This window comes from Streptomyces sp. NPDC020379 (assembly GCF_044387105.1).
Taxonomy (GTDB): Bacteria; Actinomycetota; Actinomycetes; order Streptomycetales; family Streptomycetaceae; genus Streptomyces.
The window spans coordinates 1-113,531 of the sequence record NZ_JBIRVR010000012.1 but is presented as its reverse complement, the minus strand read 5'-3'; the positions used below and the strand labels follow the sequence as shown (position 1 = coordinate 113,531).

General features: G+C 72.7%; 101 protein-coding genes, 2 tRNA genes and 1 pseudogene (1 of these 104 running past the window's edge). 38 read left to right on the top strand and 66 right to left on the bottom strand.

What is annotated here, in order from left to right; translation table 11 throughout:
• Window positions 1-1,101: the 5' portion of a catalase gene (locus tag ACH427_RS17745; RefSeq protein WP_398870394.1), read on the bottom strand. Its footprint begins 375 nt before the window's first position; the window shows 1,101 of its 1,476 coding nt (coding positions 1-1,101); its start codon is at window positions 1,099-1,101; its stop codon lies beyond the left edge, outside the window.
• A gap of 159 nt (window positions 1,102-1,260) precedes the next feature.
• Between ACH427_RS17745 and ACH427_RS17740 the strand changes: the two genes are divergently transcribed.
• Window positions 1,261-1,683 (top strand): Fur family transcriptional regulator, encoded by a 423-nt coding sequence (locus ACH427_RS17740; RefSeq protein WP_398870393.1) that lies wholly within the window; start codon window positions 1,261-1,263, stop codon window positions 1,681-1,683.
• 61 nt (window positions 1,684-1,744) lie between these two features.
• On the opposite strand, the gene ACH427_RS17735 is transcribed toward ACH427_RS17740, so the two are convergent.
• The 4 genes from ACH427_RS17735 to ACH427_RS17720 all read right to left on the bottom strand — a co-directional run bounded on the left by ACH427_RS17735 (window position 1,745) and on the right by ACH427_RS17720 (window position 7,203).
• A tRNA-Met gene (locus ACH427_RS17735) sits at window positions 1,745-1,818 on the bottom strand.
• A 258-nt stretch (window positions 1,819-2,076) separates the two neighbouring features.
• Window positions 2,077-3,960: a tetratricopeptide repeat protein gene (locus tag ACH427_RS17730; protein WP_398870392.1), complete on the bottom strand. Its 1,884-nt coding sequence runs from the start codon at window positions 3,958-3,960 to the stop codon at window positions 2,077-2,079.
• 235 nt (window positions 3,961-4,195) lie between these two features.
• A tRNA-Met gene (locus ACH427_RS17725) sits at window positions 4,196-4,269 on the bottom strand.
• A 54-nt stretch (window positions 4,270-4,323) separates the two neighbouring features.
• On the bottom strand, window positions 4,324-7,203 hold the full coding sequence (locus tag ACH427_RS17720) for a UPF0182 family protein (protein ID WP_398870503.1): 2,880 nt from the start codon (window positions 7,201-7,203) through the stop codon (window positions 4,324-4,326).
• A 145-nt stretch (window positions 7,204-7,348) separates the two neighbouring features.
• Between ACH427_RS17720 and ACH427_RS17715 the strand changes: the two genes are divergently transcribed.
• Entirely contained in the window at window positions 7,349-7,939 is a 591-nt protein-coding gene (locus ACH427_RS17715) for a PPA1309 family protein (RefSeq protein ID WP_398870390.1), read from the top strand.
• 79 nt (window positions 7,940-8,018) lie between these two features.
• Here the strand turns inward: ACH427_RS17715 and ACH427_RS17710 are convergent, their stop codons facing one another.
• The 4 genes from ACH427_RS17710 to ACH427_RS17695 all read right to left on the bottom strand — a co-directional run bounded on the left by ACH427_RS17710 (window position 8,019) and on the right by ACH427_RS17695 (window position 11,457).
• Entirely contained in the window at window positions 8,019-9,110 is a 1,092-nt protein-coding gene (locus ACH427_RS17710) for a PDZ domain-containing protein (protein WP_398870389.1), read from the bottom strand.
• Window positions 9,111-9,233: 123 nt separating this feature from the next.
• A complete protein-coding gene (locus ACH427_RS17705; protein ID WP_116215901.1) occupies window positions 9,234-9,413 on the bottom strand; it encodes a hypothetical protein in 180 nt (59 codons plus the stop codon).
• Window positions 9,414-9,737: 324 nt separating this feature from the next.
• Window positions 9,738-10,196 (bottom strand): molybdenum cofactor biosynthesis protein MoaE, encoded by a 459-nt coding sequence (locus ACH427_RS17700; protein WP_398870388.1) that lies wholly within the window; start codon window positions 10,194-10,196, stop codon window positions 9,738-9,740.
• A gap of 133 nt (window positions 10,197-10,329) precedes the next feature.
• Window positions 10,330-11,457, bottom strand: coding sequence for an SDR family oxidoreductase (locus ACH427_RS17695; RefSeq protein ID WP_398870387.1), 1,128 nt, complete (start codon window positions 11,455-11,457; stop codon window positions 10,330-10,332).
• A 195-nt stretch (window positions 11,458-11,652) separates the two neighbouring features.
• On the opposite strand from ACH427_RS17695, the gene ACH427_RS17690 reads away from it, so the two are divergent.
• Both ACH427_RS17690 and ACH427_RS17685 read left to right on the top strand, forming a co-directional pair.
• Window positions 11,653-13,089 (top strand): zinc-dependent metalloprotease, encoded by a 1,437-nt coding sequence (locus ACH427_RS17690; protein ID WP_398870386.1) that lies wholly within the window; start codon window positions 11,653-11,655, stop codon window positions 13,087-13,089.
• Window positions 13,086-13,610: an NUDIX hydrolase gene (locus ACH427_RS17685; protein ID WP_398870385.1), complete on the top strand. Its 525-nt coding sequence runs from the start codon at window positions 13,086-13,088 to the stop codon at window positions 13,608-13,610. The genes ACH427_RS17690 and ACH427_RS17685 overlap by 4 nt, the downstream gene beginning before the upstream one ends.
• Window positions 13,611-13,667: 57 nt before the next feature.
• Here the strand turns inward: ACH427_RS17685 and ACH427_RS17680 are convergent, their stop codons facing one another.
• The 4 genes from ACH427_RS17680 to ACH427_RS17665 form a co-directional block, all read right to left on the bottom strand.
• Window positions 13,668-14,429: an AIM24 family protein gene (locus ACH427_RS17680; protein WP_398870384.1), complete on the bottom strand. Its 762-nt coding sequence runs from the start codon at window positions 14,427-14,429 to the stop codon at window positions 13,668-13,670.
• Window positions 14,430-14,446: 17 nt separating this feature from the next.
• Window positions 14,447-15,130 (bottom strand): AIM24 family protein, encoded by a 684-nt coding sequence (locus ACH427_RS17675; protein WP_398870502.1) that lies wholly within the window; start codon window positions 15,128-15,130, stop codon window positions 14,447-14,449.
• A 17-nt stretch (window positions 15,131-15,147) separates the two neighbouring features.
• Window positions 15,148-16,902: a TerD family protein gene (locus ACH427_RS17670; RefSeq protein ID WP_398870383.1), complete on the bottom strand. Its 1,755-nt coding sequence runs from the start codon at window positions 16,900-16,902 to the stop codon at window positions 15,148-15,150.
• A 112-nt stretch (window positions 16,903-17,014) separates the two neighbouring features.
• Window positions 17,015-17,611, bottom strand: coding sequence for a M48 family metallopeptidase (locus ACH427_RS17665; protein ID WP_398870381.1), 597 nt, complete (start codon window positions 17,609-17,611; stop codon window positions 17,015-17,017).
• A 425-nt stretch (window positions 17,612-18,036) separates the two neighbouring features.
• Between ACH427_RS17665 and ACH427_RS17660 the strand changes: the two genes are divergently transcribed.
• On the top strand, window positions 18,037-19,164 hold the full coding sequence (locus ACH427_RS17660; RefSeq protein WP_398870380.1) for a ThiF family adenylyltransferase: 1,128 nt from the start codon (window positions 18,037-18,039) through the stop codon (window positions 19,162-19,164).
• A 42-nt stretch (window positions 19,165-19,206) separates the two neighbouring features.
• A complete protein-coding gene (locus tag ACH427_RS17655) occupies window positions 19,207-20,571 on the top strand; it encodes an ABC1 kinase family protein (RefSeq protein WP_398870379.1) in 1,365 nt (454 codons plus the stop codon).
• 18 nt (window positions 20,572-20,589) lie between these two features.
• Here ACH427_RS17655 and ACH427_RS17650 read toward each other — a convergent pair whose 3' ends face one another.
• The 5 genes from ACH427_RS17650 to ACH427_RS17630 form a co-directional block, all read right to left on the bottom strand.
• Window positions 20,590-20,805 carry a hypothetical protein gene (locus ACH427_RS17650; protein WP_390749352.1) on the bottom strand — a complete coding sequence of 72 codons (216 nt, stop codon included), beginning with the start codon at window positions 20,803-20,805 and terminating at the stop codon, window positions 20,590-20,592.
• Window positions 20,806-20,940: 135 nt separating this feature from the next.
• Window positions 20,941-21,267, bottom strand: coding sequence for a hypothetical protein (locus tag ACH427_RS17645; protein ID WP_398870378.1), 327 nt, complete (start codon window positions 21,265-21,267; stop codon window positions 20,941-20,943).
• Entirely contained in the window at window positions 21,264-21,626 is a 363-nt protein-coding gene (locus ACH427_RS17640) for a WhiB family transcriptional regulator (RefSeq protein WP_116213773.1), read from the bottom strand. Before ACH427_RS17640 ends, ACH427_RS17645 begins: the two co-directional genes overlap by 4 nt.
• A 136-nt stretch (window positions 21,627-21,762) precedes the next feature.
• On the bottom strand, window positions 21,763-22,062 hold the full coding sequence (locus ACH427_RS17635; protein WP_398870377.1) for a hypothetical protein: 300 nt from the start codon (window positions 22,060-22,062) through the stop codon (window positions 21,763-21,765).
• A 142-nt stretch (window positions 22,063-22,204) separates the two neighbouring features.
• Window positions 22,205-24,391 (bottom strand): ATP-dependent DNA helicase UvrD2, encoded by a 2,187-nt coding sequence (locus ACH427_RS17630; RefSeq protein ID WP_398870376.1) that lies wholly within the window; start codon window positions 24,389-24,391, stop codon window positions 22,205-22,207.
• A gap of 227 nt (window positions 24,392-24,618) precedes the next feature.
• Between ACH427_RS17630 and ACH427_RS17625 the strand changes: the two genes are divergently transcribed.
• Entirely contained in the window at window positions 24,619-24,876 is a 258-nt protein-coding gene (locus ACH427_RS17625; RefSeq protein WP_361527147.1) for a mycoredoxin, read from the top strand.
• A gap of 52 nt (window positions 24,877-24,928) precedes the next feature.
• On the opposite strand, the gene nudC is transcribed toward ACH427_RS17625, so the two are convergent.
• The 5 genes from nudC to ACH427_RS17600 all read right to left on the bottom strand — a co-directional run bounded on the left by nudC (window position 24,929) and on the right by ACH427_RS17600 (window position 34,993).
• Complete coding sequence (gene nudC, locus ACH427_RS17620) at window positions 24,929-25,876, bottom strand: NAD(+) diphosphatase (RefSeq protein WP_398870375.1); 948 nt, start codon at window positions 25,874-25,876, stop codon at window positions 24,929-24,931.
• 50 nt (window positions 25,877-25,926) lie between these two features.
• Window positions 25,927-27,321: a dipeptidase gene (locus tag ACH427_RS17615; RefSeq protein ID WP_398870374.1), complete on the bottom strand. Its 1,395-nt coding sequence runs from the start codon at window positions 27,319-27,321 to the stop codon at window positions 25,927-25,929.
• 47 nt (window positions 27,322-27,368) lie between these two features.
• The gene (locus ACH427_RS17610) at window positions 27,369-30,992 is read right to left on the bottom strand and encodes a UvrD-helicase domain-containing protein (protein WP_398870501.1); all 3,624 of its coding nucleotides are present in this window, start codon (window positions 30,990-30,992) and stop codon (window positions 27,369-27,371) included.
• Window positions 30,993-31,039: 47 nt separating this feature from the next.
• The gene (locus ACH427_RS17605) at window positions 31,040-34,273 is read right to left on the bottom strand and encodes an ATP-dependent helicase (RefSeq protein ID WP_398870500.1); all 3,234 of its coding nucleotides are present in this window, start codon (window positions 34,271-34,273) and stop codon (window positions 31,040-31,042) included.
• 315 nt (window positions 34,274-34,588) lie between these two features.
• Window positions 34,589-34,993: an MGMT family protein gene (locus ACH427_RS17600; protein WP_398870372.1), complete on the bottom strand. Its 405-nt coding sequence runs from the start codon at window positions 34,991-34,993 to the stop codon at window positions 34,589-34,591.
• Between the two features lie 347 nt (window positions 34,994-35,340).
• Here ACH427_RS17600 and ACH427_RS17595 point away from each other — a divergent pair, with 347 nt between their 5' ends.
• From ACH427_RS17595 to ACH427_RS17565, 7 genes are all read left to right on the top strand, one after another.
• Window positions 35,341-37,971, top strand: a complete 2,631-nt coding sequence (locus ACH427_RS17595; protein WP_398870498.1) for a YbhN family protein — start codon at window positions 35,341-35,343, stop codon at window positions 37,969-37,971.
• Between the two features lie 127 nt (window positions 37,972-38,098).
• Entirely contained in the window at window positions 38,099-38,494 is a 396-nt protein-coding gene (locus tag ACH427_RS17590; protein ID WP_398870371.1) for a molybdopterin-binding protein, read from the top strand.
• A 20-nt stretch (window positions 38,495-38,514) separates the two neighbouring features.
• Window positions 38,515-39,276 (top strand): molybdate ABC transporter substrate-binding protein, encoded by a 762-nt coding sequence (gene modA, locus ACH427_RS17585; protein WP_398870497.1) that lies wholly within the window; start codon window positions 38,515-38,517, stop codon window positions 39,274-39,276.
• A complete protein-coding gene (locus tag ACH427_RS17580; protein WP_398870370.1) occupies window positions 39,273-41,204 on the top strand; it encodes an ABC transporter permease in 1,932 nt (643 codons plus the stop codon). Before modA ends, ACH427_RS17580 begins: the two co-directional genes overlap by 4 nt.
• 295 nt (window positions 41,205-41,499) lie before the next feature.
• On the top strand, window positions 41,500-42,972 hold the full coding sequence (locus ACH427_RS17575; protein WP_398870496.1) for an alpha/beta hydrolase: 1,473 nt from the start codon (window positions 41,500-41,502) through the stop codon (window positions 42,970-42,972).
• 107 nt (window positions 42,973-43,079) lie between these two features.
• A complete protein-coding gene (locus ACH427_RS17570) occupies window positions 43,080-44,165 on the top strand; it encodes a hypothetical protein (protein WP_398870369.1) in 1,086 nt (361 codons plus the stop codon).
• A gap of 53 nt (window positions 44,166-44,218) precedes the next feature.
• Window positions 44,219-45,781 (top strand): alpha/beta hydrolase, encoded by a 1,563-nt coding sequence (locus ACH427_RS17565; RefSeq protein ID WP_398870368.1) that lies wholly within the window; start codon window positions 44,219-44,221, stop codon window positions 45,779-45,781.
• Between the two features lie 126 nt (window positions 45,782-45,907).
• Here ACH427_RS17565 and moeZ read toward each other — a convergent pair whose 3' ends face one another.
• The 12 genes and pseudogenes from moeZ to ACH427_RS17505 all read right to left on the bottom strand — a co-directional run bounded on the left by moeZ (window position 45,908) and on the right by ACH427_RS17505 (window position 59,787).
• On the bottom strand, window positions 45,908-47,086 hold the full coding sequence (gene moeZ, locus ACH427_RS17560; RefSeq protein ID WP_398870367.1) for an adenylyltransferase/sulfurtransferase MoeZ: 1,179 nt from the start codon (window positions 47,084-47,086) through the stop codon (window positions 45,908-45,910).
• 79 nt (window positions 47,087-47,165) lie between these two features.
• Window positions 47,166-47,937, bottom strand: a pseudogene (locus tag ACH427_RS17555) (spherulation-specific family 4 protein).
• Window positions 47,934-48,848 carry an NAD-dependent epimerase/dehydratase family protein gene (locus tag ACH427_RS17550; RefSeq protein WP_366002751.1) on the bottom strand — a complete coding sequence of 305 codons (915 nt, stop codon included), beginning with the start codon at window positions 48,846-48,848 and terminating at the stop codon, window positions 47,934-47,936. The pseudogene ACH427_RS17555 and the gene ACH427_RS17550 overlap by 4 nt, the downstream one beginning before the upstream one ends.
• Before the next feature lie 46 nt (window positions 48,849-48,894).
• The gene (locus tag ACH427_RS17545; protein ID WP_398870366.1) at window positions 48,895-50,013 is read right to left on the bottom strand and encodes a hypothetical protein; all 1,119 of its coding nucleotides are present in this window, start codon (window positions 50,011-50,013) and stop codon (window positions 48,895-48,897) included.
• The gene (locus tag ACH427_RS17540; RefSeq protein ID WP_398870365.1) at window positions 50,010-51,599 is read right to left on the bottom strand and encodes a DUF3492 domain-containing protein; all 1,590 of its coding nucleotides are present in this window, start codon (window positions 51,597-51,599) and stop codon (window positions 50,010-50,012) included. Before ACH427_RS17540 ends, ACH427_RS17545 begins: the two co-directional genes overlap by 4 nt.
• 168 nt (window positions 51,600-51,767) lie before the next feature.
• Window positions 51,768-53,390, bottom strand: a complete 1,623-nt coding sequence (locus ACH427_RS17535; protein ID WP_398870364.1) for an ABC transporter ATP-binding protein — start codon at window positions 53,388-53,390, stop codon at window positions 51,768-51,770.
• Window positions 53,387-54,376: an ABC transporter permease gene (locus ACH427_RS17530; RefSeq protein ID WP_398870363.1), complete on the bottom strand. Its 990-nt coding sequence runs from the start codon at window positions 54,374-54,376 to the stop codon at window positions 53,387-53,389. The genes ACH427_RS17535 and ACH427_RS17530 overlap by 4 nt, the downstream gene beginning before the upstream one ends.
• Entirely contained in the window at window positions 54,373-55,386 is a 1,014-nt protein-coding gene (locus ACH427_RS17525; protein WP_398870362.1) for an ABC transporter permease, read from the bottom strand. The genes ACH427_RS17530 and ACH427_RS17525 overlap by 4 nt, the downstream gene beginning before the upstream one ends.
• Window positions 55,383-57,101 carry an ABC transporter substrate-binding protein gene (locus ACH427_RS17520; RefSeq protein ID WP_398870361.1) on the bottom strand — a complete coding sequence of 573 codons (1,719 nt, stop codon included), beginning with the start codon at window positions 57,099-57,101 and terminating at the stop codon, window positions 55,383-55,385. The genes ACH427_RS17525 and ACH427_RS17520 overlap by 4 nt, the downstream gene beginning before the upstream one ends.
• Before the next feature lie 161 nt (window positions 57,102-57,262).
• On the bottom strand, window positions 57,263-57,355 hold the full coding sequence (locus ACH427_RS17515; RefSeq protein WP_311775550.1) for an Ms4533A family Cys-rich leader peptide: 93 nt from the start codon (window positions 57,353-57,355) through the stop codon (window positions 57,263-57,265).
• A gap of 151 nt (window positions 57,356-57,506) precedes the next feature.
• Window positions 57,507-58,574 (bottom strand): DUF3152 domain-containing protein, encoded by a 1,068-nt coding sequence (locus ACH427_RS17510; protein ID WP_398870360.1) that lies wholly within the window; start codon window positions 58,572-58,574, stop codon window positions 57,507-57,509.
• A 226-nt stretch (window positions 58,575-58,800) separates the two neighbouring features.
• Window positions 58,801-59,787 carry an alpha/beta fold hydrolase gene (locus ACH427_RS17505; protein WP_398870359.1) on the bottom strand — a complete coding sequence of 329 codons (987 nt, stop codon included), beginning with the start codon at window positions 59,785-59,787 and terminating at the stop codon, window positions 58,801-58,803.
• Between the two features lie 134 nt (window positions 59,788-59,921).
• Here ACH427_RS17505 and ACH427_RS17500 point away from each other — a divergent pair, with 134 nt between their 5' ends.
• The 4 genes from ACH427_RS17500 to ACH427_RS17485 all read left to right on the top strand — a co-directional run bounded on the left by ACH427_RS17500 (window position 59,922) and on the right by ACH427_RS17485 (window position 61,797).
• Entirely contained in the window at window positions 59,922-60,140 is a 219-nt protein-coding gene (locus ACH427_RS17500; RefSeq protein WP_398870358.1) for a hypothetical protein, read from the top strand.
• A 200-nt stretch (window positions 60,141-60,340) separates the two neighbouring features.
• On the top strand, window positions 60,341-60,976 hold the full coding sequence (locus ACH427_RS17495; RefSeq protein WP_398870357.1) for a TetR/AcrR family transcriptional regulator: 636 nt from the start codon (window positions 60,341-60,343) through the stop codon (window positions 60,974-60,976).
• A gap of 128 nt (window positions 60,977-61,104) precedes the next feature.
• Complete coding sequence (locus ACH427_RS17490; RefSeq protein ID WP_215083509.1) at window positions 61,105-61,332, top strand: DUF3107 domain-containing protein; 228 nt, start codon at window positions 61,105-61,107, stop codon at window positions 61,330-61,332.
• A 186-nt stretch (window positions 61,333-61,518) separates the two neighbouring features.
• Entirely contained in the window at window positions 61,519-61,797 is a 279-nt protein-coding gene (locus tag ACH427_RS17485; RefSeq protein ID WP_398870356.1) for a hypothetical protein, read from the top strand.
• A 63-nt stretch (window positions 61,798-61,860) separates the two neighbouring features.
• Here the strand turns inward: ACH427_RS17485 and ACH427_RS17480 are convergent, their stop codons facing one another.
• A complete protein-coding gene (locus ACH427_RS17480; protein ID WP_398870355.1) occupies window positions 61,861-62,607 on the bottom strand; it encodes a ferritin-like fold-containing protein in 747 nt (248 codons plus the stop codon).
• A 516-nt stretch (window positions 62,608-63,123) separates the two neighbouring features.
• Between ACH427_RS17480 and ACH427_RS17475 the strand changes: the two genes are divergently transcribed.
• Window positions 63,124-65,442, top strand: a complete 2,319-nt coding sequence (locus tag ACH427_RS17475) for a DEAD/DEAH box helicase (RefSeq protein ID WP_398870354.1) — start codon at window positions 63,124-63,126, stop codon at window positions 65,440-65,442.
• Between the two features lie 410 nt (window positions 65,443-65,852).
• Entirely contained in the window at window positions 65,853-66,731 is an 879-nt protein-coding gene (locus tag ACH427_RS17470; RefSeq protein ID WP_398870353.1) for an alpha/beta fold hydrolase, read from the top strand.
• Here ACH427_RS17470 and ACH427_RS17465 read toward each other — a convergent pair.
• A complete protein-coding gene (locus ACH427_RS17465; protein WP_398870352.1) occupies window positions 66,728-67,519 on the bottom strand; it encodes a VOC family protein in 792 nt (263 codons plus the stop codon). The genes ACH427_RS17470 and ACH427_RS17465 overlap by 4 nt on opposite strands.
• 170 nt (window positions 67,520-67,689) lie before the next feature.
• Entirely contained in the window at window positions 67,690-68,637 is a 948-nt protein-coding gene (locus ACH427_RS17460; RefSeq protein WP_398870351.1) for an NYN domain-containing protein, read from the bottom strand.
• Between the two features lie 161 nt (window positions 68,638-68,798).
• Here ACH427_RS17460 and ACH427_RS17455 point away from each other — a divergent pair, with 161 nt between their 5' ends.
• On the top strand, window positions 68,799-68,951 hold the full coding sequence (locus ACH427_RS17455; RefSeq protein WP_398870350.1) for a hypothetical protein: 153 nt from the start codon (window positions 68,799-68,801) through the stop codon (window positions 68,949-68,951).
• Between the two features lie 96 nt (window positions 68,952-69,047).
• On the opposite strand, the gene ACH427_RS17450 is transcribed toward ACH427_RS17455, so the two are convergent.
• The 4 genes from ACH427_RS17450 to ACH427_RS17435 all read right to left on the bottom strand — a co-directional run bounded on the left by ACH427_RS17450 (window position 69,048) and on the right by ACH427_RS17435 (window position 72,124).
• Window positions 69,048-69,653, bottom strand: a complete 606-nt coding sequence (locus ACH427_RS17450; protein ID WP_301892603.1) for a MarC family protein — start codon at window positions 69,651-69,653, stop codon at window positions 69,048-69,050.
• Between the two features lie 207 nt (window positions 69,654-69,860).
• Entirely contained in the window at window positions 69,861-70,724 is an 864-nt protein-coding gene (locus tag ACH427_RS17445) for a PHP domain-containing protein (protein ID WP_398870349.1), read from the bottom strand.
• Between the two features lie 99 nt (window positions 70,725-70,823).
• Complete coding sequence (locus ACH427_RS17440) at window positions 70,824-71,465, bottom strand: DUF6758 family protein (protein WP_398870348.1); 642 nt, start codon at window positions 71,463-71,465, stop codon at window positions 70,824-70,826.
• Window positions 71,466-71,539: 74 nt separating this feature from the next.
• Window positions 71,540-72,124, bottom strand: coding sequence for a suppressor of fused domain protein (locus tag ACH427_RS17435; protein WP_398870347.1), 585 nt, complete (start codon window positions 72,122-72,124; stop codon window positions 71,540-71,542).
• 482 nt (window positions 72,125-72,606) lie between these two features.
• Between ACH427_RS17435 and ACH427_RS17430 the strand changes: the two genes are divergently transcribed.
• Window positions 72,607-73,713 (top strand): magnesium and cobalt transport protein CorA, encoded by a 1,107-nt coding sequence (locus tag ACH427_RS17430; protein ID WP_398870346.1) that lies wholly within the window; start codon window positions 72,607-72,609, stop codon window positions 73,711-73,713.
• A gap of 23 nt (window positions 73,714-73,736) precedes the next feature.
• On the opposite strand, the gene ACH427_RS17425 is transcribed toward ACH427_RS17430, so the two are convergent.
• On the bottom strand, window positions 73,737-74,687 hold the full coding sequence (locus ACH427_RS17425; protein ID WP_398870495.1) for a DMT family transporter: 951 nt from the start codon (window positions 74,685-74,687) through the stop codon (window positions 73,737-73,739).
• Window positions 74,688-74,721: 34 nt separating this feature from the next.
• Here ACH427_RS17425 and ACH427_RS17420 point away from each other — a divergent pair, with 34 nt between their 5' ends.
• The gene (locus tag ACH427_RS17420; RefSeq protein ID WP_398870345.1) at window positions 74,722-75,228 is read left to right on the top strand and encodes a hypothetical protein; all 507 of its coding nucleotides are present in this window, start codon (window positions 74,722-74,724) and stop codon (window positions 75,226-75,228) included.
• Between the two features lie 14 nt (window positions 75,229-75,242).
• On the opposite strand, the gene ACH427_RS17415 is transcribed toward ACH427_RS17420, so the two are convergent.
• Window positions 75,243-76,037, bottom strand: coding sequence for a hypothetical protein (locus ACH427_RS17415; protein ID WP_398870344.1), 795 nt, complete (start codon window positions 76,035-76,037; stop codon window positions 75,243-75,245).
• 169 nt (window positions 76,038-76,206) lie between these two features.
• Between ACH427_RS17415 and ACH427_RS17410 the strand changes: the two genes are divergently transcribed.
• From ACH427_RS17410 to ACH427_RS17400, 3 genes are read left to right on the top strand one after another with little or no spacing between them, the layout of a single operon-like run.
• Window positions 76,207-77,502 (top strand): magnesium transporter MgtE N-terminal domain-containing protein, encoded by a 1,296-nt coding sequence (locus ACH427_RS17410; protein ID WP_398870343.1) that lies wholly within the window; start codon window positions 76,207-76,209, stop codon window positions 77,500-77,502.
• On the top strand, window positions 77,492-78,043 hold the full coding sequence (locus ACH427_RS17405) for a DUF1003 domain-containing protein (RefSeq protein WP_398870342.1): 552 nt from the start codon (window positions 77,492-77,494) through the stop codon (window positions 78,041-78,043). The genes ACH427_RS17410 and ACH427_RS17405 overlap by 11 nt, the downstream gene beginning before the upstream one ends.
• A gap of 44 nt (window positions 78,044-78,087) precedes the next feature.
• Window positions 78,088-79,248 (top strand): Mrp/NBP35 family ATP-binding protein, encoded by a 1,161-nt coding sequence (locus ACH427_RS17400; protein WP_398870341.1) that lies wholly within the window; start codon window positions 78,088-78,090, stop codon window positions 79,246-79,248.
• Between the two features lie 58 nt (window positions 79,249-79,306).
• Here ACH427_RS17400 and ACH427_RS17395 read toward each other — a convergent pair whose 3' ends face one another.
• From ACH427_RS17395 to sigE, 6 genes are all read right to left on the bottom strand, one after another.
• A complete protein-coding gene (locus tag ACH427_RS17395) occupies window positions 79,307-79,498 on the bottom strand; it encodes a YegP family protein (protein WP_398870340.1) in 192 nt (63 codons plus the stop codon).
• Window positions 79,499-79,589: 91 nt separating this feature from the next.
• On the bottom strand, window positions 79,590-80,279 hold the full coding sequence (locus ACH427_RS17390) for a hypothetical protein (RefSeq protein WP_398870339.1): 690 nt from the start codon (window positions 80,277-80,279) through the stop codon (window positions 79,590-79,592).
• Window positions 80,280-80,395: 116 nt separating this feature from the next.
• Window positions 80,396-80,851 carry a sec-independent translocase gene (locus ACH427_RS17385; protein ID WP_398870338.1) on the bottom strand — a complete coding sequence of 152 codons (456 nt, stop codon included), beginning with the start codon at window positions 80,849-80,851 and terminating at the stop codon, window positions 80,396-80,398.
• A gap of 106 nt (window positions 80,852-80,957) precedes the next feature.
• Window positions 80,958-82,460 (bottom strand): S1C family serine protease, encoded by a 1,503-nt coding sequence (locus ACH427_RS17380; protein ID WP_398870337.1) that lies wholly within the window; start codon window positions 82,458-82,460, stop codon window positions 80,958-80,960.
• Window positions 82,461-82,627: 167 nt separating this feature from the next.
• On the bottom strand, window positions 82,628-83,434 hold the full coding sequence (locus ACH427_RS17375) for an anti-sigma factor family protein (protein ID WP_398870336.1): 807 nt from the start codon (window positions 83,432-83,434) through the stop codon (window positions 82,628-82,630).
• Window positions 83,431-84,246: an RNA polymerase sigma factor SigE gene (gene sigE, locus ACH427_RS17370; protein ID WP_398870335.1), complete on the bottom strand. Its 816-nt coding sequence runs from the start codon at window positions 84,244-84,246 to the stop codon at window positions 83,431-83,433. Before sigE ends, ACH427_RS17375 begins: the two co-directional genes overlap by 4 nt.
• A 163-nt stretch (window positions 84,247-84,409) precedes the next feature.
• Here sigE and ACH427_RS17365 point away from each other — a divergent pair, with 163 nt between their 5' ends.
• Window positions 84,410-85,075, top strand: coding sequence for a class I SAM-dependent methyltransferase (locus ACH427_RS17365; RefSeq protein WP_361525134.1), 666 nt, complete (start codon window positions 84,410-84,412; stop codon window positions 85,073-85,075).
• Between the two features lie 101 nt (window positions 85,076-85,176).
• On the opposite strand, the gene ACH427_RS17360 is transcribed toward ACH427_RS17365, so the two are convergent.
• On the bottom strand, window positions 85,177-85,344 hold the full coding sequence (locus tag ACH427_RS17360; protein WP_003985072.1) for a DUF3117 domain-containing protein: 168 nt from the start codon (window positions 85,342-85,344) through the stop codon (window positions 85,177-85,179).
• A gap of 308 nt (window positions 85,345-85,652) precedes the next feature.
• On the opposite strand from ACH427_RS17360, the gene ACH427_RS17355 reads away from it, so the two are divergent.
• Window positions 85,653-86,438 carry an enoyl-CoA hydratase/isomerase family protein gene (locus ACH427_RS17355; RefSeq protein ID WP_398870334.1) on the top strand — a complete coding sequence of 262 codons (786 nt, stop codon included), beginning with the start codon at window positions 85,653-85,655 and terminating at the stop codon, window positions 86,436-86,438.
• 12 nt (window positions 86,439-86,450) lie between these two features.
• Here the strand turns inward: ACH427_RS17355 and ACH427_RS17350 are convergent, their stop codons facing one another.
• Both ACH427_RS17350 and ACH427_RS17345 read right to left on the bottom strand, forming a co-directional pair.
• Window positions 86,451-87,041 carry a DNA-3-methyladenine glycosylase I gene (locus tag ACH427_RS17350; RefSeq protein ID WP_398870333.1) on the bottom strand — a complete coding sequence of 197 codons (591 nt, stop codon included), beginning with the start codon at window positions 87,039-87,041 and terminating at the stop codon, window positions 86,451-86,453.
• Window positions 87,038-87,427: a DivIVA domain-containing protein gene (locus ACH427_RS17345; RefSeq protein WP_398870494.1), complete on the bottom strand. Its 390-nt coding sequence runs from the start codon at window positions 87,425-87,427 to the stop codon at window positions 87,038-87,040. The genes ACH427_RS17350 and ACH427_RS17345 overlap by 4 nt, the downstream gene beginning before the upstream one ends.
• 100 nt (window positions 87,428-87,527) lie before the next feature.
• Here ACH427_RS17345 and folP point away from each other — a divergent pair, with 100 nt between their 5' ends.
• Window positions 87,528-88,388, top strand: coding sequence for a dihydropteroate synthase (folP, locus tag ACH427_RS17340; protein ID WP_398870332.1), 861 nt, complete (start codon window positions 87,528-87,530; stop codon window positions 88,386-88,388).
• Between the two features lie 56 nt (window positions 88,389-88,444).
• Here folP and ACH427_RS17335 read toward each other — a convergent pair whose 3' ends face one another.
• Together ACH427_RS17335 and dapE are read right to left on the bottom strand one after the other, a co-directional pair.
• Window positions 88,445-89,194 (bottom strand): TIGR00730 family Rossman fold protein, encoded by a 750-nt coding sequence (locus tag ACH427_RS17335; RefSeq protein WP_398870331.1) that lies wholly within the window; start codon window positions 89,192-89,194, stop codon window positions 88,445-88,447.
• A 65-nt stretch (window positions 89,195-89,259) separates the two neighbouring features.
• Window positions 89,260-90,339, bottom strand: a complete 1,080-nt coding sequence (gene dapE, locus ACH427_RS17330) for a succinyl-diaminopimelate desuccinylase (RefSeq protein WP_398870330.1) — start codon at window positions 90,337-90,339, stop codon at window positions 89,260-89,262.
• Between the two features lie 136 nt (window positions 90,340-90,475).
• Here dapE and ACH427_RS17325 point away from each other — a divergent pair, with 136 nt between their 5' ends.
• On the top strand, window positions 90,476-91,405 hold the full coding sequence (locus ACH427_RS17325) for a hypothetical protein (RefSeq protein WP_398870329.1): 930 nt from the start codon (window positions 90,476-90,478) through the stop codon (window positions 91,403-91,405).
• Between the two features lie 287 nt (window positions 91,406-91,692).
• Window positions 91,693-92,106 carry an ATP-binding protein gene (locus ACH427_RS17320; protein ID WP_398870328.1) on the top strand — a complete coding sequence of 138 codons (414 nt, stop codon included), beginning with the start codon at window positions 91,693-91,695 and terminating at the stop codon, window positions 92,104-92,106.
• A gap of 77 nt (window positions 92,107-92,183) precedes the next feature.
• On the opposite strand, the gene dapC is transcribed toward ACH427_RS17320, so the two are convergent.
• Together dapC and fdxA are read right to left on the bottom strand one after the other, a co-directional pair.
• On the bottom strand, window positions 92,184-93,281 hold the full coding sequence (gene dapC / locus ACH427_RS17315) for a succinyldiaminopimelate transaminase (protein WP_398870327.1): 1,098 nt from the start codon (window positions 93,279-93,281) through the stop codon (window positions 92,184-92,186).
• A gap of 99 nt (window positions 93,282-93,380) precedes the next feature.
• Complete coding sequence (gene fdxA, locus ACH427_RS17310) at window positions 93,381-93,710, bottom strand: ferredoxin (protein WP_030366150.1); 330 nt, start codon at window positions 93,708-93,710, stop codon at window positions 93,381-93,383.
• A 114-nt stretch (window positions 93,711-93,824) separates the two neighbouring features.
• Here fdxA and ACH427_RS17305 point away from each other — a divergent pair, with 114 nt between their 5' ends.
• Window positions 93,825-94,823 (top strand): GNAT family N-acetyltransferase, encoded by a 999-nt coding sequence (locus ACH427_RS17305; RefSeq protein ID WP_398870326.1) that lies wholly within the window; start codon window positions 93,825-93,827, stop codon window positions 94,821-94,823.
• Between the two features lie 72 nt (window positions 94,824-94,895).
• Complete coding sequence (locus ACH427_RS17300) at window positions 94,896-95,741, top strand: tetratricopeptide repeat protein (protein WP_398870325.1); 846 nt, start codon at window positions 94,896-94,898, stop codon at window positions 95,739-95,741.
• Window positions 95,742-95,994: 253 nt separating this feature from the next.
• On the opposite strand, the gene ACH427_RS17295 is transcribed toward ACH427_RS17300, so the two are convergent.
• From ACH427_RS17295 to ACH427_RS17255, 9 genes are all read right to left on the bottom strand, one after another.
• Window positions 95,995-97,107, bottom strand: coding sequence for a PP2C family protein-serine/threonine phosphatase (locus tag ACH427_RS17295; protein WP_398870324.1), 1,113 nt, complete (start codon window positions 97,105-97,107; stop codon window positions 95,995-95,997).
• A gap of 99 nt (window positions 97,108-97,206) precedes the next feature.
• A complete protein-coding gene (locus ACH427_RS17290; protein WP_398870323.1) occupies window positions 97,207-97,848 on the bottom strand; it encodes a response regulator transcription factor in 642 nt (213 codons plus the stop codon).
• A 295-nt stretch (window positions 97,849-98,143) separates the two neighbouring features.
• Entirely contained in the window at window positions 98,144-99,352 is a 1,209-nt protein-coding gene (locus tag ACH427_RS17285) for a sensor histidine kinase (RefSeq protein ID WP_398870322.1), read from the bottom strand.
• 36 nt (window positions 99,353-99,388) lie between these two features.
• Complete coding sequence (locus ACH427_RS17280) at window positions 99,389-100,132, bottom strand: ABC transporter permease (protein ID WP_398870321.1); 744 nt, start codon at window positions 100,130-100,132, stop codon at window positions 99,389-99,391.
• Complete coding sequence (locus ACH427_RS17275) at window positions 100,129-101,082, bottom strand: ABC transporter ATP-binding protein (RefSeq protein ID WP_398870320.1); 954 nt, start codon at window positions 101,080-101,082, stop codon at window positions 100,129-100,131. The genes ACH427_RS17280 and ACH427_RS17275 overlap by 4 nt, the downstream gene beginning before the upstream one ends.
• Before the next feature lie 165 nt (window positions 101,083-101,247).
• On the bottom strand, window positions 101,248-104,001 hold the full coding sequence (locus ACH427_RS17270) for a hypothetical protein (protein ID WP_398870319.1): 2,754 nt from the start codon (window positions 103,999-104,001) through the stop codon (window positions 101,248-101,250).
• Between the two features lie 306 nt (window positions 104,002-104,307).
• On the bottom strand, window positions 104,308-104,688 hold the full coding sequence (locus ACH427_RS17265) for a DUF6113 family protein (RefSeq protein ID WP_398870492.1): 381 nt from the start codon (window positions 104,686-104,688) through the stop codon (window positions 104,308-104,310).
• A 5-nt stretch (window positions 104,689-104,693) separates the two neighbouring features.
• On the bottom strand, window positions 104,694-105,587 hold the full coding sequence (gene mshB, locus ACH427_RS17260) for an N-acetyl-1-D-myo-inositol-2-amino-2-deoxy-alpha-D-glucopyranoside deacetylase (RefSeq protein WP_398870318.1): 894 nt from the start codon (window positions 105,585-105,587) through the stop codon (window positions 104,694-104,696).
• Window positions 105,588-105,658: 71 nt separating this feature from the next.
• Window positions 105,659-105,853 (bottom strand): hypothetical protein, encoded by a 195-nt coding sequence (locus tag ACH427_RS17255; protein WP_116213708.1) that lies wholly within the window; start codon window positions 105,851-105,853, stop codon window positions 105,659-105,661.
• 186 nt (window positions 105,854-106,039) lie between these two features.
• On the opposite strand from ACH427_RS17255, the gene ACH427_RS17250 reads away from it, so the two are divergent.
• The 5 genes from ACH427_RS17250 to ACH427_RS17230 all read left to right on the top strand — a co-directional run bounded on the left by ACH427_RS17250 (window position 106,040) and on the right by ACH427_RS17230 (window position 113,443).
• Window positions 106,040-108,157 (top strand): prolyl oligopeptidase family serine peptidase, encoded by a 2,118-nt coding sequence (locus ACH427_RS17250; protein ID WP_398870317.1) that lies wholly within the window; start codon window positions 106,040-106,042, stop codon window positions 108,155-108,157.
• Between the two features lie 320 nt (window positions 108,158-108,477).
• A complete protein-coding gene (locus ACH427_RS17245; protein ID WP_398870316.1) occupies window positions 108,478-109,455 on the top strand; it encodes an ABC transporter permease in 978 nt (325 codons plus the stop codon).
• Between the two features lie 47 nt (window positions 109,456-109,502).
• A complete protein-coding gene (locus tag ACH427_RS17240) occupies window positions 109,503-111,308 on the top strand; it encodes an ABC transporter substrate-binding protein (RefSeq protein WP_398870315.1) in 1,806 nt (601 codons plus the stop codon).
• A gap of 121 nt (window positions 111,309-111,429) precedes the next feature.
• Complete coding sequence (locus ACH427_RS17235) at window positions 111,430-112,407, top strand: ABC transporter permease (RefSeq protein WP_398870314.1); 978 nt, start codon at window positions 111,430-111,432, stop codon at window positions 112,405-112,407.
• Window positions 112,408-112,420: 13 nt separating this feature from the next.
• On the top strand, window positions 112,421-113,443 hold the full coding sequence (locus ACH427_RS17230; RefSeq protein WP_398870313.1) for an ABC transporter ATP-binding protein: 1,023 nt from the start codon (window positions 112,421-112,423) through the stop codon (window positions 113,441-113,443).
• The last annotated feature ends 88 nt before the right edge of the window (window positions 113,444-113,531 follow it).

Here is a 113,531-nt window from a genome sequence, read left to right as displayed (position 1 = left end):
GGCGTGCGGGCGGTTCACCGGCAGGTGGTCGGCGTTGATGCCGACGCGGTAGCGGTGGGCGTCGCCGTAGGCGAAGAGGCGGCCCTGGAGCATCTTGTCGGGCGACGGGCCGATGCCCGGGACGAAGTGCGCCGGGGAGAAGATGGACTGCTCGACCTCGGCGAAGATGTTCTCCGGGTTGCGGTTGAGCTCCAGCTTGCCGATCTCGATCGGCGGGTAGTCCTCGTGCGGCCACACCTTGGTGAGGTCGAAGGGGTTGAAGCGGTACGTGGCCGCGTCGGCCTCGGGCATGATCTGCACCTGCACGGTCCAGGACGGGAAGTCGCCGCGCTCGATGGCCTCGCGCAGGTCGCGCTGGTGGCTGTCGGGGTCCTCGCCGGCGAGCTTGTTCGCCTCCGCCTGGGTGAGGTTCTTGATGCCCTGGTCGGTCTTGAAGTGGTACTTGACCCAGAAGACCTCGCCGGCCTCGTTGTTCCACTGGTAGGTGTGCGAGCCGTAGCCGTTCATGTGGCGCAGCGTCGCGGGGATGCCGCGGTCGCCGAACAGCCAGGTCACCTGGTGCGTGGACTCCGGCGACAGGCCCCAGAAGTCCCAGACGTTGTCCGCCTCCTGCGAGCCGGTGTACGGGTCGCGCTTCTGGGTGTGGATGAAGTCGGGGAACTTGATGGCGTCCCGGATGAAGAAGACCGGGGTGTTGTTGCCGACGAGGTCGTAGTTCCCCTCTTCGGTGTAGAACTTCAGCGCGAAACCGCGGGGGTCGCGCACCGCGTCGGCCGAGCCGAGGTTGCCGGCGACGGTGGAGAACCGCAGGAACGTCTCCGTCTGCTTGCCGACCTCGGAGAGGAACTTCGCCCGCGTCCACCGCGAGACGTCACGGGTGAGCGTGAAGGTGCCGTACGCGCCGGCGCCGCGGGCGTGCACGATGCGCTCCGGGATCCGCTCGCGGTTGAAGTGCGCGAGCTTCTCCAGCAGCAGCTGGTCCTGGATCAGGACCGGGCCGCCGATGCCTGCGGTCTCGCTGTTCTGGTTGTCCGCGACCGGAGCACCGGACTCCGTGGTCAGCGGGCCCGCATTCGTCCTGGCCTCGCCCTGAACCGACACGTTCGCCTCCGTCTGATCGTCCTGCCACCTTGGCCTGAGCCGAGATCGATCCTACATTGGACTGTGTCTAAGTCAAGATGCCCCCCATGGCGATATCGGATCCAGGGGTGGACGAGGGCCGCTGCTACGCTGGTCCTATCTGACTGATAGGTGAATGGCATGAGTGACCTGCTGGAACGGCTCCGAGGACGCGGCTGGCGGCTGACCGCGCAGCGACGCGTCGTCGCCGAGGTCCTCGACGGGGACCACGTGCACTACACGGCGGACGAAGTGCACGCCAAGGCGGCGCACCTGCTGCCGGAGATCTCGCGCGCGACGGTGTACAACACCCTCGGGGAGCTGGTCTCCCTGGGCGAGGTCCTGGAGGTGAGCACGGACGGCCGCGCCAAGCGCTACGACCCGAACGCCCACCACGCGCACCAGCACCTGGTGTGTTCCCGGTGCGGCACCATCCGCGACGTCCACCCTTCGGGTGACCCGCTCGCGGAGCTCCCGCAGGAGGAGCGCTTCGGCTTCCAGGTCGCGGCGGTCGAGGTCACCTACCGCGGTATCTGCCCGAACTGCACGTCCGCCGCCGGGTGAGGGCGGCCGGGCGAGCACGACAAAGGCCCGGATCCTGAGGATCCGGGCCTTTGTCCTTGAGTAGCGGGGACAGGATTTGAACCTGCGACCTCTGGGTTATGAGCCCAGCGAGCTACCGAGCTGCTCCACCCCGCGTCGGTAGACCAACCTTAACCCGCTCGGCGCAGCAGAAGCAAACGGCTCCGCGGCCACCGGCCGTACGGCGAGGGCTCCGGCAGGCGCGGCCCCCTCAGCGGGTCGGGTGAGGTCCCCTGCGGTTCGGCAGCGCCCTGAAGAGGCACGGTGCTGTGGCCATGAGCGGCTCCGCCGCGTGGGCGCGACCGGCCACGACGGCGCCGCGGACGGCCGACGGCACATCTCACGGCACGTCTCGCGGCACTTCCGGCGGGGCGCTCAGGCGGTCAGCTCCTGCTGGAGCGCGTCCCGCAGCCGTGCGGCCCGCTCCGCGACCTCGGCGGGCCCCAGCCGCACCGCGCAGTCGCACCAGTGCCGTCCCTCGGTCAGATCGCCGCGCCGCGCCGCCAGCAGGGCCAGCCGCAGCGCCGCGCGCCCGTGCCCGGCCTCCGCCGCCCGCGCCCACCACAGGGCCGCCTCCGGCTCGCTGCCCTCGCGGGCGAGGAGCAGCCCGAGGTTGAAGGCGCCGTTGCGGCTGCCCGCTTCGGCCGCCTCGCGGTACCAGTGCGCGGCCTCGACCACGTCGCCCCGCTCGGCGACGAGCATGCCGAGCCGCACCTGGGCGCGCCGGTGGCCCTGCCGGGCGGCCCGGCCGTACCACTCCTCGCACTCCTCGCGCGCGTGGTCGTCGCGGTCGAGCAGCGAGCCCAGCCGGAAGGCGGCCTCGGCGCTGCCGCCGCGCACGGCGATCCGCAGATGGCGCTCCGCGGCCTCCTCGTCGCCGTCGCGCAGGAGGGCGATGGCGACCTGGAGGGCGGCTTCGGTGTGCCCGGCGGTGGCCGCGCGCTCGTACCACTGGAGGGCCGTGCGCTCCTCGTCGCGCCCGGCGTAGAGGATGCCCAGGTTGAACGCGGCGTCGACGCTGCCCGCCTCGGCCGCCTTGGAGAACCACGGCTCGGCACCGGCCGCGTCGCCGCCCTGGAGCAGCAGCACGGCCAGCGCGTTGGCCGCCTCGCGGTGCCCGGCGTAGGCGGCGCGGCGGTACCACTGCTCGGCCTGCGCGGTGCGGCCCTGCTCGGCGCAGAGCAGGCCGAGGTTGTACGCGCCGTTGACGTCGCCGTGGTCGAGCGCCGTGCGGTACCAGCGCTCGGCCTCGCCGGACTCGCCGCGGTCGGCGTGCATGGCGCCGAGGGCGTTGGCGGCGTTGCCGTCGCCGTCCTGGGCGGCGCGGCGCCACCAGACGGCGGCGCTCTCGCAGTCACCGGCGTCGCGCAGCAGGAAGCCGAGCGCGCACGCGGCACGCGACTCGCCGTCCTTGGCGGAGGTCAGATACCAGCGCGCGGCCTCCTGGGTCTCGCCGCGGCCCTCCAGCAGCGTGCCGAGGTGCAGCGCGGCGCGGCGGTGGCCGCGGGCGGCGGCCTGGCGGTACCACTGCTCGGCCTCGCGGGCGGGGCCGCCGTCGCGGCCGTCCGCGGCGGCGGCCCGCAGCTCGCGGACGGAGGTCTCCACACCGCCGGGGCCGAGGCCGCCGGCGAGCCCCCCGGCGCGGGCGCGGGGCGCCCTGCCGTCCAGGATGCGGGCCAGGCGGTACGCGGCTTCCCGGTGGCCGCGCTCGGCGGCGGCCCGGAACCAGCGCTCGGCGCCGACGTCGCTGCGGTGCTCCAGCAGGTCGGCCAGGGCATAGGCGCCGAGCGCGTGCCCGGATTCAGCCGATTGGCGCAGCCAGTATTCGGCGGCGGGCTCGTCGCCGCGCTCCCGGTGGTAGCGGCCGAGCGCGTGCGCGGCGGCGGCGGAGCCGGCCACGGCGGCGATCCGCCACCAGCCGGCGGCCTCGTCGCCGTAGCCGCGCTGGTGCAGCAGCACGCCGAGGTTGTTGGCGGCGGAGCGGTCCCCGTCGGCGGTGGCGGCCCGCAGGTGGCGCTCGGCGCCGTCGAGGTCGCCACGGCGCAGCAGGAGCGCGCCGAGCATGCTCAGGGCGGCCGGGTCGCCGGCCTCCGCGGCCCGGCGGCGCGCGGTCTCCAACTCGAGGTCGGCGGGGTCGCCTGCCTCGGCGGTCGCCGCCTGCGGCCCGTACGCCGTCAGATCCCGCTCGCTCCCGTCACCGGGAGCCTCTACAAGCCGACGTGTCTCCCACAGCCTCGTCCTGTCCCCCATAAGCCCCATCGTCGCACCACCCGCAACCCGCGTACACCTGGTATGCCGCAGCCAGTGAGGTCACTTCAGCGTTTTGTCGACTTCCCGACTTCCCGACACGACGGGGCTCCAAACTCTCCACAGAAGCCCCGCACACAACCCGCACACACCGCGCCCTCCCGGACACCTCGCGGTACTACTACCGCTCGGACTCCGGGCACACGACAAGGCCCGGAGTCCGAGGACTCCGGGCCTTGTCTTTGAGTAGCGGGGACAGGATTTGAACCTGCGACCTCTGGGTTATGAGCCCAGCGAGCTACCGAGCTGCTCCACCCCGCGCCGTTGTGTGACAACCGTACCACGACGGCGCGGGGTGGATCTCCCGAATGGGTGTCAGCTGCCCGGCTTGCCGTTCTTGTCCGAACCGCCGGTCTCCGCCTTGGCGATCCGGTCGAGGGCGTCCTTCAGGTCCTTCTGGGCCTTGCCGTACGCGCCCCAGTCCTTGTCCCCGAGCGCCTTCTGACCGGCGTCATAGGCGTCCTGAGCGTCCTTCACGGCCTGCTTGACCGTCTGGTTCGCGGGCGGCTGCTGGCCCGAGGGCTGCCCCGGCGGCTGCTTGGTGCCGTTGTCCGGCGCCTTCCCGCCGAAGACCTCGTCGAGGGCCTCGTCGAGGGTGTCCTTGAAGGCGATCTTCTCGCCGTAGTTCACCAGCACCTTCTTGAGCAGCGGGTAATTCGTGCCCGCGCCGCGCAGATAGACCGGCTCGACGTACAGCAGCCCGCCGTCCAGGGGGACGGTCAGCAGATTGCCGTACTCGACCTCGGAATCGCCCTTCTTCCAGATGTTGATGGCATTGGCGACGGCCGCGTCGCTGTTGAATTTGCTCTGCGCCTGCTGCGGGCCCCAGACCGTGGTCTCGGACGGCAGTTTCAGCACCCTGATGGCCCCGTAGTCCGGACTCTTCGCGTCGGCGTCGACGGCCATGAAGGCACCGAGGTTCGGCCGGCTCTTCGGCGTGAAGGTCGTCGTCAGCGAGAAGGTCTGCTTCTGCTGGTCCGGCATCTTCATGCTGAGGTAGTACGGCGGGACCGCGTTGCCCTCCTTGGTGGTCGGGTCGTCCGGCACCTGCCAGCGCTCGCTGCCCGTGTAGAACGTGCCCGGGTCGGTCACGTGATAGCGGGTCAGCAGCTCACGCTGCACCTTGAAGAGGTCCTGCGGATAACGCAGGTGGTCCATCAGCGCGGAACTGATCTCGCTCTTCGGCTTCACCGTGCCCGGGAACGACTTCATCCAGGTCTTCAGCACCGGGTCCTTGGTGTCCCACTGGTACAGGCTGACCGTGCCGTCATAGGCGTCCACGGTCGCCTTGACCGAATTGCGGATGTAGTTGACCTGGTTCTGCTGGGCCACCACCGAGCGCGCTCCGGTGGTCAGCGAGTCCGCCGTGGTGTCGCCGAGCGTGGTGCGCGAGGCGTACGGATAGCCGTTGGTCGTGGTGTACGCGTCCACGATCCACTGGATCCGGCCGTCCACGACCGCCGGATAGGCGTCGCCGTCGATGGTCAGCCAGGGGGCGACCGCCTCGACGCGCTCCTTGGGCGTGCGGTTGTAGAGAATCCGCGAATTCTTGCCGATGGCGCCCGAGTAGAGCATCTTCGGCTCACCGAAGGCCACGGCGTAAGCGGCGCGGTTGACGGGGTTCGAGAGGTTCACACCGCTCTTGCCCTGATAGGTGTACCCCTTCTCGCCCTGGTCGCTGGAGTAGTCCAGCTCGGCCTGGGGGCCGCCCACGATCGAATACTGGGTGGTCTTCTCGCCGTAGTAGATCCGCTGCTCGTACTTCCCGAGCATGCCCTCGGTGGGCAGGTTCTTCTCCGTGAAGTCCGGCTCGCCCTCACCGGTGATGGAGGTGCCGTTCGCGGTGATGGCGCCGTAGCCGTGGGTGTACTTGAAGTGGTCGTTGATCCAGTTGCGCTCGGGAATCCCCTTGATGTTCAGCTCGCGCAGACCGATGACCGTGTCCTGCTCCTTGCCGTCCTTCTTGTAGCGGTCGACATCGAGCGTGGACGGGAACTGGTAATAGCCACGCACCTGCTGTTGCTGCTGGAACGTGGGCGAGACGATATTCGGGTCCAGGAGCCGCAGGCTGGCCGTGTCGTTCACGTCCGCGCGCAGCTTGTCCTTGTCCTTCGGATCACCCTTGCCCGCGTAGTCCTTCACATCGGTGCCGTCGATCCCGTACGCCTCGCGGGTCGCCGTGATGTTCTTCTTGATGTACGGCGCTTCCTTGGCCTGCTCATTGGGCTGGACCTGGAACTTCTGCACGATCGCCGGATAGAGCCCGCCGATCAGCACCGCCGAGAGCACCATCAGACCGAATCCGATGACCGGCAGCTGCCAGGTGCGGCGCCACAGCGTCGCGAAGAACAGCACGGCGCAGATCAGCGCGATGATGAAGAGGATCGTCTTGGCCGGCAGATAGGCATTGGCGTCGACATAACGCAGGCCGGTCCAGCCGTCGGTCGACTTCAGCCCGCTGGACTTCACCGCCAGCCCGTAGCGGTCCAGCCAGTACGCGATGGCCTTCAGACCCACGAAAAGGCCGAGCAGCACGGAAAGGTGCCCGGTGGCCGCCGCGGTGGCCCGGCCGCCGGGGCTGGTGAGCCGCAGCCCGCCGTAGAGGTAGTGCACCAGGGCGGAGGCGATCAGCGAGAGGACGACGGCCGCGAAGCCGAAACTCAGCAGGAAGCGGAACCACGGCAGGTCGAAGGTGTAGAAGGAGATGTCCTTGTGGAACTGCGGGTCCTTCTGCCCGAACGGCACACCGTTGATCCACAGCAGCCAGGTGCGCCACTGCCCGGCCGCGGACGCGCCCGCCACCAGCCCCACGAGGGTGGCGACCGCCAGCAGCGCCCACTTCTTGTACGGCGCGATGCTCATCCGGTAGCGGTCGAGGTTCTGCTGCTCCATCGACATCGCGCTCAGCGGCGGCCGCAGCCGGTGCGCCAGCCAGATGTTGATCCCCACCGCGAGCGCCATCAGCACCCCGAAGACGGCGAAGAGGCCGACCTTGGTGCCGAGCGTGGTGGTGAAGACGGAGGAGTACCGCACCGAGCGGTACCAGAGCCAGTCCGTCCAGAACCCGGCGAACATCACGAAGAGCATGACCAGCGCGGCCAGTACGCCCAAGGTCATCAGCAGGGTCCGGATCCGCCGGGACGGGCGGCCGACTCTGATACGTGGCCCTGTCGGGCCTCCGCCGCGGTCCGGCATCTGGAAAGCCAAGGTGCGCACCTCGAAGTTCGCTGTGAGTGGAGCTTGTCGATCAGGGCCCAGCGATCCTAGGGCCCAGTGTGGCAACTTACCGAGGCTTTACTCAGTTCCCATTTTTGGTCACTCTCAGGGCACGATATTGAGCATGTCCAGCACTTCCAGCATTCCCGACCCCGCCGACTCCTCCGGGCCCGCGCTGCCCAATACCCCGATGGCGGCCGGCCCGCTCACCCGTGCCGTGCTCGAGATCGACGAGTACGCCTCCACCCTGGGCTGGGATCAGCCCGCCCGGCTCTTCGCCCTGGTCGACACCGCCAAGCTGCGCGCCCAGGAGCCCGGCCTGGCCTCCCAGCTCGGCCTCGACGAGAACGCCACGTCCTCGCTCACCCCGATCGAACAGGACGAGGTGCCGGCCGGCACGGCCCTGGACAAGTTCCTCGGCACCATCGCCTGGCCGGACGCGGTGACGGGCTGCGCCCTGACCGTGGAGCGCCTGATGCTCCCGCCGTCGGCGGAGGGCACCGTGCCCAACGGGCTGAACGAGAAGCAGCTCGCCAAGTGGGTCGCCGCGCACCCGGACCGCCAGGAGGTCCGGATGACGGTCGCGGTGCTGCGCGACGGCGCCCGCGAGTCCGCGGTGCGGCTGCGAGAGAAGGACTCCCCCACGGAGGTCCTCACCGGTGCCGATCTGGTCCCGGGTCTCGCGGAGGCCCTGGCGGCCACCTTCGAGGACTGACCCTCACCGCTCCCTCGCCGCTGGGCGGGCCCGTTGACCGGGCCCGCCCAGCGGCGAGGGAGTCTCTGCTACTTCCCCGCTACTTCCCCGCCGTGCACTGTGTCAGGCCGGCCGTGTCACCCTTGCGGATCTTCTGCAGGGCGCCGAGGGCGTCCCCTATGGTGTCGACCTTGACCAGGGTGAGGCCCGAGGGCCTGTCCTTCGCGGCGGCCGCGCAGTTGTCCTTCGGCGTCAGGAAATACCGGGCGCCCTTGGAGCGCGCGCCCACCGTCTTCATCTCCACGCCGCCGATCGGCCCGACCTTGCCGTTGTCGTCGATCGTGCCCGTGCCGGCGACGAACTTCCCGCCGGTCAGGTCGTCCGGGGTGAGCTTGTCGACTATCCCGAGGGCGAACATCAGCCCGGCGCTCGGCCCGCCGACGTCGGCCAGCTTGATGTTGATCGAGAACGGGAAGGTGTGGTCGGTCGCCGCCTGGATGCCCACCACGGCCCGCTTGTCGTCGGTGGCCTTGGTCGTGGTGAGGGTGACGGTGTCCTCCCCCTTGGGCTGCCGCTTCTCCTTCTCCGCCGCGGCCGCCTCCTTGGCCGGGACGATCAGGAAGGCGACCTTCTCGCCGGGCTGGTGCTTGGTGACCAGCTTGGCCACGTCGCCGGGCTGCTTGATCTCCGTACCGTCGACGGACTTGATCACGTCACCTGCGTGCAGCTTGCCCTCCGCGGGGCTGCCCTTGACGACGGACGACACGACGACGCGGCTGCCGACCGGGATGCCCAACTGCTTGAGAGCCGCCACCTTGGCGCTCTCCTGGGACTGGCTGAACTCCTCGGCCGTCTCCTGGTTGAGCTCGTCGGGGCTCTTGTCGTCGGGGTAGAGCGTGCTGTGCGGGACCACCAGATTGTCGTGCCCGAGCCAGCCGGTGAGCGCCTCGACCAGATTCATCCGGTACTGGGAGCCGGTCACCCGGACCGTCGTCATATTGAGGTTGCCGGTCGTCGGATAGGTCTTGCGCCCGGAGATCTGGAGCACCGGCTCGCCGTCGTGCTCACCGAGCGTGTTGACCGTCGGCCCCGGGGACATCTCCGCGTACGGCACGGGGATCAGCACACCCACGCAGAGCAGCGCGATGAGCGTCAGGAGGGAAGCGAGCATCGTCGCAGTGCGGCGGGGCATGGAACGACAGTACGGGACGGGTCCGACAGTCCACCTTCGGGGCGGGCCGTCCGGGGAAGCAGCGAAGGGCGCGCGCCGTACAGGGGGGCGCCTGAGCGTTTCCGAGCGCGGTTCTGGACGGCGCTAGGAGACGCCGCTGCCCGTGTCCGAGCGCTCCATCGCCTCCCGGAAACGCGCATAGCCCGCGAGCTCCGCGACGTCGCCGGATTTGCGGTTGCGGGCCGCCCAAGCTGCCCAGCTTCCCCACATGACGGCGACGATGACCGCGGCGACGGGAATCAGCAACCACACGAGCGCTGCCATGCCACCCTCCCGGCCCCATGCACCACCATGACTGAGTGATGAGCAGATTAATCGTCCGTTCCCTCAACGCTCACGTCAGGGGGGCGGTTACGCAACCGGGGGCGGTCCGTGAGGGGTTGACGCAAGTGACGGGAGGGGAACCTGTGCCATCAACGGCGGCGCACCGCGCCGGCCCTCCCCGTTTCCTGCCCGACGGCGCTACGCGCCGACCCGCCCCCAGCTACCGCTGGGAGGTGCCCCCAGATTTCCCGCTCGACGGCGCTACGCGCCGACCCGCCCCCAGCTACCGCTGGGAGGTGCCCCCAGATTTCCTGCTCGACGGCGCTACGCGCCGACCCATTCTTCTGTTCCGTCCGCGAATGTCTGGTGCTTCCAGATGGGCACCTCGCGCTTGAGGTCGTCGATCAGCCGGCGGCAGGCTTCGAACGCCTCCGCCCGGTGCGGGCACGACACCGCCACCACGACGGCCAGATCACCGACGGACAGTTCACCGACCCGGTGCACCGCCGCGAGGGCCCGTACCGGGAAGTCCGCGACGACCTTCTCGGCGATCCGGCGCAGCTCCGCCTCGGCGGACGGGTGCGCGGAATAGCCGAGCCCGGTGACGTCCGTACCGCCGTCGTGGTCACGCACCGTGCCCACGAACAGCGCGGTGCCGCCCGCGGCGTCGTCCCCGGCCGCGGTGAAGACCTCGTCCACGGACAGAGGGGTGTCGCGGATCGCCAGCAGGCGGATCGGGTCGGCGGCGGCGAGCTCGCCGGGGTGCTCGTAGATCGGTGCCATGCGTCCATCGTGCCGCACCCGGGCGGGCGCCCGGCATGGGCGTTCGACAGACCGTCTGTGCGCTCCCCTGGAGGCTCCTCCAGTCGCACGCGGGTCGGCGCCCCGCGGGAGCCCGCACGGCCCGCACGCGGCGCTACAGCCTGCGGCGTGCCTTGCGAGCGCGGCGGACGAGGGCGGCGGTGCCCAGCAGTGCCACGGTCGCCCCCGCGGCGCCCGCGGCGGTGGCGTCCTTGCGGCCGAGCCTGCGGCCCGCGACCGTGTGGCGCCCGGCGACCTCCTCCAGCAGCTCCGCGAGGACCTCTTCGTTGGTCCAGCGGGGCCGCCAGCCCGCGTCGTGCAGCCTGCTGCCGCTGACGACCCACGGGTGCATCGTGTATTCCAGGTCGCCGGCGGGCGAGGGCGTGAGCCCCAGGCGGTGCAGCCGGGAGGCCGCGCCGAGCGCGACGGCCGAGGGCAGCTCCATGCGCCGGATACCGGTGAGCTCCTCGACCTCCTCCTGCTCCAGCCAGCCGTCGCAGCCCACCGCCAGCTCGCCCTCGGCCTTCTCCAGGGCGGCGAACTCCAGCGCGCTCACGAGGTCCTCCACGTGGCAGAACTGCCATGTGGGCCGGGACCCGGCGACGACCAGCAGCCGGGGCGATTCGAAGTAACGTGTCAGGGCCGTGTCGGTGCCGCCGACGAGGACGGCGGGACGCAGCACCGTGACGTTCAGCCCGGGGTGCGCGCGCGGCGCCCGCCGGGCGAGCCGCTCTATCTCCAGCAGATCGCCCACGCCCGTCGCCTCCGCGGTCGCCCGCAGCTCCGCGTCCTCGGCGAGCGGCACGTCGTTGTCCGGCAGCGCGCCGTAGACCATCGCGGAGGTGCACAGCACCACGCGGTGCACCCCGGCGGCCGCGGCGGCCGTCAGCACGGTCTGGGTGCCCCGCACGTTGTACGCGGTGCGGGCCGCCGGGTCGCCCTCCAGGTCGAGGTCGACCGCGAGGTGCACCACGACGTCGACACCGCGCAGCTTCTCGGCGATCACCGGGTCCCGCACGTCCAGGACGTGCCACTGCGCCTCAAAGGCGTCGCCGCGGCGCTCGTCGATGGCGACGACCTGCTTGATCTCCTCGGAGGCGGCGAGCCGCTGCGTGAGCAGCGCGCCGACTCCGCGGGCGGCACCGGTGACCGCTACGACCGGCCGGCGGCGGGCATGCGGGCTCGTACTGTCACGCGCGGAACCGTTTCGCGCTGCGCGAACTTCTCGGTCAGGGGAACTCACCGGGCATCTCCAGCGGTTGTCTTCAGTACGTACGGGTCATGACACGTACGTACCAGGTGACGTCCATCCTGCCGCAGGCCCAGGGTCGGCGAAGCACCAAGCCCGGATACGGGCGGGGGTGTCTACGCTGGGTGGTGTTGTCGGGCATTCGCCGCCGGTCCTGAGAGCCGGCGGCCCTACGAGCCGAGGAAACCCGTGAGTGACACCCCATTCGGATTCGGTCTGCCGCCGGAGGAGCCGGAGAACGGCGGCGACGGCAAGAAGAAGGGCGACGGCCAGGGCGGCCAGGGACCCACGAATCCGTTCGGGTTCGGCGGTCCCGCGGGCGGTGGGGACAACCCCTTCGCCGCGATGTTCGGTTCCCTGAACCCGAACGACCTGGGCGCGGCCTTCCAGCAGCTCGGGCAGATGCTCTCCTACGAGGGCGGCCCGGTGAACTGGGACATGGCCAAGGACATCGCACGGCAGACCGTCGCGCAGGGCACTGCCGACGGCGGCAAGGACGCCAGCGTCACGTCCGGTGAGCGGGCGGCGGTCGAGGAGGCCGTGCGCCTGGCGGACCTCTGGCTGGACGGCGTGACGTCGCTGCCGTCGGGTTCGGGCACGGCCGTGGCCTGGAGCCGCGCCGAGTGGGTCGAGGCGACCCTGCCGGTGTGGAAGGACCTGGTCGACCCGGTCGCCGAGCGCGTCGGCACGGCCATGGGCGATGTGCTGCCCGAGGAGATGCAGGCCATGGCGGGCCCGCTGCTCGGCATGATGCGGTCCATGGGCGGCGCCATGTTCGGCCAGCAGATCGGTCAGGCCGTGGGCGTGCTCGCGGGCGAGGTCGTCGGTTCCACCGACATCGGCCTGCCGCTCGGCCCCGCGGGCAAGGCCGCGCTGCTGCCGGTGAACATCGAAGCCTTCGGCTCGGGCCTCGGTGTGCCGCAGGACGAGGTGCGGCTGTATCTGGCCCTGCGCGAGGCCGCGCACCAGCGCCTGTTCGCCCACGTGCCGTGGCTCCGTTCACACCTCTTCGGTGCCGTCGAGGGCTACGCCCGGGGCATCAAGGTCGACACCTCCAAGCTGGAGGACGTGGTCGGCCAGCTCGACCCCTCGCACCCCGAGCAGCTGCAGGACGCCCTCCAGCAGGGCATGTTCCAGCCGCAGGACACCCCCGAGCAGAAGGCCGCCCTGGCCCGCCTGGAGACCGCGCTCGCGCTGGTCGAGGGCTGGGTGGACGCGGTCGTGCACGCGGCCGCCGCCCCGCACCTGCCGTCGGCGGGCGCGCTGCGTGAGACGCTGCGCAGGCGGCGTGCCACCGGCGGTCCGGCGGAACAGACCTTCGCCACGCTGATCGGCCTGGAGCTGCGTCCGCGCCGGCTGCGCGACGCCTCCCGGCTGTGGGCCTCGCTGACGGACGCGCGCGGCCTGGAGGGCCGTGACGGCCTCTGGGAGCACCCGGACATGCTGCCGACGGCCGCCGACCTGGACGACCCGGACGGCTTCGTCCACCGCGAGCACCTGGACTTCTCCGAGCTCGACAAGATGCTGGGCGAGGCGGCCGGCGGCGCGCGGCCGGACCTGAAGAAGGACTCCGGCAAGGAGCCCGGCGCGGGCGACGACTCCGGCGAGGGCGACGACAAGAAGTGAGCCTGCACGAGAACGCCGTCCTCGTGCTGAAGGAGTACGAGGACCAGCCGGAGCTGCGCGGGCTCTATCTGGACCACCTCGCCGCGCACCCGGACGGCATGTGGAAGGCATGCGGTGCCGGGCACATCACGGCGAGCGCGCTGGTGATCGACCCGGCGGCCGGGCGCGTGCTGCTCACGCTGCACCGCAAGCTGCGGATGTGGCTCCAGATGGGCGGCCACTGCGAGCCGGGCGACAGCACGCTCGTGGAGGCCGCGCTGCGGGAGGCCACGGAGGAGTCGGGCATCGCGGGCCTGACGCTGCTGCCGGGCGGTCCGGTGCGGCTCGACCGGCACCCGATCCCGGCGCCCTGCCACTGGCATCTGGACGTGCAGTTCGCGGCGCTGGTCCCCGAGGGCGCCGTCGAGGCGATCAGCGACGAGTCGCTGGACCTGCGGTGGTTCCCGTACGACGAGGTGGCCGGCGTCGCGGACGCCTCGGTCGTCCAGCTGCTGGAGCGGACGCTGGCGCGGCTGGCGTAGCGGACTGAGGCATGGGTAAGGGGCGGCCGCCATTGCGGCCGCCCCTTACCCATGGGCTCAGCGGTCGGACCAGATATTGCCCTGGTTCTGGCCGTGCGCGCCCTGCTGGCCGATGCCGTACTGCGCCATCAGCCCCTGGCCGGTCTCCGCGCCCTGCGGCGGGAGCAGCTCGCTGGGCTGGACGAGCGCGTACCCGTGGCCCTGGAAGTTCAGCTCCCAGCCCTCCCCCGTGCTGCCCCGGCGCCGCCAGACGCCCGACGAGGAGGTGGGTGCCTGCATCTGGACGACCAGGGAGGTCGACCAGGCGACGACGGCGTCCGCGTCGGCGTTGACGTATTTGTCCGGGGTGACCTGGAGCATCAGCGGCTGGCCGGAGGTCATCAGGGCGACCTTGCCCTGTCCGCTGATGACGAGGTTGTACGCGCCGGTGCCGGAGATCCCGAACTGGCTGTCCACCGCGATGGCGTCCCAGTGCAGGGTGGAGTCCAGTGCGAGGACGTAGGCGCTGTCGACGGTGAGGCCGTTGTGGTCCACATCGACCACGTGGATGTACTGCGCGAGGTTGGCGAAGTAGACCGTGCCCTGCCCCGAGCAGCGCATCAGGTCCAGGCCCTCGCCCGTGCGCGCCTGGGTGGTGCGCTGACCACGGGACCGGTACTCGCCGTCGAACTCCATCATGCCCTGGTAGGCGACCATGGAGCCCTTCCGGGCGAGGACGTCGTCGTGGCCGGTGAGGAAGACCCGCAGCAACTGCGGGTTCTGCAGGGCGTAGCGCTCCTGCGTCTGTGCTTCGGTGTGGCCGAAAAGCGGGCTCTGCATGCTGTCTTCGCTTCCCCTCAGCCCCGCGCCCGGAGCCGGTCGGTGCTGTCCTCGCTGGGCTGTACGACCACGAACCCCTTGCCGGAGAAGCCCAGTTGATAGGCTTCCCCGCTGCCCCGGCCGATCATGGAGGATGCCTTGAAGCTGCGCTTCCCCTTCATCTTGAGGCCGGTGGACCAGGCGACGAGCGCGTCCGGGTCCACATAGGTCTCGTCGTCGCCGCGGCCGCAGTCGACGACGACGGGGGTGCCGCGGGAGGTGAGCGCCACCCAACCGGTGCCGGAGACGGCCACGTTGAACAGACCCTGACCCGCGAACTTCGCCATGCCCTTCACGCGCTGCACGCCCCACTGCAAGTGGGCGTCGAAGGCGAGGATGTTGGTGCCGTTGACGGAGATCGAGTCGCCGTCGAGCTGGAGGCAGACGACGTTCGCGCCGTAGTCGGCGAGGTAGAGCAGCCCGTCACCGTGGCACTTCATCAGCGGCATGCCCTCTCCGGTGAGCCACTGGGAGGCCATCTGCCGGAGGGCGGGCGGGTTCGCCTCGTACTGGACGTAGCCCTCGTACGCGATCATCGAGCCCGTCCGGGCGAACAGGTCCTGGCCGGACTGCATGGCGACCTTCAGCATGCTGCTGCCGTGGTTCTCCATGCGTGTCGCGACGGGGGTCGGGGCGTAGCCCGCGAACGGTGTCTGGTTCATGGTCATTTCGGGCTCCCTCAGACCTCGTAGGGCTGGACGACGATGAAATTGCCGGGCGCGCCGCGGAATTGGAGGTTCACGGTCTCTCCGCTGTGGCCCGGGTAGGCGTTGCGGCGCAGCCGCACCTGGCTGGAGATGATCACCTGTGCGGCGGCGGACCAGGCGACGATGGCATTGCTGTCCGCGTACGTCGTCGGGGTGACAGGCAGCACCACGGGGACGCCGTGCGTCTTGACGACGACGGTGCCGTGGCCCTGGAACTGCATGGTGAACAGGGCGCCGCCGGGGATGCCGTGGCCCTCGATCCGGCGGACCTCGTGCTGGAGCGACTCGTCGAAGGCGAGCACCGAGTCCGCGGAGACGCAGATGGCGTCGCCCTGGAGCTCGATGGGGTGCACGTGGGAGGCGTTCTCGGCCAGGAACACCTGTCCGCGGCCCGTGCAGCGCATCAGCTGCATCTCCTGGCCGGTGACGCTGCCCATGATGCGCCCGGCGAAGCCCGCGCCCTTGTAACCGAAGTCGACCTTGCCCTGGTAGAGCACCATGCTGCCCTGCCGGGCGAGCACAGGCTGCTGGTCGACGCCGAGGTCGACGCGGATGAGCTTGGAGTTCTGGAGCGTCCAGCGCTGGCCGGTGGGCACTTCACGGTACTTCTCGAAGGCCGCCTGAACACCACCGGAGGCGGCGCCGGGCGCCCCCTGGCCGTACGGGGCGGGCTGCCCGGGGCAGGGCGCGCCCTGGTGCGGCGCCTGCGGCGGGGCGCCGTAGGGCTGCTGCGGTCCGGGGTAGCCGTACCCACCGGGCTGCCGGCCGTGGGGAGCGTGCTGGCCGGGTACGCCCGGCGGGCCGGGCGGCGGCGGGAGCTGGTTTCCGTGCCCGCCTCCGTGCCCGCCTCCGTGCTCCGCGAAGTAACCGGGCGGGGCGATCGGCGCGGCGAGCGTGGGCGCCGCGTGCATCTGCCCGGGCGTCGGCGGCGGGGTGCTGCCCTGCGGCGGCGGGAAGCCCTGATGGGGCGGCGAGGTCTGCTGCTGGTGCGCCGGCGCGGGAGCGGGGGCCGGAGGCGGGGTCTGGAAGGACGCCTGCGGCATGCTCGGAGCGGGGGGCGGTGCCTGCCGAGGCTGTGCTTGCTGGACCGGTGCTTGCTGGACCGGCGGGGCGAAGGCAGGGGGCGCGGCGGCCTGCGCCGGGGGCGCGAATGCGGGGGCGGCCGCCTGGTGCGGCTCCGGGTCGGGCTCGGGCTCTTCCTCCAGCACCTCGCCGCCGAAGTTCGTGAGGAGCGCCTCCAGGCCGCCGTCGAAGCCCTGGCCCACGGCGGCGAACCGCCAGAAGTCCTTCATATAGAAGTCGCCGAGCATGACCGCGCGTTCGGTACTGAATTCCGCACCGGTGAAGGAGTAGCGCGCGACTTCCTCGCCGCCCGCGACGACGCGGAGATAGCCGGGGCCGATCTGGGACATCTGACCGGCGCCGTCGATGGTGGCCGTGAAGCTCAGTCTCCGCACCTGCGGGGGAATCCGGTCGAGGGTGACGCGGAAGGATTCCGTATCACCGGCCTGTGCGCCGAGTTGCTGAATGGCACCCTCGGGAGACGCCGGCTGGTTGAAGAAGACGAAGTACCGGTCGTCGGACAGCCGCTCCTGGGCGTCGAGGCCGAAACAGCTGATGTCGAAGGTCAGGCCGGGACCGGCGATCTGCACACCCACGTACAGATCGGTCCCCGCCGTCAGGTCACTGATCTTGGCCTTGTGGCCGCGCTGGAATTCCCTGGCCATGCGTAACGACCGTCCCCCATCCGAACGTGTGATGAATGCGTCGCGTCAGGCTAACGGCTCAGCCCGGCCCTTACGGCTCCGGGCCGTGCGCACGCGGAGCCGAAACGCCGTGCTATTCGCTGCGTGCCGCGGGAAGATGGGGAAGCCGGTCGGCGGAGACCACACCTTCGAGGTATCCGCGGGCGCGCTCGGTCCGCGGATATGCCTCCAGGAGCCGCCAGAACCCGGGCCCGTGACCGGGAACGAGCAGATGTGCCAACTCGTGGAGCAGCACGTAATCCACGACGTACTCCGGCATGCCCTGCAAACGGTGCGAGAGACGGATGCTGCCCTCGGCCGGGGTGCAGGAACCCCAGCGGGTGTTCTGGTTCGTCACCCAGCGGACCGTCTCCGGGCGGGCCCGGCCGCCGAGATACTGCGCGGAGAGCCGCCCCGCCCGCTCGGCGAGCTCGGCGTCGCCGAGCACCCGCTTGCTCTCCTGGGCCGCGAGCTTGTCGAGCATCACCGTTACCCAGCGCTGCTCCTCCGCCTCCGACATCCGGGCGGGGATCAGCACCACGGTCCGGTCGCCCTCGCGGTACGCGGAGACCGTTCTCCGGCGACGCGCGCTCCGTCTGACCTCGACCGCACTGGTCTCCGATCCGCCGGTGAGCGGGCTCGGAATGCTGCGCGGTGGTCTTGCGGCACTGTGCAGAGGATCGACGGGCACGCCCCGACGTTACCCGCTGGCGGCGCGTGAAGTCCCGCCCATCGCTCCTTGTCGGGGGAAAGACACCGGAGAGGGCACGGCTTGTACGACAATCACCCCGCACTTGTGGATAACTTCGCACGGCCCACCGGCCGGCGGCCCATTCTGGAGGCCGACGGAGGGGGAAGGCCATGCAGACGAACGCAACGCCGTGCACGGAATCGACGCGGGGCGGCGCCGTGCGCGGAGCTGACACACGGGGCGGCTCCGCGAGGGCGACCGCGGATACGGCCACGGGTGCCTGCGGTAAGGGCTCCGGGCGGGCGGACGCGGATCGCGCGGGGCGGGGGCCGGTGGGCCCGGGGCGACCCGGCTCCATGTCCGCGGGCCCCGCGCCGAGAACCTTCGCGCCACCGGGTCCCGTCCAGCCGGACTCCGCACATCCGATGCTCAAGCCCGCGCTGCGGCGGAGCTGGCGCAATCGGGACACGGTGCAGTTCGGCGTGGCGCCCGCGCACGCCGTGGCGGTCGGGCCGGTGGACACGGCGACGAGCAGCTTCCTGCCCCTCCTGGACGGCACGCGCGGCATGCCGTTGCTCAGGGAGGAGGCCAGAGCCGTCGGCCTGCCCGAGGGCCGGGCCGACGCCCTGGTCGAGAGGCTGACGCGGGCCGGGCTGCTCGACGACCCGCGGGCCGGGGGCGAGGGGGCCACCGCGCTGCGCGAGCAGGGGCCGGCGCTGGAGCGGCTGCGCCCCGACCTCGCCTCCTTGTCGGTGCTCCACGCCGGCGCGGGGGCGGCGATGGGGATCATGGCCGCCCGCCGGGCCCTGCGGGTGCGGGTGCGTGGCGCCGGGCGGGTGGGATCGGCCGTGGCGGCGCTGTTGTCGGCGTCGGGAGTGGGCCAGGTCGATGTCCAGGACGGCGGTTGCGTGGAGCCGTGGGACGTGGGGCCGGGCGGTGTGGGGCCCGAGCGGATCGGGGAGCGCCGTGACGGCGCCGCCGGACGGGTGGTCCGGCAGGTCGCGCCCGTGCCCCGGCCACGGGCCCGGGGAGGAGATGCCGGTGCGGAGCCGCCGCTGGCCCTGGTGGTGTTCGCCCCGCGCGACGGACTCGCCGCCTACGCCCCCGACCCGGCGGCCGCGGAGGAGCTCGTCCTGTCCGGAACTCCCCATATGTACGCGGGCGTCCTGGAAGCCACCGGAGTGGTGGGGCCGTTGGTGCTGCCCGGCGGGACGGCGTGCGCGGGCTGTGTGGAGCTCGGGCGGTCCGAGCGGGATCCGGCCTGGCCCCGAATGCTCGCCCAGTGGCGGTCCGGCCGCGCCTCGGGGGTACCGTCGTGCGACATGGCACTGGCCACGGTGGTGGCGGGGCTGACCGTGGGACGGGCGCTGGCCTTTCTCGACGGTGGGTCCCCGGCGAGCGCGGGGGTGCGGCTGGAACTGGCCCTGCCGGGCCCGGCCTGGTCCCCGCGGCCCGTCGAGCCGCATCCGCGGTGCCCGTGCGGCGCGGCGGGATCTTCGGATCCCGGATATGCCTCGGCCACGGGGGTGCCGCACGGGACAATGAGCAGGTAACCGCCGTCCGCGGCGTGGCTGTTCGGCTAGTTGGAGGGGCGCATGTCTGATCTACCCCGCAAGGCGGTCACTCGTACCGCCAAGTTGGCGGCGCTGCCATTGGGGTTCGCGGGGCGCACGGCGCTCGGGCTCGGCAAACGCATCGGCGGCCGGCCCGCGGAGCTGATCGCCACGGAGTTGCAGCAGCGCACGGCCGAGCAGTTGTTCGCCACCCTGGGGCAGCTCAAGGGTGGCGCGATGAAGCTGGGTCAGGCGCTGTCCGTCTTCGAGTCGGCGCTCCCCGAGCAGGTGGCGAGCCCCTACCGGGCGGCACTGACCAAGCTTCAGGAGGCGGCCCCTCCGATGCCGACGAAGTCGGTGCACGCGGCGCTGGCGGAGCGGCTCGGGCCGGACTGGCGTGATCTGTTCGAGGAGTTCGAGGACCAGCCGGCGGCGGCCGCGTCTATCGGGCAGGTGCACCGGGCGGTCTGGCACGACGGGCGCGAGGTCGCCGTGAAGGTGCAGTATCCGGGTGCGGGCCAGGCGCTGCTCTCCGACCTCACGCAATTGGGGCGCTTCGCCCGGCTGCTGGGCCCGCTGATCCCCGGGATGGACCTCAAGCCGCTCATCGCCGAGCTCCGCGACCGGGTGGCGGAGGAGCTGGACTACGAGCTGGAGGCCCGGGCGCAGGAGGAGCACGCCCGGGAGTTCGCGAGCGATCCGGATGTGACCGTTCCACAGGTGGTGCACCAGAGCGACCAGGTGCTGGTCACCGAGTGGATGGAGGGGGTGCCGCTGTCCGAGGTGATAGCGGAGGGCACCCAGGAGCAGCGGGACCGGGCCGGTCAGCTGCTCGCGCGCTTCCTCTTCTCGGGCGCGGCGCGCACCGGGCTGCTGCACGCCGATCCGCATCCGGGCAACTTCCGGCTGCTGACCGGGGACGCCCCCGGCGGGCCTCCGGAGAAGTGGCGGCTGGGGGTGCTGGACTTCGGCACGGTGGACCGGCTGCCGCAGGGGCTGCCGCCGACGATCGGCACGGTCCTGCGACTGACGCTGGACGGCGAGGCGGAGGCGGTCCACGAGCTGCTGCGGGACGAGGGGTTCGTCAAGCCGGAGATCGAGCTGGATCCCGGAGCGGTCATGGATTATCTGCTGCCGATCATCGAGCCCGCGCAGGTGCCGGAGTTCACCTTCACCCGGGGCTGGATGCGCGCGCAGGCGACGCGGATCGCCGATCCGCGCTCGCCCGCCTATCAGCTGGGGCGGCAGCTCAATCTGCCGCCCGCGTATCTGCTCATACACCGCGTGACGACCAGCACCATCGGGGTGCTGTGCCAGCTGGGCGCGACCGTGCGGCTGAGAGACGAGATGGAGGCGTGGGTGCCCGGCTTCGCGGCGGCCGACGAGAGTCAGGAGACACCCGCCTGACGGGCCGCAGGCAGGCCCTCACCACCAGGACGAGTCGAGTCGGCTCTCGATCGCTCTGAGGTTGGCGCGGGCGCAGTCGTCGCAGAAGTAGCGGCGGCTGCCGTTCTCGACGGAGCAGGTCCAGGTCGGCGGCGTACCGTCGGCGGCGGTGCCACAGCGAGCGCACGTCACGGGCGTGGCGTTCTCGGTGGCCTCAGGGTCCAACTGCACTGATTCATGCGTCTTCTGGTCCACTCCCAGACGATATCCCCGTCGACGCGCCGCGAGGGCACAACGCACCCAACGCCCCGCGGGGCCGGTCCGTTCGGACCGGCCCCGCGGGGTTCGGGATGAGCTCCGGGTGAGCCCTGGGCCTGGGCCGGGGCCCGCTCAGTGCATCACGGCCATGGCCAGCGCGCGGCGGGCGCGCAGCGAGGCGCGCTCGGCGCGGCGCTGCATCCGGCGGGCGCTGACCAGCCGCGCGGCCCTGCGTTCGGACTCGGCGACCCGGAGGCGTTCGTCCATATGGGCCCGGGCCAGGGCTTCTGGGATGAGTTGCATTTCGAGGTTCCTGTTCTGACGCGAGGCGGTCGCGCCGGAGGTGTCACGGGTGGGGGCTTCGGAGCCGAACGGCTCGGCGGAGGGGCGGTGCATGGTCGGATCCTGCTTCTTGGGGTCGTGCGTGGTGGGGCGGTCGATGGTGCCGAAGAGGTTCATGCGGCGACCGGGTTCTTGCGCGGACGGCCACGGGGCCGCTTGCGGGCCACCACGACGCCCTGGACGAAGAGCTCGCCACCCCAGACACCCCACGGCTCACGCCGGTCCAGAGCACCGGCCAGGCATGCCTCGCGGAGCGGGCAGGTCTGGCAGAGCGACTTGGCGTACTCCACGTCGGCCGGGGTCTCGGCGAAGAAGACCTCCGGGTCGTAGCTGCGGCAGGGGACGGGCGTGCCCAGGTTCTCGATGGCGTCGTCGAGGTCGGTGAGGGCGGTGAGGGGGGTCAAGGAGTCCTCCGTGGGGACAGGCGGGGGGATCAGGTCGGTCGCTACTGACGGGGTGTGTGCCTTGAGTTGCACGGTGTTGGTTCCTCGTCTTGTCTTCCGGCTTGTGGCCGGGCTGGTTCCCCCCGCACGGGCGAGGGGGCAAACAAAAGGGCCGCGGATCCCGGTGTGGGTTCCGCGGCCCTGGAAGGTGCCGACCTGATCATGCCGATCAGGCTGGATCTCTCCAGGGTTCGAGCCCACGGAAGGCCCACATCGTGAGGTGCTGCTGCTGCGCGTTCAGGGATCCGGCGCCGTTGGTCGTCGCTTCAATGGCATAGGTCTGAGCCTGTGCCGCTGCTGCTGCCCTTACCGCGGACGCCTTGGTCGGTCGCTCATTGACCGGGGCAAAGCCTGCGGTGGACAGACCGGTGCCCTGGAACAGGGAGAGCGAGCCGACAGTGATGCCGAGGGAACGGGTGGCGACGACCGGGCGATCGGTCATTTTGCTGCTGGTCTTGAAGCTGATCATTGGTCTTCGCCTCCTCTCGGCGTCTAAGGGGACTGGTCGAAACCAGCCCGGACGGTTCAGTACAGCACGGATCCACCGGAACTCGAAAGAGCCGCTGTCTCCGTGCTCGGAAGGCTATGGGTATGCCCTCCGCGTGCGCAAACTATTTTTCCGGAGTTTCTTCCGAGGCGTCTTCCGAGGCCGCCTCCCCGCCCGCGCACAGGGCCAGGACGTCGGCGCCGAACCTCTCGAGCTTCCGTCTTCCGACCCCTGAGATGCCCGCGAGCTCCGATTCGGTTCCCGGCACGGCCTCGGCGATCGCCAGCAGTGTCTTGTCGGTGAAGACGCAGTAGGCGGGCTGGCCCAGCAAACCCGCCTGCCCGGCCCGCCAGTCGCGCAGCCGCTCGTACAGCGCCTCGTCCAGCTCGACGGGGCAGTCCTCGCAGCGCATCAGCTTGATCTCGCCCGCGTCCGTCAGGGTCTTCCCGCAGACCCTGCACCGCGCGGGCCCCCGGCGCCTGCGCTGCGCGCCGCGCTCGACGCCCGCGCCACCACCGGTGAAGGCGGCGGCGGCCCCGCCGGGGCGGGCGACGGAGCCGGGCCGCAGCCCGGTCAGGAAGCGGGTGGGGCGGCGGGTCGCCCGGCCGCCCGGGGTACGGGACAGCGCCCACGACAGGGAGAGGTCGCGGCGGGCCCGGGTGACCCCCACATAGAGGAGGCGGCGCTCCTCCTCGACCTGTTCATCGGTCTTGGCGTATGTGATCGGCATCATGCCCTCGGCGAGCCCGACGAGGAAGACGGCGTCCCATTCCAGGCCCTTGGCCGCGTGAAGTGAGGCGAGAGTCACACCTTCGACGGTCGGCGCGTGCTGGGCGGCCGTCCGCTCGTCGAGTTCGGCGACGAGGTCGGACAGGGTGGCCGACGGTCTGGCCCGTACGAAGTCCTCAGCAAGCCGCACCAGGGCCGCCAGCGACTCCCAGCGGTCCCGGACCGCCCCTGAGCCCGCGGGGGGCTCCGCGGTCCAGCCACGGGTGCCGAGCACGGCCCGCACCTGTGAGGGCACGTCGTCGGCACCGGCCAGCTGGGGGTCGGAGTGCCCTCCGGCACGGGCGGCGCCGCGCAGCAGCAGGGTGGCCTCGCGGACCTCCGGACGCTCGAAGAACCGCTCGGCACCGCGCAGCTGATAGGGCACCCCGACGTCGGCCAGGGCCTGCTCATAGACCTCGGACTGGGCGTTGATGCGGTAGAGGATCGCGATCTCGCTGGCCGGGACCCCGGAGTCGATGAGCTCGCGGATCCGGCGGGCGGTGCCCTCGGCCTCGGCGGGTTCGTCCGCGAACTCCGTATAGCGGGGCTCGGGGCCCGCCGGGCGCTGCGAGACCAGCTCCAGCCGGTGCTCGGCGGCCCGGCCGCGGGCCTGCGACAGGAGGCCGTTGGCGAGGTGGACCACCTGGGGGGTGGAGCGGTAGTCCCGGATGAGCTTGACGACGGTCGCGTGCGGGTGGCGGGTGCGGAAGTTCAGCAGGTGGTCGGGGGTGGCGCCGGTGAAGGAGTAGATGGTCTGGCTTGCGTCGCCGACCACGCAGAGATTGTCGCGGTCGCCCAGCCACAGCTCCAGGAGCCGCTGCTGGAGCGGGCTGACGTCCTGATACTCGTCGACCACGAAGTGCTGGTACTGGCGGCGCACGGTCTCCGCGATGTCGTGCCGGTCCTGGAGGACGCCCACGGTGAGCAGCAGGACGTCCTCGAAGTCGATCACGCCGCGGTCGCGCTTGAGCTGCTCGTACGTCCCGTAGATGAGGCCGATCTCGGCGGGGTCCCGGGGGGCCTCCCGGCCGGCCTTGGCAGCTGCGGGGGCGTAGTCCTCGGGGACGGTCTGGGTGACCTTCGACCACTCGATCTCGCCCGTGACATCGCGCAGTTCATTGCGGTCGAGCCGGACGCGGCAGCGGGCCGCGGCCTCCGCGACGAGCTGGACCTTCCGCTCGAGCAGGCGCGGCACCTCGCCGCCCACGGCCTTCGGCCAGAAATACTGGAGCTGGCGCAGCGCCGCCGAGTGGAAGGTGCGCGCCTGGACGCCGCCCGCGCCGAGCTGGCGGAGCCGGCCGCGCATCTCCCCGGCGGCGCGGTTGGTGAAGGTGACGGCAAGCACACTGGCGGGCTGGAGCACCCCGGAGCGGACGCCGTACGCGATCCGGTGGGTGATCGCGCGCGTCTTGCCCGTGCCCGCTCCGGCCAGCACGCACACCGGACCGCTGAGCGCCGTCGCCACCGCGCGCTGCTCGGGATCGAGCCCGTCGAGCACGGCGTCGGCAGAGTCCGGGACCTGCGGGAAGAGGGTTGCTGTCACCCCGCCATGCTGCCAGGTCGGCGGGGGCGACCGGGAACGTCGTCCACAGGGCCGGCCCTCCGGTCATATGAATGGCCGGAGTCCTCCCGAGCGGCGGACCGGCCCGCTTCCCCGGCCGTGGGCGGCGCGGTGACCGGACGGGCGCGGAAACCACCGGGGAATGGTCCCGCACAGGTGCGCGTTCTACGACTGGCACCACACCCACCACCGAAGGAGCACGAGGACGCATGTCGGGCACCGTGACGATGTACAGCACCACCTGGTGCGGCTACTGCCGCCGGCTCAAGAGCCAGCTGGACCGCGAGGGAATCGCGTACAACGAGATCAACATCGAGCACGACGCCGAATCTGCGGCCTTCGTGGAAAAGGCGAACGACGGCAACCAGACGGTTCCGACCGTCCTGGTCGTCCCCGAGGGCGGCGGCGTTCCGGTCACCATGACCAACCCGTCGCTCGCCCAGGTCAAGCAGGCGCTGGCCTCCTGACCGCGGCACGGCCGCGGGGCACCGGCTCGCACGAGCCGGTGCCCCGGCCGGCTCAGCTCCAGGCCGGGCCCTGCGGCAGCGGCTCGCCGTACCAGAGCTCCAGCAGGCGGGCCGCGATGGAGATGCCGGTGGGCGGCAGCACCTCGCCAGAGGCGAAGCCCGCCCGCAGCTCCTCCCGCGAGAACCAGCGGGCCTCGTGGATCTCCTCGCCGTCCACCTGGATGTCCGCGGACGTGGCCCGCGCCATGAAGCCCAGCATCAGGCTGGACGGGAAGGGCCAGGGCTGGCTGGCGACGTACTCCACGTCACCGACGACCACGCCCGCCTCCTCGGCGACCTCCCGGCGCACCGCCTGCTCGATGGACTCGCCCGGCTCGACGAAGCCCGCGAGCGTCGAGAAACGGCCCTCCGGCCAGTGCATCTGCCGGCCCAGCAGCGCCCGGTCCTGCTTGTCCGTGACGAGCATGATGACGGCCGGGTCCGTGCGGGGGTAGTGCTCCGCGCCGCAGGCGGGGCAGCGGCGGATGTGGCCCGCGGCCGCCACCACCGTGCGCTCGCCGCAGCGCGAGCAGAAGCGGTGCAGCCGCTGCCAGTTCTCCAGGGCCACCGCATGCACCAGCAGTCCCGCGTCGCGCGGCGACAGCAGCAGCCCGGCCTCACGCAGCCCGGCCGGGCGCGCCGACTGGTCCATGCGACCCGGCAGCGCGTCCTTCTGGAGGGCGAAGTAGGCGATGCCCTGCTCGTCCTGGCCGAGGAAATAGCGGTGCGTCTCGGTGACCGGCGCCTCGAACGCCGGGGTCATCACCAGCTCGGTGCGGCCGTCGGGGGTGTCGTCGACCAGCACCTGCCCGCCGGAGACCACGAAGACTCTCGTGGAGGGGTGGCTCCACGCCGCGGCGAGCCACGCCTCGTCGAGGCGGTGGTGCGCGGCGCGGTCGATGCCGCTGTCCCCGCTCAGTGTGATGGGCCGGGCGGCTGACAGATCGGTCCAGGTGGTCACGGCTGCTTCCAACTCCCCCTGCGAATGGTGATGTACGTCGAGAACGCGAGCTACCGGTCGCTTCCGGCCAGGTCGGACCAGAGGTAGGCACTGGTCTCGACGCCCTTCATGAGGAGGTCCAGCTCGACCTTCTCGTTCGGCGCGTGCCAGCCGTCCGACGGCACCGAGATGCCGAGGAAGAGGACCGGCACCCCGAGCACGTCCTGGAGGTCGGCGGCCGGGCCCGAGCCTCCCTCGCGTGTGAAGCGGATCTTCTGCCCGAAGGCACGGCCCATGGCCCGGACGACCGACTGGAGGTACGGGTGGTCGAGCGGGGTCAGGCAGGGGCGGGTCACACCCCAGAAGTTGATCTCGTGGCGGATGCCGTCCGGCAGGGTGTCGGCCACCCACTGGCGTACGGCCCGCTGCACGGCGTCGGCGTCCTGGCCCGCGACGAGCCGGAAGGACAGCTTGAGCCGCGCGGTGGACGGCACGATCGTCTTGCCGCCGGGGCCCTGATAGCCGCCGCCCATGCCGTTGACCTCGGCGGTGGGGCGGGCCCAGATCCGCTCCAGCGTGGTGTAGCCCTTCTCGCCGAGGGAGGCGTGGGAGTGCGCGATGCGCAGCCACTGCTTCTCGTCGAAGGGCAGCTCGGCGAAGAGCTCGCGCTCACGGTCGGTGAGCTCCACGATGCCGTCGTAGAAGCCGGGGATCGCGACCCTGCGGTCCTCGTCGTGCAGCGCGGCGGCGAGGCGTGCCGCCTCGGTGGCCGGGTTGGGCACGGCGCCGCCGAAGGAGCCGGAGTGGATGTCCTGCTCCGGCCCGTGGAGGTCGATCTGGCAGTCCGTGAGGCCGCGCATGCCCGTGCAGACGGTCGGGGTGTCCTCGGACCACATGCCGGTGTCGGAGACGATCACGGTGTCGCACGCGAGGCGGTCGGCGCGCTCGCGCACGAGGGCCGGGAAGTGCGGCGAGCCGGACTCCTCCTCGCCCTCGATCAGCAGCTTGAGGTTGACCGCAGGGGCGGTGCGGCCGGTCGCGGCGAGGTGCGCCCGCAGGCCGAGGGTGTGGAAGAAGACCTGGCCCTTGTCGTCCGCGGCACCGCGGGCGTGGAGCCGGCCGTCCTTGAAAACGGGCTCGAAGGGCTCGGTGTGCCAGCCGTCCTCGCGGGCGGCGGGCTGCACGTCGTGGTGGCCGTAGACCAGCACGGTCGGGGCGCCGGCGTCGCCCGAGGGCCACTCGGCGAACACGGCCGGGGCGCCGTCGGTCTCCCAGACCTCGACGGTCGGGAAGCCGGTCGCGGTGAGCTTCCCGGCCAGCCAGTCGGCGCTGCGGCGCACATCGGAGGCGCGGTCGGGATCCGCCGACACGGAGGGGATGCGGAGCCACTCGACGAGGTCGTCGAGAAAGGCATCGCGGTGCTCTTCGATATACGCGCGGACAGCGCTGTCCGGGGTGTCGCTCATGACATCGAGCCTATCCGGCCACGCGGCGTGACCATGACCGGGCTTGCTCACGGACCCTCCCCGAACAGCACCTCTTCGAGACCGGCGCGGTCCGGCAGGCCCTCGGGGCGGACGGTCTCGCCGTCGCGCACGTAGACGAAGGCGGCCGTGACGGCGGACAGCGGCAGGCCGTGCTGCTCCGCCCAGGCGACGCGGTAGATCGCGAGCTGGAGGGGGTCCGCGTCGTGCGCGCGGCTCGTCTTCCAGTCGACGATCTCGTACGTGTCGCCCTCGGGGCCGCGCTCGCGGTAGACGGCGTCAATGCGGCCGCGGATGACTCGGCCCGAGAGAGTGAGCTGGACCGGCGCCTCGACGCGGTAGGGAGTGCGGTGGGCGTAGGGGGTGCGCTCGAAGGCGTCCTTGAGGGCGGCGAGGTCGCGTTCGTCGGCGATCTCCGGGGCGTCGGCGCCGTCCTCCGTGCCGCCGGGCAGCTCGTCGGGCCCCAGCATGGGCAGGGGCAATGCCTCGAACCGGGACTCGATCCAGGCGTGGAAGCGGGTGCCCCGGCGGGCGGCGGGCTGCGGCGGACGCGGCATCGGCCGGGCCAGCTCGTGCGCGAATCCGTCCGGGTCGGCCGCGAGCCGCACCAGCTGCGAGGCGCTCAGGGCGCCGGGCAGGACCACCTCGCGCACGCTCGCGCGGGCCCGGCGCAGCTCTCCTGCCAGCGCGTCCAGGTCCCGGTCCCACGACGCGACGAGCCGGGCCTCCTCGGGCACGAGCGAGTGCCCTGCGGGCTGCTCGGCGAAGTGGTCCTCGGCTGCCGCGCGCTCGTGGGGCGCGGGGGCGTCGTCCGGGTGGGCCGGTTCATGATCCGGTTCCCCGTGGCCGGTGGCGTCGGCCCGCCGCGCGGGCCCGTCCTCCGTCCGCGCGCCCTCGTCACGGACGCGCGCGTGCTCCGTCGTCCCGCCCTCGTCCGGCGCGTGCCGGGGGGCGGGCAGGGCGGTCTCCGGGCGGGTGGTCGGCAGTGCGTCCCAGTCCGTGAGGTCCTCGTCGGAGGGCGGGCCCGGGTCCTCCTCGTAGGCGTCCTGCTCGTAGGGGTCCTCCGGCGGCGGCCAGTCCGGGTCGTGGGCCGGCTCGGGCCGCGGGTCGGGGGCGGGGTCGGCGGCCCGGGCCGCCATGCGGTCCAGGTGGGCCAGGACGGCGGCCGCCGCCGCGCGGCGGCGGGTCAGCGAGGCGGGGTCGAGGGGCAGGGGCCAGGAGTGGTCGGTCTCCGGCTCGGCGAGGGCGGGGTTCTCCGCGCCCTCCGCGGGCTCCTCCGCCCAGAACTCGATCTCGCCGTGGCCCGCCTCGCAGTGCTCGCGCAGGGCCTGGAGGAAGTCGGAGGGGCCGCGCGGCTGCTTCTGGCTGGGGCCCCACCAGTGACCGGAACCCAGCAGCAGGGACCGGGGGCGGGTGAACGTGACGTAGCCGAGGCGGAGTTCCTCGGTGCGCTGGTGCTCCTTCATGGCGGCCTTGAACGCGGCCAGCCCCTTGCTGTCCCACGCCCCGACGTCCGGCAGGGTGTCGGCGTCACCACGCAGGGCGTGCGGCAGGACCTTCGCCTGGGCGGTCCACGACTCGCGGGACTGCTCGCTGGGGAAGGTCTTGGTGACGAGACCGGGGACGGCGACCACATCCCACTCCAGGCCCTTGGACTTGTGCGCGGTGAGGACCTTGACGGTGTTCTCCCCGCCGGGCAGAGAGCTGTCGAGGCCCTTCTCGTACTGCGCGGCGGTGCGCAGGAAGCCGAGGAAGGCGAGCAGAGTGGCCTCGCCGTCGACGGACGCGAAGCCCGCGGCGATGTCCAGGAAGTGCGAGAGCGTCTCGCGCCTGCGGGCGGCCAGCGCGTGCGGGGACGCGGACAGCTCGACCTCCAGGCCGGTGGTGGCGAGCACCCGGTGCAGGACGTCCATGAGCGGGTCGGCCAGCGAGCGCCGCAGGTCGCGGAGTTCCGCGGCGAGGCGGGCGAAGCGGACGCGGGCCTCGGCCGAGAAGGGCAGGCCCGCGTCCTGGCCGGCCCCCGGCTCCGGCCGGGCGGGGCCACCGGCCGTCAGGAAGGAGTCGAGGGCGTCCGCGAGGGAGACGACCTCGGCCGGGTCGACGCCCTCGACGGCCTCGGCGAGCCTGCGCTCGGGGTCGGCCCCGGCGCCGCCGTAGGGCACGAGCGTCCGGGCGAGGCGGCCGAGCAGCGCCAGGTCGCGTGGGCCGATGCGCCAGCGCGGGCCGATCAGCAGGCGCACGAGCGAGGCGTTGGCGGTGGGGTCCTGGAGGACCTCGCAGACGGCGACGAGGTCGGCGATCTCGGGCAGGTGCAGCAGCCCGGACAGGCCGACGACCTCCACGGGGACGTCCCGCTCGACGAGCGCGCCCTGGATCTGCGCGAAGTCGGTGGCGGTGCGGCACAGGACGGCGATGTCACCGGGCCGGGTGCCCGTGCGCACCAGGTGGGCGAGGGAGTCCGCGAGCCACTCCAGCTCTTCCGCGTGGGTGGGCAGCAGGGCGCAGCGCACCACGCCGTCCCGCTCGGCGCCGGGGGCGGGCCGCAGGGCCTCCACGCCCGCGTGGCGCGCGCGCAGCGGGGCGGCCAGGCCGTTGGCGAGGTCGAGGAGGCGGCCGCCGCTGCGCCGGTTCTCGCTGAGCGCGAACCGGCGGGCGGGGCTGCCGTCGGCGTACGGGAAGTGGAGCGGGAAGTCGTCCAGGTTGGCCACGGAGGCGCCGCGCCAGCCGTAGATGGCCTGGCAGGGGTCGCCCACGGCGGTGACGGCGTGGCCGGTGCCGCCGCCGAAGAGGCCGGACAGCAGGAGGCGCTGGGCGACGGAGGTGTCCTGGTATTCGTCGAGGAGGACGACGGCGAACTGCTCGCGCATGATCTGCCCGACCTCCGGCCGGCTGCGGGCCAGCTCGGCGGAGAGGGCGATCTGGTCGCCGAAGTCGAGGAGGTCGCGCTTGCGCTTCTCCTCGCGGTACGCCTCGACGAGGTGGAGGAGCTCGAGCCGGGCGCGCGCGGTGTCGGGCACCCGCCGCAGGTCGGCGTTGGAGAGCTTGGCCCCTTCCAGGGTGCTCAGCAGCTCCGTGTCGTACGCCCGGAGCTCCGCCGCCCGCACGAGGTGCTCGGCGAGCTCGCCGTCGAGGGCCAGGAGGTCGGAGACGAGGTCTCCGAAGGAGCGGGTGAGGGCGGGATACGGGCCCGGGGAGGTGCGCAGGACGCGGGCGGCGAGCTGGAAGCGGGTGGCGTCGGCGAGCAGCCGCGCGCTGGGCTCCAGGCCGATGCGCAGGCCGTGCTCCTTCAGGAGGCGGCCCGCGAAGGCGTGGTACGTGGAGATCTGCGGCTCGCCCGGGGCCTGGTCGGGGTCGCCGGGCGCGGGGTCGGGATCGGTGACCCCGGCCTCGAGAAGGGCCTTGCGCACGCGCTCGGACAGCTCGCCCGCGGCCTTGTTGGTGAACGTGAGGCCGAGGACCTGCTCGGGGGCGACCTGCCCGGTGCCGACGAGCCAGACGACGCGGGCGGCCATGACCGTGGTCTTGCCGGACCCGGCACCGGCCACGATGACCTGCGGGGCGGGCGGCGCGGTGATGCAGGCCGTCTGCTCCGGGGTGAAGGGAATGCCGAGCAGCTCCTTGAGCTGCTCGGGGTCGGTCAGGCGCGGGGCCACTGACAATCCGGCACCGCCGCAGGTCAGCGCCGGTGGCCGCCGCTCGCTCACTCCACCACCTGCCGGCCCTCGGGCCGTGCCGTGCAGGACGCCCGGAACGAGCAGTGCGCGCAGTGCGCGCCCGGCCGGGGGGCGAAGCGCTCCTCCAGCACCCGGCCGGCCGCCTCGGCGAGCAGGTCGCCGATCCACGCGCCGTCGCCCAGCGGCTCCTGCGCCTGCACCTTGGGGAGGGCGTCGCCGCCGTTCTTCTTGGCCGCGCCCTGCCGCAGCTGTACGAGTTCGGCGCCGCCCGCGACGGGCCGCTCGCCGTCGAAGAGGCCGTCGACGGCGCCCTGTTCGACCGCGAGCTGGTAGACGGCGAGCTGCGGGTGGCGGGCGACGTCGGCGGCGGACACCGTGCCCTTGCCGGTCTTGAAGTCCACGACGTAGGCGCGGCCGTGCGCGTCGGCCTCCACGCGGTCCATGGAGCCGCGGACGCGCACCAGGTGATCGGCGGCCTTGAGGGTGACGTCGAAGGGGTGCTCCGTGGCGACCGGGCCGCGGCCACCGCGCTCCATCACGTGCCAGCGCAGGAAGCGCTCCAGGGCGGCGCGGGCGTTCTCCTTCTCCTGCACCGACTTCCAGGGCGCGTCGAAGGCCAGCGCGTCCCACACGGAGTCGAGGCGCTCCATGAGGACGGCGAGGTCGGCGGGGGTGCGCCCGGCGGCGACCTCGTCGGCGAGGACGTGCACGACGTTGCCGAAGCCCTGGGCGGCGGTGGCGGGGGCGTCCGCCTTGACCTCCCGGCCGAGGAACCACTGGAGCGAGCAGGTCCCCGCCGTACCCGCCAGCTGTCCGACGGCCGAGCCGGACAGCGCGACGGGCCGCGTGCGGTCGCGCAGCGGCACTTCACTGTGCGTCGGTTCGTGCAGGCCCCACCAGCGGTAGGGGTGGGCGGCGGGGACGAGCGGCTGGCCCTCGTCGTCGTGGAGGGCCGCGAGCCGGGCGAGGCGCTCGGCGGCGGCCGCCCGCAGCGCGTCCGACGCCCGCGGGTCGACCGTGGTGGCACGCAGCTCGGCGACCAGCGCGGCGACGGCCAGCGGGCGGCGCGGGCGCTGGCTGACGTCCACCGGCTCGGTGCCCAGCTCGGTCAGGAAGCGGGAGGGCTGGTCGCCGTCCTCGGCCGCCGCCTTGACGGCGGTGACGACCAGGCGCTCCCCCGCACGCGTGGCCGCCACGTAGAACAGGCGGCGCTCCTCCGCGAGCAGGGCGCCGGGGCTGAGCGGTTCGGCCAGCCCGTCGCGCCCGATGCGGTCGGCCTCCAGGAGCGAGCCGCGCCGCCGCAGGTCGGGCCAGAGGCCCTCCTGGACGCCCGCCACGACCACGAGCCGCCACTCCAGGCCCTTGGAGCGGTGCGCGGTCATCAGGCGTACGGCGTCGGGGCGCACGGCCTTGCGGGTGAGGGTGTCCGCGGCGATGTCCTGGGCCTCCAGCTCGTCCAGGAAGTTCAGGGCGCCACGCCCGCCGGTGCGTTCCTCGGCGCGCGCGGCGGTCTCGAAGAGCGCGCAGACGGCGTCCAGGTCGCGGTCGGCGTTCCGGCCGGCGGCGCCGCCGCGGCGGGCGGCGCGCTCCAGCCGCTGCGGCCAGGGGGTGCCGTTCCACAGCTCCCACAGGGCCTGTTCGGCGGTGCCGCCGGCCGCGAGGAGGTCGCGGGCAGTGCGCAGGAGCGCGCCCAGGCGCTGCGCGCCCCTGGCGTACGCCGTGTCGTGGGTGACGAGTCGCTCGGGCCGGTCGAGCGCCTCGGCGATCAGGTCGTCCGAGGGCCTGGGCACGGTGCGGCCGGCGGCCCGCTCCTCCTCCCTGAGGGCGCGGCCCAGCCGGCGCAGATCCGCGGCGTCCATGCCGCCGAGCGGGGACGTGAGGAGGGTGAGGGCGGTCTCGGCCTCGAGCCGGGGCCGTCCGTCGCCGCTCCCGTCCTCCGCCGCCGGTTCGGCGACCGCCCGCAGTGCCGTCAGCAGCGGGGCCACCGCCGGTTCGTGGCGCAGCGGGACGTCGTCGCCGTCGACCTCCACGGGGACGCCCGCCGAGCCGAGGGCGCGCCGCACGGCCGGTATGGACCGGGAGCCCGCGCGCACCAGGACGGCCATCTCACGCCAGGGGACGCCGTCCTCCAGGTGCGCGCGGCGCAGGATGTCGGCGATGTTGTCGGTCTCGGCGCCCGCGGTCGGGTAGGTGTACGCCTCCACCCGGCCGCCCTCGCGCACGGCGGCGAGCTCCCGGTGCGCGCGTACGGCCTGTGCGGGGAGGCGGGTCAGCGGCATGCGGCGGGTGAGCAGCCGGGTGGCCGCGAGGAGGTCCGCGCCGGAGCGGCGCGAGGTGGTGAGCACCTCGACGGGCGCCGGTGCGCCGTCCCGGCGGGGGAAGGCGTGCGGGAAGTCGAGGATGCCGTTGATGTCGGCGCCCCGGAAGGCGTAGATCGACTGGTCCGGGTCACCGAAGGCGACGAGCGTCCGGCCGTCGCCCGCGAGGGCGCGCAGCAGCCGTGTCTGGGCCACGTCGGTGTCCTGGTACTCGTCCACGAAGACGGCGTCGTAGCGCCGCGCGAGCTCCGCGCCGGTCCCGGGCCGCTCGGCGAGGAGCACGGCGCGGTGGACGAGTTCGGCGTAGTCGAGCACGCCCCGCATGTCGAGCAGGTCGAGGTATTCGGCGAGGAAGGAGGCGGCGGCGCTCCAGTCGGGGCGGCCGGTGCTCCTGGCGAAGGCGCCGAGCGCGTCCGGGCCGAGCCCGAGTTCGCGGCTGCGGGCGAGCACCGCGCGCACCTCGTCGGCGAAGCCGCGCGTGGTGAGGCAGGCGCGCAGGTCGTCGGGCCAGCGCACGGCGCCGCGCCCCTCGCGCTCCAGCTCGGCCTGTCCGGCGAGCAGCTCGCGCACGACGGCGTCCTGCTCGGGGCCGGAGAGCAGCCGCAGCGGATCGATGAACAGGCCGGCGTCCTGGTGGGCGCGGACCAGGGCGTAGCAGTACGAGTGGAAGGTCGTGGCCTGCGGTCCCCGGGCGGTGCCGCCGAGCCGGGCGGCCATCCGGTCGCGGAGCTCGACGGCCGCCTTGCGGCTGAACGTCAGGACGAGGACGCGCTCCGGATCGGTGCCCCGCAGCACCCGGTCCGCGACGGCCTCGACCAGGGTGGTCGTCTTCCCCGTGCCGGGCCCCGCGAGGACCAGCAGCGGCCCTTCCCGGTGGTCAACCACGGCGCGCTGGCGTGCGTCCAGCTCAGGAGGGGCCGTGGGGCCCGGCCGGGTCCGCACGAGGCGGTACGCGCCCGGGGCGGGCCGCTGTGCCGGCCGCGGGCGGACGGCGCCGGCCGTGCCTGGCGAGGAGGGGGAGGAGCTCACGTGGGTTGCCGGTCCTGGTGGGGGTGCGGGGTCGTGCGGCGGGGTGCGCCGGGCGGCCGGGAAGGGGGTCCTGGCGTGACGGCGGTTGTCGACGCTACGCCAGACGGCACGCGAGGCGCAGGGCGTACCGCGGGCCGGCGCGCGGCCGTACGGCTCCCACCCGTTCGGGTCAGCCCTTGGGCGCACTGGTCACGGCGTGGTCCGGAGGTGCCCGGACGACGGATGCCGTCAGGTGTGAGGAGTCACACCGGCCGGGCCGTCACTCTCGGGGGTGCCGTCCCAGCGCGCCCGCGCCATGGCGAGCCGGGGCAGGTGTCCCTGCGCGGAGCGGCCAGCCTCCCGCAGCGGTGTGCCCTCCTCGCGGTAGTGGGCGAGCGCGCGCAGCTCGTGGCCGGGCAACAGGGCGCCGTCCGAGCGGACCACCCGCCACCAGGGCACCGCGCCGCCGTAGAGCGCCATCACGCGCCCCACCTGGCGGGGTCCGCCCTCCCCCAGCCACTCGGCGACGTCGCCGTAGGTCATCACCCGGCCGGGCGGAATCCGCTCCGCGACGGCCAGCACCCGTTCCGCGTAGTCGGGAAGCTCGGCGGCCTCTCCCCGGCTCGTCCGTACGTCCTCGCTCACCCGGCCCATCCTGCCGCACCCCGCCGGTGGCCGGTCCGCCACCCGCCCTCTGGCAGCACCACCCGCGCGTACGGCAAGATCACCCAGAGTGCGTACCCGTACTACAGGGCGTACGATCCGGAGTCCGCGCCCCCGAAATACACCCTGATGCCCCCTCGCCCGGCGGGGCCATGCCACCATCTTCCGGGCGGTGACTGGTGATACGAGACCAAGACGAGAAGACGGAGCGACAGCAGGGCGCGGAGCCTCCAGGAGGCGACCGCGCCCCCGAAGCGCTGTCCGGCTCCGGTGAGCCCGCGGCCGAGGGCCCGGAACGGCCTCCCGTCGAGCGGGCGGCACCGGCGTGCCCCGAGGAGATGCGCGGCGGCTACTGCGAGGACGGTGAGGCGCACATCGACCAGGTGTCGGGCGACGAGCCGCTGCTGCCCGCCCGCGTCCACCGCCCGGCGGACCTGGTGCGGCTGTTCCTCGGCATCGTCGGCATCGCCCTCGTCCTCGCCCTCGCGGCCTTCGCCCACGGCACCACGCAGGGCCTGGAGAAGGACATCGGCGACAGCACCGGCCGGGCGCCACAGCTGCTCGCGAACTTCGCGGGGCTCGCCGCCAACATCGCCATCTTCATCGTCCCGGTGGCGTTCGCCATCGAGCGGCTCATCAAACGCGACGGGCTGCGCATCGCCGACGGCGTCCTCGCCGCCGTCCTCGCGCACGGCGTGTCCCTCGCCACCGACCTCTGGGTGGCCGACACGGCACCGGCGTCGATCCGTGACGCGCTGACCCAGCAGGCGCCCACCGGCGGCCTCACCGATCCGGTGCACGGCTATCTGGCCCCTGTGATCGCCTATATGACGGCCGTCGGAATGTCGCGACGGCCGCGCTGGCGGGTCGCGATGTGGGCCGTGCTGCTGCTCGACGCCTTCGCGGTGCTGGTGAACGGCTACACCACACCGTTCTCGATCGTCACCACCGTGCTGATCGGATGGACCGTCGCCTACGGCACGCTCTACGCCGTCGGCTCACCGAACGTCCGGCCCACCGGCCGCCACCTCCTCGCCGGACTGCGCCGTGTCGGCTTCAAGCCGGTCACCGCGCTGCGCGCCGAGGAGAGCGCCGACGCCGTCGGCACCGAGCACTCGCACCCGCACGACCGGGGGCGCCGCTACATCGTCACCCTGGAGGACGGCCCGCCGCTCGACGTCACGGTCGTCGACCGCGAACAGCAGGCGCAGGGCTTCTTCTACCGCCTCTGGCAGCGGCTGGCGCTGCGCGGCATCACCCAGCCGCGCAGCCTGCAGTCCCTCCGGCAGGCCCTCGAACAGGAGGCGCTGCTCGCCTACGCGGCCATCGCCGCGGGCGCCAACGCCCCCAAGCTGATCGCCACCTCGGAGCTCGGCCCGGACGCCGTGATGCTCATCTACGAGCACATCGGCGGCCGCACGCTCGGCGCGGTCCCCACCGAGGAGATCACCGACGAGCTGATGGCCGGTGCCTGGCGACAGGTGCACGCCCTCCAGTCGCGGCGGATCGCCCACCGCAGGCTCGACGGCGACGCCCTTCTGGTGGATCGTTCCGGCAACGTCGTCCTGACCGACCTGCGCGGCGGGGAGATCGCGGCGGGCGACCTGGTGCTGCGCATGGACGTCGCGCAGCTGCTGGTGACCCTCGGGCTGCGGGTCGGCGCCGAGCGCGCCGTGGCCACCGGCGTGGACGTGCTCGGCCCGGACGCCATCGCCGACAGCCTGCCGCTGCTCCAGCCGCTGGCGCTCACCCGCATCAGCCGCGCGACCCTGCGCCAGCTCGCCCGGGAACGCGCGCAGCGGGAGCGTGACACCGTCCTGGAGGCCGCGCGCGCCGCCAAGGAGGCCAAGGAGGCGCGGACCGCCGAACAGGGCTCGCAGGAGCTGCCCGCGGAGGACCGCAAGGCGCTCAAGGCCGAGCGGCAGGCCGAGAAGAAGGCCGTGGAGGAGGCCCTGGAGGAGGCGCGCGAGGAGGACCTGCTCGCGCAGATCCGCCGCCAGGTGCTGCTGATCCGGCCGCAGGCCCCGATAGAGCCGGTGCGCCTGGAGCGCATCAAGCTGCGCACGCTGCTCAGCTTCGTGGCCGGTGCCTTCGCCGCGTACTTCCTGCTGTCGCAGTTCACCCACGTCCAGTTCGGCGATCTCGTCGACCGGGCGAACTGGGCCTGGGTCGCGGTGGCCGTGGCCTTCCAGGTGCTGACGTACGTCGCCGCCACGATGAGCCTGCTGGGCTTCGTGCCGGAGAAGGTCGCGTTCGGGCGCGCCGTCCTCGCGCAGGTCGCGGGCTCCTTCGTGAAGGTCGTCGCCCCGGCGGCGGTCGGCGGCGTGGCGCTGAACACGCGCTTCCTCCAGCGCGCGGGCATCCGGCCCGGCCTGGCCGTGGCGAGCGTGGGCGCGTCCCAGCTCTTCGGCCTGGCCTGTCACATCCTGCTGCTGCTGTCCTTCGGCTATGTGACCGGTACGGAGCGCAGCTCGTCGCTCGGCCCCTCGCGGACGATCATCGGCGGGCTGCTGACGGCGGCCGTGCTCGTGCTCGTCGTGGCGGCCGTGCCGGTGCTGCGGAAGTTCGTCTCCACGCGCGTGCGGTCGCTCTTCGCAGGCGTCATCCCGCGCATGCTGGACGTGCTCCAGCGGCCGCAGAAGCTCTTCGCGGGCATCGGCGGCATGCTGCTGCTGACGGCGGCGAACGTGATGTGCCTCGACGCCTCGATCCGCGCGTTCGGCGGGGACCTGAGCTACGCCAGCATCGCGGTGGTCTTCCTGACGGCCAACGCGCTGGGTTCGGCCGCGCCGACGCCCGGCGGTGTGGGCGCCGTCGAGATCGCGCTGACCGGTGTGCTGACGATCGCCGGACTGCCGGCGGAGCAGGCCACCCCGGCGGTGATCCTCTTCCGCCTGATGACGCTGTGGCTGCCGGTGCTGCCGGGGTGGGTCTCGTTCAGCTATCTGACCCGCAAGGGAGCGATCTAGCCGACCGGGCGGGGTGCCCGCCGCTTCCGGGGCTCCCCCTGCCTCTGACGCACACCCTGTCGCATCTGCCAGGCGATTCCGCTCATCGACCTTGCACATGCGACCCACCGCGCCATAGCGTGCGCCCATGCAGACCTACACCATCGGCCGGGCCGCCAGGCTCCTCGGCGTCAGTCCCGACACCGTGCGGCGGTGGGCCGATGCGGGGCGGGTGCCCACCTCGCGGGACGAGGCCGGCAAGCGGCACATCCGCGGGTCCGACCTCGCGGCCTTCTCGGTGACGCTCGCGGCGGAGGCCGGCGAGAGCGAGGAAGCGGCGTACACCACCGCCCGTAACGCCTTCCCGGGCATCATCACCGCCGTCAAGCTCGGCGACGTCGCCGCCCAGGTCGAGATCCAGGCCGGCCCGCACCGCCTCGTCTCGCTGCTGACCCGGGAGGCCGTCGAGGAGCTGGGCCTGGCCGTCGGGATGGAGGCCGTGGCCCGGGTGAAGGCCACCAACGTGCACATCGACCGCGCTTGACCCGGCACCTGGAGAACCCGATGCACCGCACGCCCGTACGCGCCGCCCTGGCCGCCGCGCTCCTCCTCCCGCTCGTGGCCGCCTGCGGCGGCGGGGACAAGAACGACGCCAAGTCCTCCACGACGCTCACCGTGCTCACCGCGGCGTCCCTGACGGACGTCTTCAAGCAGGCCGGGACGGCGTACGAGAAGGACCACCCGGGCACCAAGGTGAACTTCTCCTTCGCCGGCTCGCAGGAGCTCGCCTCGCAGGTGCGCCAGGGCGTGCCCGCCGACGCGCTGGTCACCGCCGACACCACGACCATGGACGGCCTCAAGTCCGACACGGACAAGCCGGTGGTCATCGCGAAGAACCGGCTCACCATCGTGACCGCCCAGGGCGACCCGAAGGGGGTCAAGGGGCTGGCCGACCTCTCCAGGAGCGACCTCAAGGTCGTGCTGGCCGCGCCCCAGGTGCCGGTCGGCCGCTACAGCCAGAAGGTGCTCGACCAGCAGCACGTCAAGGTCAGGCCGGTGTCCCAGGAGGCGAACGTCCGGGCCGTCCTCAGCAAGGTCTCGCTCGGTGAGGCCGACGCGGGGATCGTCTATCTCACGGACGCGGCGGCGGCCAAGGGGAAGGTCTCCACGGTCACCGTGCCGGACGCGCAGAACGCCGTCGCCTCCTACCCGGCCGCGGCCCTCAAGGGCTCGAAGCACCCCGAGGAGGCCGCCGACTTCGTGAAGTGGCTCGGCTCCGGCGAGGCGCAGAAGCTGCTGCGCGCGGCGGGCTTCCAGCAGCCGTGACCGGCGGGACACGCCGGGGGCGCACGCCCTGGGCCCTCGGCCTGCCCGCCGCGCTCGCGGTGGCCTTCCTGCTCCTGCCGCTGGCGGGGATCCTGGTCCGCACGCCCTGGACCACCCTTCCCTCGCGCCTCGGCTCGCACGAGGTCACCGAGGCCCTGGGGCTGTCCCTCCTGGTCTCCGGCTGGGCCCTGCTGCTGTCCCTGCTGCTCGGCGTCCCGCTGGCGTGGCTGCTCGCCCGCGTGGAGTTCCCCGGCAAGGCGCTGGCGCGCTGCCTGGTGATGCTGCCGATGGTGCTGCCCCCGACGGTCGCGGGGGTGGCCCTGCTCCAGGGCTACGGCCGCAGGGGCGTGCTGGGCCCCTGGCTGGAGTCCTGGTTCGGTGTCACGCTGCCGTTCTCGACGGCGGGCGCGGTGCTGGCCTCCGCCTTCGTGGCGATGCCGTTCCTGGTGATCAGCCTGGAGGGCGCGCTGGCGGGCCTGCACCCCCGCTACGAGGAGACCGCGACGTCCCTGGGGGCGACCCCGCTGCGGGTCTTCCGCACCGTCACCCTCCCCATGGTGATGCCGGGCCTGGTCGCGGGCGCGGCGCTGAGCTGGGCGCGGGCGCTGGGCGAGTTCGGCGCGACGATCACCTTCGCCGGCAATCTGCCGGGCACCACCCAGACCCTTCCCCTCCAGGTCTATCTGCTGCTCCAGGACGACCCGGAGAGCGCCACGGCGGTGTCCCTCCTGCTGCTGGTCATCGCGACTGCGGTGCTGCTCTCCCTGCGCGGGCGCTGGCTGACGGCCAGGAAGCAGTCCGCCCCGCGGCCGACGGCGGACGTGCCGCAGCCTTCCGAGCGCCCGGTACGCGCGACCGCAGCCGTACGTCCGAAGGGCCCGGACCGCACCCCGCACCCGCTGCGCGCCAAGGTGACCGGCGCGACGACGGCGGAGCTCAGCGCGGAGCCCGGCACCACCATCGCTCTCGTCGGCCCGAACGGCGCCGGCAAGACCACCCTCCTGCGTGCCCTCCTGGGACTCACGGACAGAGCCGAAGCCGAGCCTGTGACCATTGGCGGCACGGACGTCTCCAACCTCCCGCCGCACAAACGGCGCATCGCCTGGGTCCCCCAGGACAACGCCCTCTTTCCCCACCTCACCGCTCTCGCCAACACCGCGTACGGCCTGCGCGCCCAGGGCGTCCCGAAGGCGGAGGCGCACGACGCGGCCCGGCACTGGCTGGACCGCCTCGGCGTGGGCAGTCTGACCCACCGCAGGCCCGGTGAACTCAGCGGCGGCCAGGCCCAGCGCGTGGCGCTGGCCAGGGCGCTGGCCGCCCGCCCCCGCCTCCTGCTGCTGGACGAGCCGCTGGCCGCGCTCGACCAGGCCACACGCGCCCAGGTCCGCCACACCCTGCGCACCCACCTGGCGGACTTCCCGGGCGTCTGCCTGATCGTCACCCACGACCCCGTGGAGGCCGTGTCGCTGGCCGACCGGATCCTCGTCCTGGAGGGCGGCCGTACGGTGCAGTACGCGTCACCGGTGGAGCTGACCCGGCACCCGCGTTCGTCCTGGGTCGCGCGGATGCTGGGGCGCAACGCCTGGCAGGGCACGGCCACGGCGGAACGCACGCTGCTGCTCGACGGCGGCGCGAGCCTCGTCGCGGCGGACCCGCTGCCGGGGCGGGCCACGAGCGGGCTCGCCGTCGTGGGCCCGGAGGCGGTGTCCCTGCACGTCGAGCGGCCGGGCAGCAGCCCCCGGAACGTCTGGCAGGGCACGGTGCGCGAGATCACGGCACAGGGCGGGCGGCTGCGCGTCCTGGTGACGGGCGAACCGGACGTGGTCGCGGAGATCACGCCGTCCGCGGCGGCGGAGCTCGCGCTGAAGGAGGGCCTTCCGGTGTGGGTCAGCATCAAGGCCACGGAGGTCACGTTCGTCGCCCTGTGAGCCTTGCGCGAACAGGCGGGACGGCCGCCCCGCGAGCCGCACGGCGCACCACGCAGGCCGGCCGGTGAGCCGACCGCACCGGGCCGGACAGCCGCCCGTCGCCCTGTGAGCCTTGCGCGCACCCCGTGGGACAGCCGCCCCGGCGGTCCACTACTAACCCGTACGCCCGCACCGCGCGCGCCCCTCACCGGCCGCCCGGACGATGGCAGTCCCACACCTGCCGCCGACCCCCGGGAGTGCCGCTGTGTCCAGTTCCGTCAGGGCCGGGGGGCTGCTCACCACCGTGTTGCTGACCATGGCGGCGGTCACCACGGCCGCCGGGTGCGGCGGGAGCGACGACAAACCGGTGGCGAACGTCCAGGAGGGCCAGAAGCTGGCGTGGAAAGCGTGCCCGGCGCCGAGCAGCAGCCAGGGCGGCGCACCGGACAAGGCGCCCGGCCGCGAGTGGGAGTGCGCGACCCTGAAGGCGCCGCTCGACTACACGGCCCCCAAGGGCGAGACGATCGACATCGCGATGATCCGCGCGAAGGCCACGGACCCGGCGCACCGGATCGGCTCGCTGGTCTTCAACTTCGGCGGTCCGGGCGGCTCCGGGCTGACCACGCTCCCGGCGTTCGCCGACGACTACAAGAAGCTGCGCACACGCTACGACCTGGTGAGCTTCGACCCGCGCGGGGTGGGCCGCAGCAGCGGGGTCACCTGTCTGAACGACAAGGAGCTCGACGCCTACTACGCGGCCGACGTCACCCCGGACACCAAGCAGAAGGAGAAGGCCCTCGTGGACCGGGTGGCGGGCTACGCCGCCGCGTGCGCGAAGCACTCCGGGAAGGTCCTGCCCCACGTGGGGACGACGAACGCCGCCCGCGACATGGACCTGATGCGCCAGGCGCTGGGCGAGGAGAAGCTGCACTACTTCGGGGTGTCGTACGGCACCGAACTCGGCGGCGTCTACGCGCACTTGTTCCCCGGCCGGGTGGGCCGCGCCCTCTTCGACGGCGTCGTGGACCCGACGAGCGACCCCGTGCAGGGCGCCCTCGGCCAGGCGAAGGGCTTCCAGCTCGCACTGGGCAACTACATGGAGGCGTGTGTGAAGACCTCCGACAACTGCCCCACCGAGCAGCAGATCGGCGACCTGCTGCGGCAGCTGGACAGGAAGCCGATCCCCGGCGCGGGCGGCCGCGTGCTGACGCGGTCCCTGGCCACCGGCGGGATCGCCCAGTCGCTCTACTCCAAGGACTTCTGGGACTACCTCACCGAGGGGCTCGAGGACGCCGGCAACGGCGACGGACGGCTGCTGCTCTCGCTGTCCGACTCCATGAACGGGCGCGGCCAGGACGGGCGTTACAGCTCCCTCCAGTCCTCCCTCAACGCCATCACGTGCGCCGACTCCGCCCAGCGCTACACCGCGGCCGAGATCGAGGGGAAGGTGCCGGAGTTCCGCAAGGCGTCGTCCGTCTTCGGCGACTTCATGGCCTGGAGCCTCACGCAGTGCACCGGCTGGCCCGTCAAGGGCGAGTGGCAGACGCCCGACGTGAGCGCGCCGGGCGCGGCACCCATCCTCGTCGTCGGCAACACCGGTGACCCCGCGACCCCTTACGAGGGAGCGCACCGGATGGCGCAGCAGCTCGGGAAGGGCGTCGGCGTGGAGCTGACCTTCCGCGGCCAGGGGCACGGCGCGTACGACAGCGGCAACGCGTGCGTCAAGGGGGCTGTGGACGCCTACCTGTTGGAAGGCACGGCCCCTCAAGCCGGTAAGATCTGCTCATAGCACACATAGCACTATCACCGGTGGCCCGAACGGCATGGATCGAATGTCAGTGGCCCGCACTACGATCGCCCGCACAGCAGTTCCGTGACGGACGGTCGGGGGACAAGGTGTCGTACAGCACGCTTCGCGACCGCGGCCGCAGCGGCCGCAAGGGCCGGGTCCTGACCGGCCTCCTGGCCATCGCCGCGCTGGTGGCCGCCCTCGTGGCGCTCTGGCAGACCCAGTCCACCCCGCTCGCCCGGCGCTCCTACTGCTGGGGCGCCTGGGCCGAGGACGGCGGCCTCTTCCACCGCGGCGACCACGACCGCGTCGCCGAGGAGAGCGCGCCCGCGCCCGGCCGCCCCACCGGTCTGTGCACGCTCCGCTGGCGTGGCGGCCAGGGCTCCGGGGCGTACGAGCAGCGGGTCGAGCTCCGGCTGGGCACGGGGCCCCACGAGGCGGCGGCGCGCCGCGCGTGGCTCGACGGCCTCTTCGAGGGGGGCGACACCGCGCTCCCGGGCCGGCTGCCCGGCTTCACGGCCGCCGGTTCCGGCGCGCTGGTGCTGCCCGCGAGCTGTGACGTGGGCGGCAGACCGTCCGTCGTGACGTTCACCAGTTCCTACACGAGCACGGCCGGGCGCGCCGCCCGGCCCGGGTTCCCCGTCGGCGCGTCCCCGGCGAACACGGGGGCGTTATTGGTGAGCGCCGCCAACCGGGCCGCCAAGGCGACGGGGTGTTCGTCGGCGCCACCCATGCGGCTGCACGCGCGGGCGAGGACGACGAGGCCCGTACGGGTGAACCCGGGCGCGTCGCCGGGGCGTTGCGCCATCCCCGGACTGGGGGACGCGAGCGCGCCGGACGACCGGCTGACCGACACCGTGGGCAGCGTCCACGACGACTTCCAGACCTGCGGGGTCTCCGGCGACGGCCAGTGGGCCGCGCGCTTCACCATGGTCGGCAGGCCCAGGATCGTCGCCCTCTTCGACGGACTCACCGGCGACAGCCCACCCGGCCCCGGCTGGCGGGCGCACGGCCGGATCGACGCGACCGGCGCGCTGATACGTGCCGACTGCGACGGCCGCGCCACGGTCTTCACCATGCGCACCGGCCCCGGCCGCACCCACACCGGCCTGGACGACCCGCGCCGGTCCTTCCCGGCCTTCGTCGACGCGGTGGGCGAGCGCATAGGGTGCGCGCGCCTGCGCGCCCGCTGAGCGCTCCCCCCGCCACGAGGACGGCGGGGCCGTCGCCTCGTAGAGTCGGTGGAATGACTCCCTCGCGGCCACGGGCCGGCGCCCTCCTCCCCACCGCGCTCGCGGTCGTCCTCGCCACCGCCGGGTGCGGTGGCGGCGGTGGCGGCGGTGGCGGCGGTTCGAGCACCACGGATGCCAAGGGCGCCGACGCGTCCGCCAGCGCCCAGGCGCCCCCGCGCTGGTCGGCGTGCGCCGCGCCCACCGACGCCCAGGGCGGCGACGGCAAGGCGCCCGGCAAGGAGTGGGAGTGCGCCAAGCTCGCCGTCCCGCTGGACTACGCCAAGCCCGGCGGCAAGAAGATCGACCTCGCGCTCATCCGGGTGAAGGCGCGCGATCAGAATCACCGGATCGGCTCCCTGGTGTTCAACTTCGGCGGCCCCGGCGGCTCCGGGGTGACGACGCTGCCGGGCCTCGCCGCCAGCTACGAGAAGCTGCGGGAGCGCTACGACCTCGTGAGCTTCGACCCGCGCGGCGTGGGCGCGAGCGCGGGCGTCAAGTGCCAGAGCGACCAGGAGCTGGACGCCGCCGCCCAGATCGACGCCACCCCGGACGACGACGCGGAGCTCCGCACGACCCTGGCGGCCAACAAGGCGTACGTGGACGCGTGCGCGAAGAACTCCGCCGAGCTGCTCCCCCACGTCGGCACCGTGAACGCCGCCCGTGACATGGACCGGCTGCGCGCCGCCCTGGGTGACGACAAGCTGCACTACTTCGGCATCTCCTACGGCACCGAACTGGGCGGCGTCTACGCCCACTTGTTCCCCAAGAACGTCGGACGCGCGGTCCTCGACGCCGTCGTCGACCCGACGCAGGACCCCCTGCAGGGCAGTCTCGGGCAGACCAAGGGCTTCCAGCTCGCCCTCGACGACTACCTCAAGGACTGCGCCGCCCGCACCCCGCAGGCCGGCTGCGTCTCGCAGGACCGCATCACCACCCTGCTGAAGGACCTCGACGCGAACCCGCTGCCCACCTCGCAGCAGGGCCGCAAGCTCACACAGGACGAGGCCGTCAACGGCATCGCGTCCGCGCTCTACTCCAAGGAGACCTGGCGCTATCTGACCTCGGGTCTCCGCGAGGCCACCACCAAGGGCACCGGCAACACCCTGCTGGTCCTCTTCGACGCCCTCAACGGCCGCAACCCGGACGGCCATTACAGCAATCTCCAGGCGGCCAACCGGGCCATCTCCTGCGTCGACGCCGAGCAGCGCTACACGGTGGACGACGTGAAGAAGTACCTCCCGCGGTTCCGGTCGGCCTCACCGGTCTTCGGGGAGGGCGCCGCCTGGTCGCTCCTCGGCTGCACCGGCTGGCCGGTCAAGGGCGGCTGGAAGACGCCGGACGTGAGCGCCCACGGCTCGGCGCCGATCGTCGTCGTCGGCAACACCGGTGACCCCGCGACGCCTTACGCCGGTGCGCAGCAGATGGCCCGGCAGCTCGGCAAAGGCGTGGGCGTCGAGGTGACGTACAAGGGCGAGGGGCACGGGGCGTACAACAGCGGCAACCCGTGCATGGTCGACGCGGTCAACGGCTATCTGCTGGAGGGCAAGGTCCCGTCCGAGGGGACGACGTGTTCGTGACGGAGAAACGCCCAACGCCGGACGGGCGGCCATCAGGCCCGTCCGGCGTTCGAGGGCTCCGCGGCGAAGCGGTGGCGCGGAAACAGCGGCCCGCGGAGGGCTGCCCGCGCCGGCCGAAGACCCCGCCTAATACACCGGCTTCTCGGGCTCGATCTGGTTCACCCAGCCGATGACGCCGCCGCCCACGTGCACCGCGTCCGCGAAGCCCGCGGACTTCAGGACGGCCAGGACCTCCGCGGAGCGGACGCCCGTCTTGCAATGCAGGACGATCTTCTTGTCCTGCGGCAGGTCCTGGAGGGCGTTGCCCATCAGGAACTCGTTCTTCGGGATCAGCCGGGCGCCCGGGATGGAGACGATCTCGTACTCATTGGGCTCACGGACGTCGATGATGTCGATGGTCTCGCCGCTGTCGATCCACTCCTTGAGCTGCTTGGGAGTGATCGTCGAGCCCATGGCCGCTTCCTGGGCCTCCTCGGAGACGACGCCGCAGAACGCCTCGTAGTCGATGAGCTCGGTGACCGTGGGGTTCTCCCCGCAGACCGCGCAGCCGGGGTCCTTGCGGACCTTGACCTGGCGGTAGGTCATCTCCAGGGCGTCGTAGATCATCAGCCGGCCCACCAGCGGCTCGCCTATGCCGGCCAGCAGCTTGATCGCCTCGTTGACCTGGATCGAGCCGATGGAGGCGCACAGCACGCCCAGCACGCCGCCCTCGGCGCAGGAGGGCACCATGCCCGGCGGCGGGGGCTCGGGGTAGAGGCAGCGGTAGCAGGGGCCGTGCTCGGACCAGAAGACCGACGCCTGGCCGTCGAAGCGGTAGATCGAGCCCCAGACATACGGCTTGTTGAGCAGGACGCAGGCGTCGTTGACCAGATAGCGGGTGGCGAAGTTGTCGGTGCCGTCCACGATCAGGTCGTACTGGGAGAAGATCTCCTTGACGTTCTCCGCCTCCAGGCGCTCCTGGTGGAGGACGACGTTCACATAGGGGTTGATCCCCTTCACCGAGTCCCGTGCGGACTCCGCCTTGGAGCGCCCGATGTCGGCCTGGCTGTGGATGATCTGCCGCTGGAGGTTGGACTCGTCGACCTCGTCGAACTCCACGATGCCAAGCGTGCCCACGCCCGCCGCCGCCAGATACATCAGCGCCGGCGACCCCAGACCGCCCGCACCCACACAGAGCACCTTGGCGTTCTTCAGCCGCTTCTGCCCGTCCATCCCCACGTCCGGGATGATCAGGTGGCGGGAGTACCTGCGAACCTCGTCAACGGTGAGCTCGGCAGCCGGTTCGACTAGGGGTGGCAGCGACACGGGGTCTCCGTAGGTCGGACGGAAGGGTCGTCCCCGCAGGTGCGGGGTGCTCTTCGGCGTAACACTGCCACGCCCCGCCTCATTCCGAGACACCAGGTCCGATGCGCGAGACGAGTTCGTCCCAGTAGCCGGGCATCACCTCCCAGGGGTTCCGATTCGTCCTGGTCCGAGCGGTCGGTGAGATAGACCGTGCCCGCGCCCTGCCGCCGGGCGGTGCCCAGCGCCTCGGCCAGCTGCTGCCGGGGCACGCCGTGCACGAGGTGGCAGAAGCGCTCGGGCGGGTGAGCGGCCGTCCAGTCGGGCGCCTGCGAGCGGCGGTACGCGGACCACGGCCCCCGGAAGGTCACCAACTGGTCGGCCAGGCCCGCGTAGGCGGGGCAGGGGTGGGTGCCGTGCTGGAGCACCACATAGGCCCGCTCCAGCAGCGTGCGCAGGCCCGCGACGGTGCGCCGGGTGCCGGGCAGCGCGGCCGGGTCCGTGGGGGCGGCGTCCACCGAGAAGCCGTCCACCTTGTACCAGTTGAGGTAGCGCTGCGCCTCCGACAGCAGCTCCGCGAAGGGCCGCGCCCCGAACGCCGCGTCCAGGTGTCCGAGGACGCGGACGCCCGCCTCGCGCAGCCGGCCGGCGGCGGCCAGGCAGTGCGGGTCCGGGCGGGTGCCGGGGCCGCCCGACGCCTTGCCGCACTCCCCCAGCGCCCCGGCCCCGAACACCACCCAGTCCACGGGCACATCGGGCCGCACGAGCTCGCCCCACTCCGCCGGCGCGAGCAGCGGGTGCGCGAAGCCGGGGACCCCGAAGCGCAGCGGCCGCGCGGCGGCGCGCGCGGCGCGCCGGTGGCCCGAGGGGCTCAGATGCGACACGCGGCCTCCATCCAGATGTCGGCCAGTGACTCCTCCAGCCCGATTCTGGGGCGCCAGCCGAGCCGGTCGCGGGCGGTGCGGACGTCGGCCTGCTGCCAGCTGCCGCAGCCGTCGGGGTAGGGGTACGCGGGCGGGGAGCCCAGGTGCGGGTCGTCCAGCTCGTGCAGGGCGCCGCCGAAGCCCGCGACCCTGGCCAGCAGGGACGCCGCGTCCCGCAGGCGCACCGCGCGGCCGGTGCCGATGTTGACGGCGCCCTGGGCGGCGGACAGGGAGGCGGCGTGGACGGCGCGGGCGACGTCCCGCACGTCGACGAAGTCCCGCTGCACGCCGAGGCCGCTGAGCTTCAGCTCGCTGTCGCCGCTCTGCATGGCGCGCCGCATGGCGTCGGCGAGCCGGCCGAGCGGTGACCCGGCGGGCGTGCCGGGTCCGACGGGCGAGAAGACCCGCAGCACGATGGCGTCCAGGCCGGAGCCCAGCACGAGTTCGGTGGCGGCGAGCTTGCTGACGCCGTACGGACCGCCGGGGCGCGGCACGGCGTCCTCCGCGGTGGAGGAACCCGGCTGCGAGGGCCCGTACTCGGAGGAGCAGCCCACCTGGACCAGGCGGGCGCCGCAGCCGCTGCGGCGCAGCGACTCGCAGACGGTGGCGACCGCGACGGTGTTGTGCCGGGTGAGGTCGCGGGCGCCACCCCGGGTGGCGCCCGCGCAGTTGATCACGACCCCGGGGTGCACCGCGTTGAGGAACCGGGTGAGCGCTCCGGGGCTGCCGCTGGCGAGGTCGAAGCGGACGTCCGCGTCGTCGCCGCGGCCGAGGGCGGTGAGCTGGACGGCGGGGTCGGCGAGCAGCCGGTCGGCCACGTAGCGCCCGAGGTAGCCGTTGGCGCCGAGCAACAGGACCCTCATCGGTCGCGCCCTCGCTCTCGCCCGGCGGTGCGGGTGGGGTGAACGGTCATCTTCCTTGCTCCTCTGACGGGGTGTGCGGCTCGGGGTGCGGTGGCCGGGCCGGGGTCCCCGGTGCCTGCGGCAGGGGGGAGGTGTCCGGGTCGGCGGGGTCGGTGATCGCGGGCGCGCCGCACCGGTGGGCGGAGGCCCGGGACAGCGCGGGGAGGGCGCGGCCCAGCAGGACGAGCGCGGGGACGGCGCAGGCCACGAGGGGTACGACGGCGGGGCCGTGGGTGGCGGCGGCCCTGGCGAGCACGCCCGCGGGCCCGCCGCCGCCCGGCAGCCAGGCCCCGAGCAGGGGCACGGCTTCGGCCGCGCAGGCGGTGAGGACGGCGAGGGCGGCCGCTCTGGCGCAGCCGCGCACGGCCGTCAGCCGGGCGAGGAAGAGCAGCCCGCCGAGTGCCGTGGCAGCGGCGAGCGGGGCCGCGGGGTACGGGAGGGCCTGCCGGTCGAGTGCCGCGTGCAGGGCCCACAGGAGCGCGAGCAGTGCGCCGAGGAACAGCCCGGTCGCGGTCATGAGGACGGGCCAGGCGCGCGTACGGAACGCGCCCAGGGTCCGGCTGACCGCCAGCGCGTGGCGCACGCGCAGGGCGTACCAGCGCGCGCACCAGGCGGCCAGGGCGACGGCACAGGCCAGGGCGACGGCGGTGGGAGCGGCGGCCGACAGGGCGCGGGGCAGGTCGAGTCGACCGGCCGGGCCGCCGTCGAGCAGCACGGTGAGCAGCGGGTCGCCGAGGAGCGCGTAGGCCGCCAGCCAGAGGGCCGCGCACCGCCCGGCGGTCCACCAGCCGTCCGGGCCCGGAGGGGGCGCGGGTGCCGCTCGCCCGGGCGCCGCGTGTGCGCCGGAGCCCCACGCGGCCGGTGCCGGGTCGCGGCGCACGCGCGCGTAGAGCTCCTCGGCGAGGGAGAAGACGTCGCGGTGCCGGCATTCGGCGGCCACGCGTTCGGCGATGCCCCGGGCCTCCAGGACCGCCGCGATCTCCAGTGGGTCGACCGCCCGGACGCACAGTTCGCGGTGGCGGTGCAGGAGCGCCTTGACCGGGTCGGCGGGTGCCGCGGCGCTGGTGCCGGCGGAGGGTATGCCGGCGGCTGTCGCGGCGCCGCTGTCGCGCAGGGGTGTGCTCATCGGCGGCCCGCCCAGGTGGGTGCCTGGCGTGCGGACCAGGAGAGCGGGGGGTGTGCTCCGGCGGCGTGGGCGAAGGGGACCGACGGGTCGGCGGGGGCGTCCTGCCGCACCGGTGCGTGGGAGATGAGTTCGAGATAGATGCCGCCGAAGGCCGTCACATGCCGTTCCACGGTGAAGAGTTCGAGGGCCCGGGCGCGCGCGGCCGCGCCGAGGCGGGCGCGTCGCTCGGGGTCGCGCAGGAGCGCGAGGCAGGCGTCGGCGAGCTCGCGGGGGGCGCGCGGCGGGACGACCAGGCCGGTGCCGCCGATGACCTCCCGGACGGTGCCCGCGTCCGGTGAGACGGTGGCGCGGCCGCAGAACATCGCCTCCACCAGCGGCAGCGGGAAGCCGTCCGCGGCCCCGGCGAGGACGACGCTGCCCGCCGCGTACGTCTCCGGGCTCGCGGACTCCTCGAAGCGGACGCCGTCGGGCGGCTGGTTGCCGGGCAGCGGGGTGCCGACGACCCGCAGCCGGACACCGGGCTCGGCCGCGCGCACCATGTCGAGGGCCTCCCACAGATACGGCTCGGTGCGCCCGCCCGCCCACACGAGCGTGCGCCCGTCGTCGACGACCGTGCCCTCGGCGCCCTCCCCGACGTCCTCGTAGGGCCGCTCGTCGACTCCGGGGGGCACCGTGCGCAGCCGCTCGCGGTCGGCTCCGCAGCGCTCCTGCCAGCGCCGCACCTGCGCGTCGCCGGGGGTGATGAGGTCGGCCCGGCGGTAGACCTCGGCGGTCAGCAGCCGGTGGAAGGCGGCGAGCAGGGTCCGTACGGGCAGGGACAGGCCGGCGGCGCTGGCGGCGCTGTTGAGGTAGTAGGCCCGGAGCCGGACCTCGTACTCGGTGACGAGGAGCGGGGTACCGAAGAAGCGCTTGGCCAGCAGGCCCGGGAGGGCGGCGGGCCCGGCGGAGGTGGCGTGGCAGAGGTCGACCGCGGCGAGTCCCCGGTCGCCGTCGGTCGCGCCGTACCAGTCGAGGGACAGCGGCCGCAGGGCGCGCTCCAGCAGCGCGGAGGCGGCGAGCAGGTCGGCGACGCGGGTGCCGTAGACCGCGGGGTGTGCGCCGGGCGCGCGGCAGGCCGCCTCCAGGGCGCGCAGGGCCGGCTCCGAGCGGAGGGCGGGGCCGAGTCCTCCGGCGTCGTGCGCGAGGTCGGCGAGGCCGTGGAGAGCGTCGGCGAAACGGTACGCCTGATCACTGGAGCAGCCGGTGGGGCCCAAGTCTTCGGCCGGGCCGGAGGGGGGCGCACCGACCGAGCAGACGGCCGCCGCGAACTCCGCGAAGTGCTCGCCGAACCGCCGCCGTTCGCGCTTGCCGTACGCCCCGCCCGGCGCTCCCTCCAGGACCTCCGGCGGGTCGCCCCACAGGGGGGCCGTGCGCACCCGCCGGACCTGCTCGGGCAGGCCGTACCACCCGCAGCGCTCCTGGCGGGCGCCCCGGCTCAGCGCATAGATCTCGAACTCGTGCCCGGCCAGCCCGCGCACCAGTTGGTCGCACCACTGACCGCCCTCGCCCGCGGCATACGGATACCCACCCTCCGTGAGGAGTCCCACGCGCACGCACGCACCCCCGTCTGTCCACTGTGGCCACGCCGACCGCCGCCGAACGGCAGCGGGAGCACGCTATGCGCGCCGCCACGGGGCGCGACGGACGGTTGTCCGTCGCGCCACCGGAAGGGGTGAACAGAGGTGACTTTCCCGGAGATGGGACGTTGCTTCGCGCTATGCGGCGGCTTCCTCCTGTTCGAGCCGCGGCACGGCCGCCAGCAGGCCCCGCGTATAGGGGTGCCGAGGGTTCTCGTAGACGGCGTCCGCCGGGCCCTCCTCCACGATCCGCCCGCCGCGCATCACGACCAGCCGGTCGCTGACCTGGCGCACCACGGCGAGGTCGTGCGCGATGAAGACGAGCGCGAGCCCCAGATCGCGCTGGAGCTCCCCGAGCAGCTTCACGACCTGCGCCTGGGTGGTGACGTCGAGGGCGGACACGGGCTCGTCGCAGACGATCAGCTTCGGCTCGGGCGCGAGCGCCCGCGCGATACCGACGCGCTGCCGCTGGCCGCCGCTGAACTCGTGCGGATAGCGGTCGTAGGAGCCGGGGTCGAGCCCGACCCGCTCCAGCAGTTCGCGTACCCGGGCGACGATCTGGGCGTCCGTGAGCTTCCCCGCCACGCGCAGCGGGTCGGCGATGGACTCGCCGACGCTGCGGCGCGGGTTGAGCGAGGAAACCGGATCCTGGAAGACCATCTGGAGCTCGGAGCGGAAGGGCCGCAGCTCGCCCGCCGTGAGCCCGCCGATGTCCCGTCCCTGGTAGCGCAGTTCGCCGCCGGAGGGCTCCAGCAGCCGTACGAGCATCCGGCCCAGCGTCGTCTTGCCGCTGCCGGACTCCCCCACGACGCCGACGGTCTCGCCGGCGCGTACGGTCAGCGAGACCTGGTCGACGGCGGTGACGGCCCGCTTGCCGCGCCCGAACTCCCGCATCAGGCCGGTGGCTTCGAGCAGGGCCCCGTCTTCAGGGCCTTCGGGCCGCGCGGGGCGTACACCCGGACGGCGGACGTTTATCCGCGGCACGGCCGCCAACAGGTCACGCGTGTAGTCCTCGCCGGGCGCGTCGAGGATCTCGCGGACCGGGCCGCGCTCGACGGCGCGGCCGTCCTTCATCACCAGCAGCTCCTCGACGCTGTCGGCGGCCACCCCCAGGTCGTGGGTGACGAGGATCAGGCCCATGCCGCTCTCGGCGCGTAGTTCGCGCAGCAGGCCGAGGATCTGCGCCTGCACGGTGACGTCGAGCGCGGTGGTGGGTTCGTCGGCGACCAGGAGCCGGGGCTCGCAGGCGAGCGCCATCGCGATGAGGGCGCGCTGGCGCATGCCGCCGCTGAACTCGTGCGGGCGGGAGCGCGCGCGCCGGTGCGCCTCCGGGATGCCCACCCGGTCGAGCACCTCGACGGCGCGGGCGCGGGCCGCGCGCCGGCTCGTGCCGCGCCGGTGGACGCGGTGGACCTCGGCGATCTGGTCGCCGATGGCCTGATAGGGGTCGAGCGAGGAGAGCGGGTCCTGGAAGACCATGGCCGCCACCCCGCCGCGCACCTGCCGCAGTTCGGCCTCGCCGGCGGTGAGCACGTCGTGGCCCGCCACCCGTACGTCACCGGTGACGCGGGCGCCGGTGGAGCGGTGCAGCCCGAGCAGGCCGTACGCCACCGTGCTCTTGCCCGAGCCGGACTCGCCGACCAGGGCGAGCGCCCCGCCGTGGGCGAGCTCGAAGGAGAGCCCGTCCACGGCGCGCACGAAGCCGTCGCCTGCCGGGAAGGAGACGGCGAGGTCGGTGACCTGCACCAGGGGTTCGGTCATCGCAGGGCCACCCTTCGGTCGGCGACGGCGTAGAGCAGGTCGCCGACGATGTTGGCGATCACCACGGCGGCGCCGATGATCATGACGACGGCGACGACGACCGGCAGGTCGACGGTCTGCACGGAGCGCACCAGCAGCTGTCCGATCCCGGGCAGGCCGAACATGGTCTCGGTGAGCATCGTGCCGCCCAGCATCGATCCGAAGTCGACGGCCGCCATCGCGATGACCGGCGCGACCGCGCCGCGCAGCGCGTGCTTGCCGACGATCGCGCGTTCGGAGACACCGTAGGCGCGGAAGGTGCGGACGTGGTCCTCGGCGAGGGTCTCCAGCATGGAACTTCGCGTCATCCTGGCGTACTTGGAGGATTCGAGCAGAGCGAGCGCGACCCAGGGCAGCAGCATGTTCCAGGCCCACTGCTCCGGGTCGTCGGTCAGCGCCACGTAGGACGGGAAGGGCAGCCACTCCAGATACGCGCAGAAGACCATCAGCAGCGCGAGCCCGCTGATGAAGACCGGGGTCGCGATGCCGGCGAGGGTGAGCCAGGTGAGCGCGCGCTCGATCACGCCGCCGCGCCGGACGACGGACAGCAGGCCGGTGCCGATGCCCAGCAGCAGCGTCAGGACCATCGCGCCGGCCGCGAGGGAGACGGTGGCGGGCAGCCTCTGCGCGATCAGCTCGGTGACCTGCTGGTCGTTCTGGTACGACAGGCCGAAGCAGGGCGCGTCGCAGTGCATCACGCCGGTGCCGGTGGAGTAGTCGTGCCCGACGAAGATGCTCTGCAGGAAGTGCCAGTACTGCGTGTACACCGGGTCGTCGAGGCTGAGCTGTTCCCTTACCTGCCGCAGCTGTTCGGGGCTGCAGCGCGGTCCGCACGCGAGCTTCGCGGGGTCGCCGGGGGCGACGTAGAAGGTCGCGTAGATGACCACGGAGATCACCAGGAGCACGAGGACGGCGCCGAGCGCGCGGCGCAGGAAGTAGAGCGTCATGCCGTCTCTCCCCCCGCGGGCCCGGTGGCCTTGCTCTTCCGGGCGCGGCCGACCCGCAGCCGGGACGCCTCGCGCGGGTCGAGCGCGACGCGCACGGCGTCACCGAGGACGGTGAAGGCGAGCGTGGTGACGAACAGCAGCAGCGCCGGGAGCACCACGTACATGGGGTCCGCGCGGAACCACGTCGTGGCCGACGAGAGCATCTGTCCCCAGGAGGGGGTCGGAGGCTTGACGCCGACGCCGAGGAACGACATGGACGCCTCCAGGACGATGTTGGACGGCAGCAGGTAGACCGCGTAGGTGATCACGGGCGCGGCGAGTCCGGGCAGCAGTTCACGCCGGGCGATGCGCCAGGTCGAGCCGCCGGCGAGCCACGCGGCCGAGACGTAGTCGAGCTTCTTCAGGCTCAGCGCCTGGGCGCGGACGACCCGCGCCAGGCCGCCCCAGGCGATCAGGCCGATCACAAGGATGAGCAGGACGGGCCGGGGGAAGTCGGTGGGGACGACGGCCGTCAGCGCGATCGCGAAGACCAGCAGCGGCAGCGCGATCATCACCTCGGTGATCCGGCTGAGCAGGCTGTCCACGAAGCGGTTGCCGAGCGCGGCGGCGATGCCCACGGTGACGGCGACGAGCACCTGCACCAGCGTCGCCCCGACGGCGACCATGAGCGAGACCCGCGCGCCGTACAGGAGACGGACGAACAGGTCGCGTCCGGTGCCCGGTTCGACGCCGAGCCAGTGGTCGGCGCTCACGCCGCCGAAGGAGCCGAGCGGCACTCCGCCGCGCGCGGAGTCCACGAGCGTGTCGTGGTAGGCGTTGACATCCTGCCCCTCCAGCGCGGCCAGCAGGGGCGCGCCGAGGGCGAGAAGGACGAGCAGACCCAGCACGGCGGCGGCGACCAGCGCGGACTTGCGCGCGCGCAGTCGCCGCCACACCTGCCGGGCGCCGGAGGCGGCGGCCCCGGCGGGGGTCACCGCCTCCGGCTCCGTGGTACCGGCGATGTCCGTCACTTGACCGCGACCTGCGAGATGTCGAGGACGCCGGTCCAGTCGCTGATGACGACGTTCTTGACGTCCTTGCCGAAGAGGCGCTTGTAGACGGGGTGGAAGAGCGGCACGGTCAGGGCCTGCTCACCGATCGACTTGTCGAGGGCGCCCCAGCGCTTCGCGGCCTCGCCGAGATCGGTGATCTTGTTGATGCTGTCGATCTCGTCGTTGACCTTGGGGTCGTCGAGCTGGGCCGAGTTGTAGTTCGAGCCGTCCTTGACGATCTGCCGGCCGTCGAAGACGGGGGCGAGGAAGGGCCCGCCGGAGGGCCAGTCGGCACCCCAGTGGCCGAGGAAGAGGTCCGGCTGCGTCTTGACCTGGTGGACCTTCTCGTCGTAGTCGTTGAACTCCAGGCCCTGGAGCTTGACCGTGATGCCGGCCTCCTTGAGCGCCGCCTGGATCGCGGTCGCGATCTCGGGGCTGGTCTCGAAGTCCTGCGCGGTGGAGTGCGTGAGCGTGATCTCCAGGCCGTTGTCGTAACCGGCCTCCTTCAGCAGCTCCTTGGCCTTCTCCGGGTTGCCGGTGGCACCCGCCGGGAAGGGGTCGTAGGGGGTGTAGCCGAAGGACTTCTGGTTGGGCAGGAAGGTCGTCGCCGGCTCGGCGAGCGAGGAGCCGCCCGCCGCGTTCACCACGCTGGTGCGGTTAACGGCGTACGCGATGGCCTCGCGCACCTTGGGGTTGTCGAACGGCTTCGCCTTGGGGTTGAAGGCGAGGTAGTTGGTGTAGCCGAAGTGGCCGGTGCCGACCCGGTCGGCGAGCTTCTTGTCGCCGGTGACCTGCGCGAGTTCGGCCGGGCCGAGGTTGTTGTCGGTGGTGATGGCGGCGGCGTCCGCGCCCTGGCCGCTGGAGAGCCGCTGGTTGATCACCGCGGAGTTCAGGCCCGCCTGCACGTCGATGGTGTCGGGATAGGCGTGGCGCTCCTTGTCGGTGTCCTCCGACCAGTTGGTGTTGCGCTCCAGCACCAGGTGCTCGCCGTCACCCGTGTTCTTGACGACCTTGTACGGGCCGGAGGAGACCGGGTGTTCGGCGTACTTCGCGCCGGTGTCCTTGGCCTTGGGCACCGGGGCGAACTGGGTCTGGGTGGCGACGAAGGGGAAGTCGCCCTCGGACTTGCGCAGGTGGAAGACGATCGTCCGGGCGTCCGGGGTCTCGATGGAGTCGAGCCCCTTGCCGTCCTTGTAGACGCCCTGGTAGTTCTCGCCGCCGGCCAGCCAGTCGCGCAGATAGGGGGCGCCGCCGGAGAGTTCGGGGGCGAAGGAGCGCTCGATGCCGTACTTGATGTCGGCGGTGGTGATGGGCGAGCCGTCCTCGTACTTCAGCCCGTCCTTGAGCCGATACGTCCAGACCTTGGCGTCGTCGCTCGGCGTGCCGGTGTCGGTGGCGAGGTCGGGGACGACCTTGGTGCCCTCGGCGCCGTTCGCGCGGTGGCGGGTGGTGAGGGTGCGGAAGACGAGCGAGGGGACGTTGCCGCCGCCGGAGGTGTAGAGCCGGGCGGGGTCGAACTGCTTCTGCGGCTGTCTGTTGAGGACGGTCAGGGTGCCGCCCTTCTGCGGCGTGCCACCGGCGCCGCCCTTGGCGTCGCCGCTCTTCTCCGGACCGCACGCCGCCGCGCCTCCGAGCAGGGCCACACTGACGGCTGCCGCGGCGACACGGCGGGATATGGCGGGAAGTTGACGCATGACGAAAGAGCCTTTCGCGGGACACGACGGGATGAAGGCGAGCGGAATGCACCCACGGAAGGCGGTTGAGGAGCGCGCGGACGAACGCGGGACCGCCCCCGGCGGACGCGACGCTGACGCGCGGAGGCGCGACGCGGAAGTACGCGGGGGAAAGAGCGGTCTCAGCGACAGAGAATGTCGGCGACTGCGTGCGCGGCCACGCCGATCAGCGCCAGCTCGAAGCCGGCGTTCTCGGAGGCGTGGTGGTGCGACATGCGTAGAAGATTGAACGAATTTTCGTCCAGCGGCAAAGGTGTCTCACAAAAAGAGACGGGGCGTCCCGCGGAGCGGGATATTGGATCACGGCAGGCCGCACCTGGCGGGAGCCGGGACGGACGGGCCGGTTCCTGGAAGCGGCCCGTCCGCTCACGCCCCGGGGAAGGGCCAGGGGTTCGGCCGACAGGTCAGCCCGCTCTCCGACTTCAGGAACTTCGTCTGCTGCATCATCACCGGCGCCAGGGCACCTTCCTTGGAGCAGCTCTCGTGGTCGTGCCCGAGCCGGTGGCCGACCTCGTGATTGATCAGCATCTGCCGGTACATGAGCATCTTGTCGCCGTACGTCTGGGCGCCCTGCGCCCACCGATAGGCGTTGATCATGACCCGGTCGGTGGCGGCGGAGTCGCAGGAGACGTTGTCCTCGGTGGTGTCCAGGCCCGACTTGGCGCACCAGGCCGCCGTCGTGCCGGGGCTGGCGAGGGTGATGACGAAGTCGGCGTGGCCGGAGGAGACGCGTTCGAAGGTACGGGTGCCGCCGTGGCCCCAGCTGCGGTCGTCGTTGAGCGTCCGCTGGACGGCCGTCGCGAAGAGCGCCCCGTCGAGCGGAAGGCCCTTTTCCACGTCAACGCGATACCGCAGCACTTCACCCTTACCGGGGGCCTGGTCATGACCGCCCACGGTCTCGAAATCACCCGATCCGTGGGCCTTCTCGTCGAGCGGGTACTTCAGGGCCATCTTCTCGTCGTAGCCGGCCTGGGCCACCGCGCCGCCGTTGGGCGTCGGCCTGCTGTCGGAGCGGGAGGCGGCGTCCGGGCTGCTCCGCTCCATGTCCGCGGACCGGGCCTGCGCCTTGCTGTCCGTGCTGTCGTCCACCTGCCCCGCGACGATCACCGCGAGCACGGCCGTCACCAGGGCGGCCGCGACGCCTGTGGCGGTGCGGGCCACACCCTGGCCCGACTTCGCGGGCGCCGTCCGGCGCCGCGGGACCGCGGCGGCTGCCTCGGGCCGCGGCACGGGCACGCGCGCGGGGGCGACGGGAGCGGCCGGGGCCGCGGCGGCGGGCGCGGCGGGCGCGCCACCGCCCTGCCAGTAGGCCGCGGAGGCATACCCCGAGGACCGCTGGGCAGACTCTGTCAGGGGCTCGTACTCAGTGGTGTATCCCGGGCTCCAGGACGCCCCGTAGCCGGCCGGCTGACCCGTGCCCTGGCCGCGCTGCACACCGATGATTCCCCAGCCGACACCCTGCGCCCGCGTCTCGGGATGACTCCCGGCCGCGGACGGCTCCCCGGACGGGGTGTGCGCCCCGTCCGTACTGACGCCCTCCGGGGAAGGCTCCTCGGCGGCCTCGGACCCCTCGGCAGGCGGGGCCGGTCGGCGTCCCGTGCCCCCCTCGGCCCCGGCGGCCGGGGGCCGGCGAGTGGCATGGGGGGCGCGTGCGCTGTGCTTACCCACGAGGCGTAGCGCTCCGTTCAGCAGTGGCGGCGGTGTCCGTGAGGAGGTCGCGGAAGGCACGAGCCACCGCGTCCGGGTCCTCCATCATGGCGACATGTCCTGATTCCAGGAGCGTCAGCAACCGCGAGTCGCGGAAAGTCTTGCTCGCGCGGTGTGCCATGCGGAAGGAGACGAGCTGGTCGCGCTTTCCGTAGACGAGCAGCGTAGGGGCAAGCACCCGCTCCGCCTGACGCCACAACGAATGCTGGCCACCGAGTGTGTACGAGTCGACTATGCCGCGCGCGGCCCGCGCCATGACGTCCCAGAAGTAGGGCAGCTCCAGGCGCCGCTCGAATTCCGCGACGGCGCGTTCGAACTCCTCCGGTGTCACCCGTCCGGGGTCCCCGTAACAGAGCGCGAGCACCTCGCGGGTACGCCTCTCGGGTGTCCACTCCTTGGTCGCGCGGGCGAAGAGGGAGACGATCCCCGGCACGGCGAGCAGCCCGGTGGGCACCGCCGTGCGCTGGAGGCGCAGCTCGGGAAGCGCGGGCGAGATCAGGGTGAGCGTGCGGACCAGGTCCGGGCGTACGGCGGCGACGCGCGTGGCCACCGCGCCGCCCATCGAATTGCCCAGGAGGTGCACGGGGCCGCGCCCGGCGGCGTCCAGATACCGGATGACCACGCGGGCGCAGCCGGTGATGGACAGGTCCCGGTCGTCCGGTGGCGGTGAGTCACCGAAGCCCGGCAGGTCGAGGGCCTCGCCGTCGACGTGCCCGGCGAGCCGGTCCAGGAGCCCGGACCAGTTCTGCGAGGACCCGCCGAGGCCGTGCACGCAGAGCGCGGGCGGCAGCCCCTCCTGCGCGGGCTCCCGGGAGCGCACCGCCAGGGTGACGCCCGGCAGCGTCACCGTGCGGACCGCCTCGCCCCGGCTGACCCACGAGGGCCGCCCGGGCGGCACCACGGGAAGGGCGCGGGCATCAGGCGACTCGGTCGAAGACATGCGGCAATGTTACGAGACGATCACGCCGGGACTCCTGTGGCGGGGGTCACAGATCACCTGGCGTCGCGGGGCCGCCTCTCCTAGGCTCGTACCACGGAGTAAGAGGGCTTCCTCCTTGAGAATGAGGTAACCGCATGACCGTTGATCCGTCCGATCCGGATACGTTCGAGGAAGCGACCGAGGCCCCGGAGGTCGATGTCGAGGCCCCGGAGGCGGACACCGCCGAGCAGCACGCCGACATCACCCCGCGCCGGGACGACCTGATGCGCCACATCCACCCGGACAGCGCCGACGAGGCCGACCTCGCCGAACAGGCCCGGGTGGTGGAGCTGGACGAGGACGACTACCGCTGAAGACACCGCCCGGAGCGGTCCCTTCCGGGCGACATCGCGGGAGCCGGGAGTGACGTGCGCGTCAATTGTCGGGATTTTGTTGACTTCCCACAGCGTCCGGTAGATGAAATTCTCCGCTCCGACCACGCACGGCCCGGTTACCCAAAAGTACGATGGCGGGCGCGGTGCACACCGTGCAGGGAACGATCATGGGAGGCGGCGTGACAGCCATCGAGCAGACCGAGGCGCGGCCGCGTGGCACGCGTCTGCCGCGCCGAGCCCGACGCAATCAGCTGCTGGGCGCGGCCCAGGAAGTCTTTGTCGCACAGGGTTACCACGCCGCGGCGATGGACGACATCGCCGAGCGCGCCGGCGTCAGCAAGCCGGTCCTCTACCAGCACTTCCCCGGCAAGCTCGACCTCTATCTGGCCCTGCTGGACCAGCACTGCGAGGCCCTGCTGACCGCGGTCCGCACCGCGCTCGCCTCGACCACCGACAACAAGCTGCGCGTGGCGGCCACCATGGACGCCTATTTCGCGTACGTGGAGGACGAGGGCGGCGCCTTCCGGCTGGTCTTCGAGTCGGACCTCACCAACGAGCCGGCCGTGCGCGAGCGCGTCGACAAGGTGTCGCTGGAGTGCGCGCAGGAGATCAGCGACGTCATCGCCGAGGACACCGGCCTGTCGAAGGACGAGGCGATGCTGCTGGCCGTCGGCCTCGGCGGCGTCTCGCAGGTCGTGGCCCGCTACTGGCTCTCCAGCGAGAGCGGCGTCCCGCGCGACACCGCGGTGTCGCTGCTGACGTCGCTGGCCTGGCGCGGCATCGCGGGCTTCCCGAAGAACCCGGCCGACCACTAGCCAGCCTGCCCGGGGCCCCCGGGCAGGCGGTGTTCGCTGCCAGCGTGGACGCACCCGCTCGGCTCGCGCCCGTACCGGGCTAGTGTGTGGACCGTACGGGACCCCAAACCTTCGGAGGGACATAAGCCGTGGAGGTCAAGATCGGCGTGCAGCACGCGCCCCGCGAGATCGTTCTCGAGAGCGGGCAGTCTGCCGAAGAGGTCGAGCGCGCGGTTGCCGACGCGCTCGGCGGCAAGGCGCAGCTGCTGAGCCTGGTGGACGACCACGGCCGCAAGGTCCTGGTTCCGGCCGACCGCCTGGCCTATGTGGAGATCGGCGAGCCGACCGCCCGTAAGGTCGGTTTCAGCGCGCTCTGAGCGAGCGCGGACGCGCGTGACAACGGCGGGGCCCCGGTGCGGAATTCACCGGGGCCCCGCCGTTGTCATAGCTGACAGGAGCGGCCCCGCGGAGGGTTGCCGGGCCTTCCCGAGGGGTAGTACGGCTTCGACCGATTTGCACCTGCTCCTCGATCTCGCACGATCTCGGCACGGGAGGAAGTGACCATGATCCTCTGGGAAGCGCTCGGCTCGGTCCTCATCGGCCTCGCCGTCTCGTACGGCGCCCTGCGCTGGCTGCCCGCGCGGTACGGGCAGTTCCGCCCCCGGAGCCTGGCGCTGGCCACGGGTCCGGCCGCGGCGCTCTTCGGCGCCCTGATCGGCCACTCCGTGCTGGGCCCCGGGCACACCCCGGCCGTCCTCGCCGTCTCGCTCGGCGTGTCCGTCGCGCTGCTGTCCCTGCTGGTGCGGCAGGGCGATCAGCCCCGCCGCTCAGCCACCGCCTGACCCGGGCCCGCCCGGCCCCGGGGGCGCGTCGTGCGCCGCACGCAGCCGGACGGGCGGGGCGCCTCAGGCCGCCAGGCCCAGCGCGGCCATCCGCTTGGTGTGCGCCTCGGTGATCCGGGAGAACATCTTGCCGACCTCCGCGAGGTCGAAGCCGTCGGCCACGCCGCCCACCAGCATCGTCGACAGCGCGTCACGGTCGGCCACCACGCGCTGCGCCTGCGAGAGCGCCTCGCCCATCAGCCGCCGCGCCCACAGCGCGAGCCTGCCGCCCACGCGGGGCTCCGCCTCGATCGCGGCGCGGACCTTCTCGACCGCGAAGCTCGCGTGGCCGGTGTCGTCCAGGACGGTCAGCACCAGGGCGCGGGTGTCGGAGTCCAGGCGGGCGGCGACCTCGCGGTAGAAGTCACTGGCGATCGAGTCGCCGACGTACGCCTTGACCAGGCCCTCCAGCCAGTCCGAGGGCGCCGTCTGGCGGTGGAACTCGTCCAGCGCCGCCGCGAAGGGCTGCATCGCGCCGGTCGGGTTCACGTCGATGGCCGTCAGGCGGTCGCGCAGCCGCTGGAAGTGCTGGAACTCCGCCGCGGCCATCTTCGCCAGCTCGGCCTTGTCGTCCAGCGTCGGCGCCAGCTTGGCGTCCTCGGCGAGCCGCTCGAAGGCGGCCAGCTCGCCGTAGGCGAGGGCACCCAGCAGATCCACCACCGCTGCCCGGTACTGCGGGTCGGCGGCGGCCCGGGACCAGTCCTGGGCGGCGATTCCGGTGTGTGCGGCGGTGGTCTCGGCGGCGTTCTCAGCGTTGTCGGGCGTCTCCATGGAGCGCACAATAGCCCGCCCGACAGCAGGGGGAAGGCCCTGGTCAGCCAGTTCCTCCTCATCTGTCCGAAGGATTGTCCGGACACACATGCGTGTTTCCGGGGTACAGTGGTAATGCGCCTGCCGAGTATTCGGCGGGCTGTCCCATGCTGTGTCTTCCGGTGGCGTCACTCGCCCGGCCCCCGGATCCCCAGCGGATGCCCGGTCGGTGGCCCGATCGGCTTCCAAAACCGACCGCCCTCCGTGCGGCACATGCGAGACGTATGCGCCTGGAGGGATCCGCTCGCGGCACGTGTGCAAGAGCGAAGGCAGTGGTCCCGCGCGTCACCCGGCTTCCCCAGGCCGGACAGTAACCCGGCGCGGTACGTACGACCCCCTTCGCCGCCTCGCGCCGCGTCTCACAGAAGAGGCAAGATCCTGTCTACTCTCTCCACCTTCCGAGAAATCGGGATTCTTCCCGAGACCGCCGAAGCCCTTGAGGCCGTCGGCATCATCCACCCCTTCCCCATCCAGGAGATGACGCTCCCCGTGGCCCTGTCGGGCTCGGACGTCATCGGCCAGGCCAAGACCGGCACCGGAAAGACGCTGGGCTTCGGCCTCCCCCTGCTGGAGCGCGTCGTCGTCCCCGCGGACGTCGAGGCCGGCCGGGCGAAGCCCGAGCAGCTCACCGACGCCCCGCAGGCGCTCGTGGTCGTCCCCACCCGCGAGCTGTGCCAGCAGGTCACCAACGACCTCCTCACCGCCGGCAAGGTGCGCAACGTCCGCGTGCTGGCCATCTACGGCGGCCGTGCCTACGAGCCGCAGGTCGAGGCGCTCAAGAAGGGCGTCGACGTCATCGTCGGCACCCCCGGCCGCCTGCTCGACCTGGCCGGCCAGAAGAAGCTGGACCTCTCGCACGTCAAGGCGCTCGTCCTGGACGAGGCCGACGAGATGCTCGACCTGGGCTTCCTGCCCGACGTCGAGCGGATCATGATGATGCTGCCGGCCAAGCGCCAGACGATGCTGTTCTCGGCCACCATGCCGGGCGCCGTCATCAGCCTCGCGCGGCGGTACATGTCGCAGCCCACGCACATCCGCGCCACCGCGCCGGACGACGAGGGCCAGACCGTCGCCAACATCACGCAGCACGTCTTCCGCGCGCACAACATGGACAAGCCGGAGATGGTCGCCCGCATCCTCCAGGCCGAGGAGCGCGCCCTCGCGATGGTCTTCTGCCGTACGAAGCGCACGGCCGCCGACATCGCCGACCAGCTGGCCCGCCGCGGCTTCGCCTCCGGCGCGGTCCACGGCGACCTCGGCCAGGGCGCCCGTGAGCAGGCGCTGCGCGCCTTCCGCAACGGCAAGGTCGACGTGCTGGTCTGCACCGACGTCGCCGCCCGCGGCATCGACGTCGACAACGTCACGCACGTCATCAACTACCAGTCCCCCGAGGACGAGAAGACCTACCTGCACCGCATCGGCCGTACGGGCCGCGCGGGCAAGTCGGGTACGGCCGTCACCCTCGTCGACTGGGACGACATCCCGCGCTGGAAGCTGATCAACAAGGCGCTGGACCTGCCGTTCGACGAGCCGGAGGAGACGTACTCCACCTCCCCGCACCTCTATGAACTGCTGAACATCCCCGCGGGCACCAAGGGCATACTGCCGCGCTCCGAGCGGACCCGTGCCGGGCTCGCGGCGGAGGAGATCGAGGACCTCGGCGAGACGGGCGGCCGCGGCCCCCGTGGCCGCGGCCCGAAGCAGGCCCCCGCCGCCGCGGAGGAGCGCCCCGCGCGCACCCGCACCCCGCGTCAGCGCCGCCGCACGCGTGGCGGCACGACGGCGGGCGCCGAGGCTCCGGCCGCCGCCGTCGCGACGCCCGTGGCCGAGGCCGTGACGCCTCCCGCCGCACAGCCGGTGGCCGAGGGCGCTCCCGAGACGCCCTCGAAGCCGCGTCGCCGTCGCCGTACGCGCCACAGCGCGTCGTCGGCCGCCGCACCGGTGGCCCCCGCCGCCACGACGACCGAGGCCGCTCCGGCGGCTCCGGCTCCCATCGCCGCCGCCGAGCCCCAGCAGCCGCGCCGCCGTCGTCCGCGCGTGGTGAAGCCGCTGGCCTCGGACGCGTCCGAGCCCGGTTTCCAGACCGTCGAGACGGCGGCCCGGGCGCTGGCCGCGGCCTCGTCCACCGCCACGATCCCGTCCCAGGCCACGGAGTCGGCTCCGGCCGCGCCGAAGCGCGTCCGCAAGACGGCTGCGCCGAAGGTCGAGGCCGCCGAGGTCACCGAGGTCACCGAAGCTGTCGAGGCCGTCGGGGCCGAGGAGAAGCCGAAGCGGACCCGCAGGGCCGCCGCCCCCAAGGCCGACGCCGTCGAGACCGAGGAAAAGCCCAAGCGCACGCGCAAGGCGGCCGCCCCCAAGGCCGAGGCCGTCGAGACCGAGGCTGAGGCCAAGCCGAAGCGTGTCCGTAAGGCCGCTGCCCCGAAGGCCGAGGCCGACGAGACGGTCGAGGCCAAGCCGAAGCGCGTCCGCAAGACGGCTGCGCCGAAGGCCGAGGCCGCCGAGGGCGAGGAGAAGCCGAAGCGCACGCGCAAGGCCGCCGCGCCCAAGGCCGACGCCGCGGAGGGCGAGGAGAAGCCGAAGCGCACGCGCAAGGCCGCCGCGCCCAAGGCCGACGCCGCCGAAGGCGAGGAAAAGCCCAAGCGCGTCCGCAAGACGGCTGCGCCGAAGGCCGACGCCGCCGAAGGCGAAGAGAAGCCCAAGCGCACCCGCAAGGCCGCCGCGCCCAAGGCCGACGGTGTGGAGGCTCCTGTGAAGCGGACGCGTAAGGCGGCGGCGCCGAAGGTTGCCGCGGGCTGACGCTTTCTGCCTACGCCGACGGCCGGTCCCCTCCGCGGGGGCCGGCCGTCGCGTTTTCCCAGGGGTGGTCACCGACGCCTGCGGCGGGCTCTTTCCCCAGCCACGCCCCTCCCCGAACTGGGGCTCGTGCCCCAGGCCCCCCAGCTGTCCCGCCGTTGCCGCCTGCGGCGGGGGCGCCCTTCGGGCGCGTCCTCAAACGCCGGACAGGCTGGTTCTGGCTGATGCGGGTGCGCAATTCCAGCCCGTCCGGCGTTTGAGGACAACGCGCGAAGCGTGTTGCGGGGTCTGGGGCGGAGCCTCAGCCTCGGGGAGGGCCGTGGCTGGGAAAAAATCCCGCCGCAGGCGCGAGTCGGCCCGCTCCCCGGCAACCCCCAAGCCCCCCGCCCCAACCCCACCGCTAGCCTCACCCCATGAGCCGCCCACCCTTCCTCGCCCTCCCCCCGCACGCGGAAGCGCACCGCCTCCCCACCCCCCGCGGCGAGTTCGCCACGCACGACGCCACCCCCACAACGGCCACACGCCGCGGCACCGTCCTGCTCGTGCCCGGGTTCACCGGGAGCAAGGAGGACTTCATCGCGCTGCTGGAGCCGATCGCGGCGGCCGGTTACCGTGCCGTGGCCGTGGACGGGCGGGGGCAGCACGAGAGCGCGGGGCCGCGCGACACGGCGGCGTACGCGCAGGAAGAGCTGGCCAAGGACGTGCTCGCCCAGGCGGAGGCCCTCGGTGGTGGGGTGCACCTGCTGGGGCACTCGTTCGGCGGCCTGGTCTCGCGCGCGGCGGTGCTGCTGGACGCCTCCCCCTTCCGCTCGCTCACGATCATGAGCTGCGGCCCGGGGGCGATCGCGCCGGAACAGCGGGCACGCACCCGGCTGCTGATCGACGCCCTGGGGCAGCTGGACAAGGAAGCGGTCTGGCAGGAGATGCGGAAGCAGGATCCCCAGGAGCCCCAGGAAACGGAGCCGGCCGAGGAGCCGTCGGATCTGGACGAGTTCCTGCACCGCCGCTGGACGGGCACGACCAAGGAGCAACTCCTCGTGGCCGGGCGCCAGTTGACGGTGGAGCCGGACCGTACGGCGGAGCTGGCGGCGGTCCCGCTGCCCAAGCACGTCCTCTCCGGCCGGCTGGACTACGCGTGGCCGGTGCCGTCGATCGACGCGATGGCGAAGGAGCTGTCGGCGGTCCGTACGGTCATCGAGGGCGCGGGCCACTCCCCCAACGCGGAGCGCCCGGCGGAGACGGCCGAGGCGCTCGTGCGCTTCTGGGACCAGGCCGTCCCGCCCGCCGCCTAGCCGCCCGCCTCGCTCGCCGTCACCGTGAAGAGCCCGCCCTGGGGGTCGCGGAGCGTCGCCTCGCGGCCCACCGGGGACTGGCCCGGTTCGGCGGCGACCGTGCCGCCGACGGCGAGGGCGGTCTCGACGGCCTTCTCGACGTCGTCGACGCAGAAGTAGACGTGCCAGCGGGGCCGGACCCTCGGGTCGGGTGCCGCCTCGACCGCGCCGCCGCGCAGGCAGGCGACGGTGTGCTCACCGGAACGGACCATCACGGCGTCGTCCTCGTAGCGGACCTCGCAACGGTCGGGGCGGCCGGTGGCCCATTCGAAGACCTCACCGTAGAAGATGGCGGCGGCGAAGGCGTCGCGGGTGCGCAGCTCCAGCCAGGCGGGCGCGCCCTCCCGGCCGACGCGCCACTCGCGGAGCGTCTGGCCCTCCCAGAAGCCGAAGACGGCCCCCGCGGAGTCGGCGGCGAGGGCGGCCCGGCCGTGTCCGACGGCGATCGGCCCGACGGCGACGGTGCCGCCGCGCTCGCGGATCCGGGAGGCCACGATGTCGGCGTCCTCGACGGCGAAGTAGGAGGTCCAGGAGACGGCGACGCCCATGGCGCGAGCGACGTTGCCGATGCCGGCGACGGGCTTGCCGTCGGCGAGCGCCACGGTGAAGTTCTCGCCCAGCCGGCCGGAGCGGAAGGTCCAGCCCATCACCGGTCCGTAGAAGTCCTCGGCGGCGGCGAGGTCGTGGGTCAGCAGGGACACCCAGCACGGCGCACCCGGCACGGCACGGTCAAGGGACGACGACGCCATGACGGACCGCCTCGATTCTGGTCGGGGTCTCTTCCGGGGCTTCCGGGCTGCCGGACGCCGGCAGCCCTCGGGGTGGCCGCCCCTGGGGCACGACCACCCGAAGCCAGGGTTCCACTCACGGTGCCCGCGCGCATTCCGGCGCGCGCACGCGTCACGCGGGTTCCGTACGTTCAGTACTGCGTGCCCAGGTGGTCCCAGAATCCGTCGCGCAGCGCGCGGCGCAGGTCCGCGTGGCCACGGAGGGAGAGGCCGAGCAGGGCCTCGGCCTCCACCAGGAGTTCCTGGTCGACGGCGCCGGGGAGATAGGGGTGGCCGGGCAGCAGCTCGGCGAGCGTGTCGCGGCCGCGCGAGCCCAGCCACTGGGCGGCGACCTGGGCGCCGACGAAGCGCACGTCGTCGCGGCTGGGGGCGGGCGCCTGGTGGGCGGCGGCCTCGCCGTAGGGCTCGGGGACGGCGCGGCGGCTGACGTAGGGCTTGCAGAAGTCGAGGTCGAAGGTGCGCTGGCTGTCGACCTCCCAGAGCAGGGGTTCGGCCTGGTTGCGGCCGGTGACGGCCTCGATGCCCCAGAGGTGGACGCGGGCGCCGTAGCCCTGCGCGGCCTCGACGGCGGAGACGAGGTCCTCGTCGCCGCCGATGAGCGCGGCGTCGCTGATGGCGCGGTGCCGGGCGAGGGATTCGAGGTCGCTGCGGATGAGGGAGTCGACGCCCTTCTGCTGGTTGTTGGCGTTGAGGTTGCCCAGGCGCACCTTGACGTCGGGCAGTTCGGCGATGCTCTGCTGCTCGGCGGTGTGGATGCGGCGCCGGGCGCCGTCGTACCAGTAGACCCGCAGCAGCCTGCTGTCGGGGAAGATCATGCGGGCCTTGTCGATGAACGCCTCGATCAGCCCTTCGGCGTCGAGGTCGAAGGCCCGGCGGTCCTCGGTCCCGGCGACGAGCCGGCCCGCGGCGGCGTAGACATAGCCGGCGTCCACGAAGATCGCATGGGTGGAGGGGGTGGTGGCGACCTCGGCGAGGACGCGGGTGAGCAGCTCATTGGTGCGCTCGATGCCCGCGGCGACCGTGGTCAGGTCCGGGGGCCGCGGTGGGAGCGGGGGGTGCGCGACGGCGTGGTGGGTCATGTGCGAGCTCTCAGTAATTAGTCACGTTAAAAATTTCCTTAGCGTAGGGAATGTTTGAAGTGATCACCTCGTTGGACACGTATGTGAACGGGTCGCACCGTCGCGACACCGTCACCCACTCATGGAGTTCTCCTCAGGAGGATCAGACGAAGGGAGAAGCCTTGCGCTTCGAAATCATGCGCCTGGACGACGCCGACGGCTCGGCCGTCGACAGCACCGTCGTGGACGCCGCCTCCGTCAACAGGATCGTGCAGCAGGCCGCATCCACAGGCCAGCGCATCTACATCCGCCCGGCCCACACAGCGGCCCGGTAGTGCGTAAGCGCTCCCACGTGCCGACGCCCCCGTACGGACCGTACGGGGGCGTCGTGCGTTCGCGGGTGCGCCGCGCCGGGCGCGGGGCCCGCGCGGTCAGCGGTTGGCGATGACCTGGGTGATGCCGTTGATGATCTGCTGGACGGCCAGCGCCGAGAGCATCATGCCCGCGAGCCGCGTCACCAGCACCACACCGCCGTCCTTGATGACCCGGATGATCAGCAGCGAATAGCGCATCACGAGCCACAGCACGACGTGCATCGCGGCGATGGCCACCCACACCGAGATCTGGGCGCTGACGGAGTCCGCGTGCTGGACGGCCAGGATCACCGAGACGATCGCACCGGGCCCGGCCAGCAGCGGCATGCCGAGCGGGACGAGGGCGACGTTGACGTCCTTGGTCTGGGTCGGCTCCTCGGACTTGCCGGTCAGCAGGTCCAGCGCGATCAGCAGCAGGAGCAGACCGCCCGCGATCATCAGCGCCGGAGTGGTGATGTGCAGGTAGTCCAGGATCTGCTGGCCGCAGATGCCGAAGACGGCGATGACGCCGAAGGCGACCGCGGCGGCCTGCCAGGCCATCCGCCGCTGCACCTTGGCCGGACGGCCGGAGGTGAGCGCGAGGAAGATCGGAGTGATCCCGGGCGGGTCCATGATCACAAAAAGCGTGAGAAAGAGGGATCCGAAGACAGCGAAGTCGAACACAGTGTGGCCTTGCGAGAGTGGTGCGAGCAGGAGCGTGGGTGAGGCAGGGTTCGCGGGCGCGGGGCGGCGCACGGAGGTGGGAAGGGGGTGCGTACGAGCAGTACGCGCCGGTCGTACGGCCGGGTGCTCAGGGGCGTACGGATGCCCGGTCCCGCGCGGGCGCACAGGGCACGCGCGTGGCCCGGAGTGACCGGGAGGGGTGAGGGGTCAGCCGCCCGCGCCCGGGACGGGGAAGGCTCCCGTGGCCCGGCGGGTGATCTCGCCGTAGATCTCCGGGTCGGTGGTGTACTCACCGAGCCGACAGGTCTTGCGGCTGCCGTGGTAGTCGCTGGAGCCGGTGGTCAGCAGGGAGAGGTCGGCGGCCAGGCCGCGCAGCCGGGCGCGCGTGGACGCGTCGTGGTCCATGTGGTCCACCTCGACGCCGTCGAGACCGGCCGAGGCCAGCTCGGCTATGCCGCTCTCGGAGACGCGGTTGCCCCGCTTGAGCGCCAGGGGGTGCGCGAGGACGGTGACCCCGCCCGCCGCCTTGACCAGGCGGATCGCGTCGAAGGGGTCGAGCTCGTGCTTCTCGACGTAGGCCCGGCCGTCACCGGCCAGCCACTCGGAGGTGAAGGCGTCGGAGACGCTGTCGATCACGCCCAGCTCGACCATGGCGCTGGCCACGTGCGGCCGGCCCACGGCGCCGCCCGCGGCGAGCTCCGTGACCCGCTCCCAGGTGACGGGCACGCCCAGCTCGTTGAGCTTGGCGACCATGCCGCGCGCGCGGGGCACCCGGTCGTCGCGGACGAGCTCCCGCTCGCGGGCGAGCTCCGGCTCCAGCGGGTCGAAGAGATAGGCCAGCATGTGCACGCTGAAGCCGTCGGGCCCCGCGAAGCGGCAGGAGAGCTCGGCGCCCGTCACCAGGGTGAGCCCGGCGGGCAGCGCGGCGATGGCCTCGGCGTGGCCGCCGACCCCGTCGTGGTCGGTCAGCGCGACGACGTCCAGCCCGGCGGCGGCCGCGTTGCGGACCAGCTCGGCGGGGGTGTCCGTGCCGTCCGAAGCCGTGGAGTGGGTGTGCAGGTCGATGCGCACGTCACGGCTCCTGGCGGTGGGACGGAAGGGGACCGGTTCAGGATAACCGGCGCCGCCGTCGGCACCGCCACCCACCGGCGCTCCGTCCCGGACGCCGGATTACGGGGACAGCAGGCGCGGGGACAGCGCGCCGCACGGCAGGAGTTCCACCTCGGCGCCCGCCTCGCGCAGATCCGTGAGCACCAGCTCGTCGTACATCAGCAGCCCCGACCGCTCCGGCCAGACGACCGCCCACAACCACAGCCCGCGCGCCTCGCCCGCGAAGACGGCGCGGTCGTCGGGCGCGCCGTCGACGTGCCAGAGGGGGGTGGGGCGGCCCGCCGCGTGCACCTTGGCGTGGGGCGAGCGGTCGACGCACATATGGGGGCCGGGGTCGGGGCCGTCGATCCCGGCATAGCGGGCGCCGAGGCCGACGCCGAGCTCCTCGGCGACGAGCAGCAGCTCACCGGGGCCGCCGAGCGGGCTCGGGCCCGAGCAGGCGACGGTGGTGGCCCGGCCGCCGCTGCGGTCGTCGCCCGCGCACGTCACGCCCGTGAAGAGCCAGCCGACGGGCAGCGGCCAGGGCATCCACACCGGCACCCGGGCGCGGTTGACGACGACGGCCAGCGCCTCGACGCTCGGCGGGACGACCGGCTGCAAGGGGTGCACCGGCCCGTGCACGGAACACTGCCAGGAGTCGGAGAAGAGACCGGGCGCGCGCACCCGGCCTCCGCACTTCGGGCAACTGGGTTCGCCCCTCATAAGGCCCAACGGTCCTCCCAGCCCGCCGCCGCGTCAAGGACGATCACCCGTCCGGACGCCGACACCCCGGAGCGTCACCCCAGGGGCACCCCGGGCCTCAGTGGGTCACGCAGATCGGTGCCGTGCGCGAGCCACCGCTCCTCCAGCGCGGCCGCTCCCTGGACCCGCTTCCACGCCGCCTCGTTCGGTGTCATCGGCAGCAGCGGAAGGAAGCGGACGGGCTCCATGGGGTCATCCAGTTCGAGGTCCTCGACCAGCCCGCCGGACTCGGCGACGAGCACGGAGGTGAACGGCGCGCCCGGCCACAGCGGCTCGCCCGTGTCCAGCGAGGCGCCGGGGGCCACGACGAGCCCCTCCACCTGTGGGGACGCGGCGAGCACGGCCAGCGGGCGGAGCACCTTGTCGGTGTCGGCGCGGCCCGCGCGTACGGAGAGGACCAGTTCGGCGCGGGGGCCTCGGAGCGGATCGGCGACAACGGCGGTGGGGTCGGCCATCGGCTGGGCGGACATGCCGAGGGTGGCGTAGCGGACGACGTCTCCGTCGAGAAAGCGGAGGACTTCGATCCGGTCGGTGCCGAGGAAGGTCACCGCGGCGCGCGCGTCCGGTTCGCCCAGGGCTGTCCGCAGCCGGGCCTCGACCAGTGCGAGAACGTCTGACATGCAGTGAGCATAGAACGCGTATCGAACGGGCAAAGGAGGGTATTGACGGGTTAAGTGGCTGCTAGCCTTGACCTCTGGTCAGGGAGTTACGCTCGTCCCTCAGCGGGGACCGGCCGGAGGAGGTGGGGCTGCGGTGGATCCTAGTCGACCGTGCAGTACCGGCAGTTCTCCCGTCCCTCCGCTCCGGGCGCGCTCCTTGTGATCTGAAAGCCTTCCCGTACCGGCCGTTTCCGCCGGATACCACCGGGATTCCTCCTGGAAGTCCTTTCGCGCCCGCAGCACTTGACGGAAGAGCGCCTTCGTCTCGCTTTGTTCCGTGTTCTCTGCGAAGTTCTTGCGCACTGCCGTCAGTCCACCGCACCGCGCGAAGCGCCGCCCGCTTCGCGGATGTATTTCCTCCCGACCGGGGTGGTACGTCCACGTTCCGGGCAGCGTTGCGCCGCTCCACCGAGACTGACGGCCGGCCCGTGAAGGAGCCTGCCATGTCGATGATCCGCGACCTGCGTGCCGCCGTCCGCCCCGCCCTCCGCCGGGGTGTCACTCCTCATGAGTACGACTCCACCCGGGACCCCTCCGTCAGCAGCGCGGTGGTCGACTGTGCGATCTACCGCGACGGCAAGCGCCTCAGCGACCACGTCAGCCCGGCCGATGCCATGCGGCGGGTGCGGGCCGAGGGCGGCTTCGCGTGGATAGGGCTGCACGAGCCGACGGAGCGTGAGTTCTCGGGCATCGCCCAGGAGTTCGGGCTGCACCCGCTCGCCGTGGAGGACGCGGTCCACGCCCACCAGCGGCCCAAGCTGGAGCGCTACGACGACACGCTGTTCACCGTCTTCAAGACCATCCACTACGTCGAGCACACGGAACTGACCGCCACCAGCGAGGTCGTGGAGACCGGCGAGGTGATGTGCTTCACCGGTCCGGACTTCATCATCACCGTCCGGCACGGCGGCCAGGGCTCGTTGCGCGCGCTGCGCCACCGCCTCCAGGACGACCCGGAGCTGCTCGCCAAGGGCCCCTCGGCCGTCCTGCACGCCATCGCCGACCAGGTGGTCGACGGCTATATCGCGGTCGCCGACGCGGTGCAGGACGACATCGACGAGGTCGAGATCGATGTCTTCTCCGCACCCAGCAAGGGCTCTTCGCGCGGTGGCGACGCGGGCCGGATCTATCAGCTCAAGCGCGAGGTGCTGGAGTTCAAGCGGGCGGTCTCGCCGCTGATGCGGCCGATGCAGCAGCTCAGCGAGCGGCCGATGCGGCTGGTGGACCCGGACATCCAGAAGTATTTCCGCGACGTCGCCGACCACCTCGCGCGCGTGCACGAGCAGGTAGTCTCCTTCGACGACCTGCTCAACTCCATCCTCCAGGCCAACCTCGCCCAGGCGTCGGTCGCCCAGAACGAGGACATGCGGAAGATCACGTCGTGGGCGGCGATCTGCGCGGTGCCGACGATGATCGCCGGGGTCTACGGCATGAACTTCAAGTACATGCCGGAGCTGGAGTGGAAGTACGGCTATCCGACGGTGATGGTCGTGACGGTGGCGATCTGTGTCGCCATCCACCGGGGCTTCAAGCGGAACGGCTGGCTGTAGGAGCCGTGGAACCGTAGAAGGGGTCAGCCCGCCGCCCGGTCGCCCCGGATCACCAGGGCCAGGCCCGCCAGGATCACCAGGAGCGCGGGATACGCCGCGGCCGGCGGGAGCTGGTGCAGCCACAGGGCCGCGATCAGCGCGGCTCCCGGCGTCTCCAGCAGGATCGCCGTCGAGGTGACCGACGGCCCGAGGCCCTTGACCACGCGGTTGATCAGCGAGTGCCCGAGCAGCTGCGCGGTGACCGTGAGCAGGGCCAGCTTCAGCCACGTCTCCCCGCTGTAGCCGCCGAGCCGGGCGCCGGACACCAGGCAGGTGACCAGCAGCAGGACCGTCGTCGTCGCGTACAGGACGCAGGTGTACGCGACGGTGCCCACCGTCCGCCGCACCTCCGCCCCCAGCAGGACGTACCCGGCGGCCGCGATGCCGCCGGCGAGCGCGAGCGCGTCCCCGGCGAGCGCGCGGGCCGATACCGCGAAGTCGACGCCCGTCAGGATCACGACACCGAGGAACGCGAGAGCCGTGCCCGCCCAGACGAGCGCCGGGCGGCGGTGTCCGCCGAGGCGCAGCAGGAGCGTGGTCCAGATCGGGGTCGTCGTGACGAGCGCGGTCGAGGACGCGACCGAGGTCATTCGCAGGCTCGGCAGCCACATCGCGAAGTGCACGGCGAGCAGCACGCCCGCCGCGACGGACAGCAGCAGGGCCCGGCGCCCGATGCCGCGCAGCTCGGCGCGGTGCCGGACGAGCGCGAGCGGGGTGAGGGCGCCGACCGCCATGGCGTTGCGCCAGAAGGCGATGGCGAGGGTGGCCGGGGTGATGGTCGCGGTGAGCGGCGCGGAGAGCGAGATCCCGGCGATCGCCACGGCGAGCAGGGCGATGTCCGTACGGACCGGGGCCGCGGCACTCGCGGGCGCCTGCGGCGGGGCGGCGGGGCCCGTACGGGCGGCACGGGCGGTCCTGGTGGTCCGGGCAGTCATCACCCGTCCAGCGTAGGCGGCATAAGGTGAGCTCATGACGCAGACGCTGGCGCTGATCGAAGAGGCCACCAAGAAGTCCGGCCTCATCTGGGTGCAGGGTCCGACGGGGCCGAGCCGCGCGCTGTGGCACGTGTGGCACGAGGGCGCCGCCCATCTCGTCGGCGGGCCCGGCGAGCAGCCGGTGGAGGAGCTCGGGCTCGCGGACGGCGCGCGGGCGGTCGTGACGGTGCGCAGCAAGGACAAGGGCGGCCGCCTGGTGACCTGGCACGCGCGCGTGAGCGAGCTCGCGGCGCGGGGCGAGCAGTGGGGCGCGGCCGTCGCCGAGCTCAAGGGCAAGCGGCTCAACGCGCCGGACGCGGAGCGGATCGAGGAGCGGTGGGCCGCGGAGTGCCGGGTGCTCCGCCTGGAGCCGGAGGGCTCGACGGTGGAGCTGCCGTCGGGGGCGCTGGCCGCGCAGCCCCTGCCGTCGCCGGCCGTCACGCGGATGCCCATGCCCGCGGCCCTGCCGCGCCTGCTCCGGGGCCGGCGCCGCCGGGGCTGACCCCGCGCGGGGCCTCAGGACGTGCCCGGGTCCTTGCCTGTGCCCTGGTCCTTGCCCGTGGAGGTGCCCTTGCCCGCGGACGGGTCGGCGCCGGTCGGGATGTTCTTGCCGTAGTCGACGGTGGCGCTCTTGTCCGGGACGGAGAGGGCGAAGTCCTTGCCCCAGTCGCCCAGTTCCAGCTGGCCCGCCCCGCCCGCCCGCTGCACCCGCACCGGGTACGGCGTGCCCGTCAGGGAGACGTCGAGCGTGCCGCCGCTGCCCTTGGCGCCGCCGGTGACGCGGATCGTGCGGACACCGGCGACCGTCCCGTGGTCGCCGCGCGTGAGCTTGCCGTGCAGCACGAGCAGGCCGTCCAGCAGGACGTTCTTGTCGGTGAAGCCCTTGAACTGCTGGTAGGACGGGTCGTTGGAGGGGACCTTCACGTATTTCTTCTCCAGCTTGCCGCCCGCCGCGCCGCCGCCGTCCCCGTGCGACCAGAACGCCGCGGGTGCCTTGAGGTAGAGCTCGTCGCCGACCCGCAGCAGCTCGAACGCGCCGGCGCCGGTCGCGACCTGGCCCGTGCCGCCGTCCTTCTTCAGCCGCATGTCGATCCTGTACGTACGGCCCTGGCTGACGACGCTGCCGGACAGGTGGACCGCGTCCGCGCCGCGGGCGGCCGCGGTGGCCTGGTCCTGGATCTTCGCGGCGTCGAGCTTGCCCACGCCGTTGGTGCCCGCGTCGGGATCGTCGCCACCGCCGCCACAGGCCGTGAGCGCGGCGGACAGGCCGGCGCACAGCGCTCCGACGAGTGCCGCCTTCGGGGTTCGCACGTCTGCTCATGCCTCCTGACACCGATGGAGTACGGCAGCGTACCCGGGCCGCGCGGAGGCGGAAGCGGGGAGTCCGTACGGCCGTCTCTCCCGCGCCGGGGAGAAGCCGGGCACGTAGCCTGAAATCTGGACATCACCCCTTCGGATTCCGGAGCAGGAGGGCGCGGCCATGGCGGGAGGCGTCCACCGGGTGTTCGTCTCGCACCTCTCCGGGGTGGCCGTCTTCGACCCGCACGGCGACCAGGTGGGCCGTGTGCAGGACCTCGTCGCGATGCTGCGCGTCGGCGGCCGTCCGCCGCGCGTGCTGGGGCTGGTCGTGGAGGTCGTCAGCCGCCGCCGGATCTTCCTGCCGATGACCCGGGTGACGGGCGTGGAGTCCGGCCAGGTCATCACCACCGGCGTGATCAATCTGCGGCGCTTCGAGCAGCGGCCCACGGAGACGCTGGTCGTCGGCGAGCTGCTGGACCGCCGGGTGCGCCTGGTCGACGGGGGCGAGGAGGTCACCGTCCTCGACGTGGCGGTCACCCAGCTGCCGGCCCGTCGCGACTGGGAGATCGACAAGGTCTTCGTCCGCAAGGGCAAGGGCGGGGCCCTGCGCCGCAAGGGCGAGACGCTGACGGTGGAGTGGTCGGCGGTGACCGGCTTCTCGCTGGAGGAGCACGGGCAGGGCGCCGCGAACCTCCTGGCCACCTTCGAGCGGCTGCGCCCGGCCGACCTCGCCAGCGTGCTGCACCACCTGTCGCCGAAGCGGCGCGCGGAGGTGGCGGCCGCCCTCGACGACGACCGGCTCGCCGACGTCCTGGAGGAGCTGCCGGAGGACGACCAGATCGAGATCCTCGGCAAGCTCAAGGAGGAGCGGGCGGCCGACGTCCTGGAGGCCATGGACCCGGACGACGCCGCCGACCTGCTCTCCGAGCTGCCCGAGGACGACATGGAGCGGCTGCTGACGCTGATGCAGCCGGAGGACGCCGCCGACGTACGGCGCCTGATGGCCTACGAGGACCGGACGGCGGGCGGCCTGATGACCACGGAGCCGATCGTGCTCCGCCCGGACGCCACGGTCGCCGACGCCCTCGCGCGGGTGCGCAACCCCGACCTCTCCCCCGCGCTGGCCGCGCAGGTCTACGTGTGCCGTCCGCCGGACGAGACCCCGACGGGCAAGTACCTGGGCACGGTGCACTTCCAGCGGCTGCTGCGGGACCCGCCGTTCACGCTCGTCGGGTCGATCGTCGACACCGACCTGCGGCCTCTGCCGCCGGACACCCCGCTGCCCGCCGTCACCAGCTATCTGGCGACCTACAACATGGTCGCCGCGCCCGTGGTGGACGACAGCGGCGCGCTGCTGGGCGCGGTGACCGTCGACGACGTCCTGGACCACCTGCTGCCGGACGACTGGCGGGAGACCGAGCTGCACTCCGGCGCACTGGGCATGAGCGATCTTCCGGAGGCCGCGGATGGGCACTGAACGCAGTCGTGAGGAGCGGGCCAAGGAGCGGATCGCGCACCAGCCGCGGGTGCGGCTGGACCTGCCGCGGGTGCGGCGGCGCAGCTGGCTGCCCAGCTACGACCCGGAGGCGTTCGGGCGCACGTCGGAGCGGATCGCGCGGTTCCTGGGGACGGGCCGGTTCATCGTCTGGATGACGGTCGTCATCGTGCTGTGGGTGCTGTGGAACACCACGGTGCCGGGGCATCTGCGGTTCGACAACTATCCGTTCATCTTCCTGACCCTGGTGCTCTCGCTCCAGGCGTCGTACGCGGCGCCGCTGATCCTCCTCGCGCAGAACCGGCAGGACGACCGCGACCGGGTCAATCTGGAGCAGGACCGCACGCAGAACGAGCGGTCCATCGCGGACACGGAGTATCTGACGCGGGAGATCGCGGCGCTGCGGATGGGCCTGGGCGAGGTCGCGACGCGGGACTGGATCCGCTCGGAGTTCCAGGATCTGGTGAAGGAGCTGGAACAGCGGCGGATATTCCCGTACGAGAGTGAGGAACGCGACCGCTGAAGGGCCTTTCCGGAGGCCCCCTCCCGCGCCGTACCATCGTGCTTATGGCTACCGACACGAACGGCACGTCTGTGAGCGAGGACGCGATCCGCGCCGCGCTGGCGACGGTGAACGACCCCGAGATCCACCGTCCGATCACCGACCTCGGGATGGTCAAATCGGTGGGGATCGGCGCGGACGGCTCGGTCGCGGTAGCGGTCTATCTGACGGTCCAGGGCTGCCCGATGCGCGAGACGATCACGAGCAACGTGCGCAACGCCGTGGCCGCCGTCGAGGGCGTCACGGACGTCACCGTCGAGCTCGACGTGATGAGCGACGAGCAGCGCAAGGAGCTGGCGGCGTCGCTGCGCGGCGGCACGGCCGAGCGCGAGGTGCCCTTCGCCAAGCCGGGCTCGCTGACCCGGGTCTACGCGGTGGCGTCCGGCAAGGGCGGCGTCGGCAAGTCCTCGGTGACGGTCAACCTCGCGGCGGCGATGGCGGCCGACGGCCTGAAGGTCGGCGTCGTGGACGCGGACATCTACGGCCACTCGGTGCCCCGCATGCTGGGCGCGGGCGACAGCCGGCCCACCCAGGTCGAGAACATGATCATGCCGCCGTCGGCGAACGGCGTGAAGGTCATCTCGATCGGGATGTTCACGCCGGGCAACGCCCCGGTGGTGTGGCGCGGCCCGATGCTGCACCGCGCGCTCCAGCAGTTCCTGGCGGATGTCTACTGGGGCGACCTGGACGTCCTCCTGCTCGACCTCCCGCCGGGCACCGGTGACATCGCGATCTCCGTCGCGCAGCTCGTCCCGAACGCCGAGATCCTGGTGGTGACGACCCCTCAGCAGGCCGCCGCCGAGGTCGCCGAGCGCGCCGGTTCGATCGCCGTGCAGACGCACCAGAAGATCGTCGGCGTCGTGGAGAACATGTCCGGGCTGCCCTGCCCGCACTGCGACGAGATGGTCGACGTCTTCGGCACGGGCGGCGGCCAGACGGTCGCCGACGGCCTGACGCGGACGACCGGCGCGAACGTGCCGGTGCTGGGCGCGATCCCGATCGATGTCCGGCTGCGCGAGGGCGGCGACGACGGCAAGCCCGTGGTCCTGTCGGACCCCGACTCCCCGGCGGGCGTCGCGCTGCGGGCGATCGCGGGCAAGCTCGGCGGCCGCCAGCGCGGCCTGTCGGGGATGTCCCTGGGGATCACCCCGCGCAACAAGTTCTGACGCCGCCCGCGCGGCAGGCACGGTAAGGGGCGGTCTCCATGGAGGCCGCCCCTTACCGCTACTGGTTCCCGGTCTCCAGGTCCTTGACCGGCGCGTCGGGGGCGTTGTTCTTGACGGACGCGATGCCCTTCTCGGCCGCGGCCTTGCTGTTGTACGCCTCGCCGACGGCGATGATCTCGCCGTTCCCGGCCTTGAGGCGGAACCGGTGCTGGCCGGCCTTGTCCTTGTAGAGCTCGAACGAACCACCCATGTCGCTTCACCTCTCCGAGTGCGTCCCCTGCCAGGCATTCAAGCCCGGCACCGGGAACCCCGCAGCTCGGGTGGCCCGATCGGTGACCGTCTCAGCTCCCGTAGGCGGCCAGGTCCTTGATCACCGAGAAGCCCATGCCGTATGCGCTCATGCCCCGCCCGTACGCGCCCAGGTGGACGCCCTCGGCGGAGCCGGCGAGCACCCAGCCGTACTCGGACTCGCGGTAGCGGAAGTCGGTGGGCACGCCGTCGACCGGGAGCGACAGCGTCGACCAGGCGGGCTCCTCCAGATGGTCGGCGAGCTCCCAGGCGAGGGCCGTCTGCTGGTCCAGCCAGTCCTGCCGCAGGGCGCGCTCCATCTGCGCCGGCCAGGTGGACGACAGCAGCCCCGAGCCGGCCAGCCAGGCGGCGGAGGAGACCGAGGTGGCCTCCAGCACACCCGTGCCGTCGGCGCTGCGCCGGACCGGGCGGCTGGCGACGGTCACCACGACGGCGAAACGCTGCTTGGCCTCGGCGGGGGCGGTCTTCTCGCCCCGCAGCGAGGGCTCCTCGCCGTGGCCCGTGGAACCGTGCTCCACGGTCCCGTCGGCGGCGGCGCCGACCTGCATCAGCCAGCGCGGCCCGCTGTACGCCTCGTCCAGGCCGTACCACGGGAACGAGGCCAGCAGATAGCCGTCGACGGACCGCCGGGCACCGGGGCCGCTCTGTGCCGCATCCTGTGCGGCGGCCGCCCCGGCCTCGCCGGCCGGCCCCTGCGCCCCTACCCGACTCGTCGTCTCCATCTGTGCGGCGCCTCCTCGTGGCCCGATGTCCTGGGCGAGCCCGCCCCCTAGGGAGACTTCACCCCAAACACAGGGAGGATAGCCACCCCCGTCAATGGCGCCGGGGACGCGCGAGCTCAGGTGGCGTCGGAGTCGAAGGGCGGACGCTCGCCCGGATGCAGCCCCTCGCGCTTTTTGAGCAGGTCAGGGCCGCTGGAGGGGGTTGCGGAGCCGGGGGCGGCCGGCTCGGAGGAAGGAGCCGGGGCACTGCTGCGCCCGTGGACCGCGTCGGCCACGTCGCCCATCTCCGCCTTGAAGTCGAAGCCGTTGCGGATCTCCTTCAGGCCCAGCTCGTCCTTGTCGAGCACATGCTTGCGCACGAAGGCCTTGGGGTTCAGGTCCTCGAACTCGAAGTCCTTGAACTCCGGGCCCAGCTCGGAGCGGATGTCCTGCTTGGCGTTCTCCGAGAACTGCCGGATCTTGCGCAACGTCCGCGACACGTCCTGGATCATCTTCGGCAGCTTGTCCGGGCCGAAGATGAGCACCGCGATCACCACGAGCGCGACCAGCTCGAGGGGTCCTATGTCGAGCACGTTGCAGCTCCTTGATGCGTAAGTGGCCGGGGGTCGCGGCCACGTATCACGGTACCTGGCCCGGCCACCGCCGAGGGCGACACCCGGGCCAACATCAGGCCAAAGGTCACCGCGCGCCCGCCGAGCCCAGGGTCAGCTCCACGGTCCGCTCGCCGCCGTCGTGCTCCACGGTCAGGGAGAGCCGGTCACCCGGACGGTGGCTGCGGACCTTGACGATCAGCTCCTGACCGCTGTGCACCGGGGCCCCGTCGACCTTCTTGATCACGTCCTGGTCCCGGATGCCGGCCTTGTCACCGGGCCCGCCCGGGGTGACCGCCGGGCCGTCGGCGCCCTTGGAGTTCACCCGGGCGCCGTCGCCCGCGTATGTCATGTCCAGGGTCACCCCGATGACGGGGTGGGTGGCCCGGCCTGTGTTGATGAGCTCCTCGGCGACGCGCTTGGCCTGGTTGACCGGTATGGCGAAGCCGAGACCGATGCTGCCGCCCTGGCCGCCGAGCTCTGAGCTGTCACCCGCGGACCGGATCGCGCTGTTGATCCCGATGACGCGGGCCTGGGAGTCCATCAGCGGCCCGCCGGAGTTGCCCGGGTTGATCGGGGCGTCGGTCTGGAGCGCGTCCACATAGCTGACGTCGCTGCCGTCCTGCTTCTGGCCGCCCGCGGTGATCGGACGCTCCTTGGCGCTGATGATCCCGGTGGTGACGGTGCCCGCGAGGTCGAAGGGCGCGCCGATGGCGACCACGGAGTCGCCGACGCGGACGGAGTCGGAGTTGCCGAGGGCGAGCGGGGTCAGCCCGGTCACGCCGGAGACCTTGAGCACGGCAAGGTCATAGCCGCTGTCCCGGCCGACGACGGTGGCCTTCGCCGTCTGGCCGCTGTTGAAGGTGACCGATATGTCGCCGCCGGAGCCCGCGGGCTCCACGACGTGGTTGTTGGTGAGGATGCGGCCCTCCTTGTCCAGGACGAAGCCGGTGCCGGTGCCCTGGTCGCTGCCGCCGCGCACATGGATCGTCACCACGCCGGGCAGGGCGCGCGCCGCGATCCCGGCGACGCTGTCCGGGGCGCGCCCGGACCGGTCCGCGGGCGCCTGCGGCAGCCGCACGTGGTGCCCCACGACGCCGTCCCGCTCCAGGAACGCACCGGTGACCCCGCCGATGCCCCCGGCGACGAGCGCCACGATCACCGCTCCGACGACGATCCGCCCGCGCCGCCGCGCGGCCGGTCCCGGGGCGGGAGCGGCCGGGCGGGTCGCGGGGGAGACGGCCCAGGGGTCGTAACCCCAGGGCGCGGGCAGGGGCGTCCCGTACGGGAACGGCGCGCCGGGCGGGGCGGGAGGCATGCCCGGCGGCGGGAGGAGGGTGCCGTGTGCCGGGGTGACCGGGCGCTGGACGGGCGGCGCGGGCGCCCATGGTCCGGGGCGGCCGTAGGGCGGGGTGCTGTACGGATCGGGCGCGTGCCGGGGTGCCGGGGCGGCACAGGGAGACGCGGGGGCGGTGTCCTCGCCGCCCCGGTCCTCCGGGCCGCGCGGCACCGCGTCAGGCGGTGTCGTACGCCGGGGACGGCTCCACCAGTGCGGCTTGGGGCCCATGGGCCCGGCCTTCCCCTCGTCCATCTTCTCCCCACCGTTCGCCGGAGGGCGCACGGCGTCGCCCGAGGGATCCGCGGCCCACCGGGAATTCAACCAGGTCCGCGCGGGCCTGCGCAGAGGGCCTGGGGCCGCCGACCGGATCCGTCGGGCGCGGCCATGGCGGGATCAAGGCGTGGCCACACCGGGAACGATCAGTGCCGGATCCGCGCGCTGTCGGCCGCGGAGAAGCCCGGGGCGGGGAGCGCGGCGCGGACCAGCGGCGGGAGCGGCGCGGCGGAGGGCCGCAGCAGCGAGACTCCCATGGCCACAGGCGCGGGCGCGGCCGGGGCGCCGGGCACCGCGGGCCCGTCCCGCCCGGCGAGCGTGAGGGCCAGGGAGCGACGGCTGTCCTCCGCGGTGCCCCCCTGACTCATGGAGAGCGGCGTGGTGGCCACGCGGGGGTCCCCCGAGCGCGCGCTGGTGGTCTCGCCGACCGAGGCGAGCGGCTGGGCGCTGCCGAGCGCGAAGGCCGCGAGCGAGACCGCGCCCGCCGCCGCGAAGGCGAAGCGGCGCCCGCGGGAGGCGCCGCGGGAGGGGTCGGGCAGCTCGTGGACACGGAAGCCGCGGTCACGCTGCCAGGGGGCGGCGGGGAAGAGGGCAAAGGTTTCAGCCCGGGTGCCGGAGCCGCCTTTTCCCTGGCTCCCGGACCGCTTGCGGCCGTCCGGAGCGGGCTGCGCGCCGTCGCCGCGCAGCCCCTCCAAGCCGTCGCCGCCGGGGCCGGTGCCGGGCAGATTCTGCAGGCGGGCGAGCAGCGCGTCGGAGAGCGGCGGGGCGGCCGCCTCGGCGAACACGCTCTTGAGCCGACGCTGGGCGTCGGCTTCGGCTTTGCATTTCCAACAGGTCGCCAGGTGCGCGAGCACCCGCTCCCGAGAGTCGTGTCCCAACTCCCCGTCGACCAGGGCCGCGAGGCGGTCGCCGAGATGGTGCTCGGCGGGGGACTGACCGCCTGAACCGGTCACGCGATCCCTACCTCCCCACCCAGCGGAAAGCCGGGGCCCGCACCCGTCACGGCGACAGCGCGCTGCTCGGCCCGGGCGGCGGGCGAGCGGTGCTGAAGTGCCTTGCGCAGGTGGGAGCGGCCACGGTGGATGCGGCTGCGCACGGTGCCGAGCTTGACGCCGAGCGTCGCGGCGATCTCCTCGTAGGAGAGGCCCTCGATGTCGCACAGGACGACGGCGGCGCGGAACTCCGGGGCGAGGGTGTCCAGCGCCTGCTGGACGTCCGCGTCGAAGTGGGTGTCGTTGAAGTGCTGCTGGGGGGACGGCTCGCGGCTGGGGAGCCGCTCAGCGGCGTCCTCACCGAGGGCGTCGAAACGGATGCGCTGGCGGCGCCGGACCATGTCCAGGAAGAGGTTGGTGGTGATGCGGTGCAGCCACCCCTCGAACGTGCCCGGGGTGTACGTCGACAGCGAGCGGAAGACGCGGACGAACACCTCCTGCGTGAGGTCCTCGGCGTCGTGCTGATTGCCGGTGAGGCGATAGGCGAGGCGGTAGACCCGTGCACTGTGCGTGCTGACGATCTCCTCCCAGGAGGGAGGGGCCCACGCCTGCGAATCCGCATCGGTGGCGAAGGTCGCGGTGGGTGCGGAGTCGGCGATGGGGGCACCGCCCATGCCGTTCAGGCCATGGGGGAGCGAACGGTCAGCGGTCTTGGTCACGGATTTCGGCTCGCCGATGGACCTGCGAAAGCGCTTCAGCACGCTCCGACGGTCTCCGGCCGCAGCCGCACCTCCCCTGTCGGCTCTGGTGGTGTCCAGTGGAGCCCCTACCATATCCATCCCGCCCGTTAGCTCAGGATAAGGAATTTTGACCTTCATTTGGCCTTGGTCCCCCGTCCCCGACATCTCCCCCCGGCTTCCTCCGCCGTAGCCTTCCGATTCTTCCCAACGCGCGGTCCCATCTGCGGGTTCCCGTGGTCAGCGGATACAGTCACGGTTGCGTCGACTACGGGGACAGGAGAGGGCCATTACCGGCAACCAGCAGACGAGCTGGGCGTTCGCCGATGCGTTCGTCGCCGAGGGAGAGGCGCTGCGGTGGGCCCGGGACCGGGCTCACGAGGCAGGTCTCCGCTCGGTGTCGTCCGGCACCGGCGCCGCGCTGCGCCTGCTCGCCGCGGCGGTGGACGCCAAGGCGGTGGCCGAGATCGGCACGGGCACGGGCGTCTCCGGCCTCCATCTCCTGCACGGCATGCGGCCCGACGGTGTGCTGACGACCGTGGACAGCGATCCCGAGTGCCAGCAGTTCGCCCGGCAGGCGTTCCGCGCCGCGGGCTTCGCGGGCAACCGGGCGCGCTTCATCCCGGGCCGCGCGCTGGAGGTCCTGCCGCGTCTCGCCGACGGCGGATACGACCTGGTGTTCTGCGACGGCGACCGGCTGGAGTGCCTCGACTATCTAGCCGAATCGTTGCGCCTGTTGCGGCCGGGCGGACTCGTCTGCTTCGAGGGCGTCTTCGCGGACGGCCGCACGGTCGACTCCGCCGCCCAGCCCGCCGAGGTGCAGCGGCTGCGCGAGTTGCTGCGCGCCGTCCGCGAGTCCACGGTGCTGCTGCCCTCGCTGCTGCCGGTCGGCGACGGACTGCTGTGCGCGGCCCGGCGCGGCTGACGGCCGCCCGCCCGGGCGCGCGCGGCCGGCCGTGGATACACCACTGCCCCGGAGCCGGGACGAGCCGGCGCCGGGGCAGCGTGAGATCCGCAGGCCGCGCGTCAGACGGTGACCTTCTCCAGGGCCTCGCCGAGAGCCTTGGCCTCGTCCGGGGTCAGCTCGACGACGAGACGACCGCCGCCCTCGAGCGGAACCCGCATGACGATGCCCCGCCCCTCCTTGGTCACCTCGAGCGGGCCATCGCCCGTCCGCGGCTTCATGGCCGCCATGCTCGTTCCCCTTCCTGAAACCAGCTCGCCGCAGCCGACAACCCAGGTGTCACCGGCATCGAACACATTGCTTCCAGGCCATTATCCCGCATCGCGTGACCCGATGACCAACATCAGTCCGCATCCGGTCGGCAACGCGCTCTCTCAAAACCACCCAATTCGGCGATCGGACTGCGATACTGCGCCGCCACCGCACCGCCTCGATGGCCGGTTTCTTTGACGCAGGTCACATATCGGCCGCCGGTGATCTCCGGCATGCTGACCCTGACGGCTGTCGACGCAGCCGCGACGAGGGAGGGAGCGGTTCCATGGCCGACACCGTGCTGTACGACGTGACGGACGGGCTCGCGACGGTGACACTCAACCGTCCCGACGCCATGAACGCGCTCGACATCGCGACGAAGGCGGCGCTGCGCGACGTGCTCCAGGAGGCCGGCGCGGATCCGGCCGTGCGCGCCGTCCTGCTGACCGCCACGGGGCGCGCCTTCTGCGTCGGACAGGACCTCAAGGAACACGTCGAGCTGCTGGCCCGGGCCGAGTCGGTGATGACCACCGTCAAGGAGCACTACAACCCGATCGTCACCGCGATCACCGGGATGCGGAAGCCGGTCGTGGCCGGGGTCAACGGTGTCGCGGCGGGCGCGGGCGCGGGCTTCGCCTTCGCCGCGGACTACCGCGTCGTCGCGGACACCGCCTCCTTCAACACCTCCTTCGCCGGGGTAGCGCTCACCGCGGACTCGGGCGTCTCCTGGACCCTCCCCCGCCTCGTCGGCCACAGCCGCGCCTCGGACCTGCTGCTGTTCCCCCGCAACGTGCCCGCCCAGGAGGCGTACGAGCTGGGCATCGCCAACAAGGTCGTGCCCGCGGCGGACCTCGCCGCGCAGGCCCAGGCGGTGGCCCGCCGGCTCGCGACGGGCCCGACCGCGGCCTACGCCGCGCTCAAGGAGTCGCTGGCCTACGGCGCGGACCACTCGCTCGCCCAGTCGCTGGCCAAGGAGGACGAGCTCCAGGGCCGCGCGGGAGCCTCCGAGGACCACCGCATCGCGGTCGACGCCTTCCTGAAGAAGGAGAAGCCGCGCTTCGTGGGGCGCTGACCGGCCGGGCGGCTACGCGGCCTCGCGCGCATGGCAGTTGGCCAGGTGGTCGTTGACCAGGCCGCACGCCTGCATCATGGCGTATGCCGTCGTGGGGCCGACGAAGCGGAAGCCCCGCTTCTTGAGCTCCTTCGCCAGCGCCGTGGACTCCGGGGTCACCGCGGGCACGTCCGCCGCCGAGCGCGGTGCCTTCCGGGGCGTGTCCGGGGCGTACGACCAGATGAAGGCGTCCAGCTCGCCGGGCGCCCACTCCGCCGCCACCCGGGCGTTGCCGATCGCCGCGGTGATCTTCGCGCGGTTGCGGATGATGCCCGGGTCGGCGAGCAGCCGCTCGGCGTCGGCCTCCGTGAAGGCCGCCACCTTGGCGATGGAGAAGCCGGCGAAGGCCGCGCGGAACCCCTCGCGACGGCGCAGGATCGTCAGCCACGACAGCCCGGACTGGAACGCCTCCAGGCACATCCGTTCGTAAAGGGCGTCGTCGCCGTGCACCGGGCGGGCCCACTCGGTGTCGTGATAGCGGCGGTAGTCCTCCATGGACTCCGCTTCCAGGCCCCATGGACAGCGCGCCAGGCCGTCCGGGCCGACGACCGCTCCGGTGCTCATGCTTCCCCGCCCCCGCTCCGCTCGCCCGGCGCGGCGTCGTGCGGCGCCGGGCCGGGGCCCTCCTCGGCTCTCCTCGCCGCCCGCTCCCGCGCGTCGGCGAGGGACCGCTCCAGCTCGGCGATCCGCGCGTCCCTTTCGGCCAGTTCGGCGCCGAGCCTGTCCAGGACGTCGTCGGTCTCCGTCATGCGATAGCCGCGCAGGGCGAGCGGCAGCCGCACCGCGTCGACGTCGGCCCGGCTCGTGGGCCGGTCCGCGGGCAGCGGCCAGGCGATCCGGTCCGGCTCGGCCTCGGGCAGCGAGACACCGCTCCCGCCGCCCACGACGAAGAGCGTGACCGCGGCCACCACCACGACCAGCGCGATGAGCAAGAACCAGAACACGACCATCTCCCAGGTGCGCCCGCCACACGAATCCGTCGTCCACGATCGTGCCATGCCCCACTGACAGTTAAGGTCGCTGGCGGACCACGCGAAGAGGAGTAGGGAAATGCTGCGGCTGGGACGACGCGAGTTCGACGCCCACGAACCGGTGATCATGGCGATCGTCAACCGGACGCCTGACTCCTTCTACGACCAGGGGGCCACGTTCCACGACGAGGCCGCGCTGGCCCGCGTGGAGCAGGCGGTGGCGGAGGGTGCCGCCATCATCGACATCGGCGGCGTGAAGGCGGGCCCCGGCGCGGAGGTCACCGCCGAGGAGGAGGCGCGGCGCACCGTCGGCTTCGTGGCCGAGGTCCGCCGCCGTCACCCGGACGTGGTGATCAGCGTGGACACCTGGCGGCACGACGTCGGCGAGGCGGTCTGCGAGGCGGGCGCCGACGTGCTCAACGACGCGTGGGGCGGCTTCGACCCCAAGCTGGCGGAGGTCGCGGCACGGTACGGCGTGGGCCTGGTGTGCACGCACGCGGGCGAGGTGGAGCCCCGCACACGGCCGCACCGCATCGCGTACGACGACGTGATGGCGGACATCCTGCGCGTGACGCTCGGGCTGGCCGAACGGGCCGTCGCGCTCGGCGTCCGGCGCGACGCGATCATGATCGACCCGGGTCACGACTTCGGGAAGAACACCCGCCATTCCCTGGAGGCGACCCGGCGGCTGGGCGAGATGACGGAGACGGGCTGGCCCGTGCTCGTCTCGCTGTCCAACAAGGACTTCGTCGGGGAGACGCTCGACAAGCCGGTGAAGGAACGGGTGCTGGGCACGCTCGCGACGACGGCCGTCTCCGCGTGGCTGGGGGCACAGGTCTACCGCGTGCACGAGGTCGCGGAGACCAGGCAGGTGCTCGACATGGTGGCGTCGATCGCGGGGCACCGGGCCCCGGCGGTGGCGCGCCGCGGGCTCGCCTAGCGCACGCGGCAGGCGCCCCGCCGGGCCCGCGGGCGGGCCGGCGGGCGCCGCGCCGCTTACGCCCCGGCCTCCTTGGTGACCAGGCCGACCGCCTCGTCGACGTCGTCCGTCACATGGAACAGGCGCAGGTCCTGCGATCCCGCCTTGCCCTCCGCGATCAGGGTGTCGCGGAACCAGTCGACCAGGCCGCGCCAGTACGCCGTGCCGAAGAGGACGATCGGGAAGCGCGTGACCTTCTTGGTCTGCACCAGCGTCAGCGCCTCGAACAGCTCGTCCAGCGTGCCGAGTCCGCCCGGCAGCACGACGAACCCGCTCGCGTACTTCACGAACATCGTCTTGCGGACGAAGAAGTAGCGGAAATCCACACCGAGGTTGACGTAGGGGTTGAGGCCCTGCTCGAAGGGCAGCTCGATGCCGAGGCCGACGGAGATGCCGCCCGCCTCCGTCGCGCCCCTGTTGGCGGCCTCCATCGCGCCGGGGCCGCCGCCGGTGATGACCGCGAAGCCGGCCTCGACCAGGCCCCGGCCGAGCGCCACCCCGGCCTCGTACTCCGGCGAGCCCACCGGCGTGCGGGCCGAGCCGAACACACTGATGGCCGGCGGCAGTTCGGCGAGCGCGCCGAAGCCCTCGACGAACTCGGACTGGATGCGCATCACCCTGAAGGGATCCTCGTGCACCCAGTCCGCGGTGCCTCTGGTGTCCAGCAGATGCTGGTCGGTGGTGCCCTGCTGCATCTGGCCGTGCCTGCGCACGACCGGCCCACGGCGCTGTTCCCGCTGTGCGCGGGTTCCTTCGGGATGTGCCATTCCGCTCTCCCTCCGCTGATCGTTGCTGTTCAGCGTAGGCCCACAGGGCACCGGGGGCGGGCCGGTCAGGAGGTCAGCCAGGCGCGCAGCCGCTCCTCGCACTCCGGGATCAGTTCCGCGCGCACCCGCTCGTCCCGCTTGTGCGCGACCATGGGGTCGCCGGGTCCGTAGTTGACGGCGGGCACGCCGAGCGCCGAGAAGCGCGAGACGTCCGTCCAGCCGAACTTGGGCTTCGGCGTCCCCCCGACGGCCTCGATGAAGGCCGCGGCGGCCGGGTGGGACAGGCCGGGCAGCGCGCCGGGCGAGTGGTCGTCGACGACGAACTCCGCGACGCCGCAGCCCTCGAAGACCTCCCGGACGTGCGCCAGCGCCTCTTCCTGGGTGCGGTCGGGGGCGTAGCGGAAGTTGACGGTGACCGTGCAGGCGTCGGGGATGACATTGCCGGCGACGCCGCCCTCGATCCGTACGGCGTTGAGCCCCTCGTGGAACTCCAGGCCGTCGATGACCGGCCTGCGCGGCTCGTAGGCGGCGAGCCGGGCGAGGATCGGGGCCGCCGTGTGGATCGCGTTGCTGCCCATCCAGCCGCGCGCCGAGTGGGCCCGCTCGCCCTCGGTGCGCAGCAGGACCCGCAGGGTGCCCTGGCAGCCGCCCTCGACCTGGGCGTCGGTCGGCTCCAGCAGGACGGCGAAGTCGGCGGTGAGCCAGTCCGGGTGGGCCGCGGCGACGTGGCCGAGGCCGTTGAGGTGGGCGGCGACCTCTTCGTTGTCGTAGAAGACGAACGTCAGGTCGCGGTTGGGCGCGGGAACGGTCGCGGCGATGCGCAGCTGCACCGCGACGCCGGACTTCATGTCGCTGGTGCCGCAGCCCCACAGGAAGCCGTTCTCGTCCATGCGCGAGGGGACGTTGTCGGCGATGGGGACGGTGTCGATGTGCCCGGCGAGCACCACGCGTTCGGCGCGGCCCAGGTTCGTGCGGGCGACGACGTTGTTGCCGTACCGGTCGACGGTCAGGTGCGGCAGCGCGCGCAGCGCGTTCTCCACCGCGTCGGCGAGCGTCTTCTCGTTCCCGCTCTCCGAGGGGATGTCGACGAGCCGGGCGGTGAGGGCGGCGGCGTCGAGGGACAGGTCGAGTACGGCGTCATCCATGCCCGCGACTCTAACCCGGCCCCGCGGGGCCGGGCCCCGGCCGGAAGAATCCGGCGGATCCCGCGCGGAAGGCCCCGGAGTGCGGCCCGGGGCACGGCCCTCATGATTCTCATATCTCTCCAGTAACGTTTGCCGCATGTCCCGGATCTTCGTCACCCGTCGTGGTCGCCTGCTGCGCGTCGTGGCCGCCTGCGCCGTGCTGCTGGCGCTGATCGGTTACGGCGTGGCCCAGCTGGTGACGGGCGGCCCCGGCGCCCCCCGCTGCACCGTGCGGGCCAACGGCGCGTCGTACGCGATGGCGCCCGAGCAGGCCGTGAACGCCGCGACCATCTCGGCCGTGGGCGCCGCCCGCGGGCTGCCGGAGCGCGCGGTGACGATCGCGCTCGCGACGGCCATGCAGGAGTCGGGGCTGCGCAACATCCACCACGGCGACCGCGATTCGCTGGGCCTGTTCCAGCAGCGCCCGACGCAGGGCTGGGGCACGGCGGACCAGATCACCGACCCGGTGTACGCGGCGGGGAAGTTCTACGACCACCTCGTGCAGGTGCCCGGCTATTCGCGGCTGCCGCTGACGGTGGCCGCGCAGAAGGTGCAGCGCAGCGGCTTCCCGCAGGCGTACGCCAAGCACGAGCCGGACGCCTCGCTGCTGGCGTCGGGCCTGACGGGCCGGGCGGAGGCCGCCTTCAGCTGCACGACGAGCCCGGCGGACGGTCAGCACGGGGACCCCTCGGCGGTACGGACCAAGCTGCGGCGCGAGTTCGGCGCGACGGTGCTGCCGGCCACGGACGGCACCGGGGGCGCGGGCACCAACGGCGCGGCGGGCGCGGCCGCCCGCACGGTGACGGTGCCCGCGACGTCGACGACGGACGCGCCGGACGACGCGCCCACGCGGCGGGGCTGGCAGCTGGCGTCGTGGGCCATGGCCCACGCTTCCGAACTGCGGATCGAGCGCATCGACTTCGCCGGCCGCGAGTGGACGGCCGAGGACTCGCGGGACGGCTGGCGCGTGACGAAGGACGCCGCGGCCTCCCCGTCGTCAGAGGTCCGGATCACCACCGTTCAGTAGTACGAGCGGCCCCTCCTGCGGGGTATCCGCCCGGGGAGCGGGCGCAAATCCGGCATGCCCCGCGGAGCCCGTCCGGCTACTCCCAAGCCCCTTGCGACTAAAGGCTTGTACGCCTTTAGGACAACGTCGCACCCTGCGCGTTTTGCCCGGGAATTCCCGAAACCGATAATGCGACGCATTGCCAAGGCTTTACCTTCGGGCACCGCAACCTTCGAGGCTCTCACGCGGTAGTCACTGCGTCCGCTCGCCGGACAGCTAACGTCGTCAACTCCGCCAAAAGGAGCATCATGTCCCTCCCCCTTTCGCGTCGGATCGCCCGGGTAGCCCTGCTGGTCGCCGCCGGTGCCGCACCCGTCATCGGCGCGGCAGGAGCAGCCAACGCCGCGGACTTCAAGGCCCCTGAGCTCAGCGGTCTGAGCACCGTGGACGGCGCGAGCCTGGGCAACAACATCGCGGCCACCTCCCACAAGGCCGGCGTCGCGACGGCCGCGGTCGGCCACAAGGCCGTGGACACCGCCGCCCCGGGCGCCACGGACACGCTCGGCAAGACCGCCCAGAGCACCACCCCGGCCGCGCAGAAGGTGGCGGGCGACCTCGGGGGCTCGGCCGCGGGTGTCGTGGGCAGCACGGCGGAGACCGCGACGAAGGGCGGCCTGCCCACCGGTGGACTGCCGACCGGCGGCCTGCCGCTCGGCCACTGATCCGTCTTTCGTCACGCGAGAGGGCCCGGGAGCGATTCCCGGGCCCTCTCGCTTCTCGTGCGGGGTGCGGTCCCCGGTCAGGCGGACAGCCGCCGTACCGCCTCGGCCACCCGCTCGTCCGTGGCCGTGAACGCGACGCGGACGAACCGTTCGCCCGCCACTCCGTAGAAGTCGCCCGGCGCGACCAGGATGCCCCGCTCGGAGAGGTCCGCCACGGTGTCCCAGCACGGCTCGTCGCGCGTGGCCCACAGATACAGCGACGCCTCGCTGTGCTCGATCCGGAAGCCCGCGCGCTCGAGCGCGGCGCGCAGGGCCGCGCGCCGGCGCGCGTAGCGCTCGCGCTGCTCGGCGACGTGCGCGGTGTCCCCCAGGGCCGCGACGGTGGCCGCCTGGACGGGGGCGGCGACCATCATGCCGCCGTGCTTGCGGATCTGGAGCAGCTCGCCGAGCACCGCGGCGTCACCGGCGAGGAACGCGGCGCGGTAGCCGGCCAGGTTGGAGCGCTTGGAGAGCGAGTGGACGGCGACGATCCCCTCGTACGAGCCGCCGCACACCTCCGGGTGCAGCACCGAGACCGGGTCGGCCTCCCAGCCCAGCTCCAGATAGCACTCGTCGCTGAAGAGCAGCACGCCGTGCTCGCGCGCCCAGGCGACCGCCCGGCGCAGCTCGTCGGCGGTGAGGACCCGGCCGGTGGGGTTCGACGGGGAATTGAGCCACAGCAGCTTCACGCCGGCCGGGTCGAGGTCCCACGGGTCGTCGTAGACGACGGGCTCGGCGCCCGCGAGCCGCGCGCCGACCTCGTAGGTGGGGTAGGCGAGCCGCGGGTAGGCGACCTTGTCGCCCGCGGTGAGCCCGAGCTGCGTCGGCAGCCAGGCCACCAGCTCCTTGGAGCCGACGACGGGCAGGACGTTGGCGTGCGTCACGTCCCGGGCGCCCAGGCGGCGCTCCACCCAGCCGGTGAGCGCGTCGCGCAGCGCGGCCGTGCCCCACACCGTCGGATAGCCGGGGCTGTCGGCGGCGTCGGTCAGGGCCCGCTGGATCAGCTCGGGCACGGGGTCCACGGGGGTGCCGACCGACAGGTCGACGATGCCGTCGGGGTGGGCCGCGGCCGTCGCCTTGTACGGGTCGAGCCGGTCCCACGGAAAGACGGGAAGACGGGAAGAGACTGCGCCCACGGGTGCTCGCTCGCTCTCTTGCGGATGGGTGCTCGGATCAAATGCCGCGACCCCGCACGGCGCGAGGGCCGTACGGGGCCGTGGTGGCTGCCGCGAGAATCAGTGCTCGGGGTTGATGTCCGCCGGCAGCGCGGCGATGAAGGGGTGGTCACGCTCGATCAGGCCGAGCTTGGAGGCACCACCGGGCGAGCCGAGCTCGTCGAAGAACTCGACGTTCGCCTTGTAGTAGTCCTTCCACTCCTCAGGAGTGTCGTCCTCGTAGAAAATCGCTTCGACCGGGCAGACCGGTTCACAGGCACCACAGTCGACGCATTCGTCCGGGTGGATATACAAGGACCGGGAGCCCTCGTAGATGCAGTCGACGGGGCACTCCTCGATGCACGCCTTGTCCTTCACGTCGACACAAGGCTGCGCGATGACGTAGGTCACGCTGTCGTTCCTCCTCGGTAGGGCTCATCTCGCGCGGGAGCGCGGCGTCGTCGATGCCCACACCTAGTATCTCCGTTCCCGGGCAGTTGACGAACAAGAGGGGCGAGGAGAGCTGTGGAATTCACCACGGGCGGACGGCTGGAAGTCAGGATCAGTACCGCTGATGTGGGAAAAAGGGTATCTGTCCGACGGCTGAACGACCCCGGACGGTCCCCCGAGCGGTTCACGGACACCGTCGGGGTGCTCGACTCCTGGGACGGAGGTGTGCTGCGGATCACACGGCGGACCGGTGAGACGGTGGTGATCGAGGAGTCCTCGCTCGTCGCGGGCAAGGTGATCCCGGCCGCTCCGGCGCGCAGGCGCGGACCGGCCACGACGGTGCGGGAGCTCCAGGAGGCCGCGACGCGCGGCTGGCCCGCGCGGGAGACGGCGGCGCTGGGCGGCTGGACGCTGCGGGCCGCGGGCGGTTTCACCGCCCGGGCCAATTCGGTGCTGCCCCTGGGCGATTGCGGGATGCCGCTGCCGCGGGCCGTGGAGCGCGTCGTCGCCTGGTACGGGGAGCGCGGCCTGCCCGCCATCGTGCAGGTCACGACCGGCGACGCGGCCGAGGACGAGCGGCTGGACGCGGAGCTGGCGCGGCGCGGCTGGACGGCCGAGCGGCACGCCGTGGTGCGCACGGCCGCCCTGGCCCCCCTCGCCGACACCACGGCCGACACCGGCCGGGTGCTGCTCTCCCGGGAGCCGGACGAGGCGTGGCTGCGGGCGTACGGGCGCGCGTCGGCGTCCGCCGCCGACGCGCTGGCGGTGCTGACGGGCGGTCCCTCCGTGTGGTTCGCGACCGTGCCGGGCGAGGAGCGGCCCGCGGCCGTCGGGCGCTGCGTCGTCGACGGCCGGTGGGCGGGGTTCTCCGGGCTGGACGTGGACCCGGCCCGGCGCCGGGAGGGCCTGGGGACCCTGGTCATGGCCGCGCTGGCCGAGCGGGCGCTGAGCGAGGGCGCCTCGGCGGCGTACCTCCAGGTGATGACGGACAACGGCGGGGCGGACGCGCTCTACGACGGGCTCGGCTTCACCACGCACCACGCGTACCACTACCGTCGCGCGCCACGGGGATAGGCGGTCACAGGCGCACCATGGACACCGGCGGTGGGTGTTCTCCCCCACCGCCCCGAGCGGGTACGAGGACCTATGGATGACACCGACGACACCACTGGCCGACGGCGGCGGTTCGCGGAGGCGGCGCGGGAGGACCGCCCCGATCTCGCGGCGCTCTGCCTCCTGATCGGGGCCGAGGCGAACCCGGAGGAGGGCGAGGCGGCCATCGACGCGGCGCAGATCGAGCTGGACCGGCTGGCCGGGATGCTTCCCGCGCTGGGCCGCGCCGCCGCGCCCCGGCTGTGGGCCGCGGCCCTCGCGGAACTGCTCGGGGAGCGCTGCGGGTTCCGCGGCTCCCCCGCCGACTACCGGCGGCTGGAGTCCTCGCTCCTCGGCGAGGTGCTGCGGCGGCGGCGCGGGCTGCCGATCCTGCTGTCCGTGGTGTGGATGGAGGTGGCCCGGCGGGCCGGGGCGCCCGTCTACGGGGTGGCGCTGCCCGGCCACTTCGTCGTGGGCTTCGGCGACCCGGACGGGCCGCATGTGCTGGCCGACCCCTTCGACGGCGGACGGCAGCTGTCCGAGGACGAGGCCGGGCTGCTGGTGGCGGGCGCGACCGGGACGCCGCTGACGCCGTCGATGTTCTCCCCCGCCGAACCGCTGGAGATCGTGCTGCGCGTCCTCAACAACATCCGCGCCTGGGCCGCGGCCCGCCCCGAGCGGAGCGAGGTGCAGCTGTGGGCGGTCGACCTCTCGCTCCTCCTGCCGAGCCACCCGGCGCGGCTGCGGTACGAGCGGGCGGAGCTGCTGGTGGAGCGCGGGGACTTCGTGGGCGGGGCGCGGGAGATGGAGGAGTACGCGGAGGTGATCGACGCCCTGGAGCCGTCGGTGGCGCGGACGGTCCGCCGCGAGGCGCGGGCGGCGCGGGCCATGCTCAACTGAAGGGGCGGGGGGCTTTGCCTGAGCCCGTCGCCCGGCTGCGGACGGTCCGCCGCGTGCGGCATGCCGCTTGCGGCGGGGCGGGAGCACGGCTGCCGGCCGCGTGCGGCCTGCGGCGGGAGCGCGGCTGCGGGCCGTCCGCCGCGTGCCGCCTGCGGCGGGAGCTCCCCCGGCTACCGCCGGGAGGTGCCCCCACGGGCTGGATTTCCGGCACCCGGGTGAGCACGTGCGGGTCGGGACGGCCCGCGGCGGGCCGTCAGGCCCTGTCGCAAGCCAGCGCGTCCCGGACTATCAGGACCGCCGCGTCGTCCTTGAGTTCGCCCTCCGTGAAGGTCTCCAGGTCCGCGCGGAGGGCGCGGGCGAGTTCCGCCGGCGGCAGCCGGGCCCAGCGGGAAAGCCGCTCGCGCAGCGGGTAGAAGCGGCCCCGCGGGTCGCGTGCCTCGGTGACGCCGTCCGTGCACAGCACCAGCCACTCCGGCGAGGACGCGTCCGTACGGCAGGCCGCCGAGTCGACGGCCCGGCGCGGTGCGCCGGTGAGCGGGCCGAGCCCCAGCGGCAGCCCGAAGTGTTCGGGGAGCCGCTCCTCGACCCGGTCGCCGCTGATGACGTAGTACGGGATGTGGCCGCAGGACAGCACCCGGGTCGTCGTGCCGGGCGGGCCGACCTCCAGCAGCAGCGCGGTGACGAAGCGTTCGTCCGTGCCGGTCAGGGAGAGCGCGCTGTTGTGCCGCAGCAGCGCCCCCTCCATGTGGTCGGCGACGGCCTCCAGCGCGGCCTCGTGATAGGCCGCCTCCCGGAACGACGTGAGCACCGCGTGCCCCGCCCCGATCGCCGGCATGCCCTTGCCCTGGACGTCCCCTATGAGGATGCGCTGTCCGGCGGGGCTCTCCACCACCTCGTAGATGTCGCCGCCGACCCGGGCGCCCTCCTGCGCGGAGATGTAGAACCCGGCGATCCGCAGCGGCCCGGCGGTCAGGGGCAGCTCCCGCAGGATCGTGCGCTGCACGGCGTCCGCCACCATCCTCGTCCGGTCGTACGCCGCCTCACGCTCCAGCAGCGCCGCGCACAGGGCCACGGAGAAGCCGGCGACGAGGAGCGCGCCGAGGACCGCCACGAGCACGCCCGCCGTGTCCCAGCGGGGCATGATCACGCAGTGGGTCACCGCCTGGGCCGCCGCGAAGACCACGGCGACGACGACCGTGCGGCCCAGCGAGCAGAGCCGGGCGGCGATCAGGGGCATGACGCTCGCGATCAGGGCGAGCCGCAGCCGGGTGCCGGTCAGGCAGTCGAGCACGGCCAGCACGGCGATGCCCGCGATGAGCAGCGCGGTGAGGACGCGTCCGCCGTCGGGGACGCGCTTGATGTGCACGGCGGCGTTCCCCTCCCCCTCGCGTCCTCGTCTTCCGTAGGGACCCTACGACGGCCATATGACAGCCTTGCGACAGAGTGCCCGATTCTTGACGCGCCGCTACAGCCAGCCCTTGTCCCGGGCGATGCGGACGGCCTCGGCGCGGTTGCGCGCCCCGGTCTTCTGGATGGCTGTGGAGAGGTAGTTGCGGACGGTGCCGTGGGAGAGGTGCAGGGCCGCCGCCAGCTCCGCGTTGGTCGAGCCGCCGGCGGAGGCGCGGAGCACGGCGCGTTCGCGGTCGGTCAGCGGGTTCGCGCCCTCGGCGAGCGCCGCGGCGGCGAGGGTCGGGTCGATGACCCGCTCCCCGCGCAGCACCCTGCGCAGGGCGTCGGCGAGCTGGGCCGCGGGCGCGTCCTTGACGAGGAACGCCTCCGCGCCGGACTCCATCGCGCGGCGCAGATAGCCGGGGCGGCCGAAGGTCGTGAGGATGACCACCTTGAGCGCGGGCAGTTCGCGGCGGAGCAGCGCGGCGGCGTCGAGGCCGGTCATGCCGGGCATCTCGATGTCGAGCAGGGCGACGTCCGGGGCGTGCGCACGCGCGGCGTCGAGCACCTCGTCGCCGCGGGCGACCTGGGAGACGACCTCGATGTCACCCTCCAGTCCGAGCAGCGCGGCGAGGGCTTCACGGACCATGGACTGGTCCTCGGCGAGGAGCACCTTGATGGTGCGATCGGGTACGGCGGGGCTGGGCTGCTCGGTCACAGCGACAGGGTAGGTGCTCGGGCATGCCACCCCGGACGACGCCCGCCGCCCTGCCGGAGTGGCCGGTCCATGGGGGCGCCCCCACCCCCGTCGGGGGCGCCCCCACGCGTCTTCGCCGGCCGGCCGGGCCGGATCACAGTCCGCCGGGGCGCCTCCCAGCAGTAGCCGGGGGGACTTGAGCCGAAGTCGGGCCGGGCCTTACGAGCTCACATCAGTCACCATCGGCCCGTCCGGCACCGGAGGTGGTGCGGACAGCCGCCCGCACCCGGCCGGCGACGCCGGCCCGGACGAACCGCTAGGCATCCACCGCCACGCTCCGCGAGAGCGGCACGCGAGCCCGCAGACGGAAGCCGCCCTTGGGGCCCGGGCCCGTTTCGAGGCTGCCGTCCGCGAGCGCGAGCCGTTCCGTCAGGCCCGTGAGGCCGTTGCCGTACGCGCCCCGCGGGCCCCGGCCGTCGTCCGTGACGGTCAGGCACAGCTCGTCGTCCACCTCCACCAGGGAGATCTCGCAGCGGCGCGCCCCGCTGTGCCGCACCACGTTGGTCACGGCCTCCCGGAGCGCCCAGGCCAGCGCGCCCTCCTCGTCCGGCGGCAGGTCGGGATGGCCGGTAGTGGCCCGGTCGAGGTCCGCGGTGACGCCCGCGGCGGCGAGGGCCGTACGGGCTCCGGCGATCTCGGCGTCCAGGGTGGGGCGGCGAAAGCCGCTCACCGCCTCCCGTACGTCCACGAGTGCCTGGCGGCTGACCCGCTCGATGTCCGCGACCTGCTGCGCGGCCTGGTCGGGCTTGTCCGGCAGCATCCGGCCCGCCAGCTCGCTCTTGAGCGTGATGAGCGACAGCGAGTGGCCGAGGAGGTCGTGCAGATCGCGGGCGAGCCGCAGCCGTTCCTCGTTGGCGGCGAGGTGGGCGACGGTGGCCCGCGCCTCGCGCAGCGCCCTCGTCGTACGGGCCATCTGCCGCACGCCGACCATCGCGAAGCCACCGAGCAGCGCCGGGAGGACGAGCACCGGCAGGAACGTGTCGGTGTCCGGGATGTTGAGCCCGACGGCGAACATCCCGCCCAGGGCCAGCAGGATCGCGAAGCGCGACACCTTCATCGGCAGGCCGGCGCCACAGCCGACGCACACATAGACGAAGAGGACGAGCCAGGGGGCGCCGAGCGTCAGCGACAGCACGACGGCCATCACGAGCAGCAGGACGAGCACGGGAAGCACCCGTTCGTCCATCGGCCGCGAGGTCTTCTGGAGGACGAGGGCGATGTAGACGAGGACGAAGGCCAGCAGGCCCAGCCCGCCGAGAATGTCGGCGGCCATCGTGTGGTGGTCGCCGAGGACGTCCTCGGCCGGTGCCGCCAGATAGGCGAACCAGATCCCGACCCAGGCCAGCTTGACCAGCGCCTGGCGCCGGGTGTCGGGCCGGGTGCCGATGCCGTTGAACTCCACCGGTTCGTCATCGGCCGCGAGGATGCCACGCCACCACTCCCGGCAGCGTACGAGCACGCTCATCGCGCTTCCTTCCTCACGGCCGACGGCATCGGTGTGTCAGGCCTTGTGGGTGTCCTTGCGGTACAGCCAGGCGGCGGCACCGGCGAAGATCACAAGGTAGGCGAACAGGATGGAGACGTCCTTCAGGTGCGGCGCGTCGCCCTGCTCGATGGCCTGGCCGAGCGCGGCGTAGGCATGGGTGGGCACCCACTCCGTGATGTTCTGCAGCCACTTCGGGAAGGTCGCGGTCGGCATCCACAGGCCGCCCAGCACGGACAGGCCGAAGTAGATGATCATCGTGATGGGGCGCACGGCGTCGCCGGTGGCGAGATAGCCGACCGCCACACCGAGGGCGGCGAAGACGATGCTGCCCGCCCAGATCGCACCGGTCAGCGCGAACCACTGCCAGGCCGCGTCCATCCGCACGTCCTTGACGAGGGCGGCGACGGCGAAGACGACCAGGATCGACGGCAGGGACACCACGGCGGCGGAGGCGACCTTCGCCGTCACATAGCCGCGGCCCGGCAGCGCGGTGAGCCGCAGCTGGCGCACCCAGCCCTTCTCGCGCTCCTTGGCTATGCGCTCGCTGTTGCCCACGAGCACGGCGGTGATCGCGCCGAAGGAGGCCATGGAGACCATCATCAGCAGCGGCAGCGTCAGGTGCGTGCCCTTGACGATCTCCGTGGAGCTCGCGCCGCCCGCGATCAGCAGATACAGACCCGCGGGGTAGACGACGGAGAAGAACATGAACTTCTTGTTGCGCAGGGTGCGCGCGATTTCCAGCTTGATCAGGGTGTTCATCGGGCCGCCTCCTCGGCGGTCGCGGCGTCGGTGATGGCGATGAAGGCCTGCTCCAGGCCGAGGCCCGCGACCTCCAGATTGCGCGGGTAGAGACCCAGGCCGTAGAGCGCGTGGACCGTGGCGTCGGCGTCGTGCGACTGGATGCGCACGGTGCGGCCGGACACCTCCAGGGAGGACAGGAACGGCAGCTCGCGCAGCGCGGCCTCGCCGATGTGCCCGTCCAGGTCGAAGACGATCCGGCGGGCGCCCGCCTTGGCCTTGATCTCGGCGGCCGAGCCGTCGGCGAGCACGCGCCCGCGGTGCAGCACGATCACCCGGTCGGCGATCGCGTCGGCCTCCTCCAGATAGTGCGTGGCGAAGAGGACCGCGCGGCCCTCCCGGGCCTGCTGCCGCATGACGCTCCAGAACGCCTGCCGGGCGGAGACGTCCATGCCGGTGGTCGGCTCGTCGAGCACGACGAGCTCATTGGCCCCGGCGGTGGCGAGGGCGAAGCGCACCCGCTGCTCCTGGCCGCCGGAGAGCTTGTTGACCATGCGGTCGGCGATCTCGGCGAGGTCCGCCTTCTCCAGGACCTCCTGCACCGGATACGCCCGGGGGTGCAGGTCGCAGGCGAGCTTCACGAGCTCGCGGACCTTCACCTCCTCCATCAGGCCGCCGCTCTGGAGCATCGCGCCGACCTTGCCCTGGGCGATGGCCCCCTGCGGCGAGGTCCCGAAGAGCTCCACGCGGCCGGCGTCGGGGGTCCGCAGGCCGAGGAGGAGGTCGAGGGTCGAGGACTTGCCTGCGCCATTGGGGCCGAGGAGGGCGACGGTCTCGCCCGGGTACAGCTGAAGGTCCAGGTCGGCGACGGCCCGGACTTCGCCGTAACTCTTGCTTACGTTCTCAAAGCTGACCACGGGGGCGCCGGTGCGGCGCCCTTCCCCCGTGAACGTGCTCGCTGTAGTGGTCATACCCAAGATGGTTCCAGGCCGTGGCCCCGCCCGGCAGTGTCAGCCGTCGTGTGCTGCCGATGACAGATGTCATGGTTCGGATAACCGGCAGGTCACGAGCCCCGGACGCACGCGAGCCCCCGTGCCGGGTGGGGCACGGGGGCTCAGCCGGTCCGACGGTGTCCGTCAGCTCGGGTTGAGCGGGATGACGCCGACGCGCTCGGCGGGCGTCTTGCCCAGCAGGGCCTTGCGCAGGGCGCCCACGACGTCCTGCGGGGTCACCTCGGTCTTGCTGCCGTCACCGCGCTGGACGCGGATGCCCGCGAAGGTCGTCCCGTACAGCTCCTTGACGGCTTCGAGGTTGTAGCTCTCGACGAGCTTGCCGTCGACCTCCTTGACCGAAAGGATCTTCGGCAGCGAGTGGTCGGGGCCGAACTGGATCTTGTGTGCCGGGTCGGTCTGCACGGTGACCAGGCCGGACATGGCGGGAATCGCGAAGCTCTGCATCTCCCGGTCGACCTCGGCCTTGCTGACCTTCGGCTGCTGGTCCGCGCTGGGCAGCTCCACGGTCTTGTCCTGACCGGTGGCCGCCCGGTCGCGGTACGCCTGGGCGACGGCGGCGACAGCCTTGTCGGTGTCCAGGCCCTGGTACGCCTGGCCGTAGACCGGCACGGCCTTGCCCGCCTCGAACTTGATCGTGCCTTCCTTGGCGGCGCCCGTCTCGCCGGAGGCCCGCTTCAGGGCGTCCGCGATCTTCTCCTCGTCGGCGCCGATCGAGGGCTCCGCCGTACGGGTGCCGCCGACGAGGGAGCCGATGACGGTGAGCGGGTTGTAGTCCCGCCCGGCCGCCGCCCGCACCGTGGCCTGCGTGTCGATGGTCAGCCCGGCCACGGCCGGCTTGAGCGTCGCCTGCTTGCCGCCGATCGACACCTTCAGCGGCGCCGTCGCGCGGTCGCCGAGGGCGGAGTCGAGCTTCTGCACGGCCTGCTCCTTGGAGCTGCCGCCGATGGCCACGCCCAGCACGGTGGTGCCGTTCGGCACATCGGCGTGGTCGAGCAGCAGCCCGGCGCCGTACGCGACACCGACGATGCCGACGAGCGCGCCACCGGCCAGGACGAGCTTGGAGCGGCCCTTCTTCTTCGGGGCGCTCTTCACGGGCGCGCTCTTGGCCGGGGCGCCCTTGGCCGGTGCGCTCTTGGTCTCGGAGGACGCCGCGCCGGGCGCGGGCACCTTCGGCTTCGGCACGGCCACGCGGGGCGCGCCGCTGTCCACGGGCGCCTTGGCGCCGGGGCCCGCGGGCGGGGGCACGGCGGGCACGCCGCTGACGAGCGTCTCGCCGGCCGCCGGCCGCCCGCCGGGCGGGGGCACCTTGGCGCCGCCCTTCTTGCCGCCGCCCTTGCCGCCCTTGGGGCCGCCCTTGGCCTGCTTCGGCGCCTGGGTGCCCGCGGGGGCCTGCGGGCCCGCCTGCGCGCCGGCGGCCGGAGCCGGGACGCGCGGGAAGCCTTCGCGCGGCGTGTCCGTGCGTCCGTCGGCGAAGGCGCCGCCGCCGGGCGGAGCGGGGGCGAACGGATCCGCGAGGGCGTTGTGGCCCATGGCGGGCGCGGGGAACTGCTGCGTGGACTCCACTGCCTCGTTCCACGGCGCGGCACCGGCCGCCGGGGGCGCGCCCGGGGTGCCCGTGGCCATGGGGTCGGCGGGCCACGGCGTGGCACCGGTCGTGGAGGGGGCGGCGGGCCACGGCGTGCTGCCCGTCGTGGACGCGCCGGGGACGGCACCGGTCGTCGAAGAACCGCCCGGCCAGTCGTCGACCTGCGAAGCACCGGCGACAGCACCACCGGGCGCCTGCGGCTGCTGCACGGCACCGGTCGTCGAAGAGCCACCCGGCCAGTCGTCGACCTGCGAAGCACCGGCGACAGCACCACCGGGCGCCTGCGGCTGCTGCACGGCACCGGTCGTCGAAGAACCGCCCGGCCAGTCGTCGACCTGCGGGCTCCCCGTCGTGGGCGCCCCGCCGGGCCACGGCGCCGCGCCACCGGGCGCGGGCGGCTGCGGTACGGCACCGGTCGTCGAGGAACCGCCCGGCCAGTCGTCGTCCTGCGAACCGGAACGGCGCGCGGCACGCCCGGTCGCGGCGGCGTTGCCCTGCCAGGGCGTGCCGCCCGTGGCGGACGCGTCGAGCGGCCAGTCGTCGGCGGGGGCGGGTGCGCCCGCGGCCTGGGCACCGCCAGGCCAGGGGGTCGCCGCGGTGGTGGAGGGGCTGCCCGGCCAGTCGTCGGCCGGGGCGCCGGGGGCGGCCGGGCCGCCGTTCTGCCAGGGCGTGGCGCTGGTCGTGGAGGCGGCCGGCGGCCAGTCGTCCAGGGGCGCGGCGACGGCCGGGGGCGCCTGCATCACGGGGTTCGCGCCGGTGGCCAGCGGGTCGGCGGGCCAGGGCGTGGCGGCGGTGGTCGAGGGGTCCGGGGCACCGGTCATGGGTGCCTGCCGGGGGACGCCACCGCTCGGGGTGCCACCGGAAGCGGAACCTCCGCCGAAGCCACCGGCCGCGCCGGAGCCGTCGCCTGACGCACCGCCGACAGCACCGCCCTGCGTGCCCGGACGCCGGTTGGCGCCGGTCGAGGGGCCGGGGGCGGACGGGCCGGACTTGCGCGGCGCGAACCAGTCGCTCGTCTTCTCCTTCTCACCCTTGCCACCCCCCTGACGCTCGGCCTCCGCGCGCGCCGGGGCCGCGGACGGCTCGGGGCGGCGGGGCAGCGCGGGCTTGCGCTCGGCGGCGGGCGCGGCCGGAGCGCCGGGCGCCGCCGGGGCGTTGTCGCCCTCGGCCGCCTCGTCAGCCACGGGCGTGCGCATGATGACCGGCGGAATGGGGCGCGAACCCGGGATGTTGATGCGGATCCGCGTCGTCAGCGTGGTCTCGGTCCTGGGCTCTTCCGGCTTCGGCGGCACGGCCGGCTCCTCGCTGCCGCCACCGTCCGAGGACGCGTGACGGGTTCCGTACGGCGGGGTCCCCGACGGGTAAGCGGCGCCACCGCGCCCCTGGGGCCCGGAGGACGAACTGTCAGATTCACGGCTCAAAGCAGGTTCTCCCGGTTAGCTCCGCCGCCCGTCATGACCTCGTTCGGGCGGCTCGGCGGCGCGCACCACCATACTGGGCACCGCGGATACGCACTTGACGGCTGCCGGATCCCCCCGGCGGCAGGAAGTACGGGGCGCGCCTTCGCGCCTCGCGCTCCTCAGGCAGAAATCGTCACGTCACTTGCCAAGTCGGACTGAAGGCCCGTCCGGTTGCGGCACTTTCGGGAGCGTGGCGCAGATCACAGCCACGGCCATCCCGCCCAGCAGGAAGGCGTACGAGCCCAGTCCGGCACTGAAGAGGAAGTCGCCCTCCGGTCTGCTCGCGGTCAGCAGCAGCACGGCGACGATCCAGCCGATCCCGGGCGCCATGCCGCCGCCGCGGGTGCGGGTCGCGAGGAGCCCGCCGTAGCTCAGCCCGGCGATGGCCAGCAGAGCCAGCGTCAACCCGCCGGGGAACCAGCCGCCTTGCACCAGCGATCCGGCGGCCCCGGCCAGCGCCCCGAGGACGGTGAGGCCGAGGTAGGAGCCGATGCGCGCGGCGCCGATCGGGGAGGCCATGCCGCTCACGCGTCCACCCCCGCGAACAGGTCGTCCTCGCGCTCGGCACCCGCGGTGCCCCGCGCGAGTCTGTAGTACTCGGTGGCGAAGAGCGGCTGCCCCAGGTCGTTGGAGAGCGCGAAGAAGGGGCCGTCCACGGCGATCTGCGTCACGTGGGCGCGCATCGCGGCCGCCTTGGCCTCGGCGTGGGCGGAGCCGTCGATCGCCGCCGTCACCTCGGCGTCGTCGACGACACCCGGCACGTCCGTCTCGGCGGCGATGCCCGGGAAGGGCTTGCCGACGCCCATCTCGCGCAGCCGTGCGAAGCCTTCCTCCAGGACGGAGCGCGGCACGCAGTTCCAGTAGACCTTCGCGATCTCGTGCGGGTCGCCGAGGTCGCGGCGGAAGGCGCTCTCCCCCGCGAGCTCCACGGCGCGCATCGCGACGCGGTGCGCCTGGATGTGGTCGGGATGGCCGTAGCCGCCCTCGGGGTCGTAGGTGACCAGCACCTGGGGCCGCGTCTCGCGGATCACCTCCACGAGGGAGGTGGCCGCCTCGTCCACGTCGGCCTGCCAGAAGGACCGGGGGCGCTCGTTCTGCGGGGCGCCCAGCATGCCGGAGTCGCGGTAACGCCCGGGGCCGCCGAGGAAGCGGTGGTCGGTGACGCCCAGCTCCCGCATGGCGTCGGCGAGCTCGCCCGCGCGGTACGGCCCGAGGGCGTCGTCCCGGTCGGCGGCGAGATGCGCCAGTTCGCCCGGGATCACCTCGCCCTCTTCACCGAGGGTGCAGGTCACGAGGGTGACATGGGCCCCTTCGGCGGCGTACTTGGCCATGGTCGCGCCGTTGTTGATCGATTCGTCGTCCGGGTGCGCGTGCACCAGGATCAGCCGGCGGCCCGTCGAGGGGAAGCGGTCGGTCATGGGAACAGCCTACGAGCCCGGCCGGCCCCGCGGGGCGCCCGCCCGCACTGTCGCCGGCGCCCGCGGGCCGTTCAGAACTTGATGTTGCTGATGACGTCGGTTGCGCTCTTGGTCAGCTGGTTGAGCGTCGGGGCGATCGACGAGCTCGAGAGGTAGAACCCCAGCAGCACGCAGACCGCGGCGTGGCCCGCCTTCAGCCCGGACTTCCGGACCAGCAGGAAGACGATGATCGCCAGCAGCACCACCGCCGAAATCGAGAGTGCCACAGCGGTTCACCTCCATGTACGCGCGGTCGGACGGACAAGGGACGGATGGCATACGGATGCCACCCGCGAGATACCAACTATGCGTCAGTGATCATAACTTTCCGGTGCCCCAACCTCACTCGGTGCACAGGAGCAAATCCGGGGCGCACGGCGAGATCGCGCCGCCCTCGCCGTAGGCTCGCCGGCATGACCGGACAGCTCACATTCCCACGGCAGTACGCCAGAACCCAGCGCTTCTCCCTCGGCGCGCCGCGCTCATTCACCGTGTCGCCGGATGGTTCACGTGTCGTCTTCCTGCGCTCCCGCACCGGTTTCGATCGGGCAAACGTTCTGTGGGTGCTCGACCCCGCGACCGGACGGGAGTATCCGGCCGCCGATCCCGCGGTGTTGCTGGGTGGCGCGGACGAGGAGCTGTCGGCGGAGGAGCGGGCCCGGCGCGAGCGCAGCCGCGAGGGGGCGGCGGGCGTCGTCGGCTATGCGGTGGACAGCGCCGTGGAGTTGGCGGCATTCGCCCTCTCGGGGCGGTTGTTCATCGCGGAGTTGCGCGGCGGCACCGCCCGTGAGCTGGTCGTTCCCGGCCCGGTGGCCGATCCGCGCCCGTCGCCCGACGGCCGCCGGATCGCCTATGCCGCGGGCGGCGCGCTGCGGGTCGTCGAGGCGGACGGCAGCGGCGACCGCGCCCTGGCCGAGCCGGAGAGCGCCACGGTGACCTGGGGGCTGGCGGAGTTCATCGCGGCCGAGGAGATGCACCGCACGCGCGGCTTCTGGTGGGCGCCGGACGGAGAGTCCCTGCTGGTCGCACGCGTGGACGACGCGGCCGTGCGGCGCTGGTGGATCGCCGACCCGGCCCATCCGGACCGCGAGCCCGCCGAGGTCGCCTATCCGGCGGCCGGCACGCCCAACGCCGAGGTGACGCTGTCGCTGCTGGGCCTCGACGGCTCGCGCACGGACGTCGAGTGGGACCGTGCACGTTACCCCTACCTGGCACAGGCGCACTGGTCACAAGGCAATCCGCCGCTGCTGCTCGCACAGGCGCGCGACCAGCGGAGCCAGGTGTTCCTGACCGTCGACACGGCCACCGGCGCGACCCGCGTCCTGCATACGGAGGAGGACGCAAACTGGCTGGATCTTTTCCCTGGCGCGCCCGCCTGGACCCCGGACGGCCGACTGGTACGGATCTCCGACGAGGGCGGCGTACGGGCCCTGACGGTGGGCGACCGGGCCCTGACCGGACCGGCGTTGCACGTCCGCGCCGTACTCGACGTCGGCCCCGGCGACCTGCTCGTCTCCGCCTCCGCCGGGCCGGAGGCGAAGGAGCCGGAGACCGGCGAGACCCATGTCTACCGCGTCGGCGAGCACGGCGTGGAGCGCGTCTCGGAGGGCCGGGGGTGGCACTCGGCGGTGCGGTCCGGCGCGGTGACCGTCCTGGTGTCGACATCGCTGGAGCACAGCGGGGCGACGGTTCGGGTCCTGCGCGACGGCGTGCGGACCGCCACGGTCACCTCCCACGCGGAAGCGCCGGTGCTGGCCTCCCGCGCGCGGCTCACCGAGGCGGGCGCGCGGCGCATCCCGTGCGCCGTCCTGCTGCCGGCCGGCTACGCGGAGGGTGACGGGCCGCTTCCGGTGCTCATGGACCCGTACGGCGGACCGCACGGGCCGCGCGTGGTGGCCGCGCACAACGCCCACCTGACCTCGCAGTGGTTCGCCGACCAGGGCTTCGCGGTGGTGGTCGCCGACGGCCGGGGCACCCCGCACCGCTCCCCCGGGTGGGAGAAGGCGATCCGGGACGACTTCGCGGGCGTGACCCTTGACGACCAGGTCGAGGCGGTCCGGGCGCTCGCCGAGGAGTACCCCCTGGACCTGGGCCGGGTCGCGATCCGCGGCTGGTCGTACGGCGGCTATCTCGCGGCACTGGCCGTGCTGCGCCGCCCCGACGTCTTCCACGCGGGCATCGCGGGCGCCCCGGTCACGGACTGGCGGCTGTACGACACCCACTACACCGAGCGCTATCTCGGCGACCCGGCGGAGCGGCCGGCGGTCTACGCCCGCAATTCGCTGGTCACCGACGAGGGACTGGGCGAGACGGCCGGGCAGGCGCGGCCGTTGATGATCATCCACGGCCTCGCCGACGACAACGTGGTCGCGGCCCACACCCTCCGGCTGTCCTCCGCCCTCCTCGCCGCGGGCCGCCCGCACGAGGTGCTGCCGCTGTCCGGGGTGACGCACATGACGCCGCAGGAGCAGGTGGCGGAGAACCTCCTGCTGCTGCAAGTGGACTTCCTCAAGCGGTCGTTGGGCATGTAGCCAGGGCCGCTCCCGCCGGACGGGGTCGCGCATGGCAGTCGACCCAGCCACATCGAGCCCGTCCGGCGATCGAGGACACCGCCGCGCAGCGGTGGTGCGGAACAGGGCGGCCCGCGGAAACAGCCATCCGGTCCCCACAGTCCGACAGGGCTGTCAAGCACGGCCCGCGCTCGATCCCCTCAACCTTCACCCAAGAAGCGCCGCCTCCGCACGCAGACCCCTTGACTGCGCCGCGAATCCATTGCCAAAGTCCGCTCAACCCACCGTGCGCTCCAGGTCCGCGATGGGCCAACTGGTCTACAGTGCGGGGGATTTACGCAATGACGAGTCCTTCCCTGAGCACCCTGGCACCATCGGAGCCGACGGGCCGCTCACCCGGCCGGCTGATGTGGCGCCGGTTCAAGCGTGACCGCGCCGGGGTGATCTCCGCGTACGTCGTGCTGTTCTTCTTCCTCGTCGCCCTGGCCGCCCCGCTGATCTCCAAGCTCTACGGGAAGGACGCGACGACCACCTACGGGCTGAACGAGCGGGGCCTGCTCAACGAGTTCGGCTATCCCGTGCAGCCCAACGGCGGCGTGTCCGGCCGCTTCTGGTTCGGCATCGAGCCGACCCTCGGCCGGGACGTGCTGACCCAGCTGGTCTACGGGATCCGCACCTCCCTGCTCATCGCGACCGCCTCCACCGTCCTGTGTGTGATCACGGGCGTCCTGGTGGGGGTGACGGCCGGATATCTGGGCGGGCGGACGGACTATTTCCTGGGGCGGTTCATCGACCTGCTGCTGGCCTTTCCCTCGCAGCTGTCCTTCATCGCCTTCACGCCGGTCGTCTACTCCCTCTTCGTCAGCCCGGAGAAGGAGACGCCCACCTATCTGCGGGTGGTCACCCTGATCCTCGTCCTGTGGGTGCTGGGCTGGATGGGGCTGGCGCGACTGCTGCGCGGGCAGGTACTGAGCCTGCGGGAGCGGGAGTTCGTCGAGGCGGCCAAGGTCACCGGAGCCTCCCCCTGGCGGATCATCAGCAAGGAGCTGCTGCCCAATCTCTGGACGCCGATCCTGGTGCAGTCGACGCTGATGCTGCCCTCGATCGTGACCATCGAGGCGGGCCTGTCCTTCATCGGCGTCGGCATCGTGGAACCCACCCCCGACTGGGGCCGGATGTTCGCGAACGGCGCCCATTACTACGAGAGCGACATCACCTACATCTTCTTCCCCGGCCTCGCGATGATCATTTTCGTGGTCGCCTTCAACCTGCTCGGGGACTCGGTCCGGGACGCCTTCGACCCCCGGACCGGGCGCTGACGCAGGCGCCCTACCAGTTATCGACGGACAGGCAGGTGCATCGACCCATGAACGCGTTGACGAGATATCGCAGGTCGAGAGCGCGGTGGTGCGGCGCCGCGGCCCTGGCGGCCGGGGCCCTGGTGCTCTCCGCGTGCAGCAGCGGAGGCGGCGGCGGGGACGGGGCGAAGGACCAGGGGCCCGGCGCGGACAAGAACAGGGCCTCGAACTACTCGATCGGCACCAAGGAGGACTCGGCCGGCCCCGCCCCCGACGTCCCCGGCGCCAAGAAGGGCGGCACCGTAGGCGTCCTCCAGCGCGACGCCTTCGTCCACCTGGACCCGGCGCAGATCTACTACAGCGACATGCTCACCGATCAGATGCTCTACAACCGCTCGCTGACCTCGTACAAGGTGGACGACAAAGGCAAGGTCAAGGTCGTCGGCGATCTGGCGACCGACGCGGGCACGCCCTCCGACGGCGGGAAGACCTGGAAGTTCACCCTCAAGGACGGCCTGAAGTTCGAGGACGGCTCGGCCATCACCTCCCAGGACGTCCGGTGGGGCATCGAGCGGCTCTACGCCGACTTCGAGACGGACGGCCCGATGTACATCCCGCAGTGGCTCTCCGGTGACGGCACCGCCTTCCGCAAGGCACTGCCCGACGGCCCGTACAAGGGCGGGCACCTGCCCTCGTCCGTGCTGGACACCCCGGACGACAAGACGCTCGTCCTCCACTTCCGGGCGCCGCACGCGGACACGCCCTTCGCGACCGCGATGCCCAACATCGGCGCGGTCAAGGCGGCGAAGGACACCCAGCGGAAGTACGACAACGCGCCCTTCTCCTCGGGCCCGTACAAGGTCGGGGACTACAAGGTCGGCAAGTCGCTGACGCTGGTGCGCAACGACCAGTGGGACCCGAAGACGGACCCCGTGCGCCATCAGTACGCCGACCGGTTCGAGATCAGCTTCGGCCATCAGCTCGCCGACTCCACCCGCCGGTTCCTCGCCGACCAGGGCGGCGACAAGAACGCCATGTCGTTCACCAACGCCGTCGCGCCGGAGATGACGGAGAAGGTGCTGAACCAGCCGGACACCAAGGACCGCCGCTTCGTGGAGATCCAGCCGTACGTCGACTACATCAGCTTCAACATGAACCGGCTGAAGGACGTCAGGGTCCGCAAGGCGCTCGCGTACGCCATGCCCAACGGGCAGATCCTCCAGCAGATGGGCGGCACGACCGCCGGAGTGCTGGCCACCAACTACCTCTCCCCCGCCATGGACGGCTACCAGCCGACCGACCCCTACGGGAAGAAGGCCAAGCCCGCCGGTGACCCGGACAAGGCCAGGGAGCTGCTGAAGGAGGCCGGCAAGGAGGGGCAGGAGATCGTCTACGCCTACCCCAACACGGACCTCCAGCAGAAGATCTCGGTGGTCGTCACCCAGGCGCTGGAGCGCGCCGGCTTCAAGGTGCAGAAGAAGGAGATCGACTCCAACACCTGGCCGACCGCGATCGCCGAGGTGAAGAACAAGTTCGACATCTACCGCACCTCGTGGGGCGCGGACTGGCCCGTCTCCTCGACGGTGGTGCCCCCGCTCTTCGACGGCCGGGGGATCGCCGACGGCGCCCAGAACTACGGTCACCTCAACGACGTCGCCGTCAACAAGGAGATCGACCGGATCAACGCCATCCCGGACGTGAAGAAGGCCGCGCCCGAGTGGCAGAAGCTCGCGGACAAGATCTTCACGGACGATGTCCCGGGCGTGCCGACCTTCTACAACCGGCAGTTCGCGCTGTGGGGTTCGAACCTCGGCGGGGTCCGCTACCACCCGGTCTACGGCACCGCCGACCCGACTGGCGTCTACGTCAAATAGCGCCGGCCCCCGTGCGGCCGGGCCCCCGCCGGCCCGGCCGCACCCGCGCCCCGGACCCGTACCGCCCGTCCGGCCCGCGCCCCGCCCTCCGGACAGCCCGCCGACCGGAAGACCGCGAACCATGCTTCGATTCCTCGCCCGCCGCTCGCTCGGCGCGATCGTGATCATCCTGCTGATCAGCGCGATCACCTTCCTGCTCTTCTTCGCGCTGCCCTCCGAGCCGGCCCTGATGTCCTGCGGCAAGAACTGCACCCCGGACGCCATCGCCGTCATCAACAAGAACCTGGGACTCGACCAGCCGGTGCCCGTCCAGTACTGGCACTACATGACGGGCATCTTCGTCGGCCGCGACTTCTCCGTCGGCCACTGCCCGGCCCCCTGCTTCGGCTATTCCTTCTCCAACCAGCAGCCCGTCTGGGGCACCATCGTCGACCGCTTCCCCACCACCTTGTCCATCACCCTCGGCGGGGCGGCCGTCTTCCTCGTCGTGGGCGTCGGCATCGGGATGATCGCCGCGGCCTTCCGCGGCACCTGGATCGACAAGTTCTTCAGCTCCCTGTCGCTGGTCGGCAACGCCCTCCAGATCTACTTCGTCGGCGTGATCGCGCTCGCGGTCCTCGTCAGCGGGCTGCACTGGATGGACAACCCCGCCTACTACCCGATCACCCAGAACCCCGGGAAGTGGTTCATGGGGATGCTCATCCCCTGGCTGGTGCTCTCCATCATCTTCATCGCCAACTACAGCCGCATGACGCGCTCCCAGATGATCGAGCAGCTGGGCGAGGACCATGTGCGCACCGCGCGCGCCAAGGGCCTCAGCCGCCGCGCCGTCTTCTTCCGCTATGCCTGGCGGGGCGCGCTGGCCCCGATCGTCACCATCTTCGGCATCGACCTCGGGTCGCTCTTCGGCGGCGCGATCATCACCGAGTTCACCTTCAGCCTGCACGGGCTGGGGCGGCTGGCCGTCTCCTCGGTCAGCGAGACCGACCTGCCCACCCTGATGGCGGTGATGCTGGTCGGCTGCACGGCGATCGTCGTCGCCAACATCGTGGTGGACGCCGCCTACGCCCTCATCGACCCGCGCGTGCGCCTCGCCTAGGAGCAACGACACCGTGACCACATCCGAGGGCGCGTTCCTGGCCGTACGGGACCTGTTCGTCCGCTTCGACACCGAGGACGGCGTCGTCAAGGCCGTCGACGGGCTCTCCTTCGAGCTGGAACGCGGCCGCACGCTCGGCATCGTCGGCGAGTCCGGCTCCGGGAAGTCCGTCACCAACCTCGCGGTCCTCGGGCTGCACGACCCGCGGCACACCGAGATCAAGGGCGAGATCCTGCTCGACGGACAGGAGCTGACCGGCGCGCCCGAGTCCACGCTGGAGAAGCTCCGCGGCAACAAGATGGCCATGATCTTCCAGGACTCGCTCACCGCGCTCTCGCCGTACTACACCGTCGGCCGCCAGATCGCCGAGCCCTACCGCAAGCACACCGGCGCCTCCCGGCGCGAGGCCCGGCAGCGCGCCGTGGAGATGCTCGACAAGGTCGGCATCCCCAACGCCACGCTGCGCGTGGACGATTACCCGCACCAGTTCTCCGGCGGGATGCGGCAGCGGGCGATGATCGCGATGGCCCTCGTCTGCGACCCCGAGCTGCTGATCGCCGACGAGCCGACGACGGCCCTCGACGTCACCGTGCAGGCCCAGATCCTCGACCTGCTCAAGGAGCTCCAGCAGCAGACCGGTTCGGCGATCATCCTCATCACCCACGACCTCGGGGTGGTCGCCCACACGGTGGACGAGCTGCTGGTGATGTACGCCGGCCGGGCCGTGGAGCGCGGCACGGTCCGCGAGGTGCTGCACGAGCCCCGCCACCCTTACACCTGGGGGCTGCTGAACTCCATGCCGCTGCTGGACTCCGACGTCGAGGAGCCGCTCGTGCCCATCCCCGGCACCCCGCCGAGCCTGCTCACGCCGCCGCCCGGCTGCCCCTTCCACCCGCGCTGCGGCTACGTCGCCGAGGTCGGCGGCGACCGGTGCTCGACCTCGCGCCCCGAGCTGCCGCCCGGCCACGGCGCGGCCTGCCACCTCCCGCCCGCCCGGCGGCGGACGGCCTTCGACCGGCCCGAGGAGTCCCGATGAGTTTCCTGAGTCAACCTCTAGGCCGCCACGGACTCGTCGGCTGCCGCTTTGATCTTGCCGTTGGCTTGGTGGATGTCGGGGTCGTAGC

Bases quoted from the DNA above. Each gene is read 5' to 3' on its own strand.
- ACH427_RS17600 (WP_398870372.1), bottom strand. From the start codon at position 34,993: ATGGGCCGGGTGAGCGAGGACGTACGGACGAGCCGGGGAGAGGCCGCC.
- ACH427_RS17350 (WP_398870333.1), bottom strand. From the start codon at position 87,041: ATGAGCACCGGAGCGGTCGTCGGCCCGGACGGCCTGGCGCGCTGTCCA.
- ACH427_RS17485 (WP_398870356.1), top strand. From the start codon at position 61,519: ATGATCCTCTGGGAAGCGCTCGGCTCGGTCCTCATCGGCCTCGCCGTC.
- ACH427_RS17645 (WP_398870378.1), bottom strand. From the start codon at position 21,267: ATGAACCTCTTCGGCACCATCGACCGCCCCACCACGCACGACCCCAAG.
- ACH427_RS17720 (WP_398870503.1), bottom strand. From the start codon at position 7,203: ATGCCGGACCGCGGCGGAGGCCCGACAGGGCCACGTATCAGAGTCGGC.
- ACH427_RS17635 (WP_398870377.1), bottom strand. From the start codon at position 22,062: ATGATCAGCTTCAAGACCAGCAGCAAAATGACCGATCGCCCGGTCGTC.
- ACH427_RS17470 (WP_398870353.1), top strand. From the start codon at position 65,853: ATGAGCCGCCCACCCTTCCTCGCCCTCCCCCCGCACGCGGAAGCGCAC.
- ACH427_RS17670 (WP_398870383.1), bottom strand. From the start codon at position 16,902: ATGGCCAGGGAATTCCAGCGCGGCCACAAGGCCAAGATCAGTGACCTG.
- ACH427_RS17730 (WP_398870392.1), bottom strand. From the start codon at position 3,960: ATGGGGCTTATGGGGGACAGGACGAGGCTGTGGGAGACACGTCGGCTT.
- ACH427_RS17275 (WP_398870320.1), bottom strand. From the start codon at position 101,082: ATGACCACTACAGCGAGCACGTTCACGGGGGAAGGGCGCCGCACCGGC.
- ACH427_RS17440 (WP_398870348.1), bottom strand. From the start codon at position 71,465: ATGAGGGGCGAACCCAGTTGCCCGAAGTGCGGAGGCCGGGTGCGCGCG.
- ACH427_RS17355 (WP_398870334.1), top strand. From the start codon at position 85,653: ATGGCCGACACCGTGCTGTACGACGTGACGGACGGGCTCGCGACGGTG.
- ACH427_RS17595 (WP_398870498.1), top strand. From the start codon at position 35,341: ATGCGCGGCGGCTACTGCGAGGACGGTGAGGCGCACATCGACCAGGTG.
- ACH427_RS17615 (WP_398870374.1), bottom strand. From the start codon at position 27,321: ATGAGCGACACCCCGGACAGCGCTGTCCGCGCGTATATCGAAGAGCAC.
- ACH427_RS17625 (WP_361527147.1), top strand. From the start codon at position 24,619: ATGTCGGGCACCGTGACGATGTACAGCACCACCTGGTGCGGCTACTGC.
- ACH427_RS17360 (WP_003985072.1), bottom strand. From the start codon at position 85,344: ATGGCGGCCATGAAGCCGCGGACGGGCGATGGCCCGCTCGAGGTGACC.
- ACH427_RS17390 (WP_398870339.1), bottom strand. From the start codon at position 80,279: ATGGAGACGACGAGTCGGGTAGGGGCGCAGGGGCCGGCCGGCGAGGCC.
- dapE (WP_398870330.1), bottom strand. From the start codon at position 90,339: ATGGATGACGCCGTACTCGACCTGTCCCTCGACGCCGCCGCCCTCACC.
- ACH427_RS17265 (WP_398870492.1), bottom strand. From the start codon at position 104,688: ATGGCCTCCCCGATCGGCGCCGCGCGCATCGGCTCCTACCTCGGCCTC.
- ACH427_RS17500 (WP_398870358.1), top strand. From the start codon at position 59,922: ATGACCGTTGATCCGTCCGATCCGGATACGTTCGAGGAAGCGACCGAG.
- ACH427_RS17675 (WP_398870502.1), bottom strand. From the start codon at position 15,130: ATGAACCAGACACCGTTCGCGGGCTACGCCCCGACCCCCGTCGCGACA.
- ACH427_RS17465 (WP_398870352.1), bottom strand. From the start codon at position 67,519: ATGGCGTCGTCGTCCCTTGACCGTGCCGTGCCGGGTGCGCCGTGCTGG.
- ACH427_RS17380 (WP_398870337.1), bottom strand. From the start codon at position 82,460: ATGGACGAGGGGAAGGCCGGGCCCATGGGCCCCAAGCCGCACTGGTGG.
- ACH427_RS17715 (WP_398870390.1), top strand. From the start codon at position 7,349: ATGTCCAGCACTTCCAGCATTCCCGACCCCGCCGACTCCTCCGGGCCC.
- ACH427_RS17325 (WP_398870329.1), top strand. From the start codon at position 90,476: ATGTCCCGGATCTTCGTCACCCGTCGTGGTCGCCTGCTGCGCGTCGTG.
- ACH427_RS17335 (WP_398870331.1), bottom strand. From the start codon at position 89,194: ATGGCACATCCCGAAGGAACCCGCGCACAGCGGGAACAGCGCCGTGGG.
- ACH427_RS17245 (WP_398870316.1), top strand. From the start codon at position 108,478: ATGACGAGTCCTTCCCTGAGCACCCTGGCACCATCGGAGCCGACGGGC.
- ACH427_RS17240 (WP_398870315.1), top strand. From the start codon at position 109,503: ATGAACGCGTTGACGAGATATCGCAGGTCGAGAGCGCGGTGGTGCGGC.
- ACH427_RS17515 (WP_311775550.1), bottom strand. From the start codon at position 57,355: ATGTCGCACCACCACGCCTCCGAGAACGCCGGCTTCGAGCTGGCGCTG.
- ACH427_RS17280 (WP_398870321.1), bottom strand. From the start codon at position 100,132: ATGAACACCCTGATCAAGCTGGAAATCGCGCGCACCCTGCGCAACAAG.
- ACH427_RS17410 (WP_398870343.1), top strand. From the start codon at position 76,207: ATGGCGGGAGGCGTCCACCGGGTGTTCGTCTCGCACCTCTCCGGGGTG.
- ACH427_RS17705 (WP_116215901.1), bottom strand. From the start codon at position 9,413: ATGGCAGCGCTCGTGTGGTTGCTGATTCCCGTCGCCGCGGTCATCGTC.
- ACH427_RS17710 (WP_398870389.1), bottom strand. From the start codon at position 9,110: ATGCCCCGCCGCACTGCGACGATGCTCGCTTCCCTCCTGACGCTCATC.
- ACH427_RS17565 (WP_398870368.1), top strand. From the start codon at position 44,219: ATGACTCCCTCGCGGCCACGGGCCGGCGCCCTCCTCCCCACCGCGCTC.
- ACH427_RS17460 (WP_398870351.1), bottom strand. From the start codon at position 68,637: ATGACCCACCACGCCGTCGCGCACCCCCCGCTCCCACCGCGGCCCCCG.
- ACH427_RS17320 (WP_398870328.1), top strand. From the start codon at position 91,693: ATGTCCCTCCCCCTTTCGCGTCGGATCGCCCGGGTAGCCCTGCTGGTC.
- ACH427_RS17300 (WP_398870325.1), top strand. From the start codon at position 94,896: ATGGATGACACCGACGACACCACTGGCCGACGGCGGCGGTTCGCGGAG.
- ACH427_RS17285 (WP_398870322.1), bottom strand. From the start codon at position 99,352: ATGAGCGTGCTCGTACGCTGCCGGGAGTGGTGGCGTGGCATCCTCGCG.
- ACH427_RS17575 (WP_398870496.1), top strand. From the start codon at position 41,500: ATGGCGGCGGTCACCACGGCCGCCGGGTGCGGCGGGAGCGACGACAAA.
- ACH427_RS17680 (WP_398870384.1), bottom strand. From the start codon at position 14,429: ATGCAGAGCCCGCTTTTCGGCCACACCGAAGCACAGACGCAGGAGCGC.
- folP (WP_398870332.1), top strand. From the start codon at position 87,528: ATGCTGCGGCTGGGACGACGCGAGTTCGACGCCCACGAACCGGTGATC.
- ACH427_RS17425 (WP_398870495.1), bottom strand. From the start codon at position 74,687: ATGACTGCCCGGACCACCAGGACCGCCCGTGCCGCCCGTACGGGCCCC.
- ACH427_RS17405 (WP_398870342.1), top strand. From the start codon at position 77,492: ATGGGCACTGAACGCAGTCGTGAGGAGCGGGCCAAGGAGCGGATCGCG.
- ACH427_RS17545 (WP_398870366.1), bottom strand. From the start codon at position 50,013: ATGAGCACACCCCTGCGCGACAGCGGCGCCGCGACAGCCGCCGGCATA.
- ACH427_RS17475 (WP_398870354.1), top strand. From the start codon at position 63,124: ATGACGCTCCCCGTGGCCCTGTCGGGCTCGGACGTCATCGGCCAGGCC.
- ACH427_RS17550 (WP_366002751.1), bottom strand. From the start codon at position 48,848: ATGAGGGTCCTGTTGCTCGGCGCCAACGGCTACCTCGGGCGCTACGTG.
- ACH427_RS17435 (WP_398870347.1), bottom strand. From the start codon at position 72,124: ATGTCAGACGTTCTCGCACTGGTCGAGGCCCGGCTGCGGACAGCCCTG.
- ACH427_RS17235 (WP_398870314.1), top strand. From the start codon at position 111,430: ATGCTTCGATTCCTCGCCCGCCGCTCGCTCGGCGCGATCGTGATCATC.
- ACH427_RS17480 (WP_398870355.1), bottom strand. From the start codon at position 62,607: ATGGAGACGCCCGACAACGCTGAGAACGCCGCCGAGACCACCGCCGCA.
- ACH427_RS17250 (WP_398870317.1), top strand. From the start codon at position 106,040: ATGACCGGACAGCTCACATTCCCACGGCAGTACGCCAGAACCCAGCGC.
- ACH427_RS17345 (WP_398870494.1), bottom strand. From the start codon at position 87,427: ATGGTCGTGTTCTGGTTCTTGCTCATCGCGCTGGTCGTGGTGGTGGCC.
- ACH427_RS17530 (WP_398870363.1), bottom strand. From the start codon at position 54,376: ATGACGCTCTACTTCCTGCGCCGCGCGCTCGGCGCCGTCCTCGTGCTC.
- ACH427_RS17420 (WP_398870345.1), top strand. From the start codon at position 74,722: ATGACGCAGACGCTGGCGCTGATCGAAGAGGCCACCAAGAAGTCCGGC.
- ACH427_RS17395 (WP_398870340.1), bottom strand. From the start codon at position 79,498: ATGGGTGGTTCGTTCGAGCTCTACAAGGACAAGGCCGGCCAGCACCGG.
- mshB (WP_398870318.1), bottom strand. From the start codon at position 105,587: ATGACCGACCGCTTCCCCTCGACGGGCCGCCGGCTGATCCTGGTGCAC.
- ACH427_RS17520 (WP_398870361.1), bottom strand. From the start codon at position 57,101: ATGCGTCAACTTCCCGCCATATCCCGCCGTGTCGCCGCGGCAGCCGTC.
- ACH427_RS17400 (WP_398870341.1), top strand. From the start codon at position 78,088: ATGGCTACCGACACGAACGGCACGTCTGTGAGCGAGGACGCGATCCGC.
- modA (WP_398870497.1), top strand. From the start codon at position 38,515: ATGCACCGCACGCCCGTACGCGCCGCCCTGGCCGCCGCGCTCCTCCTC.
- ACH427_RS17505 (WP_398870359.1), bottom strand. From the start codon at position 59,787: ATGTCTTCGACCGAGTCGCCTGATGCCCGCGCCCTTCCCGTGGTGCCG.
- ACH427_RS17660 (WP_398870380.1), top strand. From the start codon at position 18,037: ATGCTCAAGCCCGCGCTGCGGCGGAGCTGGCGCAATCGGGACACGGTG.
- ACH427_RS17430 (WP_398870346.1), top strand. From the start codon at position 72,607: ATGTCGATGATCCGCGACCTGCGTGCCGCCGTCCGCCCCGCCCTCCGC.
- ACH427_RS17655 (WP_398870379.1), top strand. From the start codon at position 19,207: ATGTCTGATCTACCCCGCAAGGCGGTCACTCGTACCGCCAAGTTGGCG.
- sigE (WP_398870335.1), bottom strand. From the start codon at position 84,246: ATGGTAGGGGCTCCACTGGACACCACCAGAGCCGACAGGGGAGGTGCG.
- ACH427_RS17740 (WP_398870393.1), top strand. From the start codon at position 1,261: ATGAGTGACCTGCTGGAACGGCTCCGAGGACGCGGCTGGCGGCTGACC.
- ACH427_RS17590 (WP_398870371.1), top strand. From the start codon at position 38,099: ATGCAGACCTACACCATCGGCCGGGCCGCCAGGCTCCTCGGCGTCAGT.
- ACH427_RS17535 (WP_398870364.1), bottom strand. From the start codon at position 53,390: ATGACCGAACCCCTGGTGCAGGTCACCGACCTCGCCGTCTCCTTCCCG.
- ACH427_RS17700 (WP_398870388.1), bottom strand. From the start codon at position 10,196: ATGGCACCGATCTACGAGCACCCCGGCGAGCTCGCCGCCGCCGACCCG.